This is a genomic window from Mesorhizobium erdmanii USDA 3471, from assembly GCF_000472705.1.
GTDB classification, from domain to species: Bacteria; Pseudomonadota; Alphaproteobacteria; order Rhizobiales; family Rhizobiaceae; genus Mesorhizobium; species Mesorhizobium erdmanii.
Window position 1 is genome coordinate 226,561 of the sequence record NZ_AXAE01000013.1, and the last position, 89,859, is coordinate 316,419.

Here is an 89,859-nt window from a genome sequence, read left to right on the forward strand (position 1 = left end):
CGGTGCTCGATCAGCAGAAGACCGATCCGACGCTGATCCCTGTAGGCAATTATGCGCCCTTTGCTGAATTCGAACGGGTGCTGGAGGAGCAGGAAGGGACCTTCCTGGCGCCGGGACTGACGCTGACCCGCGGCATCTACCGGACGGCCGGCGCCAAGGGCATCAAGGTGCTGCTCGACGGCCATGGCGGCGACGAGGTCGTTTCACAGGGACATGGCCATTTGCACGAGCTTGCCAATGGCGGCAGGTGGCTGGAGCTTTGGCGCGAGGTCCGCAGCGCCTCCAACACCTATGGCGACAGCACGCTCGGCCTTTATTTCCAGTTCCTGACCCTTTACGGGCCGGCCTGGCGGATCGCCAGGCTGAGACAGCTGGCGAACCGAGCGCTGAACAAGATACGCAAGCCCACGCAAATGCAGCGCGGGCGCGGCTGGCGCGACCTGATCAATCCGGACCTAGCCAGGCGGACCGAAATCCTCGACCGCTTCCACCGGGCTGGTTACATGCCGCCCGGCATCCAGGCCAGCGACGCGCTCAGCCATCGCTGGATCCTGACCAACGGCTATGTGCCGCACTCTTTCGAGGTGCTCGACAAGGCAGCCGCCAATTTCGGTGTCGAGCCGCGCTATCCCTTCTGGGACAAGCCGCTGGTCGAATTCTGCCTGGCGCTGCCGGGCGAGGAAAAACTCAGCCACGGCTTCGGCCGCTATGTGCTGCGCCGCGCCATGGAGGGCATCCTGCCGGCGGTGGTGCAATGGCGGCGCACCAAGATCGATTTCACCGCCAATCTCGTCAACGGCATGGTGCGCAACCACCGCGACCTCCTGGAGCAATTGCTGGTCTCGGATGCCGGCCGCATCGCGCCATACGTCAACCTGCCGCAAGTGAGTGCCGCCTATGCGCGGCTGCTGCGCCAGCCCGACCAGGCAGCGCCCCTCGATGTCCAGTATGTCTGGCGTTCTGCCTCGCTGTCGCTGTGGCTGCGGCAGGTCCAGCACAGCGGGAGCCACGCATGATCCCTCGCAACCAGCCGCTCGCAATGCACCTTGACGATCCGCATCGCCATGGCGGGATGATGCGCGAACGGCGTTACTACAGGGCTTATGGCCTGATCGTCGCATCCGACGTGGCATTGCCGGAGTTGGAACCGACGGAGCCGGCTTGCCCGGATATCTTGATCGCCATCGGCACGATCGACATGCCGAAGCCTTCGCCCGAGGTCGCGACCGTCTTCCGCTTCGAGCCGGACCGGCAATATCTCGCATGGCATGCCGTCGGCGCCTTCCTGATCAGCGATTTCAGCCGCATCGACATCGAGCCGGCGCCCGGGGTCGACGATGCGCTGCTCGCCTTCCCGCTGCTCGGACCGGTCATGGCGCTGTTGCTGCACCAGCGTGGCCTGCTCGTGCTGCATGCCAGCGCCATCGCGGTGACCGGTAACGGCGCCATCTTCATGGGCGACAAGGGGGCTGGCAAATCGACAACGGCAAGCGCGCTGATCCGGGCCGGTCACGATCTGCTTACCGACGATGTCGTAGCGCTCGATCTGACCAGCCCGGACGCGCCGATGATAGTTCCGGGCTTTCCGCAGATCAAGCTCGCCGCCGATGCCGCGGCGGCGATTTCGCTCGGCCGGGCCGAGGCGCGCCCGCAAGTGCATCCGGCGATCGAGAAGATGCAGCATCGCCTGCACGGCAACTTCTCCGGCAGCATGGTGCCGGCGACCCGGATCTACGTCCTTCAACGTGGTCAAAAGGCAGGGATCACGGCCTTGCCCGGCATCGCCGCCCTGCCGGCGATCATCAAATTCTCCTACGTGAGGCGTTTCGGTCGCGCGGCGCTGTCCGGCGATTTCGCGGCACTGCATTTTCGCCAATGTTCAGCAATCGCTAACCATGTCGGCGTGTTCCGACTGGAAGTTCCAACCGGCCTGGACAGGATTGGCGAGGCCGTGGAGCTGATCGAGACCGATCTGGCGACCGGGAACCTGGCGACCGGGGACCTGGCTACTGGCCGTCGGCAGCGGTGAGCGCAATCATGTCGAAGTCCTCCATCCTTCGCCTGTCGCTGTTTCGCGATGTCGCCGCATTCGGCGCCGTCATCGCCCAGATCGGCGGACGGCGGACCTGGACGGCGCTGCTGTTCCTGATCCTCGGCAGCCTGACGGAGGGCATCTCTATCCTGCTGCTGGTGCCGCTGCTGCATCTGGTCGGGCGCGCCGACCAGGATTTCGCGGTGCGGTTGCCGAACAATGATTTCATACGCTGGCTGGTGCCCGATGGAACGCTGCAACTGACGACGGTGCTGTGCGCGCTGGTCGGGCTGGTTGCCGTGCAGGCCGCGTTCAACCGGTTCAAGTCGGTCTACATGGCCAGGCTTCTCTTCGATTTCATCAACCGCTTGCGCATCAACCTGTTCGAGAGCATCGGCAAGGCGCGCTGGGGCGTGTTCTCGCGCATGCGCAGTTCCGATCTCGACCATGCCCTGACCGGCGACATCGATCGCGTCCAGGGCGCCGCCTTCTCGCTGCTGATGCTGGTGCAGATCGCCGTGCTGTTGGTTGGGTATCTCGTGATTTCGATGTTCATCTCGCCGGTGATGACGGTGTTTGCCATCGTCATCGGCATCGTGATGTTCATAGCGCTGCAGCCGTTTCGGGCGCGCGCCACCGCCTTCGGGCGCGTCCTGACCGGCAACCGGCAAGATCAATACCGCACGGTTTCGGAATTCCTCGGCGGCATCAAGGTGGCCAAGAGCCTGAATGTCGAGGCCAGCTATTTCGCGCAGCTGCAGGCGACGCTGGAAAAGATGAAGGCCGACAACATCGACTATGTGCGCAACAGTTCGATCGGTACCGCGGTATTCCAGGTGGCGAGTGTCGTGGGTCTCAGCCTGTTCATCTACGTGGCGTTGGTCCGCTTCAACCTGTCGCTGGCGGAAATCGTCGTGCTGCTGCTGGTTTTCATGCGCATCGCGCCGCGTTTCATGGACATGCAGACGCAGGCCCAGCAGGTGCTGATCAACCTGCCCGCCTATACGGCCATGCGCAGCCTGCAGGCCCGTTTCGACGCGGAGCGCGAGCCGGGCCATGCCGAAGCCGGGGATGCCGAAGCCGGGGATGCCGGAAAACTGCCGCTCGATACCGGGCTGAACATTCGCGGCGTCTCCTTCGGCTACGAGGACGGCACAGGCAAGGCAGTGGTGAGCGACATCACCTTCGGACTGCCGGCCGGCAAGGTCACTGCCCTGATCGGCCCCTCGGGATCGGGCAAGAGCACGATCGCCGACATGCTGCTCGGCCTGCTCGAGCCGACCGATGGGAAAATCCTCGTCGACGGCGTCGAGATCGACGCCAGCAATCGTCGGCGCTGGCGCGATCAGGTGGCCTATGTGCCGCAGGACGTGTTCCTGTTGCATGACACGATCGCGGCGAATCTGCGTCTGGCCGCGCCGCAGGCCAGCGACGACGCGCTTTGGACCGCGCTGCGCGCCGCGCATGCCGGCGAATTCGTCGAACGGCTCGACCAGCGGCTCGACACGATCGTCGGCGATCGCGGCGTGCGGCTTTCCGGCGGCGAGCGTCAGCGCATCGCACTGGCGCGCGCGCTGCTGCGCAAGCCGTCACTGCTCATCCTCGATGAGGCCACCAGTGCGCTCGACTGGCAGAACCAGTCGCTGATCGCCAGTTCGATCGACGCATTGCGCGGCGCGATGACCATCCTGACCATCGCCCACCGGCCATCTATGATCGCCTTCGCCGACTGGGTGGTGGCGATGGAGGACGGCCGGGTCGTGGAAGTCGGACAATATCAGCGGCTGAAGGCGAAGCCGGCGAGCCGGCTATCCCGGATGCTTTCGGGAGAGCAGTCGGAGACCGAGCCCGCCAATGTGGCTTGAGGCCGATTCCTTCGGACAAGGACCTAATGCAGGCTCCGCCGGGCGTTGCCCAGCTTCTCGCCTTCGGCCACGTCGGTCGAGTTCAGCTTTCTCTCGGCTTCACGCAGCCTGTCGGCCGGAGTAGGCGCGCTCCTGGCGATCATGGCATAGACGAGGATGAAATAGCCGGCCTGGATGACCACGGCACAGATGATGACGCGCAACAGCGTCGTGCCCAGCGAAGCCCCGCCAAGCCAGGACCAGGCGACCACGATCGCCAGTGCGAAAACCATCCCAACGATGAATTTTGGAAGCGACATACCCAACAGCCCATAAACCGGCTCGGGTTATATCCAACGATAGCCCCACCCGAGCGCCGTCCCTTGTGATGCGGGCTTGTTAAACCACCCGCTGTCGACCGGTTGCTTCCGGCCTTTCAACCTGTCGCCACTCTGACAGGTATAATTTGCAATTCTATTAAGGCGAGCAGAAGGCAGCAAGGGCAACCGCACATATTTTTGATTGAGCTAGCACGATCGACTCTGCCATGCTGCAACGCACCTAACCGCATTGGACACAACCCGTGGCTACCAGGTTTCTTCAGTACAATCTACAATATTATGTAGTATTTTATGTTAATAGTTGCGAACACAGCGCCTTCCTAAAGCTCTAATATGCCCCATCACAGGCCTGAGAGAACGCCTTGCCCGGAAAGCGCCCCAAAAAGGCCCCGATTTTTTTCCTCTTGCCCATTTGTTGTCACAAATTTGCTAAGCATCCTGAAAAATGTGCACCACGAGCTTATTATTTAGTCAATTCATGACGTGACTATTTCAAGGGGCTGGGAAATTGTGTGTTGCGCTGCAACATTTTTTTGATATCTTGCGGTAAACCATTCGTTCCACGCATGGAGTTTTCGCATGAGGGATATCGCCAAGTCGGCCACGGCAGGCTTTTCGCAGGCTGACACCGACTTTCCGCCGCCGATCGGCGGCCTCATCAAGCGCAGCTTCGACATTGTCGGTTCACTGGCTGGCCTGATCGCTCTCAGCCCGCTGTTCGTCATGATAGCGCTGCTGGTCAAATTTTCCGATGGTGGATCGATTTTCTACGGTCACCGGCGAATCGGTCGCGGCGGACGGATTTTTCCGTGCCTGAAATTCCGCACCATGGTTCCGGACGGCGACAAGGTGCTGGCCGCCTACCTCGCCACCAATCCGGAAGCCAACGCGGAATGGATCGCGACCCGCAAGCTGAAGAACGATCCGCGCGTCACCCGCGTCGGCGCGGTGTTGCGGAAGCTCAGCCTCGATGAGCTGCCGCAAATCATCAACATCCTGCAGGGCGACATGAGCCTTGTCGGGCCTCGCCCGGTGGTGCGCGACGAGTTGGAAATCTACGGCAGCGCCGCTGTGTATTACCTGAAGTCCCGCCCCGGCCTGACCGGCCTGTGGCAGGTCAGCGGCCGCAACGACGTCTCCTATGACAGCCGTGTCGCTTTCGACCGCCATTATGTCGAGAATTGGTCGTTGTTCGGCGACGTTCGCATCATCATCAAGACCGTGCCGGCCGTGTGGATGTCACGCGGTTCTTACTGACGGGCCGCAGGCTCCAAGTTATCGGGCATCCGGGCGGCAAGCTCATCGGGCGATGGGGCTAAAACGGATCGGAACGTTCAGTTGAAAACAGACATGTTCGAAGCCTTTGGCAGCGGCCGCTTTCCCGGCCGCTCTCGGCTCATGGCGACATGCCTTGCGGCGTCGCTCGCTTTTCTTCCCCAGATCGCCGCGGCCGACGAATACCATCTCGGCTCACAGGACAAGCTTACTATCCGCATTGCCGAATGGCAGACCGTCGAAGGCACGTTCCGCGACTGGTCGGCGGTGAACGGCGAATACACGGTAGGCCCGGGCGGAACGCTGTCGGTGCCTTTCGTCGGCGAGTTGCCGGCCGCCGGCAAGACCACGGCGGAGGTCGCGGCGGCCATTGGCGAGGCGCTGCAGCACAAGCTCGCTCTGTCGGACAAGCCCGAGGCCTCGGTCGAGATGGCGCAATTCCGGCCCTTCTATATTTCGGGCGAAGTGCAGAACCCCGGCCAGTTCCCCTACGTGCCCGATCTGACCGTGCTGAAAGCGATCAGCGTCGCCGGCGGCATCCGGCGCAACTCGGACTACGGGCCGCAGCTCGGTAAGGACCTGGTTACGGCCAAAGGCAATTTCGATATCTCCGACGACCAGCGTGTCCGGCTGCTCGTCAGGCGCGCCCGCATCGACGCCGACCTGGCCGGCAAGGCGACCTTCGAGCCGCCGCAAGAGGTCGAGGGCGACCCAAGGCTGCCGACCATCATCGCCGACGAAATGACGATCCTGACGGCGGACCAGAAGGCGCTGAAGCTGAAGCTCGAGGCGCTCGACGATCTCAAGGGGGTTTTGCAGGCGGAAATCGAATCGCTGCAGAAGAAGATCGTCAATCAGCAGAAGCAGGTCGACCTGGCGCAGCAGCAGCTCGCCAGCATCGGTCCGCTGGCGCAGAAGGGTCTGGTCGCCAATGCGCGGCTCCTGGATTCGCAGCAATCCGTCACCGACCTGCAAGGCAAGATCCTCGATTACGAGACGGCCATCCTCACAGCCAAGCAGGCGATCAGCAAGGCGAAGCAGGACGCCATCGATGCCCAGAACACCTTGAGCTCGAGCCTCGCCGCCGACCGGCAGCAGACCGAAGCCGACCTGAACGAGGCGGCGCTGAAGGTGAATATGCAGAAAGGCCTGATCGCCCAGGCCAGCGATCCCGCGACGACAGCCGCCATCACCAACGGCCAGCAGCCCACCCTGCTCTATTCGCTGGTGCGCAATGTCGATGGCAAGACCAGCGAGATCGCCGCCAAGGAAGACACGCTGGTGCTGCCCGGCGACGTGATCAAGATCAAGCTGGCGCCACTGGCCAGCCAGTAAGTGTCTGGCTTACGGGGCGATCCCGCGCTTTCGATCCATAGCGTAAAAATTCCAACCTCCGTCAGCCCTGCCTGGCGGAGGTTTTTGCAATTTCAGCCGCGAAATTATAGAGCGCACCGCCGTAACCGCCGCGCCGTTCCGGGCGACAGGCGTGGGCTCATGCCTGATCGGCAGCCGCCGGACGACCATGATGCCGGGGCCAGGCCGGCTCACCCCTGGCCGCATCCGCCTGTTCAAACGTCGGCGCCCAGCGCGTACGGGTAACAGGCAGCCGCGCCAGCTTGAAGTAGCTGAAATACATCAGGAAGGAGCCCATGATGTAGGGGTTGAGGATTTCGACCTCGACGAAGGACCGGATGAGCAGCAGCACCATCACACCGAAGAGCACAACCGATTCGGCCTGCCATGCCTTGAAAATCACCGTCGAGACATGGCCGTAGAGCGTGCGCAGCATGATCAGCGCGACCATCACCGCCCCGGTGAAGCCCAGTTCGACCAGCGCCTCGACATAGGTGTTGTGGAAATGGAAGCCGGTGCGGGTGGTGATGTAGAATTCGTTCCACAGCCGCTCGGCCTCGGCGAAACCTTGCACCCAATAGGCGGCATAGCCGACGCCGAGGATCGGCGAGCGCTGCGCGGCGTTCCAGCCCTGCTCCCACAGATAGGTCCGCCCGGTGAGCGTCGAATCCTTGCCGAAGATGCCGAGGACGAAGTCCATCAGCCCGAGATTGAGCGAAACAACGGCCACCACGACGACCAGGCCGGCGCCGACCAGGAAGATTACCCGGCGATAGCGCCGCGATAAAAGCTTGGTCATGGCAAGAAGCGCGATCAGCGCCAGGACCGCCGGTATCGAGGCCATGGAGGTGGCGGAATGCGAGACGATCAATACATAGGCCGACAGCAGCACGACCGGCACCGTCAGGATGAAACTCAGCCGGCCGCGTCGCAGAAAAGCAAGAAACACCACGGAGAAATAGATGCCGAGCGAGCCGATGAAGCCGATCTGGTTCTTGGAGGCAAAGGCGCCAACGAAATTGTAGGTGCCGTCAAGCACGTCCTCGGAATAGGCCCCGACCTTGAGCGAATAGACGAGGACGAAGAATATCCCGACCAAGGCACCGAGCGTCAGGGTCCGCACGCTGACGGTGCGAGCCGCAACATAGGCACAGGCAATGTGGGAAAGGTACTGGATTGCCGTTCTGGCGGTGACGCCGGGCGCCTGCGACCAGAAGATGGAGAAGCAGACATAGGCCGCGAACAAAAGCGGCAGCCAGGCGCTGGACAATTGCCGCAGGAAGCGCCGGTAGTCGACCATGATGAGCGGAAGCCAGACGGCATAATAGGCCAGGATCAGCACTTGGCCGAAAATGACGGAATAGGAGAACGCCCAAATCGAGACGGCCACGGCAAAGGCGCCATAGACAGAATTCTTCTCGGGATCGACCAGCAGGGACTTTGGAATCTTCATCTCAGAGTCCCGTCGATGCGACCCGAGCCGGGCTGACCGCAAGCCGGCCGGCATATGCGCAAACAGGGGCGTGCAATAAACGGCATCTCCATTGTGCAGTGCAATATAACCTATCGCACCGCATGCTCAATGGCAAATCCGGGCAATCCGGTCACCTTGTCTTACACCGGAGCGAACGGGGAGAGATTGGGCGTTAGCCCGCCCGCGGCAACGCTACCACAGCGCTCCGCCGGTGACCTGTATGTTCTCCATGGTGATGCCCTTGGCGAGGTCCGAGCACAGGAAGACGGCTAAGGCCGCGATCTCCGACGGCTGCAGCATGCGCTGCTGCGGATTGCCTTTGGCGATCTCGGCAATCGCTTCCCCCACCGTGCGGCCTTTGCCCTCGCGCTCGACGACCTGCGCCACGTTGCGGCGCATCAGTTCGGTCTCGACCCAGGTCGGACTGATCATGACGCAGGTGACGCCATGCGCTGCACCTTCGAGCGCCACGCAACGGGTCAGCCCGAGCAGCCCCGCCTTGGAGGCGCAGTAGGCCGGATTGTCCTTCCAGCCAACGGACGCGGCGGTCGAGCCGATGTTGACGATGCGGCCCCAGCCGCGCTCGATCATGCCGGGCAGCACGGCGCGGGTGGCGCGGAAGGCGCCGGTGAGATTAGTGTCGACGATCTTGTCCCACAGCGCGTCGGAATGACCAACGACCGGCTGCTCGGCCGTGGTGCCAGCGGCATTGACCAGGATGTCGACGGGACCGATGGCGGCTTGCGCGTCAGCCGCAAACCGGTTGACGATATCGCTGTCGCGGACATCGAGATGCGCGGCATGCACCCTGGTGCCATGGGCCGACAGGGCCGAGCGAACGCGCCCGATCTCTTCGGCGCCGGGATAATAGGCGGCGTCGGATCTGGCGGCGCCGGCGGGCGCGATGTAGGAGCCGACGGCGACATTGGCGCCGGCCTCAGCCAACGCCGTCGCGATGGCAAAGCCCATGCCGGAAAACCCGCCAGTGACGATCGCGCTGCGGCCTGAAAGGTCTGTCATCGCTCGCATTCTCCAATCAATTCGCGACAGACAACCAGCCCAGGCGGCACTTGTCGATCATCCATGGGCGAACCTGACGAACGCCAACTCGCGACGCGTGATCGTCGGAGCCTAAAGCGGTTTGCCCAGCCATTCACGGTAAAAGCCTTCGAGGTCGGGCTGAAAGTCATGCACGATCGGATAGCCGGGGGCCGCGGCCTCGACCTCGTGCATGGTGCCGCATTGCGGGCAGATGAACTCACGGATCTCCATCCATTGCGGATCGGGAATATCGCTGTTGGGATAGATTTCGCGCAGCGATTCCTCGGTGTTGCGTACGATGATCGCGGCCTTCAGCTTCCAGTTCTTGCGATAGTCGCCGAAAGAATGGCCGCACTCGCATTTCGTCACCCGCTCGTCGCCGCTCTGGCAGATGAAGAGATGATCCGAGACCGGCAGCAGGATTGGGTCTTTCCAGCCGACACGGTCCTGCAACACCGCGACATATTTGAAAAAGCGGTCGTCATCCTTGTACGCGCTCATGACGCGGCGCGTCTGCGGCCAGGGCAAAGTGCCCGCGACCAGATCGGCGATGACTTCCTTGCTGTACGAGGTCATGGCTTTGCTCCCGGCATGAAGATCGATTTGGCGTCGACGTTCCAGAAATCGCTGAATTCCCTGGTAAACCGCGACGAAAGCTTGATCGCGCTGGCATACATCTTCTTCACTTCGGGGGCGAAGTCGGCCTTTTCGACACGGCCGCGTTCGGCTGCGATCCACTCCGAAACCGGCCTTGCCTTGGCCAGCCGGGCCGCCCGCATTTCCGAGCGGTGACGCTTGGTGGCATCAAGGTTGGCGACGGGATAACCGTCCTCGTCCTCATCCAGCATGATACCGAAGATGCCCTCTGCTGCTTCCCTGGTGAGGAAGCCGTTCTCGACATCCCACGCCGTCTTGACCGGGTCGCGCTCCAGCACGTCGCCGTAGCCGCCGCCGCCATTGTAGGAATGGGTGAAGACGTCGCCGGTCTTGTGCGGCGCGGTGATGTAGGGACCTTCCATGGTCACGTGCTCGCCCTGCAGGCGGACTTCGAGTTCCGAGCGGTGCGGGTTGGTGCCGGTGTGATGCGCCAGCGGCGCCCGCTTTTCGGCGAGTTCGAAGATGTTTGAATCGCGCACCGCGCGATGCTTCTGGCAGGTCGGCGCCGGATAGCCGCCGCACATGCCGCCATTGTCGAACACGCGGGACGAATGCTCCGAGGTGACCAGCCTCAGGTGATCGGTCTTCGAGACCAGCCAGGTCGACAGGAAGGCGCAGCCGCCGCGGTATTTGCCCGCGCCGCCGGAATTGGGAACGATGGAGCGGCCGATATAGATCATCGGCATGTTCTGTTCCCAGATCTCGATATTGCCCATGTCGGATTCCGGGTTCCAGCCGACATAGGCAGTGTCCAGCCCATCCTTGATCGCCAGCGCACCGGAACCGGCGGCCGCGCATTCGAAATGCGCCATGCCGAACAGCTTGCCGTACTGGCTGGTGCCGCCCATCTCGATCATCGGGCTGTTGACCTGGCCGACAAAGGCCTCCTCGACAAAGCCGCGGCCGATGAAGGAGCGAGATAGCAGGCGCTGGAAGACGCCATAGGCCGGCAGCAGCAGCGCCCATGAGGTAGCGGTCGCCACCATCTCATTGTCGGGATTGGTCCAGGTGCCGTGCGGCAGTTTCAGCTCGGTCGCCATCCAGGCGCCGTCATTGACCAGGCCCTCGAAATTCATGTGCTGGGTCAGCGTCACGAACATGCCGCCATCCATGCCGGCCGGCGTGCAGTTCATCGAATGGTAGCCCCAGGGCTGCGTGCCCTCGAAGTCCATGATGATCTTGCCGTCTGTGGTGATCTCCATTTCGATCGGCATGTTGTAGAGCCAGTCTGGATCGCCGAGCGGCTGGTAGCCAGGCTTGCCCTTGGTGACGTGGCCGTAGAAGGTGTGGCCGCGATAGATGCCAGGCACGGTCAGCTGGCGGGTGCGGGCAAGCTGGGCGCGGCGGCCCTCCTCGATGAACTCCTTCGACACCTGCATCCAGTAGTCGAGGCCGATCTCGTCGATCAGCGCCTTGACGCTTTCGCGCATGTCGATGCACGACGCCACCTTGGCCTTCTCGTCCAGCACCCAGTAGATCGGCATCCTGAGATTGCGCTCGCAGCGGATGACGTAGTCGCGACGCAACTCGTCGTTCTGGCCGACCTTCTCGGCGCAGACGAACAGGCCCTCGGTGAAGCGCTCCTGCGCCAGCGCGACGTCGCCGCCGGGGGTGATGCCGCCAGCCTCGAGTTCGTGACACACCGCGCCCGCCCAACCGACCAGCTTGCCCGAGTGGAAGATCGGCACCACGTCCATCACATCGGGTACCTGCACGGTACCGATGAAGGCGTCGTTGTTCGCGAAGATATCGCCGTCGAGGATTTGCGGGTTCTCCTCGTAGCCGTTGCGGATCATCCATTTGATGAAACGGCTCATCGTGTGCACATGCACCATGATGCCGTTGGAGAGCGCGATCGCGTCGCCCTCCGGCGTGTAGATGGCGACGACCATCTCGCCGACCTCGCGCACGCCGGGCGAGGCGGAGATGCGGCGGGCCATTTCGCGCGCCGAGACGCAATAGGCGCGCAATTTTGTGTGCAGCGTCTCGAATTTCAGCGGATCCTGGTTGCGCAGTTGGAGTTCGGTGATGCCGTCATAGCAGCCGGTCTCTTCCATCAGCCGTTCGGATGCGATCAGCCTTTCACGGATGCGCAGCGCGGAGGCGGGTTTGTCCAGCATGGTAACAGCCCTTCTCAAGCGTGGGTGTAGTGCAGCAACGTCCATTCATCGACATGGACACGGTCCTGCGGATGAACGACGAGCGTGGTGGCGGGATGTTCGATGATGGCCGGGCCGATGACCTCGTGACCGGGCTGAAGAAGGTCCATCTCGTAGAGATTGGCCTTGTGCCAGCGGCCACCGATATAGGCCTCGCGCACGCCCTTGTGGGCGGACGCGGGATCGGATTTGCCGAGCGGGCGCTTGAGCAGCACCGGCTTGACCTTGTCGGCGGTGGCGATCAGGCCAAGCTCGGTGATCGAGAAGCCGGCTTCGCCATAGCGCGAGACGCGGTGGTTGACCTTGGCATAGACCGCCTCGAATTCATCGATAACCCTTCGCATGTCGTCGGCCGAATGGATGGCCGATAGCGGCGCCATCACCTCGACGTCCTCGAGCTGGCCGGTGTAGCGCATCATCAGGAACGGCACGGTCTTGATCTTTTCGCGCGCATGGCCGTCTTCGATCATCTCGTCGACCGCCGCCTTGGTCAGGTCGTCCCAGACATTGGTGACCTTGTTGCCGAAAGCCGCCAGTTCGTCATCGCTGGCGCGAGCGCCGATGTCGTGCTGCGTCGACACCGAATGGCGGCGCATGAAATCGGCGGTGGTGCAGCCGAAGGCCGAGAAAGCAGCCGCGAACTGGAAGGTGATGATATCCTTGAAGCCTATGCCCCGGGAGCAGCCGGCGAGGTGCAGCGGGCCGGAGCCGCCATAGGAGAGCAGCGTGAATTCCGAAGGATGGATGCCCTGGCCGGAAATGACGCGACGCAATGCGTTGTTGGCGTCGGCCTCCAGCATATCGATCATGCCCTCGGCGGCCTCCTCGACACCGACGCCGAGCAGGCGCGAGCACTTCTCCTCGAAAGCCGCCCTGGCCTTCTCGACCTGCAGCACGACCTTGCCGCCGAGGAAATAGTGCGGGTTGAGGCGGCCGAGGATGGCATCGCAATCGGCGATGGTCGGCTCGGTGCCGCCCTTGGCGAAGCAGATCGGTCCGGGATCGGAGCCGGCGCTTTCCGGTCCGAGCGAGACCTTCCTGGTCAGCGGATCGACCTTGAGGATCATGCCGGCGCCAGCGCCGATCGTATCGAGATGCAGCGTCGGCACGTTGAGCTTGAAGCGGTCCATCAGCGGCTCGTTCTCGATCCGTGTCTGGCCGCGCGTGATCACGCCCATGTCGAAGGAGGTGCCGCCCATATCCGAGCAGATCAGCGAGTCGTTGCCGATCAGCTTGCCGACATAGGCCGCGCCGAGGATGCCGCCGATCGGGCCGGAGATCATGGTTTCATGCAGGCGCGGATGGTTGATCGAGGTCAGGCCGCCGAAGGAGAGCAGCGTCTGAACGCCGTATTTGAAGCCGTACTTCTTCGAGACGTCCTCGATGCCTTTGAGCTGCTTGCGGCCACGCGAGGTGGCGTAAGCCTCGATCAGCACCGAGTTCAGGCGCGACTGTTCGCGGATGACCGGGCGGACCTCGTGACTCGTGTAGACGAGGATGTCGACGCCGGCCTTGGCGATCTCGTCGCGGCAGATCTCGGCAATGCGCTTCTCGTGCACGGGGTTGACGTGCGAGAAGATCGTCATGATGCAGATGCCCTCGACCTTGTCGGCGATCAGCTTCCTGGCGGCGGCGGCGACCTCATGCTCGTAGAGCGGCAGGATGATGTCGCCGAACTGGTCGATGCGCTCGGTGACGCCGTGGGTGCGCCTGCGCGGAACGAGGGGCTCCGGGTGGGCATGCGTCACCGCATGCAGGCGATCGGCATAGGAATAGTCGGCCCAGGCCTGCAGGCCACGGCCCATCAGGATCATGTCCTCGAGGCCCTTGGTGGTGATCAGGCCGAGCCGGCGGCCGGTGCGCGACAACAGCGTGTTGAGCATGCCGGTGCCGGAATAGAGCACGACGTTGACGCCCGAAAACAGCGTTTCCAGCGAGATGCCCCAGGCGTCAGCGGCATCCTCCGCCGAAGCGAGGAAGCCCTCGGCCTCGTTCCTGGGAGTCGTCGCCGACTTGCCGATCTTGAAGTGGCCGTCCTGATCGACAAGGATCGTGTCGGTCATGGTGCCGCCGGCGTCGATGCCGATGACGATGGGATTGGTAGTGATCTGGTCCACGGGTCGCCTTCCCTCTTCGAGAATGGTCGCAGGCTAGATTCGTAAGGCCGGATCGCGCCATATGCCTAAAGACACAATGACGGGCAGGCGCGGTTCGCCGAGAAGAGGACATGCGCATGAGCAATATCTGGGCGCCGCTGGCCAAAGCGATCGCGGCCACCGGCACCGACCGGCATGTCGACTGCCTGATCGACCTGATCGGCGCCGACATCGACCACGACCTCGTGACTGTGACGCGTTATTCGACCACGCAGACCCCGGAATTCGTCAAGCACCGGCGCTTCTCCGACGAGATGGTGCAGCGCTATCTCGCCAGCTACTACGTCTTCGACCCGTTCTACGCATCGTGGCGGCGTGAGCGCCGGCTGGGCATCATGCCGCTGAAGCGGCTTGCCGACGAGGAGGCCAAGCGCGGCCAGTACATAGCCGGCTTCCTGGCCCAGTCGGAAATCTGCGACGAGGTCGGCATCATGCTCGCCGATGGCGGCGACTGGTGCCTCGGCATCTTCCTCGATCGCTCGACCAGTTCGTTCAAGGACAGCGAAATCGCCCTTCTCGATGAGCGGTTGCCGGTGTTCGAAGCGCTGCATGCGCTCGACATCAAGGCGCGCGGACGCGAATTCTTCCGCACGTCGGCACCGACCGGACCCGGTGCCTCACCGCGACAGGAGCCGACCATTCCGACGAGCCTATGGCCGGAACTGTCGCTGCGCGAGCGCGAACTGGTGCAGTTGATCCTCGCCGGTCACCCGACGGCCAACATCGCCGAGCGCCTCGGCATCACCGTCGGCACCGTCAAGAACCATCGCCGGCGCATCTACGAAAAGCTCGACATCACCACCGAGCGGGAATTGTTCCTGCAGTTTTTCCAGCATCGGGTGGATCGGTAGCCGGTCTTCAATGCCTGTATCAAGGGGCCTCCCGGGTCACTTCGTTTGGCGCCTGGCACAGCTACGTCCATGTGGTCGGCGTGCCGTTCCGCCCGCGCGACGGCTTGAGGGAATTTCGGTGTAGGCGGCCACGGGCATTGGCCCAGACGATCGGCTCGCATGCCGGCTTGAACTCGGCCGACCGCCACCCCACAGTCTCCGCCAATGGCGCCTTCAGCCATCAAGGGGGAGAATCACATGCCGATGAACTTCGCGGGACGCTTCGCCGGCCGGTCGGCTGTCATCACGGGCGGCGCCTCGGGCATCGGCCTGGCGGTTGCGCAAAGGATCGTCGAGGAAGGCGGGCGTGTCAGCGTCTGGGATCGCGACCCGGGCCAGATCGAACAGGCGAAAGCCGTTGTTCCCGGCCTGCATGGGGTGACGATGGACGTTGCCGACGCAGCAACTGTCGAAAGCGCTGCCCGGTCGACGATCGAGGCACTCGGTGGCGTCGATATCCTGGTCACCAGCGCCGCCATCACCGGGCCGAACATGACGACCTGGGCCTATTCGGTCGAGGATTGGCAGAAGGTCATCGACATCAACATCAACGGCGTCTTCTACTGCAACAGGGCGCTGGTGCCGCACATGCTCGAGCGCGACTATGGCCGCATCGTCAACATCGCCTCGATCGCCGGCAAGGAAGGCAATCCCAACGCTTCCGCCTACAGCACCTCGAAGGCGGCGGTGATCGGCCTGACCAAGTCGCTCGGCAAGGAACTGGCCAAGACCAAGGTGACGGTAAATTGCGTGACGCCGGCCGCTGTGCGCACCGCCATCTTCAAGCAGATGAAGCAGGAGCACATCGACTTCATGCTGTCCAAGATACCGATGGCGCGCTTCGGCGAGGTCGAGGAAGTGGCGGCACTGATCTGCTGGATCGCTTCGGAGGAATGCTCGTTCACGACCGCCGCCGTCTTCGACGTTTCCGGCGGCCGCGCCACCTATTGATGGCAACTACAAATCCGCGTGAGCAGGCAACGAATGCTGCCTGCCTGCGTATAGTCGGCGATGCAGAGCATACGACCGGCGAATATCCCTTCAAACAGTTCCATGGACGTGACCTTTCGCTGCGATCTCGGCGTCCGGGGCGAGGAATTCCCGCACTTTTGGGAGCATACAGTCGGCAGTGGCCACGCAACGCTGGCATTGCGCGCGGACTGGCAGGTGCAGATACGCCGCGCGCATGACGAGCTCGGCTTTCGCCACGTCCGTTTTCATGGGCTGCTCGATGACGACATGGGCACGCTCATCGACCAGGACAACCAGCCGCTCTATTCGTTCTTCAATGCCGACCAGATTTTCGATTTCCTGCTGTCGATAGGCATGCGGCCCTTTGTCGAACTGAGCTTCATGCCGACCATGCTCTCATCCAATGGGCAGATCATTTTCCACTACCGTGCCAATGTCAGCGCGCCGAAGGATTCCGGCCAATGGTCGACCCTGATTTCGAAACTCGTCGGTCATTGGGTCGACCGCTACGGACTGGAGGAGGTGCGTCAATGGTTCTTTGAGGTCTGGAACGAACCCAATCTCGAGGCGTTTGGCAGCGGCAAGCAGGAGGACTATTTCAAACTCTATGCCGCTACGGCAAAGGCGATCAAATCCGTCGACATGCAATTGAAAGTCGGCGGGCCGGCCACCGCCGCCAATGCCTGGATCGAGGAATTCATCGCCTATTGCAGCCGGAACAGCCTTCCAGCGGATTTCATCAGCACGCATCACTATCCAACAGATGCCTTCGGCAAAACTGGCGACGACACCGAAACCCAGCTTTCGGAAAGCACAAGAAGTGTGCTGCGCGAGGAGGCACGCACAGCACGCCAGCAGGCCGGCGACCGCCCCCTCTACTACACCGAATGGTGCACCTCTTCGAACCCGCGTGATCCCTTGCATGACGAGCCGTATGCCGCCGCCTTCATCGTCAAGACGGTTATGGAGGCGAGAGGACTGGTCCAGGGCTACAGCTACTGGACCTTCTCGGATATCTTCGAGGAGAACTATTTTCCTTCCGAACCCTTTCACGGTGGTTTCGGCCTGATGAACCTTCACGGCATTGCCAAACCGGCTTACCGTGCCTTCGAAATGCTGCACCGACTTGGAACCGAAATCCTGTTCATGCAAGGCGACCACCCAACCGTCGATAGCTGGTGCGTCCGCCACGGAAATGTGTTGACTGTGCTGATCTCCAATTTCGCCCTGCCCCGGCATCCGATCACGAGCGAAACGGTCCATATCGAACTCAAGAATGCGCCGCGGCCCGCCACGGCAAGCATCCAGCGAGTCGACACCGAAAATGCCAACGCCAAGGCCCTATGGGTCGGGATGGGTAGCCCCGAGTATCTGAACCCGGCAATGGTCGAGCGATTGCATGCGGCCTCGGCAATGCCGGAGCAGGAACAAACGGTCACCTGGCGCGACCGTACCCTTGGAATCGAGGTGACCATTCCACCGTTGGGAGTCGCTTCCATCAGGCTGGAGTTTGCACCGTTTGCCTAAAACAGAACCTGACGACGCGCTGTCCGACGAGGAGCTTCTGGACCGCTACCAGCGCGCCGCCTTCGGCTACTTCCTGGAGACCGTGAACCCCGACAACGGGCTGGTCGCAGATACGTCACGGCCGAACTCGCCGGCCAGCATCGCCGTCGTCGGCTTTGCCCTGTCGTGCTATCCGATCGGCGTCGAGCGCGGCTGGATGACGCGGGAGGCGGCAGTCGAGCTGACACTCGCCGCGCTGCGTTTCTTCTCGGCCAGCCCGCAAGGCGGTGGCGACGACGTCACCGGCCACAAGGGTTTCTACTACCATTTCCTCGACATGCGGACAGGGCTGCGCGTCTGGCGCTGCGAAGTGTCCATGGTGGACACCGCGTTGCTGATGGCCGGCGTCCTGGTGGCGGGCGCCTATTTCTCCGGCGCGGGCGAGAAGGAGGCCGAAATCCGGGACCTTGCCGAAGCGCTCTACCGGCGCATCGACTGGCGCTGGGCGCAAGGCAGCAGCCCCACCTTGCGGCAAGGCTGGAAACCGAAGAGCGGCTTCCTGCACTATGGCTGGGAAGGCTACAACGAGGCGACCATCCTCTACGTGCTGTCGATGGCCTCGCCCGACAGCCCGACCTCCGACGACAGCTACGAGGCCTGGACGGCGACCTACCAGTGGGAAAACATCTATGGCCATGACGTGCTCTATGGCGGGCCGCTGTTCATGCACCAGTTCTCGCATGCCTGGATCGACTTCGCCGGCATCCGCGACGCCTTCATGCGCGAGAAGAACTCTGACTATTTCGAAAACAGCCGCCGCTCGACCTACCTTCACCGCGATTATGCCCGCCACAATCCGTATGGCTTCGACGGCTATGGCGAGAACCTTTGGGGGCTTTCGGCGGGAGATGGGCCGGGCGGGTTCCGCGCCAGCGTCGAGCGACGGCGGCACCGGTTCTCCGGCTATGCCGCGCGCGGCGCGCCGTTCGGGCCGGATGACGGGACCATCGCGCCATGGTCCTATCCCGCGTCGCTGCCTTTCGCGCCCGACATTTGCCTAGCCGCCTTGCGCCATCTCGGGGATCGATATCCCCAGGTGATCGACAATTACCGGCTGCCGAGCGGCTTCAATCCGACCTTGGCCAACCGGCGAAAATTCGGTCGCGACGGCTGGGTGTCGGAAGGTCAATACGGGCTGGACCAGGGTATCGTGGTGATGATGATCGAGAACCACCGCTCAGGCCTGATCTGGGAGTTGATGCGCTCCAACCAGCATATCCGCCGCGGCCTCGGCAGAGCGGGCTTCACCGGTGGCTGGCTGACGCAGCCGGCAGGGCCTGTGGTATCAGGGGACCGCGATGTCGCGTGAACGGACAAAGGCCGCCGCTTTCCCTGTCGACCGCAACGACGTCGACCTGATGCGGGCCGCGCATCCGCCACACTGGATGAACCCTACCCCCGATGGCCGCTACAATCTCGTCGTCATCGGTGCCGGGCCGGCCGGGTTGACCGCGGCGCGTGACGCCGCAAGCCTTGGCGCCAAGGTGGCTCTGGTGGAGCGCGGACTGATCGGGGGGGCCTGCGTCAATGTCGGCGGCGTCCCGTCGAAGTCGATCATCCGCACGGCGAGGCTCTATGCCGACATGCGCGATGCCGAGAATTTCGGCGGCGACGTGCCCGAGCGTCTTCACGCCGACTTCGAGCGGGCCATGATGCGGATGCGGCAGATCCGGCAGCGGCTCAGCCGCGCCGATTCAGCCGTTGCCATCGCTTCGGAAGGCATCGACCTCTATTTCGGCGAAGCGCGCTTTGGCGGAGCTGACACGGTTGAGGTCGCCGGCAGGACGCTGCACTTCAGGAAGGCACTGGTGGCGACGGGGGCGCATCCAAGCGCGCCGGCAATTCCGGGACTTGCCGAGGCCGGCTATCTCGACAATGAGAGCATGTTCGACCTTACGCAATGCCCTGAACGGCTGCTGGTCATCGGCGGTGGGCCGCTCGGCTGCGAGACGGCGCAGGCCTTCTGCCTGCTCGGCGCGAAGGTCATCCTGGCGCAGAATGAGCCGATGTTCCTGCCCGGCGAGGAACGCGACGCCGCACAGATCCTTTCAGATGCTCTGGCGCGCGAGGGGGTCGAGGTGCGGCTGAATACCGAGGTGGTGGCGGTGCGCAGGGAGGGGGGCAAGAAGCTCGCCGACCTGACGCGGGAGGGCGATACGACGACGATTTCCGTCGACGAGATCATCACCGGCGTCGGTCGTTCGCCCAACGTCGGAGGTCTCGGCCTGGAAGAGGCCGGGGTGGCGTATGACGCCGACGGCATCAAGGTGGACGATCACCTGAGAACCACCAATACGCACATCTACGCGGCGGGCGATGTGTGCCTGGAATACAAGTTTACCCATACCGCCGAGGCGACAGCCCGCATCGTTGTGCGCAATGCTCTGTTTCGCGGCCACGAAAGGCTCAGTGAACTCGTCGTGCCCTGGTGTACCTATACCGATCCGGAGATCGCCCATGTCGGGCTCTATCCGATCGAGGCGCGGCGGGACGGCATTCCGGTCAAGACCTATACGGTACTGATGCACGATGTCGCCCGCGCCGTGATGGACGGCGAGGAGGAAGGGTTCGTCAAGATCCATGTCCGGGAGGGATCCGACCGCATCCTTGGCGCGACGGTCGTCGCCAGCCATGCCGGCGAGATGATCAATGCGGTGACGCTCGCCATCAGGTCGGGCATGGGATTGCATGCGCTCGCCGATGTCATCCATCCGTTCCCGACGCAGGCACAAGGCATCAAGATGGCGGGCGACGCCTACAGACGTACGCGGCTCACCTCCTTGCGCCGGCGCCTGGCGGCGCGCTGGCTGGCTTGGTCCAGGCGGTAAGGCCGCACAAGAACAGCAACATTCGATGAAATTCCTGCAAATAGCCTGCCCAATCTCACAAGCCGAGCTTGACGGAACCCGGTGAGGCTAACGAAGATTGACATCGCGTCTTGCGACCTGCGGAACATTCGGGGATGCAGCCTGTCATTGAAACGGACCATGCGATCCAGCTCCTGGGCAAGGGTTACATCTGCGTGCCGTTGCTGGCCGGGGGCAAGCATCTCGATCTTCAGACGATGGAGTACCATCCCCTGCACCTGCAGAGCCGTCGCAAGGACATGAAGGAACTAGCGTTCCGATCGATCGCCTTTCAATTGGCGCAGAAACCACCGACCGGCGACGACATAGAGCGCTGGTTCTGGCGGTTCGCCGGCAATGTCGGGATCATCGGCGGCTTCGCCAATCTGCTCATCCTGGATTTCGACGACGTTGCCGGCTACCGAGGCTGGGCCGATCTGCACCTGCCCCTCTCGCGCGGCACGCCGGTTGCGAAATCGCCGAGAGGATTTCACGTCTATCTGAGGACGCATGAGCCGGCGGTTTCATCCAGCCTCTATTGCGGCATGCGGCGGGTCGGCCACGTCAAGGCGCTTGGCGGCTATGTCGTCGGCAGCCCGTCGGTGCTAAGCGACGGCAGTTCCTACAACTGGGTTGAGGGCCAGTCGCCATTCGACGTCGATCCGCAGGCGATCGAGAGCCTCGCCAGCCTTTCGCTGCGCGCCGTGTCGCCGTTCAAATTCCACTATGACCGCCTGCTGGGCCGCGGCTTCTTCGCGCCGCGATGAGCATGACCGACACCGACCGGCAGGACATAACCGTCATCATCCCGGCCAGGAACGCGGCCGCGACGGTCGACACGACCTTGCGCAGCCTCGGGTCCGACCGGGATCTAATCGGCGAGATCATTCTGGTCGACGATCGCTCGGATGATCAGACCTCGGCCGTCTCGATCGAAGCCGCCCAACGATACCAGCTGCCGCTCCAGATTGTGGCGGTTGACCTGGGAAGCGCCGGGGCTGCTCGCAACGCCGGAATGGCGCGTGCCAGCGGCAGGTTCCTGTTCTTCCTCGACGCCGACGACGAGGTGGTGGCGGGCGGCCTGCGGCTTTTGCGCGATGCGCTGCTGCGCAATCCAGAGGCCGGCCTTTCGGTCGGGGCCAGCATCCGCCGCACAGAGGGCCGGGAGGACAAGCTCAAGGTTCCGCATGGATACACAAGTGACCGGGCCATGAACGTCCGGCGCTACCTTTTCAACGACTTATGGCCGATCGCGATGGGCAGCGCGCTGGTCGTCGCTTCGGCAACAGCCGCCATCCGCTTCCCTGAAGCCATCGGCTTCGACGAAGACACATGCTACTGGGCCGCACTGCTGACGCGCGCCCGCGTCGCGATGATACCCGCTACGGTGTTTGTCTATCATTACGGCGAGCAGAGGATGGCGCGCCGGTTCGTGCGGAAGCCACGGGCCAGTTTTCTGTCAATCGCACTCGAACTGAACAAGCTCGCCGGTTTTGGGATCCCAAGGGAGCTTCTGCAGTGGCGAAAAGCGTGGATCGCGCAGCGCATCGCAAGGCAGCTCATCAAGCACAAGCGATACAGAGACGCCGGGCGCATGATGCGCGCCGTGAGCGCCCACAAGACGCTCGGCCGAAGCTGGAAAGCCCTACAATATCGCTTCCGCATTCGCGGCGGAGCCATGCTGGAAAAGCCTGACCGTCCGGCGAGCGCCGGCAAGGACCGGCAAAGACGCACGCTGATCGTGTCCTACGATCCGGCCTATCCGCCGGTCTCGGGGGCGGACCTGCGCAATTACAGCAATGCAGACACGGCGGCGGGCTACGGCCCGGTCCGGCTAGCCTCGATCAGGCCGCTCGTCCATGCGTCAAACCAGTCCGGCGATTGCGTGAATGCGGTTGGGCTGACCATCGAAGGGGAACGGCGCACAGCCTCGCTCGGCTGGCGCAGGATAGACGGAGAGATGCGCATTCCGCGATCGGCATTCGTGCGGCTGCGGACCCTGGTGCAAGCCTTCAAGCCGGACACCATCATCGTCGAGGGTATCGGCCTCTTCAAGCTGCTGCGACATTTGCGGCCGATGGCGAACCAGCTCATTCTCGACATGCACAATGTCGAGTCCGCCCTGGCTGCCCAGATCCAGTACGCCGATAGAGTCCGACCGAGTTTAGCCGGAATGCTCGCTGCGTCCGGCCTCGCTCGGCTTGAAAGAAAGGCGTTGGGCATCGTCGACAAGGTCTGGGTTTGCTCGAACCAGGACCGCAACAGGCTGAGCGGCCTTTCCCGCCACAAGGTGCCGATCGACATCGTGCCGAACGGCATTCCGCATGCGGCCGACATCCCCAAGACGCTGCCTGCCGAGGCCCAAACGGATAGCGGCTTTCCAACGATCCTGTTTGTCGGTCATCTCGGCTACCCGCCCAATGTCGACGCAGCCGAACGACTTGCCGCCTCGATATTGCCGCGCATCCGGCAGGCATTGCCTGGCGCCAGGCTTGTTCTGGCCGGGCGCAGCCCAAAACAGCGGGTGCGGGCACTGGCCAGCCTGAGTGGGGTACAGCTGGTCGAAAACCCGCAAAGCCTAGCGCCGCTTCTCTCGGCCGCTCACATTACCATCATTCCACTCAAAACAGGCGGGGGCACGCGCATCAAGATCCTGGAAGCGATGGCCTGGGGCGTGCCGGTGATCGCCACGCCACTGGCGGCCGAGGGGCTCGATCTGGTCGAGAACGACGAGATCTTGCTGTCGGCTTCGGATGAAGGGCTTGCCGACATGGCGATCGCGCTCTGCAGGGATGCCGAGCGCAGGACAAGGCTGCGCATGCGCGCACATGAAACCGTATGGGCGAGGTTTGGCCCGCACGCGATCAGCGCTGCGGTCCGCGCCGGGTTGGGCCTGTCTCATGATGGCGAATGACGGCCAGCCGTCAGGGTTCCGTCCGCGAAGCGGTTAGCCCTTGCGCCAGCGACGCAGCCGTGCGCGCAGGAAAGGCAAGGGGCCGAACGGTAAGGAGGACCGTCGCGACAGCCCTGGCTGCCGTTCTGCCAATCGCCGATGCACCAGCGCCGCCAGGCGACATGTCGGCGCCAGCTCGGACTGAGTGATCCAGTCGGCGAGGCGCTCGGGCAGAGGCCTATCCCGCCAGGCAAAATAGGCCTGATACTCCGCCGGGGTCTCGACCAGATGCCTGAGATAGGCGGCAAGCTGGGCCGGACTGCCGAAGGACGCCGCGTCTATGTAGCTTTTTTCGGGGACGAACCGGGCGGCATTGGGTGCGCCGAGATAGACCGGCACCGTGCCGGCGGCCAGCGGATCGAACATTTTTTCGGTGACGTAGTCCGGCGCGATCGAATTTTCCAAGGCAAGGCAGAAGGGGTATCGGCTGATGATCTCGAGCTTGGTCTGCCGACCAAGGTCGGGACCTTCGACGTGCCGGTTGGGCTGGTGCCGGCCGTAACGATCGACGCCGATATGATGGGAGAGTTCGGCGACCAATGCGCCCCGACGGCTGTCATCGAATTTCGACGACTGGAAATGCACGGCCAAGGCAGTCTCCGTCTTGCGGGCGACCGGATTGGCGCGCGCTTTCTGCCAAAAGGCGTGCGGCGGAAGATAGGGGGCCCAGACATCCGACCCGGTTTCATAGGTCATGGTGATGTCGAAATGCCTCATGAAACGCGGATCGGCCATAAGCGGGTAGTTGCGCCGGCTTTCCATCGACCAGGCGACCCAGTCCTGGCCGCCATATTTGCGGGCGTCTCCGATCTCACGAAAATCAGGAAGGTGGAAAACCACGGCCGTGGCCTCGGAGAGGCGGCGGCGATCGTTGGTCCATTCGACCGGCGAGCCGCATTCCGGGATGGCCGCGATGTCCACCGGCTTGCCAAAGTAGGACGTGTAGAAAAGGATGATGGGACTGGTCGACCGCATGGCGCTCCAGGATTCTGACAACGCAGTTCTACGCCGGTCTTTTCCGCTGCAAAAGTACGGTTGATCTGTGTTCTAACCGTGCAGGTCGCGCGAAATCGGCGGACCAATGGAAAATCCGGAGAACGTGACCTCGAAACCCTCGCGCTGCGGCGAGCAGCACATCATGCCGACATCGACCGTCTTCGAAATCGGGAAATAGGCGAGACGCACCGGCTTCCAGTGCCCGTCCGCAGCATCGAGATACTGGACGCGGATCGCCTCGCCGTGGCGGGTCAGGCGGATGCCGACGCCATTCGGACCGGCATGAATGGCCACCAGCGACCAGTCCGACGTGTCGTTGGTGACGACGACGGAAAAATAGGCAAGGCCATCCGTGTATTCGATACCGGCCTTGATCCAGTGCGTCTCGCTCAGCCGGACCATCAGCCCCGCCTGGTCATAGAGGACCTTGTAGTCGCCCTTGACGGTGACTTCGGCGGTGAAATCGCCCTCGACCGGTCGATGCAGGAAGTGGCCGTTGTCCCGCCAGAAACCATAGAAGGTCTCGCGCCAGAAATCGGTCTCCTTGCCGGTGCGCACACGGACGACATTCCCGTCTGTCGTGTAGTATGGCGGCGGATTGAGCCAGGTCAGATCCTGCGTTGTCATCGCGTTGCGCCGGTCCGGTTGCTCGAGATGCGTGAGGGCTCGCCGGCTCTGTAGCCGGCGGCCGATCAGCCTGCGAACGTGTAGGCGGTCTTCACCGTGGTGTAGAATTCCATCGCATAGCGGCCCTGCTCGCGCGGACCGTAGCTCGAGCCCTTGCGGCCGCCGAAGGGAACATGGAAGTCGACGCCAGCCGTCGGCAGGTTGACCATCACCATGCCGGCCTCCGAATTGCGCTTGAAGTGGGTGGCGTGCTTCAGGCTCGACGTGCAGATGCCCGAGGTCAGCCCGAACGGCGTGTCATTGGCGACGGCAAGCGCCTCGTCGTAATCCTTGACGCGGATGACGCTGGCGACCGGGCCAAATATTTCCTCGCGCGAACTACGCATGGCGTTGGTGGCCCCGGTCAGCAGCGCCGGCTTGAGATAGAAGCCCGGCGTCTTGCGGTCGAGCCGCTCGCCGCCGAAGGCCAGCGTGGCGCCTTCCCTGACGCCGATGGCGATATAATCCTCGTCCTGCTTCAGTTGGGTGGCGTCGACTACCGGCCCGATCTGGGTCTGCGCGTCGAGCGCATCGCCGATCACCAGCTTGTCCATCCGCTCCTTGAGCGCGTCGACGAACCGGTCGTGGATGGCGTCGGTCACGATCAGCCTGGACGAGGCCGTGCAGCGCTGACCGGTCGAGAAGAAGGCGCCGTTGAGCGCGCAATCGACGGCGACGGCGAGATCGGCGTCGTCAAGCACGACCAGCGGGTTCTTGCCACCCATTTCGAGCTGGAACTTGCGCATGTGCTCGACGCTTGCCGCGGCGACGCGTTTTCCCGTGCCGACCGAGCCGGTGAAGGAGATTGCATTGACGTCGGGGCTGTCCAGCATCGCCTGGCCGACCACCGAGCCCTTGCCCATGACGAGGTTGAGCACACCCTTGGGCAGGCCGGCGCGATGCAGGATGTCGACGATCGACCAGGCGCTTTCGGGGACGAGTTCGGCCGGCTTGAAGACGATGGTGTTTCCGTGGGCCAGCGCCGGGGCGATCTTCCAGGCGGGAATGGCGATGGGGAAATTCCACGGCGTGATGATGCCAACCACGCCGACCGCCTCGCGGGTGATCTCGACGCCGACGCCGGGGCGTACGCTCGGCACGACTTCTCCGGACAGGCGCAATGTTTCGCCGGCAAAGAAATCGAATATCTGAGCGGCGCGAATGGTTTCGCCGATGCCTTCGGCCAGCGTCTTGCCCTCCTCGCGCGCCAGATTGCGGCCGATCTCATCCTTGCGCGCCATGATCTCGTCCGACGCCTTTTTCAGCACGGCGTGGCGCGCCAGCGGACCGGAACGCGACCAAGCCGGAAACGCCGCCTTGGCTGCCGCGATGGCCTGCCTGGCCTGGTCGACACCTGCGGAGGCATATTCACCGACGACGTCGCCAGTGTCCGAGGGGTTGATGTTGCGGGAGCCGGCATCACCGACCCATTCGCCATCGATGAGGTTCTTTCGAAACTGCGCCATATCTGGTCTTTCCTGCTGGTTGGCCGCGCGGCGGCATCTGTCTGAACTGGTATTTGCCAGACAAATGCCTTGCGGGAAAGCACGCACTGACCGAACAGCCGCGACAAAAGTCCCCGGGCTTGCCTTTGCGCCGGTCGTTTGGCAGCGCCAGCGCCCGTCGATGACAACCCGGCCAATATCCGCGGGGCGCCCTCCAGGCGAGAGCGAATTGCGCTGTACATATATGTCCATGGCCTTGATTTGCCTGATCCGGCGTGTCATGCGTCGTGCTGATGGCAGCAATCGAAACGACGATCCAGCGCGCCGGCGCCACCGGCAACATCAAGGCCACGCGTGAAGACTGGCTGAAGCTGGCGCTTGAGACACTGATCTCGGATGGCGTCGAACGCGTCCGCGTGCTGACACTCGGACAGCAGCTCGACGTCTCGCGCTCCAGCTTCTACTGGTACTTCAAGAGCCGCCAGGATCTGCTCGACCAGTTGCTGGACTATTGGCGGCAGACCAACACCAGGTTCATCGTCGAGCGCGCCGCACGGCCTTCAGCGACCGTCATCCGCGGAGTGATGAGCATTTTCGAATGCTGGGTGGACGAGAAGCTGTTCGATCCCCGGCTGGATTTCGCGATCAGGGCCTGGGCTCGCCGCTCCCCCGCCACGAGGCGCGCGCTCGACCAGGCCGACGAAGAGCGCGTCAATGCCATACGCGACATGTTCATGCGCCATGGCTATGAGGAAGAAGATGCGTTCGTACGCGCCCGCGTGCTCTATTTCATGCAGATCGGCTATTATTCGCTCGAACTCAACGAACCGATGAGCACCCGCCTCACGCACGTCGCCTCCTATCTGCGCAGCTTCACCGGCCAGGAGCCTCCGGCGCAGGATGTCGAGGAGTTCGCGCGCTATGTCGAGAAGACTCTTTCCGGCAAACGGTAGGCTCAGCCATCCACTGCCTCGACCCTTCCGCTTTTCTTAAACCCGTAGCCAGCCTGCTCCGGGTCGCCTTCGCAACACACTAGACACATGTGTACAATGCCGATAGGGTGCGCAGCCGTGACCGGGCGGAGTGCGACAGGATGAAATCGCAATACAGGGCGATCGTGATTGGCGGCGGTGTGGTCGGGGCCTCGGTGCTCTATCACCTGGCAAAATTCGGCTGGAGCGATGTCGCGCTGATCGAACGCGAGGTGCTGACCGCCGGGTCTAGCTGGCACGCGGCAGGCGGCTTCCATGCGCTCAACGCCGATCCCAACATCGCCGCGCTGCAGGCCTACACGATCGACCTTTTGTCGGAGGTCGAGAAGGAATCCGGCCAGAAGATCGGCATGCACATGACCGGCGGCATCTCGGTTGCGTCGGCGCCCGAGCGCTGGGAATGGCTGAAGGCTTCCTACCGCATCTTCCAGACCATGGGCATCGACGACGTCCATCTGGTCGGCGTCGACGAAATCCGGCAGCGCTGCCCGATCCTCAACACCGACGGCATGCTGGGCGGCCTCTATGCCGCGCGCGAGGGCCATATCGATCCGTCGGGCGTCGTCCACGCCTATGCCAAGGCGGCAAGGAAACGCGGCGCCGAGATCATCGAGCACAACCGCGTGCTGGAACTCAACCGCCGCGTGGACGGCAGCTGGGACGTGGTCACCGAGAAAGGCACTGTTATCGCCGAACATGTCGTCAACGCCGGCGGCCTCTGGGCCAAGCAGGTCGGCCGCATGGCCGGCATCGACCTGCCGCTGTCGCCGATGGAGCATCACTACCTGGTCACCGAGGCGCTGCCGGAGATCCAGGCGCTCGAGAGGGAATTGCCGCTGATCGTCGACCTCGAAGGCTTCACCTACATGCGCCAGGAGCAGAAGGGCCTGCTGCTCGGCATATACGAGATCAACCACAAGCACTGGAACATGGACGGCGCGCCGTGGGACTACGGCATCGAGCTGATCCAGGAAGACACCGACCGCATCGCCAACGAGCTGTCGCTCGGCTTCAGCCGCTATCCCTGCCTGGAGACCGCCGGCATCAAGCGCTGGGTCAACGGCGCCTTCACCTTCTCGCCGGACGGCAATCCGCTGGTCGGCCCGGTGCGCGGCGTTCCCAACTACTGGGTGGCTTGCGGCGTCATGGCCGGCTTCCTGCAGGGCGGCGGCGTCGGCAAGTCGCTCGCCGAATGGATGATCCATGGCGAGCCGGAAGCCGACGTCTTCGGCATGGACATTGCCCGCTACGGCGACTTCGCCTCCAACCGCGAATACATCAAGCAGACGACCGGGCAGTTCTATTCGCGCCGCTTCGTCATGAGCTATCCCAATGAGCAATTGCCGGCGGGACGGCCGTTGAAGACGGCCGGCGCGCATGACGCCATGGATGCGGCCGGCGCGCGCTGGGGCAATTCCTGGGGCATGGAAGTGCCGCTCTATTTCGCCCCGCAAGGCTTCGTCGAGACACCGACGCTGAAGCGCTCCAACGCCTTCGATATCGTCGCCCGGGAATGCCGCAAGGTGCGCGACGGCGTCGGCCTGCTCGATATCTCCGCCTTCTCGCGCTACGAGGTGAGTGGGCCACAGGCCGAGGCATGGCTCGACCGGTTGCTTGCATGCGCGCTGCCGAAGCCCGGCCGTGCGAAGCTGGCGCCGATGCTGGGCGAGAACGGCAAGCTCAAGGGCGACCTCACCGTCTTCAACTGGGGCGATGGGAGCTGGTGGATCATGGGGTCCTATTATCTGCGGCAATGGCATATGCGCTGGTTCGAACAGCATCTCGCCGAGGGCGCCGCCGTGCGCGACATTTCGGACGCGGTGGTCGGCTTCTCGCTCGCCGGCCCAAATGCGCGGCGTCTGCTCGAGCGGCTAACGCACCAGGATGTCTCGCACCAAGCCTTCGGCTTCCTTGCCTGTAAAACGCTGGATGTCGGCCTGGTGCGAGCCAAGGTCGGCCGGCTCTCGGTCATCGGCGAGCTCGGTTACGAAATCCATTGCCAGGCCAATGAGCACGCTGGACTGCGCCGCGCGCTGCTGGCGGCGGGCAGCGATCTCGGCATTGCCGAATATGGCTTCGGCGCGGTCGATTCGCTGCGGCTCGAAAAGAGTTTTGGCATATGGTCGCGCGAGTTCACGCAGGACTATACGCCTGCCGAGACCGGCATGGACCGCTGGACCGCCTTCGAAAAGAGCGACTTCATCGGCCACGAGGCGGCGCTGAAAGAGCAGAAGGCCGGATCGAGGCGCACGCTGGTAACGCTCCAAATCGACGCTGACGACGCCGACGCCAGCGGCTACGAACCGGTCTGGAGCCGAGGAAAACTTGCCGGCTTCGTCACCTCCGGCGGCTATGGCCACACCGTCGGCAAGAGCCTTGCCATGGCGCTCGTCGATCGCGAAGCGGCCGGCGTCGATACCGAGTTGACAACCCATATCGTCGGCGTCGAAAGAGGTGCACGCGTCATCGCATCTTCGCCTTACGATCCGCTGGGCAAGGCGATGCGGGCCTAACCGAACGAGCGATCCGTGCAGAAAACCACGCCATGACCCGTCGCTATTCCGCTCTGTCGCTGTTCAAGGAAGGCCTGGCCGGCCAGACCGGCTGGAAACAGGCGTGGCGCTCGCCCGAGCCGAAGCCATCCTACGACGCTATCGTCATCGGCGGCGGCGGCCACGGGCTGGCGACGGCCTACTACCTGGCCAAGAACCACAACATCTCCAGGGTTGCCGTGCTGGAGAAGGGCTGGATCGGCGGCGGCAACACCGGCCGCAACACGACCGTGGTGCGCTCCAACTATTATTATCCGGAAAGCGTCGAGCTCTATGGGTTGGCGCACCGTCTCTATGAGGGCCTGTCAAAGGATTTGAACTACAATGTCATGCTGTCGCAGCGCGGCATGATCAATCTGTGTCACTCGACCGCCGAGATGGAGATCGGCGCGCGCACCGTCAACGCCATGCAGATCAACTGCATCGATGCGGAGCTGTTTTCACCCGAGGATGTGCGCCGCGTGGCGCCGATCTACAACTTCTCCCCGGATGCGCGCTTCCCGGTGTTCGGCGGCATCTGGCAAGGCCGCGCCGGAACGGCCCGCCACGATGCTGTCGCCTGGGGCTATGCGCGGGCGGCGAGCCGGCTCGGCGTCGACATCATCCAGAATTGCGAGATCACCGATTTCATCATCGAAGGCGGCCGATGCCGCGGCGTGCAGACGACGCGCGGCCCCATCCGCGCCGAGCGCGTCGGCATGGCGGTGGCCGGGCACTCTTCCGTGTTGGCGGCCAAGGCTGGCTTCCGGCTGCCGATCAATTCCTATGCGTTGCAAGCCTGCGTTTCCGAGCCGGTCAAGCCGATCCTCGACACGGTGGTGCTGTCGCCCGGCTGCGGCGTCTATGTCAGCCAGTCGGACAAGGGCGAGATCGTCATCGGCGGCGGGCTCGACCGCATCCCCTCCTATGCGCAGCGCGGCAATCTGCCGACATTGGAGGCGGTGATCGCCGGCGTGTTGGAGATGTTCCCGATTTTCGGCCAGCTCAAGCTGATGCGGCAATGGGCGGGCATCGTCGACGTCGTGCCGGACTCCTCGCCGATCATCGGTCCCTCGCCGCTGCCCAATCTCTTCCTCAATTGCGGCTGGGGCACAGGCGGCTTCAAGGCCATTCCCGCCGGCGGGACGCTGCTGGCGAACCTACTGGCGACCGGCAAGCACAACGACGTCAGCCGTCCCTTCGATCTCGACCGCTTCGCCAGCGGACGGCTTATCGATGAAGCGGCCGGCTCCGGCATCGCGCACTGAGGTTTATTGATGCAGCTCTTCCCATGCCCGTTCTGCGGCCCGCGCGACGAAACCGAATTCCACTATGGTGGCGATGCCGGCAATGTCAGGCCCGACGGTGCCGACGTGCCGATCGACCGCTGGGCCGGATATCTCTACCTGCGCGGCAATCCGAAAGGCACGGCGCGCGAGATCTGGGTGCATATGAACTGCGGCGAGTTCTTTGTCATGGAACGCGACACCGTCACGCACAAGGTGCTGTCCTCGACCGCCCTTGGCGGGGAGCACGCGGCGTGACCGCCTCGCGTCTCGCCACCGGCGGCAGCGCCATCGACCGGTCGCTTGCGATCCGGTTCAGCTTCGATGGCAGAACCGTCAACGGTTTTGTCGGCGACACCATCGCCTCCGCCCTGCTTGCCAACGATGTCGCGATTGTCGGCCGCAGTTTCAAATATCACCGGCCGCGCGGCATCTGGGGTGCCGGCGTTGAGGAGCCGAACGCACTGGTCGATGTCGGCGGCCCCCAATCGACACCGAACACGCGCGCCACGACCGAGCCCGCGCGCGACGGGCTGGTGGCGAAAAGCGTCAACGCGACGCCCAATGCGCTGGCCGACCGCAATGCCTTCCTCGACCGCTTCTCGCGCTTCATCCCGGCGGCATTCTACTACAAGACCTTCATGTGGCCGGACTGGCATATGTTCGAGCCGCGCATCCGCGCCATGGCCGGACTAGGCAAGGTCGACACGGACTGGACGTCGCCGGGCATCGCGGACCAGATCAACCATCACTGCGACGTGTTGGTGGTCGGCGCCGGACCGGCCGGACTGGCGGCGGCCAGGCTAGCGGCCGGTGCGGGTCTCGCCGTCACGTTGGTCGACGAGCAACAGAGATTGGGCGGATCGCTCGGTCATCGCGCATGCGAGATCGACGACAAGCCGGCAGCGACCTGGATCGAAGAAACGGTTGCGGAGCTTGCCTCCGGTGGTCACCTGATCCTGCCTTCGACCACCGCCTTCGGCATTTACGACCACAATCTGGTCGGGCTGAACCAGCGTCATTTCGATGGCCGGCGCGACACGCTGTGGCGGGTTCGGCCGCGCCAGATCGTGCTGGCGACCGGCGCCATCGAGCGGCCGCTGCCCTTCGCCAACAACGACCTGCCGGGCATCCTGTCGGCGGATGCGGCGCTCGCCTATCTCCGGCGCCATGCGGTGCTGGTCGGCCGGCGCGTCGTCGTCGCCACCAACAATGACAGCGCTTACGAGGTTGCGGGCGCGCTTGCGGAGGCCGGGGCCGAAGTGACGCTTGTCGACATCAGGCGCGACGGCATGCCCGCCACACCGGCCAAAGCGCGGCCGATCACCGGGCGGGCGCTTGCCGCCGCCAAGGGCAGTCTTCGCGTCGAAGGCGTGACGCTGGACGACGGGACCAGGCTCGATGCCGACTGCGTGCTGGTCTCGGGCGGCTGGACGCCGACCATTCATCTGTTCGGCCAGGCCAAGGGCAAGCTCGCCTGGAGCGAGGCACGCGCCGCCTTTCTGCCCGGCGATCCGGTCGATGGCATTTCCGTGGCCGGCGCCGCCGCCGGCGCGGTCTCCCTGTCGGAAGTGTTCGAAGGCGCGCAGAAAGCCGTTGCATCGCTCGGCAACACGAAAGCAGCGGTGCCGCGCAGCACCGGTTCGGACGCGACGGCCGGCCTGACAGCGGCCTGGCCGACACCGGGATCGAAGGGCCGCATCTGGATCGACTACCAGAACGACGTGACGGTGAAGGACGTCGAACTGGCGGCGCGCGAGAACTTCGTCTCGGTCGAGCACCTCAAGCGCTACACCACGCTCGGCATGGCGACCGACCAGGGCAAGACCTCCAACCTGCCCGGCCTGGCGCTGATGGCCGGGATTACCGGCCGCACCGTGCCGGAGGTCGGCACCACCACCTACCGTCCGCCCTTTACGCCGGTTCCGCTGGCGAGCTTTGCCGGCGCGCGCCTTGGGGAACTGATGGCGCCGGTGCGTCGGCTGCCGCTTGAAAACGTGCACCGCGCCGGCGGCGCCGTCTTCCAGGAATATGGCGGCTGGCTGCGGCCCGCCCATTACGGCGGTCGCGCCGCCGACGCGGATCGCGCCGTCCAGGATGAGGCGCGGGGTGCCCGCCAGTCGGTCGCGCTGTTCGATGGTTCGACGCTGGGGAAGATCGAGGTGATCGGACCGAAGGCCGCCGAATTCGTCGATTTCCTCTACTACAACACCATGTCGACGCTGAAACCCGGCCGCTGCCGCTACGGCTTCATGCTGTCGGAAAACGGCGTGGTCTTTGACGACGGCGTGCTGGTGCGGCTGGACGAGCATCGTTTCGTCGTGTCGTGCTCGTCCTCGCATGTCGCCTCAGTGCACGCGCGGCTGGAGGAATGGCGCCAGGACCGTTTTGGCCGCGACGCGGTCTATATCCACAACGCCACATCGGACATGGCGACGCTGACTGTCTCCGGACCGAACGCAAGGAAGCTGCTCGAAGCGGTCAATCTGGGCCTCTCGCTCGACGAGGCGGCTCTGCCGCATATGGCAATCGGCAATGGTACCTATGGCGGCGACGAGGTCCGCATCACTCGCGTCAGCTTCACCGGCGACAGGAGCTACGAGGTCTCCATCCGCGCCGATCGCGCCGAGCCTTTGTGGGCACGTCTGCGTGAGGCAGGCCAGTCTCTCGATGCCGTCATCATCGGCCTCGAAGCGCTGCTTCATCGTCATCGGCAAGGACACGGACGGCACCACGCTGCCGCATGATCTCGGCAGCGAAGGCCCTCGCGCCAAACGGCAGACCGACTATGTCGGCCGCCGCTCGCTGTTCACCGAGGAGGCCTCGCGAAACAACCGCCTGCAGCTTGTCGGCCTGAGGGTGCCGCAGGGCGAAATGCCGTTGCCTACTGGGGCACATGGCATCAAGCGAGAGGGCGGCAGGCTGCACAGCCAGGGCTTTGTCACCTCGAGCTACCAGAGCCCGACACTCGGCCGGCCGGTGGCGCTCGGCCTGATCGAGCGAGGTGCTGCCCGTCACGGCGAGACGATCGAAGTCCAGCATCTCGGCAAGGTCCGCACGGCAACGATCGCCCCGCCTTGCGCCTTCGACCCGGCAGGAGACCGGCTCAATGCGTGATCTCGCGGAAAAATGGTCTGTCGCGCCGGACTGGAGGAACGTCACGATCGAGGTGCCGGGGCTCAAGATAGGCGCGGTTGCCGGGCTGCACCAACGCCTGGTCAGCGGCGACCTCGCGGCATGGGCCGAGGCATCCAGTTTCGATGGAATGGCCCTCGGGGCATTCGGCCTGGCGGAAGGCATGCGCTATTCGGTCCGTCTGGCGCGCGACCGTCTGCTTGCCGTGTCCACCACGCCCATCGGCATGGCGACGGGATGGTTCAGCCAGGGTTTTGCGGTGACCGGGATCAGCGCCGGGTTGCAGGTATTCGAAGTCGGAGGCGTGGGGCTCGATGCTTTCATCGCACGCGGGACGACGTTCGACCCCAGGCAGCCAAGCGCCAGCGCGGCACTGTCCTTCGCCGGGATCAGCGCCATCGCCTATCGCCATGAAAGCAGCCTGCGCATCCATGTCGATCGTGGTCTTGCGGCCTATCTCTGGACGTGGATGGAGCAGGCTGCCGGCCACATCGCGGCCGGAAAGTAGCCCGCACGCTCAGAGCGTGAAGGACCAGAACAGGCAGGCGAGCGTTGCGGCGGCAAAAATCACGAAGAACAGGCTGCGCAGGAGCACGTTGCGGCGCAATTCGTTCATGACGAAGTGGCAGCCGACGATGGCCACGGCGAACAGGAAACGCCAGTTGAGCAGCGCCGAAAGCATGCCGCTCTGGCCGAAGGCCCATCTGGCGACAAGGCCTCCGAAAATGGTGGCAAACAGCACGATCACCGCCCAGAAGATCGCATCGGCGGCATGGGTGAGGACGATGCTCGCCACCCTGATCGGCAGGATCATCATCAGCATGGCGCTGAAGAAATAGACTGCCGCCAGCGGGATGAAGGTCGCGGCATCGGCAATGTTGTCGAGGCGCCGCGCACCGATCACGCCATAGGGATAGCCGTGCCGGGCGACGGCAAGGCTCAGCGCCATGAGCAGAGCGGTGAACACCGCGACCAGGGCGAAGGACGAGAGGGCTTTGCTCATGATGTTCCTGTCCAGTGCGAATCAGACAGGAACCGTTTTATCGGGCGGTCGTAAATTGCACGTAAGCACGGCAAGCGCCGTGCGGATCTCGATCGGCGCACTACTCGGCGGCGATCCGGCCGGACGCGCGGTTGGCCAGTACGAAACCGACCTCGTCCACCGCCTGCGCGGCGCGCTTCAGGATCGCCTCGGAGCGAAGCGCGCCGTCGGTGAAATCCTTGTCAGTGGCGTAGACCGCGGTCGGCAAGGCAAAGGCCTCGAAGAAGCCGAACAAAGGCCTGAGCTGATGCTCGACGATCAGGGCATGACGCTCGCCGCCGCCGGTCGCGGTCAGAAGGACCGGCTTGCCGCGCAGCGCGGCCGGATCGATCAGATCGAAGAAGTGCTTGAACAGGCCGGTGTAGCTGCCCTTGTAGGTGGGCGAGCCGACCACCAGGACGTCGGCGGCGAGAACCCGCGACAGGATTTCTTGACCCCGCGCGTCGAGATCGCGGGCCCATCGTGCGGTGCCGAGCGATGGGCCGACATCCTCGATGTCGTAGGTGCTTGCCGACAGGCCGTGCTGGACGGCGATATCCCTGGTGACGAGGTCGACGAAGGCGCGCGTCTTGGACGGCCGTGTGATGTTGCCGGAAAAGCCGACGACTGTTGGGTTTGACATGGCGGTGGCCTCTTGATGGTCGAAAAATTGTTGTGTCGGGCTCGCGCCCGCCATCGGAAAATCAGCTCCAGGCGTGTAGCGGCGGATTCTCGCCGTTGAGGAAATACTTGCCGAGGATCGAGTATTTCCAGCGTACCGGGTCGTGCAGCGTGTGGGTGCGCGCATTGCGCCAGTGGCGGTCGAGATTGTGCTCGGCCAGCGTCGAGCGGGTGCCGGCCAGTTCGAACAGTTTGTTGGTGGCGGCGATGGCAATCTCGGTCGACAATATCTTGGCTTCCGCGGTAACGATCTGCGCATGCGCGACCGTTTCCGCCGTCGGCTCGGCCACAGCCTTGTCGATGGCGTAGCCGGCCCTCTCGAGCAGCGCCTGCGCCGCGTGCAGGCGCAGTGTCAGGTCGCCGATCGCCTGGATGGTGTAGGGGTCGTCCCAGGCATTGTCGACGCCGCTGTCGATCCAGGCGCGGCTCCTGGTCCTGACGAAGTGGACCGTCTCGTCGATCGCCGCCTGGGCGATGCCGGTGTCGACGGCCACCTGGATGATCTGGAAAATGGCGCCGTCGGCGGTCGGCTTGTCGTAGCCCTTGTAGCCCGGCACCAAGTGCGTCTTCGGCACCTTGACGTTGTCGATGATGACCGTGCCCGAGAGCGTCGTGCGCTGGCCGAAGCTCGACCAGTCGTCAATGACGGTCAGGCCCGGCGCGCCGCGATCGGCGATGGCGTACCAGGCGCGGCCCTCGTCATCGAGCGCCACGATCGGTACCAGATGGGCAAGCAGCGCGCCGGAGGAATAGAATTTGCGGCCGTTGACAACGACATGGTCGCTGGCGTCGGTGAAGCGGGTTTCGAAATCGGCGGCGCGCTTGGAGCCGAACTCGGAAAAGGCATTGCCGAACCGCGTGCCCTTCAGCGCTTCGGCAAACAGGAGCTTCTGCTGCTCGATGTCCGACACGGTGCGGATGGCGGCGACGACGCCGAGATGGTTCTGCGCCACCTGCCCGATCGAGGAATCCGCCGCCGAGATGATCTCGACCACCTTGGCCAGCGTCACATAGGACAGTTCGGGGCCGCCGAACGCCTTGGGCACGTTGATCGACCACAGGCCGCTTTGCGAGAACGCGTCGAGCTCGGCGACCGGCCAGATCCTGTCGCGGTCGCGCTTCGACGACTCCTTGACGAATTCGGCGGCCAGCGCATGGGCGACGGCGATCGCCTCGGCGTCGCTCTTGATGATGTGCGCCGGCACTGATGGCCTTGCGACGGGCGGGACTGCGGCGGAAGCCTGGTCGGTCTTGACGGTCGAGACGGTCATTTCACTGCTCCTTCGGATTTGGTTCAGGCAACGGCATGGAGATGGGTCGGTTTGGCGGCGGGCGATGGCTGCTGGCCGAGGTAGAGCGCCCGTATATCCTCGCGCTGGCGAAGGTCGGCGGCGGTGCCGGAAAGCACGGAGACGCCGTTTTCGAGCACCGTGGCATGGTCGGCGTAGCGAAGCGCAACCGCCGAGTTCTGTTCGGCGACCAGGATCGAGAGGCCTGTCTCGCGGTTGAGTTTGCGCAGCGTCTGGAAGATGTCCTGGACGATCAGCGGGGCGAGCCCCATCGACGGCTCGTCCAGCACCAGCAGGCGCGGCCGCGACATCAGCGCCCGGCCGATGGCTGTCATCTGCTGTTCGCCGCCGGAGGTCAGGCCCGACAAGGTCCGGCGCTTTTCCTTCAGGCGCGGAAAAAAGGCATATATTCGTTCGAGGTCGGCGGCGATCTCGGCGCGGCGGCCGCTGCGGCCAATGCCGCCGGCGACCAGATTGTCCTCGACGCTGAGGCTCTTGAAGCAGTGACGGCCTTCCAGCACCTGGACCAGCCCGGCGCGCACCAGGTCGCCCGGGCTGCGGCGCGAGAAATCCGAGCCGTCGAAGCGGATGGTGCCGGCATTGATCTGGCCGCGCTCGGCCGGCAGCAGGTTGGAGACGGCCTTCAGCGTGGTGGTCTTGCCCGCGCCATTGGCGCCGAGCAGCGCCAGGATCTCGCCGCGCCTGATCTCGAAACTGACGCCGTGCAACGCCGTGATGGCGTGGTTGTAGGTGGCGTGCACGGCGTCGACGGCAAGGATGATTTCGGTGTCGGGCATGACTGTTTTCCGTATGTCTCGAAACTGACGGCCGGGCGCTGCGCAGGAATACGCGGCGCCCGGCCTTGCGATCAGTTGGTGGTCACGGCGTTGGCATCATCCGCGGTGCGCAGCTTGATGCCCTTTTCCTTGGCATAGGCTTCGGCCGACTTTTCGATGATCGGCCGCAGCAGCGCCCAGTCCGGCGCGATCCAGTCGGAGACGACGTTCCACTTCTTGCCGTCCCACTGCTGGAAGGTCACGTAGCCTTCGCCCTCGTGATTGTCCCAGCTGACGTTGATGGAGTGGAACAGGTCCTTGGCGCCGAGCGCCTCGACCTTGGCCGGATCGAGCTTGAGGTGTTCGAAGCCCCAGCGGACTTCGTCGCCGGTCAGCGTGCGGTGGCCGAACTTCTCCTGCGCGACACGGATCGCCTCGACATTCAGGATGCCGTTGACGATGCCGAGATTGTGGTAGACCGAGCCGATGCGGGACTTGTCCTCGAGGTTGCCCTTGCCGGCGTCGTAGACGGTCTTCACGATTTCCTTCACCACCGGATAGGAATTGCCGGAGGCCTGGGTGGTGATGGCGGTGTAGCCCTTGGCGGCGTCGCCGGCGGGAATGACATCCTCTTCCGAGTTCGACCAGACATTGCCGACGATGTGGTCGACGGGATAGCCGACCTTGACCGCGGTCTTCAGCGCCACCGGGTTCATCACGCCCCAGCCGCGCAGGACGACGAAATCAGGCTTGGCGCGACGGATGGTCAGCCATTGCGACTGCTGCTCGTTGCCGGGGTGCGGCACCTCGATCTGCTGAACGGTGAAGCCGTATTTCTGCGCCAGCAATTCGTAGATCGGGATGGTCTCCTTGCCGTAGGGCGAGCCGTGATAGAGCACGACGATCTTCTTGCCCTTGAGCTTGTCGATGCCGCCTTCCTTCGAGGCGATGTGGTTCACGATTCCGGAAGTCTCGCTGTAGGGGTTGAGCAGCAGCGGGAAGACGTAGGGGAAAACGCGCCCGTCGGTGGAATCGGTGCGGCCGTGGTTGACCGTGATCAGCGGCACCTTGTCGGCGGTGATGCGGTCGATCATGGCGTAGGCGATACCAACCGAAAGCGGGTTCCAGGCGGCGGCGCCGGCACGGCTCTTCTGCCGCTCGTAGCATTCGACACCGCGCTCGACCTCGTACTGGGTCTCGCACTCGTCCCAGGTCAGCTTGACGCCGTTGACGCCGCCATCGCGGATGTTGATGAGGTTGAGGTAGTCGATGAAGCCGCCGAAGAAGCCGGTGCCGCCGGCCGCATAAGGCCCAACGCGATAGCTCTGTAGCGGGAAATACTGTTCGTCGGCGTGGGCGGCCGGCAAGGCCACCGACACGATCATCGCCGCGGACAGCGCCGCCGCCTTGATTGTGCTGAGGAACGTCATCGTCTGGAAACTCCTGAGATGGGCCGTCTTTGATCCGGCCTCTGGTTGATTTTCGAATGGACTGTTCAGGTCGACTGCCGGGCAAACAGCAGCCGTCTTCGGACCCTGTCCCACAGGGCCACCAGCCCATCCGGTTCGAGGATCAGAAACAGGATGATCAGCGCGCCGAGCACGATGCGCTGGCTCATGTCGAGCACGCCGGAATCGAAGACATCGCCGAGCAGGAAGCCACCGAGGCGCGACAGCGCGAGCGGAAAGACGACGATCAGGGCCGCGCCGAAGAAGGCGCCGCGGATCGACGCCAGGCCGCCGATGATGACGATGAACAGGATCTGGAACGAGCGGTCGAGGTCGAAGCCGTCCGGCTCGACGGTCCTCAGATAAGCGAAGGCCCAGATGACGCCGGCGACCCCGATGATGAAGGACGAGATGGCGAAGGCCAAAAGCTTGGTCTTCAGCACCGGTATGCCGATGATGCGCGCGGCCGTCTCATTGTCGCGGATGGCGATGAAGTTGCGGCCCGTTTGCGAAGAGACCAGCCGGTAGGCGAGGAAGGTGAGGATGCTGACGACGGTCAGCGCGAAGAGATAGCGGCCGACGGCACCGTCGAGAGCAAAGCCTGCAATCGACAGCCTTGGCGCGTCGATGACGCCGGAGGCGGAGTTGTTGGAGAACCAGCTGAACTTGGTCAGCGCCCATTGCACGAAGAACTGGGCGGCGAGCGTCGAGACGGCGAGGTAGAAGCCTCTCAGCCGCAGGCTGGGCAGGCCGAAGACGATGCCGATGGCGGCGGCGACGAAGCCGGCGAGCACGATGGAGCCGACCAGCGGCAGCCCTTCGACGCGCAGGTTGAAATTATAGGCGGCGAAGGCGCCGGCGGCCATGAAGGCGGCACTGCCCAGCGAGACCTGGCCGGCATAGCCGGTCAGGATGTTCAGGCCGACGCCGGCGAGGCCGAGCGCCAGGAAAGGCAAGAGGATGGCCTCGAAGAGATAGCTCGAGCCGATCAGCGGCACGACGCCATAGGCGAAAGCGAGCAACAGAACGGGCGCGATCCATTTCGGCAGCACCAGGGCGGGGGGGACGTCGCTGGTCATCGCGGTCATGGCTCAGACCCTTTCCACGAGCTTCTGGCCGAACAGGCCCGAGGGACGGATCAGGAGGAAAACCAGCGCGACGACATAGGCGAACCAGCTCTCGATGCCGCCGCCGAAATAGTCGCCGATATAGACCTCGGCGAGCTTCTCGCTGGCGCCGATCAACAGCCCGCCGACGATGGCGCCGAGGATGGAATCGAAGCCGCCGAGCACCAGCACAGGCAGCGCCTTGAGCACCACCAGCGAGAGCGAGAACTGGACGCCGAGGCGCGCGCCCCACAGCAGCCCGGCGACCAGCGCGACGAGGCCGGCCGCGGCCCAGACCGTCGACCAGATCAGCGGCAATCGCAGACCGACCGCCAAGGCCGCGAACTGGTCGTCGGCGACGGCGCGGAAGGAGAGGCCGATACGGGTGTAGCGGAAGAACAGCGAGAGCAGCAGAACCATGGCGGCGGCGGCGACGGCGGCGAAGATGTCGAACTGACTGATCAGCACGCCGCCGACTTCCAGCGGCACGTCCTCGATGCCGAGGTCGAGGCCATGGACCTGCGTGCCCCAGATAAGCTGGGCGGCGCCCTCGATGATGTAGGAGAGGCCGAGCGTCGCCATGAACAAAGTGATCGGCGGCTTGTTGGTCAGCGGCCGCAGCACCGTGCGCTCGATGGCGATGCCGATCGCCACCATGATGGCGAAGGTGGCCACCAATGCCAGGGCGAAGGGAACGCCACGCTCGACCAGGCTGACGAAGGTGAGCGCGGCGAACAGCAGCAGCGCGCCTTGCGCGAAATTCAGCACGCCCGAGGTCTTGTAGATCAGCACGAAGCCGATCGCGACCAGCGAATACATGACGCCGGAGAGCAGGCCGCCGACGAGCACTTCGATGAAGAACTGGTAGTCGAAATCGGTGATCATATGCCTGCCCTTCCTTCATTGACGGAGAGGGCCTCATCGTTGGAGGCGACGCCGAGATAGGCGTCGATGACGCGCTGGTCGTTGCGGACTTCGTCGGGCGTGGCGTCGGCGATCTTGCGGCCGTAGTCGAGAACGGCGATGCAGTCGGACAGGCCCATGACGACGCCGACATCGTGCTCGATCAGCACCACGGTGGTGGCAAAGCGGTCGCGCGCGGCGCGCACGAAGGCAGCCATCTCGCTCTTCTCGCCTGCGGTCATGCCGGCCATCGGCTCGTCGAGCAGAAGCAGGCGCGGTTGCGCGACCAAAGCGCGGGCCAGTTCGACCCTCTTCTGGAGCCCGTAGGGCAAGGTGCCTACGAGACGATGGCGGATGGCGGTCAGGTCGAGGAATTCGAGGATCTGGTCGGCGCGGCTGAGAAAATCGCGCTGTTCGCCGCGCGAGCGGCCGATGCCGAGCAGCTGGCCGGCGAAATTGGAGCGGACCTTGTAGGCAAGGCCCGAGGCGACATTATCGAGGACGCTGAGGCCCTTGAACAGCGCAAGGTTCTGGAACGTCCTGGCGACGCCGAGATGCGCCAGGCGCTGTGTCGGCACCTGGGCGTAGCTCGCGCCATCGAGCCTGACATGGCCACGGTCCGCACGGTAGACGCCGCTGATCACATTGATCAGCGAGCTCTTCCCGGCGCCATTCGGCCCGATGATAGCCCTGATCTCGCCGGGACGAACCGAGAGGTCGATCTCAGCCAGCGCCACGACGCCGCCGAAAGACAGGCCGATGCCCTGCAGCGAGAGCAGCGGCGCGGCGGCGTCCGCGGCCGGCACCGCCGTCGTGCGGTCTTCCGGTTGCGCTTCGACCCGCAGGCTTGCAGGCAGACCGCGCGCGAACACCTCCGGCGCATAGACCGAGGCCTCCATCACTCCCAAGGCATAACTGGCCAATGGCATTTCCATCATCCCCGACCGCGCCGGCAGGCGCGCAAAGCCTCATCGCCGCCCGAGGGTTCGAGCGTCGGTCATGCGTTGATGCGCTGGCCGGACTTCTGTCCGGCCAGTTCGTCCGGTTGAGCTATTCCGCAGCCAGTGAAGCCGCCTGCTCGGCGTCCTCCAGCTCGCGAACGAGCGGGATAACGTGCTTGCCGAAATATTCGACCTCTTCCTGGAAGTGCAGGAAGCCGAGCAGGATGAGATCGGCGCCGACGCGCTTCAGATCGACGATGCGCTCGGCGACCTGCCTCGGCGTGCCGATCAGGTTCGAACGGAAGCCATCATTGTACTGGACCAGGTCGTCGAAGGAGGATTTCGCCCAGTTACCCTCGCCTTCCGGCGAGGCCTTGCCGGCATTCTTGACCTCGTGGCCGAAAGCGTTGACGGCTTCGGGATTGGCCTTGGCGATGATTTCGGCAAGCACCGTCTTGGCCTCGTCCTCCGTCTCGCGGACGATGGCGAAGGCATTGACGCCGACCTTGACGGAATGGCCGTTGGCCGTCGCCTTGGCCCTGATGTCGTCGACCTGCTTGGCGATTTCCGCTGGCGTGTTGCCGTTGGTGAAGTACCAGTCCGAGACGCGCGAGGCCATGTCGCGCGCCGCACGCGACGAGCCACCCTGGAAGATTTCCGGCAGCGGCTGTGGCGGCTTCGGCTTCAAGGAGTATTCGTTGAAGCGGTAGAAATCGCCGCGGAAGGTGAAGCTGTCTTCAGTCCAAATTCCACGCAGCGCCTGGATGAATTCCTCCGACCGGCGGTAGCGCTCGTCATGGTCGAGCCAATGCTCGCCGATGGCGTGAAACTCGCCGCGGAACCAGCCGGAGACGAGGTTGATGGCGACGCGGCCATTGGTCAGATAGCTGATGGTGGCAAGCTGCTTGGCCGCCAGCGCCGGATTCCATGGGCCCGGCAGGATCGCAGCGATGACCTTGAGCGTCGTGGTGGCGGCCAGCAGATCATGGCTGAACGCCACGGATTCATGCTGTTCGTCGGCGCCGTAGCCGGCGGTGAAACGGATCTGGCTCAGCGCATAGTCGAAGCCGGCCTTCTCTGCGATCTGCGCCAGCTTGCGGTTGTATTCGGCCGAATGGCTGGTGCGCTGTTCGATGTTGGAAATCACCAGGCCACCCGAAACATTGGGCACCCAGTAGGCGAACTTGACCGCGTCGGTTCCTGCGTGTGCCATGAACTCACTCTCCCATTCAGGCTGTTGGATTGCCCCGGCCGCAGCCGGGTGTCGCCAATATTTATTATGTTTATGGATTTTATATACAAAGGTGGATTTTCCGTTTTTGGCACTCTTTCAGAACGGAAATACCAATTTTGAGCGACCAGACCGGCTCGCGGTTATCAGTGGTGTCCAGCGTCGCCGCCGGCCGCCGGAACCGTTTCGAACATCTTGGCGACCTCGGCCGCGACCGACTGGGCGTGACGGGCGACCTCCGGCAGGCCCATCAGTTCGCCAAAGGTGCCGCGCGCCAACGGGCCGGCGACCAGCAGCGTCGCCACCGGTTTGTCGTCGCGGCCGATAGCGCGGCTGTCGAGGCTGGTTTCGATGCCAAGCCTGTAGGCATCGGCCCTGATCAGGCCGGCCCCGGCCAGGGAGCGCAGCGCCGGGTTGGACTGCAGCGCCTGTCCGTGGGCAGGGCCGGTCGTGTTGAAGACAGCGTCGAAGCGCATCGTCTCGATCGCTGTGCGGCCGCGCCGCTGGAAGCTGACGGCCAGGCCGTCATCCTCATCGTTCGAAGCGACAAGCCTGGCGGCGATGGTGTCGAATGTGCCAGCCGCCTGGCGGCGGTCGAGCACCTCGGCGACCTGCGGCGCGATCCTGAAGCGATGTACATCCCAGAAGACGCGCAGATGGCGGACCAGCCTTGCCCGCTCGCGCGGCGCAAGGGCGGCCCACAGCACCGTCCCCTGCGAGCGAAGCTGGTCGAACACCGACTGCCAGTTGGCACCGGCATCCCGTGCCGCCGCCAGCGTGGCGCGGATGGTCCTCAGCAGTCCAAGCGCCGTCGTGGCAGGCGCCGAGGCAAAGTCGCCGAAAGGCTCGCCCCTCACGTCGGGATGGCCGCGCGAGCGCAAACCGCGCCGCGACAGCGCCAGGATGCGGCCGCGATGGCCACGGCGATCGAGTTCGGCGACCATGTCGGCCGAAGTCAGCCCCGAGCCGACGATCAGCACCGAAGCGTCCGGCCCGATCCCGGCAAGCGCCGATGCGGCGTAGGGGTCGGCGACGAAGCCCGGCGCTTCCGTCAGCGAGGCCAGCGCGTCGGGAATTCCCGGCTGAGGATGCGTCGCCGCCAGCACGACGATGTCGGCACTGACCGGCCCGGCGGACGTATGCACTGTCCAGCCGGCGCCATCGGGATCCCGCAAGATCCGCGTGGCCTGGCCTTTGACGTGACGGACAGCGCCGGAGTTGAGATAGGGCGTGAGTTGCTCGGCTACGTAGCGGCCGAAGACGCGCCGGCGCGGAAACACATCGCCGTTTTTCCACAGCGCATCGGTATCGCGTTCTATTTCGCCGCTGGCGGCCAACCAGCGCGCGAAATGCTGCGCATCGTCAGGCGCCATGCTCATCCTGACTGCCGGGACATTGACCCGGTGCGACGGCTCCTCGCTGGAATAAGCGAGACCACCGCCGATCGCCTGGCGCGGCTCGATCACGCAGATCGACACGCTTTCCGGCCAATGTGCCCGCGCCAGATGCCAGGCCACCGCGGCGCCGGAAAAGCCGCCGCCGATGATGGCGACGCGCGAGCGGCGGGCCGGAGGCAGCGCGTTCACGAGGCGCTGGCGAGCGATTTCGGCCGGTGGTCGCCGGCGATGGTCTCGCCGAACGGCCCGGTATTGACCGACGTGCCGGCGGCCTTGACCGGATGGTCGGTCGGCAGTTTCGGCAGCACCAGTTCGCCGAAACGATAGGCTTCTTCCAGATGCGGGTAGCCGGACAGGATGAAGGTGTCGATGCCGAGACGCCGGTATTCGTCGATGCGTTCGGCAACCGTGTCGGGGTCGCCGACGAGGGCCGTGCCGGCGCCGCCGCGCACCAGGCCGACGCCGGCCCAGAGGTTGGGCGCGATCTCGAGCTTGTCGCGACGGCCGCCATGCAGCGCGCTCATCCGCGCCTGGCCGACCGAATCCATGCGGGCAAACACCTTCTGCGCCGAGGCGATCGTCGCATCGTCCAGCCGGCTGATCAGGCTGTCGGCCGCCGCCCAGGCCTGCTCGGTCGTTTCGCGCGCGATGACATGCAGCCGAATGCCGAAGGAGAGCTTGCGGCCGGCCTTTTCGGCCAGTTCACGCACGGCGTCGAGCTTGCGTTCGACATCGGCTGGAGGCTCGCCCCAGGTCAGGTATTTGTCGATCTCCTGCGCTGCCACCACCGATCCGGCATCCGACGAGCCACCGAAATAGAGCGGCGGATAGGGCGTCTGCACTGGCGGGAACAGCAGCCTGCCGTCCTCGATGCGGAAATGCTTGCCCAGGTGCTCGACCGTCTCGCCGCTCAGCACGCGCTTGTAGATCCGAAGGAATTCCTGAGTCACCTCGTAACGCTCGGCATGCGAGAGGAAGATGCCGTCGCCCTTGTTCTCCAGCGGATCGCCGCCGGTGACGACATTGATCAGCAGTCGGCCATTGGAGATGCGGTCGAGCGTAGCGGTCATGCGCGCGGCGAGCGTCGGCGACTGCAGGCCGGGCCGCACGGCGACGAGGAACCGCAGCCGCTCGGTCAGCGGCGCCAGCGCCGAGGCTATTACCCAGGAATCCTCGCAGGCGCGGCCGGTCGGCAACAGGACGCCGTAATAGCCCAGCGTATCGGCGGCCCTGGCTACCTGTGTCAGATAGGGCAGGTCGACGGCCCGGCCGCCTTCAGTCGTGCCGAGATAACGGCTGTCGCCATGCGTCGGCAGAAACCAGAGAACCTTGATGCGGTCGGGAATGTCTTTTGTCACGGCTGGCCTCCCGCAATTCGGCGGCGGCCTGTGCCTGAGGGAGTTGAAAGCGGGCGCAGAGGGGCGGGCATGGCGGAGTCCTGTCCGGGAAAACCAGATCGCCCGCGCATCTTTGCTTATTCTATAAAATCTGTAGAGTTAGTTTATTCCAAATCCACTGCTGGAATTGGAAATTCTCTGCGACTCGCACGGGCAGCGGCATCGGTCGCTGGTCCTTGGCCGCCTTGCCGAGTTCGTCAGCACCGTTCGCATCGGGTGCATTACAATTACATTCCAATATAATCCGGCTAATTCCGGTGAACGAAGACGTGGGCTTGCCATGGACTTGGATCCTTCGACGCTCAATAGGGCGCTTCCGTTGCGCGATCAGATTTACCACCAGATCCGCAACCTGATCGTCGTCGGGCATATGAAGCCAGGGGAAGTGATCAACGAGGTGGCGATCGCCGAAGCGCTCGGCGTCTCACGCACACCGGTGCGCGAAGCGGTCAAGCGCATCAGCGACGAGGGTCTGGTCGATATCCTGGCGCAGACCGGCACCTATGTCGCCCCGATCAGCCGGGCCGATCTGGAAGAAGCCTATGTCATCCGCCGTGCTCTGGAGATGGAGAGCGCCAGGCGCGCGGCCGTCAAATTCACCCCGTCGGCCGGTGAACTCCTGGAGGACAATATGGCGGCGCACCAGCTCGCCATATCGCGCGGCCGATATGCCACCGCGATCCAGCTCGACGACGTCTTTCACCGCACCATCGCCGAGATCTGCGGCATGCCGATGATCTGGCGGGCCGTCGACATCTCCAAGGCTCAGATGGATCGGGGCCGATACCTCGTGATCCCGAAGCCCGGCTATGGCGAACAAACGATCGAGCAGCATCGGGCCATTCTCGACGCCCTGAAGCGTCACGACGCCGATGGCGCCGCGCAGGCGATGGAAACCCATCTCGAGACATCGTTGCGCAACACGCTCGAAGTCGCCGCCGAGCTTCTCGGCTGAAGCCTTCGGCTCCGCCTACTCCGACCATCATGGCAGCCCCTGGCCAGGGATGTAGCGGTGCTTGGGGCTGCCGCCTAAGCCGCCCGAGACGGCGCGGTGGTAGACCGAGCGACCCATTCACTGCAGTGCATGATGAGAGACTGTTTGGTGGAGCCAATCGGAATCGAACCGACGACCTCTTGAATGCCATTCAAGCGCTCTCCCAACTGAGCTATGGCCCCACTCCCGGCAGTCAGCCGGCGCCGTTTCCGGCGAAGAGATCAGCGCGGGTTGGAACACCGCGCCGTTAGTGCAGGCGGCTTCTAACCCCGCCTTTCCCAGATATCAAGCCTCGATAAAGGCTTTTTCTTCACAGGTCGCGAAAGCCGGCAAAAGCCTGCTCTCGCGAGCCGATCAAACCTCGTCGTCGTCGTCGCCGACGCCGATCATGTCGGAGACGTCGTCATCTTCTTCCTCTTCGTCGGCGAGGAACGTGTCGTCCTCGTCGTCGCCGAGGTCGACGTCATCATCCTCGTCGTCGCCAAGATCGGGAAGGTCGTCGCCGCCCTTGGCCTCGTCATCGGCCTCTTCGAGCGAAACGACCTCGGCGCCTTCTTCGTCCTCTGCGTCCACTTCCTTCTCGGCCACTTCCTCGTCCTCCTCGACGGCGGCAATCTTGCCTTCATCGAAGTAGGAACGCGGATAGCTCTTGCCGGTATAGGGCGAGACGATCGGGTCCTTGTTCAGGTCGTAGAATTTTCGGCCCGTTTCTGGGTCGACACGCTTTGTGCCAAGTTCGGTTTTTGCCACGGCAAGCCTCGTGAATAAAAGAGTGGTCCCCTTAACCACAGTTTGCGGCGCTGTCAAAGCCAAAAGCCGGCGTCACAAAACCAAGTTCTGAAAGGCCTCGCGCCAAGTGACGACCATGGGGATGACCATTTCGCCTCGCCGTGATACGAGACCGCCGCAACAAATGAAAAGCGCCGGCACGCCGGCATTCCGTCCAGGGAAATTCCATGTCTCACGCCGCCGCTGCCAAGCCGGCCACCGCCCGCAAATCCCAAGCCCTTTCCGGCGCCGCGCGCGTGCCGGGCGACAAGTCGATCTCACACCGTTCCTTCATGTTCGGCGGCCTCGCCTCCGGCGAAACCCGTATCACCGGACTGCTCGAGGGCGAGGACGTGATGCGCACGGGCGCCGCGATGAAGGCAATGGGCGCGCACATCGAAAAGCACGGCGCCGAATGGGTGATCCGCGGCACCGGCAACGGCGCGCTGCTGCAGCCCGAGGGTCCGCTCGATTTCGGCAATGCCGGCACCGGCTCTCGCCTCACCATGGGTCTCGTCGGCACCTATGACATGGAAACCACCTTCATCGGCGACGCCTCGCTGTCGGGCCGGCCGATGGGCCGCGTGCTGGAACCCTTGCGCCAGATGGGCGTGCAGGTGCTGAAGGCGACGCCCGGCGACCGCATGCCGATCACGCTGCATGGGCCAAAGCACGCCGCCCCGATCACCTACCGCGTGCCGATGGCCTCGGCGCAGGTGAAGTCGGCCGTGCTGCTCGCCGGCCTCAACACGCCCGGCATCACCACGGTGATCGAACCGGTGATGACGCGCGACCACACTGAAAAGATGCTGAAGGGGTTCGGCGCCAACCTGTCGGTCGAGACCGACGAACGCGGCGTGCGCCACATCTTCATCGAGGGCCAGGGCAAGCTGACCGGCCAGACGATCGCCGTGCCGGGCGACCCCTCCTCGGCCGGCTTTCCCTTGGTCGCCGCACTGATCGTGCCGGGTTCCGACATCACCATCGAAAACGTGCTGATGAACCCGACCCGCACCGGCCTGTTGCTGACGCTGCAGGAAATGGGCGCCCAGATCGACATCTTGAACCCGCGCAATGAAGGCGGAGAGGATGTCGCCGACCTGCGCGTGCGCTATTCCGAATTGAAGGGCGTCACCGTGCCGCCGGAGCGGGCGCCGACGATGATCGACGAGTACCCGGTACTGGCCGTTGCCGCGAGCTTCGCCGAAGGCGAGACGTTGATGCAGGGGCTGGAAGAACTGCGGGTGAAGGAATCCGACCGGCTGTCGGCCGTCGCCAACGGGCTGAAGCTCAACGGCGTCGACTGCACCGAGGGCGAGGCGACGCTTGCCGTGCGCGGCAGGCCAGGCGGCAAGGGCCTGGGCGGCCATCCGAACGGCCTGGATACGACCGTGCAGACGCATCTTGACCACCGCATCGCCATGAGTTTCCTGGTCATGGGGCTGGCGACGGAAAAACCGGTCACCATCGATGACCAGGCGATGATCGCGACGAGTTTCCCGGAGTTCATGGGGCTGATGACGGGGCTGGGCGCGGAGATAGAGTGACGGGGCAATGAGCTTGAGCCGACCTGAGACGCTTGCGGGACAGCGCCCCCCTCTGTCCTGCCGGACATCTCCCCCACTAGGGGGGAGATCAGCCGTCATCGCGGCTTTCGCCAATCATCTACGCTGCAGGATTGAGCGACGCTCCAAAGCTGCCAATCTCCCCCCTCGTGGGGGGGATGTCCGGCACGACAGAGGGGGGCGCCGTAGGGCGCGGCGCTTGTCATTCGCGTCGCGTCTTCCGAGTGCGAAGGGCGGCCAATGACCTCACCCTTCACCATCGCCATCGACGGTCCCGCCGGCGCCGGCAAGGGCACACTGGCCCGGCGGCTCGCCGACCACTATCGGCTGAACCTGCTCGACACCGGCCTCACCTACCGCGCCGTTGCCCATGCACTGCTGCAGGTCGGCCTGCCGCTCGACAATGTCTCGGCGGCGGAGACGGCGGCGCGCCAGGTCGACCTGACCAAGCTCGACCGCGCGGTGCTGTCGGCACATGCCGTCGGCGAGGCGGCCTCCAAGGTCGCGGTTTTCCCGACCGTGCGGCGCATCCTCGTCGAAAAGCAACGCGACTTCGCCAGGACGCCGCCGGGCGCCGTGCTCGACGGCCGCGACATCGGCACGGTCGTGTGTCCTGATGCGGACATCAAACTCTATGTGACGGCCAGCGCCGAGGTGCGGGCGAGACGCCGGCTGGCCGAAATCGAAAGCATCGGCGGCACCGCTGACTTCGCCGAAATCCTCGCCGATATCGTGCGCCGCGACGAGCGCGACATGGGCCGTGCCGACTCGCCCTTGAAACCGGCCGCCGAAGCGCACTTGCTTGATACGAGCGAAATGGCTATAGAAGCCGCGTTTCTCGCGGCCATGGCTGTTGTTGACGACGTGCTGGCCAGGAGAAACAAGGCCTGATCCGGGTTTTGTCCCGTGTTTCCGTTGCTGGAAGCGCAGAAAATACCCATATCGGGCAGGAACCAGCCTGCCAGCATTCTTACAGAGCGCCGGAATTTCCGCTTAAGAAGCGGCCCAGGGCTTTTTAAGCCCGGAACGCCGGCAGGCCAACGCAACGCTAACCCACGGCGCCCGTCCCGCTTCGAGATGCGGGGCACTCCAGGAGAAAATATGTCAGCTGCAAATCCCACTCGCGATGATTTCGCGAGCCTGCTCGAAGAATCATTCACCACCGGCCATTCCGGCGAGGGTCAGGTCGTCAAGGGTACGATCACCGCGATCGAAAAGGACATGGCCATCATCGACGTCGGCCTCAAGGTCGAAGGCCGCGTGCCGCTGAAGGAATTCGGCGTCAAGGGCAAGGACACCACCCTCAAGGTCGGTGACACTGTCGAAGTCTATGTCGAGCGCATCGAGAACGCGCTTGGCGAAGCGATGCTTTCGCGTGAGAAGGCCCGCCGCGAAGAGAGCTGGGTCCGTCTCGAAGAGAAGTTCACCAAGGGTGAGCGCGTCGAAGGCGTGATCTTCAACCAGGTCAAGGGCGGCTTCACCGTCGACCTCGACGGCGCCGTGGCCTTCCTGCCGCGCAGCCAGGTCGATATCCGCCCGATCCGCGACGTCTCCCCGCTGATGCACAACCCGCAGCCCTTCGAGATCCTCAAGATGGATCGCCGCCGCGGCAACATCGTGGTGTCGCGCCGCACCGTACTCGAGGAGAGCCGCGCCGAACAGCGTTCGGAAATCGTGCAGAACCTCGAAGAAGGCCAAGTTGTCGAAGGCGTCGTCAAGAACATCACGGACTACGGTGCGTTCGTCGACCTCGGCGGCATCGACGGTCTGCTGCATGTCACCGACATGGCATGGCGCCGCGTCAACCATCCGACCGAAATCCTCAACATCGGTCAGACGGTCAAGGTGCAGATCATCCGCATCAACCAGGAAACCCACCGCATCTCGCTCGGCATGAAGCAGCTCGAGTCGGATCCGTGGTCGGAGATCGGCACCAAGTTCCCGATCGGCAAGAAGATCAAGGGTACCGTCACCAACATCACCGATTACGGCGCGTTCGTCGAACTGGAGCCGGGCATCGAAGGCCTCATCCACGTTTCGGAAATGTCGTGGACGAAGAAGAACGTGCACCCCGGCAAGATCCTGTCGACGACCCAGGAAGTCGACGTGGTCGTGCTCGAGGTCGATCCGGCCAAGCGCCGCATCTCGCTCGGCCTCAAGCAGACGCTCGAGAACCCGTGGGAAGCCTTCGCGCGCAACCATCCGGTCGGCAGCCAGGTCGAGGGCGAGGTCAAGAACAAGACCGAGTTCGGCCTGTTCATCGGCCTCGAAGGCGACGTGGACGGCATGGTGCACCTTTCCGACCTCGACTGGACCCGTCCGGGCGAGCAGGTCATCGAAGAGTACAATCGCGGCGACATGGTCAAGGCGCAGGTGCTCGACGTCGACATCGAGAAGGAGCGCATCTCGCTCGGCATCAAGCAGCTGGCCCGCGACACGGTCGGCGAAGCAGCGACTTCGGGCGAACTGCGCAAGAACGCCGTCGTCACCTGCGAAGTCATCGGCGTCAAGGATGGCGGTCTGGAAGTGCGGCTGGTCGACAGCGGCATCGAGACCTTCATCAAGCGCTCCGACCTCAGCCGCGACCGCGACGAGCAGCGCCCCGAGCGCTTCACCGTCGGCCAGAAGGTCGATGCCCGCGTCATCGCCTTCGACAAGAAGACCCGCAAGCTGCAGGTCTCGATCAAGGCGCTGGAAATCGCCGAAGAGAAGGAAGCGGTCGCTCAGTACGGCTCGACCGACTCCGGCGCTTCGCTGGGCGATATCCTGGGCGCCGCGCTGAAGAAGCAGGGCAGCTAAGTCCTTCGCAAAGCGAAGTCTTTCGCCTACCCAAAACAAACCCCGCCGGATCGCTCCGGCGGGGTTTTTCTTTGGTGGAAGCCAAGTCGACTTTTGGCGAAAGCCGGCCCGATCGATGGGGAGCTACGCCCGGCCGAAAAGCGGCACCAGCGTTCCACTCATGGCCTGATTGGCGGGCGAGGCGAGATAGGCGATGGCTTCGGCCGCCGCTTCGAGGCTGACCCATTTGGCGAAATCGGCATCCGGCATGTCGGCGCGGTTTGCCGGCGTGTCGAGCGTCGAGGGGGCCACGGCATTGACCAGAATGCCCTTGGCCTTGAGTTCTTCGGCCATCGCCACCGTCATGGCAGCGACCGCCGCCTTGCTTGCCGTGTAGGCGACCATGCCAGCGCCGCGCCTGGGGTCGAGCCCGGCACGCGCCGTGACGTTGACGATGCGGCCCGATGTGCCCGATGCCAGCATCGAGCGGATGGCCGCGCGGCTGCACAGAAAGGTGGTGCGGGCGTTGGTGTCCATCATCTCGGCGAAGGACGCCGATTCGATCTTTTCCACCGGCGCCATGGCGAACCCGCCGGCGAGATGGATCGATCCCCACAAGGCAGGAACCTGGGCATAGAATGCTTCAACCTTGGCGGAGTCCGACAGGTCGACATTGTGCGCCAGCTTGACGTTCTCATGCTCGGCAAAAGGAAAATGCTGTGGTGCCGCGGCGTGCGCATTCGGCACATAGCAGATCGCCCCCTGTTCCAAGAGCCGGCCAACCACCGCTCCGCCGAGCGCGCCGGTTCCACCGGTCACAATGATATGCCTGCCTTGAAGTGTTTCCGTCATCCTGGATCGCTCCTGTCTTTTTTTGTGATTATGTCGCTTGTTCGCCGCGCCGACGCGAAGCGTCGCGCCTTTCAGGCGATCACTCAACTGATATCTCGACATGGCAGCCGTCGCGTCTTTGCATGCGTCGGGAGGCTGCGGGACAGCGGAGCCGCCCGGCGCTGCTCATGCCACGCCAAAACCAAGCCGGCGAACGGTTCGATGCGGGTTGGAAAATCAACGCCGGACTGATGCCTCAAGCGACCGTGATTTCGATCACGCAGGGCAATCCGGTTGCCCGGGCGCGCGTCAGGGCCTGTGGCAAGGCGCCGATCTCGGCCAGCCGTTCGGCTGATATGCCGTAGGCTTCGGCCAGCTTGCAGAAATCCGGCGGCGCCGGCGAGACCCCGACAGGTTCGACGCCGACATCGAGCATCGAGGTTTCGATCTCGCGATAGCCCCTGTTGTTCCAGATCACGAAAATGACCGGCGCATCGGAATCGAGCGCCACACCCAGTTCCGGCAATGTGAACTGGAAACCACCATCTCCGGTCAGGCAGACGACCGGCGCATCGGGTACGGCAAGCGCCGCGCCGATCGCCGCCGGCGGACCGTAGCCAAGTGCGCCGAAGCCGGTTGCGGCGTTGAACCAGCCGGCCGGCCGGTCGTGATCGTAATAGAGGTTGGCCGCGTAGATCGGCTGCGTCGAGTCGCCGACAATGATGGCGCCCGGCAAGGCGTCGCGGATCATTTCCACGGCATGCACCTGCGCCGTATAGGCGGGGCTCAGTTCGGCGAACGCCGCCTTGCGTGCCGCAGCGGCGCGCGCCTCGCCGTCCGGCGCGGCAGCATGAGCGGAGCCTATAGCGGCGAGCAGGGCTTCGATCGCCTCGGCGCAATCGGCCTGGATGCCGACCGTCACCGGGCGGCGCACGATCTGGTCGGCGCCGATGTCGATGCGGATCAGGTTGGATGGGAGCACAAAACCGCCGTCGCCATAGCCGTCATAGTCGGTCGGGCCAAATTCTGTGCCGGCGGCGATCACCAGATCGGCGTCGGCCATCAGCGCACGCACCGCCTTCAGGCTTGGGCTCGCCGGCACGCAGAGCGGGTGGCGATGCAGCAGGCCGCGCGCATTGGTGGTCTCGACGACCGGCGCGCCCAGCTTCTCCGCCAGCCGCTGCAACGGCGCCTCGGCGCGCCTGGCGCCGCCGCCGGCCAGGATCAGCGGACGGCGGGAAGTGGCGATGAGTTTGGCGGCACTTGCAATCGCCGCGCCATCCGGCGCCGGCGGTGCCGCATTGCTCAGCAACGCAACCATATCGTCAGCCGGCTTGACCATGACATCGGTCGGGATCTCGATATGCACCGGACCGGGCCGTGACGAAGAAAACAGCGCGAAGGCCTGCGCCAGCGCGCCGGGCAATTCACTGGCCTCGGTGATCCTCTGCGACAACAGCGCCACCTTCTCCATCATGCCGCGCTGGTCCGGCAGTTCATGCAGGAAGCCCAGCCCCTTGCCCAGCGTCGGCATGGCGTTGACGCCCGATATGACCAGCATCGGCACCGAATCGGCGCGCGCCTGGCCCATGGCGGTGATGGTGTTGGTCAGCCCCGGTCCGGTGATGACGAAGGCGACGCCGGGCCTGCCGCTGGCACGGGCGTAGCCGTCGGCCATGAAGCCGGCGCCCTGTTCATGGCGCGGCGTGACATGGCGGATCTTCGAACGCGCCAGACCGCGATAAAGCTCGACCGTGTGGACGCCTGGGATGCCGAAGACGGTATCGACGCCATGGGCTTCGAGCAGCGTGATGAGGGCTTCGCCGAGCGTTGTCATTGGTTTTCTCCCCTTTGGAGCGGATCACTGTTCAACGGAAACAGGATCCGCCGTATCTTTTTGTTTCTTACGCAATTCCGGACGGAAACCGCTTCTCACTTTTCCTGCAATTGAGCTAGCGGCGCGAGGCCGAGTTCGGCCTCGATAGTCCTGATGCCAATCGTGGCCAATTCGCCAGGCGAGAACATCTCGCCAGCCAGGCAGCCTTCGATCCAGAGTCCGTCGATGATGGCATTGATCGCGATGGCATGGTGGCGCAATTGGCTTGCGTCCGGACTGCGCCGTTCGGCGGCGAGCACCTCGGCCACGACCGCCTCGACCTCATTGCGAAAGCCAAGGTAGCCTTCACGGTGAACATGAGCCAGGGTCGGATCCGCACTGGCGCGGCCGATGAAGGTTGCCCAGAGCGAAAACACCCGCGTGTCGATAATCGGCACGTTGAGGTTGGCGGTGACGAAAGCCGCAAGGCGCTGGCGCGGCGAGGCATCTTCCATGACCAATGCCGCTTTTGCCTGCTCGGTCATGCGACCCATCAGCGCCGCATAGGCTTCCTGCAGCAATTCTTCCTTGCCGGGGAAATAGTGCCGGATGAGCCCGGCGGTGACTCCGGCACGCAGTGCGATGGCGCGCAGGCTGGCGCCCTGCAGGCCATGTTCGGCCACGCTGTCCAGGGTTGCCTCGATCAGATCCTGCCGCCGCCGCTCCTCGCCCTCGCGGCGGAACCTGCGGCGGGATGGCGTATTCATTGGCGCAGGATCGGCCGCGTCAGGCATGTCGGCCCGCCCTCGCAGGCGATGCAGAGCGCATCCGCTTCGAAGATTTCCACCGTGCAGCCGGCGGCTTCCATCGCGGCCTTGGTCTTGGGAAAGCCCGCAACGGCAATGACCTTGAACGGGCTGGTCGGCAGCACGTTCAGGCTGAGGCCGTTGGAAGCCGCGAACTCTTCGGCGTCGCCTTCGACCAGTCGGATGTTGCGCGCCTTCAGCATCTGATAGAACGGCGCCGGCAAAAGCGGTGAATGGACCAGTGCGAGGTCGTCGCCCAGCGGGCTGATCACCGACATCAGATGCAGGCACGCCTCTTCGCCCTGCCACAGCGGCAGGTCGAAGCCATAGACGGAAATGCCCAGCGGCGTCAGCAGGTTGGAAAGCTGCTGGATGCCATCCTGGTTGGAGCGGACACCGCGGCCGATGACCAGCGTGCGGGCATCCAGCCATACACAATCACCGCCTTCGACCTGGCCAGGGGCTTCGACGCGACCAAGGATCGGAATGCCCAGTCTCGTGTAGGTCTCCTCATGCAGCGAAGGCTCCCCGGCGCGCAAGGGCTTGCCCATGGACAGAATCAGCGCGCCGCGGTCCGTCATCAGCGATGGGTCATGCGTGAACACTGAATCCGACAGTCCGTCGGCGTTGTCATCGATCCATTCGATTACGGCGCCGGAAGCCGCCACCAGTTGAGCGAAGGCGGCATGCTGCGAGGCTGCCTTGCCCGGGTCGAACCCTGGGCCATAGTGCCAGGCCGCCCTGTCGGCATCGCGCATGGCATTGGCCGCCGACCGCATCAGCACACGCCGCAACGGCGCCGCCATGGACTGTGATCCGAAAGCGCTCATCAGTGCCCTTTTCAAGGTGAAAAAAATCGAAAAAATTTCATCGAACGCTATTTATACACTTGCACAACAAGCTCGCAAGTGCCGTAATGAGCGGGATTGACGGGCTCGCGCTGTTGGGTCCATGCTGAAGTCTGGAGTGGGCAATACAGCGTATGTTGATTAGCCGGATAGACGTTCGACGATCTGCCGTCGACCCTGTGGTCGGGGTCGCCCGGTGAGCACGGTGGAAGCCGCCGCACTCCCATCTGGCAAGGCGCAGAACAGCGCCGCCGAAGCCATCCATGTCGAAAACCTACACAAGAAATTCGGCCAGTTGCATGTGCTGAAGGGGGTGTCGCTGTCGGCGCGCGACGGCGAGGTCATCGCCATCATCGGCGGCTCGGGCTCGGGCAAATCGACGCTGCTGCGCTGCATCAACTGCCTGGAAAACCCGACCAGCGGCATCATCCGCGTCAATGGCGAGGAGATCAAGCTCAGGGCGGACAGCCACGGCCACACCGTTCCGGCCGACCGCAGGCAAATCGAGCGCATCCGCTCCAAGCTCGGCATGGTGTTCCAGAACTTCAACCTGTGGAGCCATATGACGCTGATCGAGAACGTCATCGAGGTTCCCGTGCATGTGCTCGGCGTCAAGCGCGACGAGGCCATCGCCCAGGCCGAAAAGCTCCTGGCGCGTGTCGGGCTCGCCGAAAAGCGCGACGTCTATCCGGCCTATCTTTCGGGCGGCCAGCAGCAGCGCGCCGCAATCGCCCGCGCGCTCGCGATCAATCCGCGTGTCATGCTGTTCGACGAGCCGACCTCGGCGCTCGACCCCGAACTGGTCGGCGAGGTGCTGAAGGTGATCGGCGACCTCGCGCGCGAAGGCCGCACCATGGTGCTGGTCACCCATGAGATGAAGTTCGCCCGCGAGGTCGCGACCCACGTCGTCTATCTCTACAACGGGCTGGTCGAGGAAGAAGGGCCGCCGGAGCAGATCTTCGGAGCCCCGAAATCCGAGAGGCTCAAGCAGTTCATCCGCAACATCGGCTAGGACAGGCCGGGACGGACGAAAACCGGGAACCAACAACAAACTGGGAGTTTTGAAATGAAAACCGTTCTGAAGACATTCGCCGCAGCGCTGCTGCTCGGTGTCGCCGCCATGGGCGTGGCCAAGGCCGATCCGGTCAAGATCGGCGTGGCCGCCGAGCCCTATCCGCCCTTCACCTCGCCGGATGCTTCCGGCAAATGGGTCGGCTGGGAGATCGAGTTCATCGACGCCGTGTGCGCCGAGGAGAAACTCGACTGCGTCATCACGCCCGTTGCCTGGGACGGCATTATTCCGGCGCTGACCACCAAGAAGATCGACCTCATCGTCTCGTCGATGTCGATCACCGCCGAGCGCGAGAAGACGATCGACTTCTCCGACAAATATTACAACACGCCGACGGCGATCATCGGACCGAAGGACCAGAAGTTCGGCCCCTCGCCTGACGACCTCAAGGGCAAGGTCATCGGCGTCCAGGTGTCGACCGTGCACGCCGTCTACGCCAAGAAGCATTTCGGCGCCACGGCCTCCGAGATCAAGGAATACCAGACCCAGGACGAGGCTAACAACGATCTCGCCGCCGGCCGCCTCGACGCGGTGCAAGCCGATTCCATCGCGCTTGGCGAATTCCTCAAATCCGACCAGGGCAAGGCCTGCTGCGACCTCAAGGGCATGGTGGCTCCGGACGACGAAGTGCTCGGGCCAGGCGTCGGCGCCGGCGTGCGCAAGGAAGACACCGACCTGAAGGGAAAGATCAACGCCGGCATCAAGGCGATCCGCGCCAACGGCAAGTATGACGAGATCTCGAAGAAATATTTCGACTTCGACATTTACGGCGGCGCGACGCAGTCGAACTAACGCCCCTCGCATGAGCCGGGGAGCATGACGCCAAGATCGTGCTCTCCTGCCTATCTTTCCCACGCATGCTTGCCGCCGGCCGATGGCGCCGGCGGAGAGAGCCAGCACTCCGGGGGCAAAACTGATCGACGCGTTTCTTCCGGCCTCGGCGGCCGGCATCATCGAACTTCTCTCGCCCGCGCCGGTTGGCTGGGGCGGAACACTTATGCTCGGGTTGCTGCATTCGCTCGAGATCGCCGTCGGCGCCACCTGCGTCGGGCTTCTGATCGGCATCTGCGGCGCCTATGGCAAGCTCTATGGCGGCCCGGTGGTGCGCGACCTTTTGGCTGTCTACACGACCATCGTGCGCGCCGTGCCCGAACTGGTGCTGATCCTGCTGCTCTACTATGCCGGCACCGACCTGATAAACCAGTTGCTGACCGCAATCGGCTATCAGCGGATAGACATCAGCGGATTGGTGGCCGGCATTGCCGTGCTCGGCTTCGTCCAGGGCGCCTATTCAACCGAGGTGATGCGCGGCGCCATCCTCGCCATACCACAAGGCCAGATCGAGGCAGCCCGCGCGTATGGCATGTCGCCCGGCCTTCTGCTGCGGCGCATCACATTGCCGGCGATGCTGCCCTTTGCCATTCCCGGCCTTGCCAATCTGTGGCTGATCGCGACCAAGGACACCGCGCTGCTGGCCGTCGTCGGCTTCTTCGAGCTGACGCTGGCGACGCGGCAAGCGGCGGGCGTCACCAAGGCCTACCTGATATTTTATCTGGCGGCCGGCGTGCTCTATCTGACGGTGTCGCTGTTCTCGAACCTGATGCTTGGCCGCCTCGAGGCCTGGTCGAGGCGTGGCATGCCTTCGGTCAAGGACGCGCGTTGATGGCCAGCGAAGCGACCGTCATCAACGTCGTGGCGCGCACGTCGCTGTGGCTGCAGCCGCATCGCATCGTGCTGATCCTGATCGCTCTCGGCCTGGTTCTGTCGGCGGTCCTCTTCATGCGCTGGGACTGGCTGCCGCAGTATTGGGAAATGGGCCTGATGGGCATCTGGCGCGCCCTGTGGATCCTGGGTGTCACCTGCGCGCTCGGCTTCATGATCGCCGTTCCGGTCGGGCTGGCGCAGGCCGCCGGTTCAATCTGGGTGGCGGCGCCAGCGAAAGTCTTCTGCACCATCATCCGCGGCACGCCGCTGCTTTTGCAGCTATGGCTGCTCTATTACGGGCTGGGCTCGCTGTTCCCGCAATATCCATGGATTCGCGAATCCTGGATGTGGCCCTATCTCAGGCAAGCCTGGCCGTATGGCGTTCTGGCGCTGACACTGTCCTTCGCCGGCTATGAGGGCGAAGTCATGCGCGGCGCCTTTGCCGGTGTGCCCAAGGGCCAGTTGGAAGCCGCCCGCGCTTTCGGCATGAGCCGCTGGAAGATCTTCCGGCGCATCTGGCTGCCGCAGGCCTTCTACAGGGCGTTGCCGACGCTGACCGGCGAAACCGTGCTGCAGCTGAAGTCGACGCCGCTGGTGGCGACGATCAGCGTCATCGACATCTTCGCCGTCGCGGGCAAGGTGCGGCAGGATACGTACCTCACCTATGAACCCTTGCTGCTGCTGGCGTTGATCTACATGACGATCACCGGCATCCTGGTCTTCACCTTCGGCCGGATCGAGGCACGGATACCCAACAAGATCGGTTAGTGAAGTCGTGAATGGCAAAATAGCGAACGGTGAATGGTCAGCGGAAAAGGGTCGCAATTTTCGCGGCCTCGCTTAAGACGACCATTCACTATTGACCATTCACCATCACCGGGACCTACCATGCAACTCTCTCTCGACCAGGCAAGAGGACTGTGCCGGATGGCGGCACTCGGTGCTGGCGCCAATGAGGAGGCGGCGCAATCGCTCACCGCCTCGATCATCGCCGCGGAGGCGGAAGGACTGTCGACCGTCGGCCTGTCGCATTTCATCGACTATCTCGAGGCGCTGGAAGCCGGACGCATCGACGGCAATGCCGATCCGGTGATCACAAGGCCGGCGCTGGCGGTCTATCTCTCCGATGCACGCGGCGGGCTGGCGCATACCGGCTTCGACCGCACGATCGACGACCTTGCCAAGGCGGCGAAACTGTTCGGCGTCGCCATCTTCTCGCAGAAGAACGCTTATACGTGCGGTGCGCTCGGCTATTTCACCGGCAGGCTGGCGGCGCAGGGGCTGGTGTCCTTCGCCGCCACCAACGGCCCGGCCGTGCTGGCCGGCTCGGGCTCGGTCAAGCCGGTCTATTGCACCAATCCGATGTCGTTTGCCGCGCCCGCCGCCGACGGCGCACCGCTGGTCATCGACCAGTCGTCGAGCGCCACCGCCTTCGTCAACATCCGCAAGGCGGCCGAGGACGGCAAGAAAATCCCCGAAGGCTGGGCGCTGGATGCCAGCGGCAATCCGACCACCGATCCGGCGGCCGCCATGAAGGGCGCCATGCTTGCTTTTGGCGGCCAGCGCGGTGCCAATATCGCGCTCATGGTCGAAGTGCTGGCGGCGGGCATTTCAGGCGCCAACTGGTCGCTCGATGCGCCCTGGTTCGGCGGCGGGCCGGACAGCCCCGGCACCGGCCTGTTCGTGCTGGCCATCGAACCGAAGCTGCTCGATCCGGATTTCGAGCAACGGATGAAGGACCAGCTCGACCGTCTGCGCCGCCGCTATGGCGTGCATGTACCGGGCCGTGCCCGCGCGGAAGCCGCCGAGAAGGCGCAGGCGCGCGGCATCACCGCGCCCAAGGCAGTGGTGCAACGTATCTCCGAGTTCGCCGAGCGCTATTCGGCCTGAAGCAATCGACGGATTTTCCGTGCCTGTGTGAACCTTTCCGTGCGCCGCGACGACCAATGACTGTCCGGGTCGGGTTTGCCCGGTCGGTGTCTTCTGTCGGATGCGTCCAGGGCTGGGGCGGGCGTACTTGCTTCACGCCATGCCGATACCGTCTCAGGTCAGGCTGCCTCGTTGGACCCTGGTTTCGACACGAACTTCACCCGGAAAACCCCGCTTCGGCGGGGTTTTCTGCGTTGCGCCGGCTTGGGATAAACATGACCACAAAAGTTAACTTTTGTTAACTTGACTTGGTGGAAGCCATCGGGCGTTTGCGAGGTGATGTTCACACAGACAGGAGCTACGATGTCCGTAACCACCGACGCTTCCCGCGACAGACTGATCATTCCGGCGCTTGGCCGCCTGTATTCGTCGCTGCATGACGCCGGCGAAACCGTGCTGCGCGTCGTCGCCGGCGCGTTCCTCACCATCCATGGCTCGCAGAAGATCACCAATCCTTTCGGCGCCGCCGAGATGGTCGAAGGCCTCGGCTTCTATCCCGGCGCCTTCTGGTCGCTGCTTTTGGCCTGCACCGAGTTCTTCGGCGGCATCCTGATCGCCATCGGCTTGTTGACGCGCCCGGCCGCCTTTGCCGGCCTGTTCGTGCTGCTGGTGACCGTCTGGTTCCACTGGGTGACCATGGGCCAAGGCTTTTCAGGTGCTGAAAAGTCGCTTCTGTGGGCGGCGATCCTGCTTTTCTTCGTCATTAGCGGCGGCAACCGGCACTCGGTCGATGCCCGCATCGGCAAGGCATTCTGACTGGCAGTGTTTAGACGCAGATCCCAAGCGAAAGCGTTGTGCGCTTCCCGGGAAAATTGCTCCGCGAAGAGGGGTGACGCGACGACGCGTCACCCTTTGCCTTTGGCGCAAAACCGACTATGAAACGGCATCAGCCAAGCCATCTGGAACGTGCGCCGGAGCCAGCCATGACCGAAATCCTGCAGACCCCAAAGCTCGTCGTCGTCTTTGGCGGGTCAGGCTTTGTCGGCCGCCATGTCGTGCGCGCGCTGGCCAAGCGCGGCTATCGCATCCGGGTCGCCTGTCGCCGGCCCGATCTTGCCGGCCATCTTCAGCCGCTTGGCAATGTGGGCCAGATTCAGCCAGTGCAGGCCAATGTGCGCATGCGCTGGTCGGTCGACCGCGCCGTGCAGGGCGCCGACCATGTCGTCAATCTCGTCGCCATCCTGCATGAGACCGGCCGGCAGAAATTTCCCGCCGTGCACGAATTCGGTTCCCGCGCCATCGCCGAAGCGGCGCGCTCCGTTGGCGCCGGGCTCACGCATGTTTCGGCGCTCGGCGCCGATGCGGACTCGCAATCGGATTACGCACGCACCAAGGCGCTTGGCGAGAAGGCCGTTCTGGAGACGATCGCCGACGCCGTTATCCTGCGGCCATCGATCAATTTCGGCCCGGAAGACAGCTTCTTCAACCGCTTCGCCAACATGGCGCGCTATTCGCCGGTGCTGCCGCTGATCGGCGGTGGCCAGACCAAGTTCCAGCCGGTCTATGTCGGCGATGTCGCCGAGGCGGTGGCGCGCTCGGTCGACGGCAAGATCGATAGCGGCCAGATCTACGAACTCGGCGGCCCCAATGTGCTCACCTTCAAGGAGTGCATGGAAGAGCTGCTCACGGTCATCGAGCGCAAGCGCCTGCTGGTTCCGGTGCCGTGGTGGGTCGCCAATATCCAGGCCTCGATCCTCGGCCTGCTGCCCAATCCGTTGCTGACCAAGGACCAGGTGATGCAGTTGCGCGAGCACAACATCGTTTCCGAAGCCGCCGTCAAGGCCAACCGGACCCTCGCCGGGCTCGGCATCCAGCCGCAATCGATCGCGACCATCCTGCCGAGCTATCTCTGGCGCTTCCGCGCCGCTGGCCAGTTCCAGCAGCGCAAACCCGCTGCATAGTTTCCGGAAGAGTTTTTCTGCTTAACGAAGGCGAGGCGTGACCTGCATCGGCAGCCCGCCCTGCGGCTGCGTGGTCAACTTTTGCACCGGCCAAGGCTTGGTGTCGGCCGTCGCGTCGAAGCGGAAACGCGACAGCAGGATGGCAAGCGCGATGATCGCCTCCTGCATGGCGAAGCTGGCGCCGATGCAGACGCGTGGCCCCGCGCCGAACGGCAGGTACTGGAAGCGGTCGATCTTTTCGCGGTTTCCCGGATGGAAGCGCTCGGGCAGGAAGGCATCGGGCCTGTCCCACAGCTTCCTGTGGCGGTGGACGACCCAGGGCATGACCAGCACGGCCGCGTGCTTGGGGATATAAAGATCCTTCCACATCTCCGGCACGATCGGCTCGCGGTTGATGGACGGCGCCGGCGGATAGAGCCGGAGCGCCTCGTCGAAGGCGGCGCGCGTCAACGGCATGGCGTCGAGCCATTTCGTCGGATCAGGCTCGCGCGCCAGCACCTCGTCGATCTCCTGCTCGATCCGGTCGCGCTCCCATGGCGATTCGGCCAGGCAATAGAGCGTCCAGCCCAGCGCCCGCGCCGTCGTCTCATGCCCAGCGCCGATGAAAGTGATGATGTTGTCCTCGACCTCGGCACGCGTCAGGCCGTCGGGGCCTTCGGCCTTGAGCAGCAGCGTCAGGAAATCCTGCGGCACCGCATCGGGATCGCGCCTGAATTTCTCTTCGCGCATCTTGACCGTGTCGGTCACGATCTTGCGGAAATACGCCATTGTCTTGCGGCCGCGGATGCGAGTGAGCCGTGGCAGCCAGTCGGGCGCGCGCAACAGGTCGAGCGGATCGACGCGGCCCATGGTCTCGAACAGGCGGTCGATCTCATTGGCGAAACTGCCCGGCTCACCGGCGATCTCGCCGGAGAACAGCGTCTCGGCCAGAATGTCGTAGGTGAGCAGCGTCATGTCGTGGGCGATGTCCGATACGCCGCCCTCTTCGTAGCGCGCGACGAACTCCCGGGTGCGCTTGAGCATCGGCTGGGCAAAGCCGAAGATATGGCGCGGCGTGAACACCGGCGCCATCGCCTTGCGCGACCGCTTCCAGACTTCGCCCTCGGCCGTCAGCAGGCCGTCGCGCAGGATCGGCCGCAGGATTTTCTGGCGCACCGTCGCCATCTTGTAGTTCTTGGCATTGTCGACCAGCACATGACGGATCAGAGCGGGGTCGTTGGCAATGACCAGTGGTCCGCCGGCGCCCTTTGCCGAAATCCAGGGCTCGTTGTAGGTCGGCTCGCCCCAGAGTTCGAGCGGATTGCGGTAGACGATGCGGATCATCTCCAGCGTCGAAGGCGGCGACGTGCGCGGCTTCGGCGCAGGAGGAACAAAGGGGGCAGGCTGCGTGTCCATGAAGTGCTCCGCTGCTGCAATCTATGTAGTGGCTGTCGATCTGGGCGTCCATGTGACCGAACGGCGGGCCGAACCCGCGGCACGAAGCGGACGATCCGTTCATCCGATCGTGACCGCTCCGCCAGGGCCTCCCGGCTTGTCCGCCGGGACGCTCTGCCGTAGTGACAGTCACCAAATGATACCGGCAAAGGAGCCCGTCTTGAAGCACAGACTGAACATCATCATCGGCAGCACGCGGCCAGGCCGCGCCGGCCCGGTTTTTGCCGAGTGGCTGGAGATTGTCGCGCGCGAGCACGCAAAATTCGAGCCGGTGCTGACCGACATCGCGGCGTTCAAACTCCCGGTGCTGGACGAGCCGCATCATCCAAGGCTCGGCAATTATCAGAACGACCACACCAAGGCCTGGTCGAAGGCGATCGACGCCGCCGATGCCTTTGTCTTCGTGGCGCCGGAATACAATTATTTCGTGGCCCCCGCGATCGTCAACGCGATCGACTATCTCGCCCGGGAATGGAAGTACAAGCCGGCCGCCATTTTCAGCTATGGCGGCGTTTCCGGCGGCCTGCGCGCGGCGCAGGCGCTGAAGCCGCTCTTGACATCGGTGGGCATCATGCCGATCCCGGAAGGCGTGGCGCTGCCGATGTATCAGAAGCTGCTCGACGAGCACGGCGCTTTCAACGCCAGCGAACAGGTGACCGGCGGCGCCAGGACCATGCTGGACGAATTGTTGCGCTGGAGCGAGGCATTGAAACCGCTGCGCACCGTCTGAACAAGCGGGTTGACCACATGCCCGGCTTGCCCGCGCCATAAAGAGGTGGAATGGTCGGCAAGCGACTGAGCCGGGGGCGGTTCCACGTGCGTTTGCTGCTTGCCTTGCTGCTGTTCTTGTCGGCGACCGCCACGGCGGCGGCCGACCGGCGCGTGGCATTGGTGATGGCCGACGACGATTATCGGCTGGTCCGGCCGCTCGCCAATCCCGTCCATGACGGCGAGGCGATGCAGGCGGCGCTGAAGACGCTCGGCTTCGAGGTGGTGCTCGAAACCAACCGTGATCTCAGGCGCATGCGTCGCGCGCTCGACGATTTTCGCGAAGACGCCAAGGGGGCCGACGTCGCCCTGGTCTATTTCTCCGGCCATGGCGTCGAAATATCAGGCGACAACAGGCTGCTGCCGGTCGATGCCGACGCCTCCTCGCTCGATCAGCTGGATAAGACCACCCTGCCGCTGGAAGAGGTGCGTGCCGCGGTCGCCGCCACCGCCAAGGTCGGGCTGATCGTGCTCGACGCCTGCCGCAGCGATCCATTCTCGGGGAGCAACGGCGAAGGGCGTGGCGCGACATCGCTGGCCAAGGACATTGCCGACAAGGTCAAGCCGGGCCTCGGGCGCGTCGGGCGGGCGGAAAACATCCTGTTCGCCTTCTCGGCCGCACCCGGCGAAACGGCGGCCGACGGGACCGGCCAGAACTCGCCCTTCACGACAGCGCTGACCAAATATCTTGGCACGGACGGGCTCGAAATCCGCTCGGTGCTGACCTTGGTGCAGCAGGAGGTCTATGACCTGTCGCGCGGCAAGCAGTTGCCCTATGTCGAAAGCGGCCTGCCGAAACTGTTCTTCGCCACCGCCGCCAAGGAACAACTGCCGGAGCGCGAACGGCTGCTGCTCGCCATGGCCGATGTGACACCGGAAATGCGCGGCGAGGTCGAAAAGATCGCCAGCGACGCCGACATCCCGCTGGCGCCGCTCTATGGCGCGCTGATCGGCACCGACACCAGCCATCTCTCGGCCGACAACCTGAACGCCCGGCTACGCGAGGCTGCCGATGCCTTCGTCAAGGTGCGCAGTGAAATGAAGACGCTCGCCTCCGACGACCCCCAGGTTACGGAGCTGCGCCGGCAGGCCGAAAAACAGCTGTCGCTCGGCGCCTTCAACAGCGCCCGCGCGATCCTTGCCAAGGCTGCCGACATCGACAATGCCTCGCGCCAGGCGCTGAAGGTCAATTTTGTCAGCCGCACACTCTCCGAGGCCGCGACGCGCTTCCTTTCCGGCGGTGCGGCGCGCGCCGACCTCGACTACGCCACGGCCATTGGTGACTATGAATTGGTGCTGGCGCTGTATGGCGAGGCCGGGCAGACCTCGCTCAACCTGGAACAGGCCGACCGCCAGAGCCGCACGCTGGAGGAACTCGGTATTCTCTATACGACGGTGGGCAATGTCGAAGCGGCCGGCCGCGCCTTTTCCACCTTGTTGGCCAACCTCGAGCAACGGTCGCGCCAGGAAACCGACCCCAGCGTCAAGCGCGATCTCGCCATCAGTCATATCAAGCTCGCCAACACTGAGATGGCGCAAGGCGACCTGTCGACCTCCCTGGAAAACTATGAGGCGGCCAGGAGCATGCTGCAGGAGCTGACCGCAAGCGTGCCGGACAAGAAAGACTGGCTCGGTGATCTTGCCATGGCCAATGACAAGATCGGCAACGTGCTGGCGACGCAGGGCGATGTCGGTGCGGCGGCCAAGGCCTATCAGCAAAGCCTGTCGATCAAGCAGCAGTTGGCCGATGCCGAGCCGAACAGCGCCTACCTGCTGCGCGACCTGACCATAACCTACGACGAGATCGGCGACCTCGCCCGGACCGCCGGCCAGTTGGACAGCGCCCAGACAGCCTTTGAAGAAAGCCTGAGAATCCGGCTGGTGCTGGCCGAGAACAAGCCCGACGACCCTGAGCGCCGGCGCGCTGTCGCTGTCAGCCAGGAGAGAATCGGTGACGTCAAGCGCGAGCGCGGCGACGCCGCCGGGGCGCTCGTGGCCTACGCCAAGAGCCAGGCGATCGCCGAGGAGCTGGTGCGCCGTGACCCCAACGATACCGACCTGAAGCGCGACCTGTCGATCAGTTACGCCAAGGCCGGCAACGCGCTCAACGACCAGGAGAACTGGCCGGCCGCACTGGCTTCCTATCGGCAAGCGCTGACTATCGCGCGTGACCTTGCAGCAGGCGACCCTGGCAACACCGAATGGCAGCGTGACCTGTCGGTCTGCCTGGAAAAGGTTGCCGGTGTGCTCGATGCCCAGGGCGATGTCAGCGGCGCACTGCAAAACTATCAGGACAGTCTCGTCATCGCCGACCGGCTGGCCAAGCTTGACCCCGCCAATTCCGACTGGCAACGCGACCTGTCGATCACGCTCTCGGAAATCGGCATGCTGGAGACCAAGCAGCGCAACTTCGACGGTTCCAAGCAAGCCTTCGAAGCCAGCCTCGACATACGCAAGCAGCTGGCCGCGTCCGATCCTGACAATGCGACCTGGCAATTCGATCTGGTACAGGCCTACATCAACTATGCGTATGTGGCCAAGGATCCGAAGGCTGTGCTGACCAAGGCGCTGAACCTGGCACTGGAGCTTGATCGCACGGGCCGGCTGGCGCCTAGGGACAAATCGACGATCCAATATCTGCGCGGCGTTCTAGCCAAATTCGGCGCCCGGAAAAAATAGCCGGCTGCCGGCCTGGGATTCGGCTGGGAAATGGCCGTAAACCTTGGAAAAACCGCCTTTAGCGCCTATATCTAGCCTATATCAGAGGCGCGATTCGGGGCCGATTTTTCGCGCTATACAAGCGGCATCTAGACAACAGGTTTTCATGAGCGACCAGACCGAGAACACCAACGGCGCAGAAGCCGAATACGGCGCTGATTCCATCAAGGTTTTGAAGGGGTTGGATGCTGTTCGTAAACGCCCTGGCATGTATATCGGCGACACCGACGACGGTTCGGGCCTGCATCACATGGTCTATGAGGTGGTCGACAACGCCATCGACGAGGCGCTGGCCGGCCATGCCGACCTGGTTTCGGTGACGCTCAATCCGGACGGATCGGTCACCGTGATTGACAATGGCCGTGGCATTCCGACCGATATTCACCCCAGCGAGGGTATCTCGGCGGCCGAAGTGATCATGACGCAGCTGCATGCCGGCGGCAAATTCGACCAGAACTCCTACAAGGTGTCGGGCGGCCTGCACGGCGTCGGCGTCTCGGTGGTCAACGCCCTGTCGGCTTGGCTGAAGCTCAAGATCCGCCGCAACGGCCAGATCTTCGAGATGAGCTTCACGCATGGCAATGCCGACGCGCCGCTGAAGGCGACAGGCAGCTACGAGCAGAACAAGCAGCCTGGCACCAATGAGGGCCGCAGCGGCAGCGAGATCACCTTCTTTCCGTCGGCCGAGACCTTCACAATGGTCGAGTTCGACTTCGGCACGCTGGAACACCGACTGCGCGAGCTCGCCTTCCTCAATTCCGGCGTGCGCATCGTCCTGACCGATGCCCGCCACGCCGACATCGTGCGCCATGAGCTGCACTATGATGGCGGTCTCGAGGAGTTCGTCAAATATCTCGACCGGGTCAAGAAACCGCTGATCGAGAAGCCGATTGCCATCCGGGCCGAGCGCGACGGTATCACCGTCGAAGTGGCTATGTGGTGGAACGACAGCTACCACGAGAACGTGCTGGCCTTCACCAACAACATCCCGCAGCGCGATGGCGGCACCCATCTGGCCGGCTTCCGTGGCGCGCTGACCCGCCAGATCACCGGCTATGGCGAGTCCTCGGGGCTGACCAAAAAGGAAAAGGTCTCGCTGATCGGCGACGATTGCCGCGAAGGGCTGACAGCCGTGCTTTCGGTCAAGGTCCCCGACCCGAAATTCTCCTCTCAGACCAAGGACAAGCTGGTTTCCTCGGAAGTCCGCCCGGTCGTCGAGGGACTGGTCAACGAGGCGCTCGGCACCTGGCTGGAGGAGCATCCCGCCGAAGGCAAGGTGGTGGTCGACAAGGTGATCCAAGCCGCGGCGGCGCGCGAAGCCGCGCGCAAGGCCCGCGACATCACGCGCAAGACCTCGCTTGGCGTCACGTCGCTGCCCGGCAAGCTGGCCGACTGCCAAGAGCGCGACCCGGCAAAATCGGAAATCTTCATCGTCGAGGGTGACTCGGCCGGCGGCTCGGCCAAGGGCGGCCGCTCGCGCCAGAACCAGGCCATCCTGCCGCTGCGCGGCAAGATCCTCAATGTCGAGCGGGCCCGCTTCGACCGCATGCTCTCTTCCGACATGATCGGCACGCTGATCACCGCGCTCGGCACCTCGATCGGCAAGGACGAGTTCAACGCCGACAAGCTGCGCTACCACAAGATCATCCTGATGACCGACGCCGACGTCGACGGCGCCCATATCAGAACCTTGCTGCTCACCTTCTTCTTCCGGCAGATGCCGGAGCTGATCGAGCGCGGCCATCTCTACATTGCCCAGCCGCCGCTGTACAAAGTGACGCGCGGCAAGAGCTCGCAATACATCAAGAATGAGAGCGCCTTCGAGGAGTTCCTGATCGATTCAGGGCTGGAGGAGGCTTCCCTTACGCTGGGTTCAGGCGAAGTGCGGGTCGGACAGGATCTGCACGGTGCCGTTGCCGATGCGCTGGCCGTTCGCCAGCTCATCAACGGCCTGCACACGCGCTACAACCGCAACGTCGTCGAGCAGGCCGCCATCGCCGGCGGGCTCAATCCGGAAGTCTTCGGTGATCTTGGCCGCGCCAACGCCATGGCGGAACGGATCGCACAGCGCCTCGACATCATCGCCGAGGACACCGAGCGCGGCTGGACCGGCCGCATGTCGACCTCGAACGACGGCAGCGGTGGCTATGTCTTCGAACGCACCGTGCGTAGCGTCAAGGAGTACGCCCATCTCGACATGGGGCTGATCAATTCGGCCGATGCCCGCCAGCTCGACCGCTATTCACAGCGCCTGAGCGAGGTCTACGGCACGCCGCCGGTGCTGCGCCGCAAGGATGTGTCCGAAACCGTCTCGGGGCCGATGGCGCTGCTCAATGCGGTCTTTGCCACCGGCCGCAAGGGCCTGACCATGCAGCGCTACAAGGGTCTCGGCGAGATGAATGCCGAGCAGCTTTGGGAAACCACGCTCGACCCGAACGTGCGGTCGCTGCTGCAGGTCAAGGTCAACGACGCGACCGATGCCGACTCGCTGTTCTCCCGGTTGATGGGCGACGAGGTCGAGCCCCGGCGCGAATTCATCCAGGACAACGCGCTGTCGGTCGCCAATCTGGATATTTGACCTAACGCCAAAATCGGCGCTCCGCGGCGCGCCGATTTGTTCCATCGCCGGCAAACAAAATCATTTTATAGCGCGCCGGAACGGAAGTCCCCGCGGGACATTGTGGCAATATCGATCACAATTTCTCACAAGGAGACATCCATGGGACGCGGCATTTTGCTCTGGTTGCTCGGCATTCCGATTCCGATCATCATTCTGATCATGCTGTTCGTACGATAGGGGGCTTCAAATGCAGTCCACCCTATCGGCTGTCGACGTATCCGCTTCAACGGAATCCTCCGCCACCGCCGTCAGCTGGGGGCCGATTATTGCCGGCGCCTTCGCGGCCTCGACGCTGACGTTCATCCTCATGCTGCTCGGCTCCGGGCTTGGGCTCAGCATGGTATCGCCATGGTCGGGTTCGGGCGCGTCGGTCACCACTTTCGCGGTGTCGACAGCCATCTGGCTGGTCATCGTGCAATGGCTGTCCTCCGGCGTCGGCGGCTACCTTGCCGGACGCCTGCGCACCAAATGGGTCGGCATTCACACCGACGAGGTCTATTTCCGCGACACCGCGCACGGTTTCCTCGCCTGGGCACTGGCAACTTTGCTTGTCGTCGGCGTGCTTGGCTCGGCGTTATCCGCAGCAATCGGTTCAGGCGTGCAGGCGGTTTCCACCGTCGCCTCGGGCGCCGCCATGGGCGCCTCGGCTGGGACCACTGCCAATGCCGGAAACGCACCGGCTGACAATGCGACCTCCTATCTTGTGGATTCGCTGTTCCGTCCGGCCGATCCGGCCAAGCTCGCCGCTGCCAATCCAGACGGCGACGCGGCCGCAGTCGGCCAAGCCTCGCGCATCCTGGTCGCCGGTGCCGCGGCCGGCGAGATTTCGGCTGACGACAAGACCTATCTGTCGCAACTGGTCGCCGCCCGCACCGGTCTGTCCGAGGCCGACGCCAAGGCGCGTGTCGATGCAATGGTCGCCAAGGTCGAGGACGCCAAGGTCAAGGCCAAGCAGGCTGCCGACACCGCCCGGAAAGGCAGCGCGACCTTTGCCTTGCTCGGCGCCTTGTCGCTGGCCATCGGTGCTTTCATCGCCAGTGCGGCGGCTGCCCTCGGCGGCCGGCAGCGCGACGAAGAGGAAGCGGTCTTCCTGACCAGCCGCTGAACACGGCACGCTCGCGAAAATGAAAGAGCCCGGTTTCAAAGCCGGGCTCTTTGCTATTCAGGCCTATCGGCCGGATCAGTGATCCATGGCCTTGACGATTTCCTCGGTCATCTTCTTGGCGTCGCCGAGCAGCATCATGGTACCGTCCTTGTAGAACAGCGTGTTGTCGATGCCCGCATAGCCGGAGCCGAGCGAGCGCTTGACGAACAGGCAGGTGCGGGCCTTGTCGACGTCGAGGATCGGCATGCCGTAGATGGGCGAGGACTTGTCGTCGCGCGCGGACGGGTTGGTGACGTCGTTGGCGCCGATGACATAGGCGACGTCGGCCTGCGCGAATTCGGAGTTGATGTCCTCGAGCTCGAACACTTCGTCATAGGGCACGTTGGCTTCGGCGAGCAGCACGTTCATGTGGCCAGGCATGCGGCCGGCCACCGGATGGATGGCGTATTTGACGTCGACGCCATTGGCCTTGAGCTTGTCGGCCATTTCGCGCAGCGCGTGCTGCGCCTGGGCGACCGCCATGCCGTAGCCAGGCACGATGATGACCTTCTGCGCGTTCATCATCAGATAGGCGGCGTCGTCGGCAGAACCCTGCTTGACCGTGCGCTCGATGCCGTCATCAGCGGCAGTGGCGGTCTCACCGCCGAAGCCGCCGAGGATGACCGAGATGAAGCTTCGGTTCATGCCCTTGCACATGATGTAGGACAGGATCGCGCCGGACGAGCCGACCAGCGCGCCGGTGATGATCAGCGCCAGATTGCCGAGCGTGAAGCCAAGCGCTGCCGCAGCCCAGCCGGAATAGGAATTCAGCATCGAGACGACGACCGGCATGTCGGCGCCGCCGATCGGGATGATCAGAAGGACACCGAGCACCAGCGAGGCGGCGACGATCAGCCAGAAGACGAGCTTGGCTTCGGTGGTGACCAGAAGCACGATCAGCACCACCAGCGCGATGCCGAGGGCGGCGTTGATGAGGTGTCGACCGCCGATCATGATCGGCTTGCCCGACATGCGGCCGTCGAGCTTCAGGAAGGCGATGACCGAACCGGTGAAGGTGATGGCGCCGATGGCGACGCCGAGGCTCATTTCGATCAGAGCTTCGGCGTGAATGTCGCCCGCCGTGCCGATCTTGAAGCTTTCCGGCGCATACATGGCGGCGGCCGCCACCATGACGGCGGCAAAGCCGACGAGCGAGTGAAAGGCGGCGACCAGTTGCGGCATCGAGGTCATGGCGATGCGGCGCGCGGTGACGGCGCCAATACCGCCGCCTATAGCCAACCCCAGCACGATCAGGCCAAAACGGCCGGCCGAGGGAGCCAAGGGCAGAGCCAGTGCCAGCGTCGTGACAATAGCGATCGCCATCCCGACCATGCCGTAGAGATTGCCGCGGCGGCTGGTGGTGGGATGCGAGAGTCCGCGCAGCGCCAAGATGAACAGGATGCCGGAGACCAGATAGAGGAAGGAAGCGAGATTGACGGTCACGTCACTTGTCCTTCTTCTTGTACATGGCCAGCATCCGCTGGGTGACGAGGAAGCCGCCGAAGATGTTGACCGAGACCAACACCAGCGCGATGAAGCCGAAGCCGGCGGCGAGCCCGGAGGCAGCAATGCCGACGGCAAGCAGCGCGCCGACGACGATGACCGAGGAAATGGCATTGGTGACGGCCATCAGCGGCGTGTGCAAAGCGGGGGTCACCGACCAGACGACATAATAGCCGACGAAGATCGCCAGCACGAAGATGGCGAACTGGAAAACGAAGGGGTCGACAGCGCCGCCCGAGAGTGCGTGTGCCGCGTCCGCGCCGCCTGGAGCATTGGCCAGGTTCTGCACTGCCAGCCTGACGGCCGCACTTGCCTGGTCGAGCTGGTCGAGGGCTTTCTGCAGGGTCTGGTCCATCACGCGGTCCCTTTCGGCTTGGACGAGGACGACTTGGATGCGGCAGCTCTCTTGGACGCAGCTTTCTTGGGGGCGACCGAGGCGTCGGCCACCATCGTCGTGGCCGGGATGGCGGCCGGCTCGACATAGGGCTGCTCGGCCGCCTTGGCGAAAGCAGGGTGCACGACCTTGCCAGCGTCGGTCAGCATCGTCGCCTTGACCAGATCGTCATCGCGGTTGATGGCGAGCGTCTTGGTGGTCTTGTCGACCAGCGTCTCGAGGAAAGCGAACAGGTTCTTGGCGTAAAGCAGCGAGGCGGATGCGGCGACGCGGCCCGGTACGTTGAGATGGCCGACGATCTTGACGTTGTTGGCGGTGGTGACGACCTTGCCGGCCTCCGCGCCCTCGACATTACCGCCGCGCTCGACGGCGAGATCGACGAGCACCGAGCCCGGCTTCATCGAGGCGACCATGGCCGCCGACACCAGCTTGGGCGCCGGCCGGCCGGGGATCAGCGCCGTGGTGATGACGATGTCCTGCTTGGCGATGTGCTCGGCGGTAAGCGCTGCCTGCTTGGCCTGATATTCCTTCGACATTTCCTTGGCGTAGCCGCCGGCGGTTTCGGCGGCCTTGAACTCGTCGTCCTCGACGGCCAGGAATTTTGCGCCGAGCGAGGCGACCTGTTCCTTGGCGGCGGGGCGCACGTCGGTGGCGGTGACGACCGCGCCGAGCCGGCGGGCCGTGGCGATCGCCTGCAAGCCGGCGACGCCGACGCCCATGATGAAGACCTTGGCCGCCGGCACCGTGCCAGCCGCCGTCATCATCATCGGCAGCGCGCGGTCATATTCCGAGGCGCCGTCGATCACTGCCTGGTAGCCGGCAAGGTTTGCCTGTGAGGAAAGCACATCCATCGATTGCGCGCGGGTGATGCGCGGCATGAATTCCATGGAAAAGGCGGTGACACCGGCCTTGGCCAAGGCCGCGACCGCCGCATCGTTGCCGTAGGGGTCCATGATGGCGATCACAGCCGCGCCGGATTTGTAGCTCTTCAGCTCGGCATCGCTCGGCCGGCGAACCTTCAGCACGACATCGGCCTTGGCGACATCGCCGGCCTTGCCTATTGCGGCACCCGCCTTGGCGAACTCTTCGTCTGGGATGCGCGACCTTGTGCCGGCGCCGGTTTCGACAACCACGTCGAAGCCCAGCCCCGCCAGCCGCTTGACCGTATCGGGCGAGGCCGCGACACGCGGCTCGTTTGCATCGAGCTCACGAGGAATGAAAACCGTCTGTCCCACCGCATGATCCTTTCGGCTGGAACCTGTCTGCGCAAAGTGTCGGCCGGAAGCTCCGGCGACGTCAATGGCAACGGGGTTTTGGAAGGTCTATCGCAGAATGAAGGCGCCGACGGCCAGAATCAGGACGAACAGGATGGTCGCCGAGAAGAAACCGCCCGCGAAAAAGCCGAATGCCATCGCCAGAAGCAGCGCGCCGCAGAAAAGCGATCCGTACTTGGCCAGCGCGAGAAAGCCCGCATAGGTGCGGTCATGCTCGGCATAGTCCATCTTCGCGCCCAGTTCGACAGGACCGGTCGACGAGTGATCAGCCATAGGAATACCCCTTCGAAGACATCTTTCAGGCACATACCGAAAAGCAGGCCCGAGAGCAATGGCGCTATTGCCGCATCGGGACCGACAACTGCCTCAAGGGAATATTGAAACTGCGGGGGAATAATGAAACTGCGGCCTATCCCGGCGCGGGACAGCCTCTCCGCGCCAGGCTCGCTCGATGGCCTTTAGCCGGCGAGGTGCGGAAAAAGGCCGAGCAGTCCCACGACGATCAGATAGAGCGCGACGATGTAGTTCAGCAGCCGTGGCATGATGAGGATCAGCACGCCGGCGATCAGCGAGATAAGCGGCGTCAGCGCAAGCTGGGAAATATGCATGTCCGGTTCCTTCTGGCAGACTCGCCTGGATGGCAAAGATCGAGCGGCGGCGCGCCGCCGTCATCAGAACGCGTATCTGGCCGGAAGGCTCCAGACGCCTTGCGAAAATCGGGTGCGCCTTGAGCGTTCACTGTTCCATGGAAACGGCGAGCCGCTCTAACCTGTTGTTTCTACGCAATTCCCAGGGGGAAGCACCATGCGCTTTACCCGGGAAAACCGCTCGCACTTTTCCTGGAATTGCTCTAGGCGGCGTCGCGATAATATTTCGCCGTCGGCACGATGGACAAGGGTGTCAATCGGTTGATGGCCGGATTGCCGAACATCAGCCGCTGCTCCGTCGGCGTCGACCTGAAGAAGGGGAACCGCTGGAGCGTCAGGCGCATATTCTCGCCGGCAGGGATTTCGAACAGGGCGATCCGGGTGAGAACGCCGGGGAATTCCTTGGCCTCGGTCCTCTGCACGGCGTTGAAATAACGCGAATAGAAATTGGAGTGCTCGACCTTGACTGGTGTAAGCACCGAGTTCTGGCCAAAATAGAGCGAGGCCACCATGGCAAGCCTGAGCGTCAGGAACGGCAGCACTCCGGGCGCCGGCGCGCCGTCGGGATCGGTCGCAAACCGGGTTCCATCGATAAAGGTTTCTCCGCGGGCAAGTCGCTCGACCAGGATTTCCGGATAGGCATCGACGGAGGGTGAATTCGGGTGCTCCCGAGAAATGTAATGGAAGCGGAGCGTGCTGACCAACTCCCCATAGAAATAGACGCCGAACCGGTAGGAGTTGGGCAGATTGTCCCAACGATCCTCGAACATCCCACTGGCGATTGGGCCGCACATGCCTGAGCGCAGATAGGATTTGTAGCGAAGTCGGTAAATCGCCTCCAGATCCTCGCCTCCGGTGATGAGGCGGTAATCAACATGCTCGAGCAGCTGCATCATCGATCGATTCAGCACCGAATCCCCGGCTGCTCTGGCCGCGCCAGAGGCATTCCTTGCAGCATCCATCGTCAGTCCTCGAAATTCCGCCTATGAATAGGCTATTCGAGCTGAAATGAGACACAAGCTGAAACTTGGATTGTGTTGATTTACCTTCCGTTAACCTTAACAGCCGAGCGCCATTTGAGGCTATGGCGCTTGCATCCGCAAGTTCTCGCACCCCGTCGTAGCCTCTTGTTATGATTGGAAAGCTTGAGCGGGCCGGATGCCGGCGATGCCATCTGTCGGGCTCGGCCTCACGCACAGCCCCTTGCCGGTCACCGACGCAACGTTGCGCTTCGTCCGGAAGATGAAATGCCTCTGGCCGGGCGACGGAACCACCATGAAGCAATTCCGCACGAAACCCGATACAAACTTTCCGGAATTGCTCTAGCCGGCTGTCCGTTTGCCGGAACTGGCCGTGCGTTTGCCGGTGAGACGCAGGTCCGCGGCAAATGGCCAGGTGACATTAGACATCGTCTCGATACCCGACGCGCTGAGCGCGGCACCGAAGAGGAAACCTTGCACGAGATCCGGTTTAACCTGCAAGGCCAGGATCTTGAGCTGTTCGAAGGTCTCGACGCCTTCCACGGTCACCGAAAGCCCAAGCGGCCGCGACAGGCTGACAATGCCCTTGAGCAGTTCCAGGGAACGGCTGTTCTGGGTGACGTCCATCAGGAACGAGCGATCGATCTTGATCTTGTCGAGCGGCAGCTTGTGGAGGTAGCTCAGGCTCGAATAGCCGGTGCCGAAATCGTCGAGCGCGATGCGCACGCCGAGCTGCTTCAGTTCCTCGATATATTGGCGCGTCAGCGATTTGTCGTCGAGCAGCGCCGTTTCGGTGACCTCGATCTCCAGCCGGCCGGCTGCAAGGCCGGAATTCACCAGCGCATCGCGAACCTTCTGGATGACGTCCCGGCTGCGGAAATCCTTGGCCGAGAGGTTGACCGAGACGCTGGTCTGATCCGGCCATTTGGCGCATTCGGTGCAGGCTGCCTGCAGTACGAAGGTGCTGATTTCGGAAATGATGCCCATTTCCTCGGCCAGGGGAATGAAAATGCCCGGCGAAATCGGTCCGAGATCGGGATGGTCCCAGCGGCACAGCGCCTCGCAGCTGGCGATGCGCATCGTGCTCATCGCCACGATCGGCTGATAGACGACCCGCAGGCTCTGGCTTTCCACCGCGCTGCGCAGATCCGCCTTCATCAGCTGACGGTTGCGGAACGCGGCGTCCATTGCCGCCTCGAACAGCCGCCAACCGTTCTTGCCAAGCTCCTTGGCCTTGTAAAGCGCCAGATCAGCCTTGACGATCATGGCGTCGACATCGCTGTCGCCGACCCGTGCCAACACCGCGCCACCACTGGTCTGGATGCGCAGCCCATGGCCGGCGACATCCACCTCGCCCTGCAATGCCGCGAAGATCTCGTCGATCTGCAGCGTGAGGTGGCTCTCATCCTCGATGCGGTCGAAGAAGACCATGAACTCGTCGCCGCCAAAGCGGCTGACGGTGATGCCGTGCCCGGCGACAGCGGCAAGACGCTCGGCGACCGCGTAGATCAACCCGTCGCCAACCGGATGGCCGAGCGTGTCGTTGACGCTCTTGAAATCGTCGAGGTCGAGCACGGCCAGGCCACAGAGACGGTCGCGGTCGCCTGACGCCATCGCCTCGCCGACCAGTTCATGGAAGTAGGCACGGTTGGGCAGGCCGGTGAGATTGTCGTAACGCGCCATGAAGCGGATCTTCTCTTCCGCCTCGACGCGCGCCGTCACGTCCTCGAAGGTGATGACACCGAGTTCCTGGCTGCCTTCGCGGGCCGAGAACTCATAATGCTGGCCGTTGGCCAGCGAGACCAGAACCTTGCGGTCGCGGCCCTCGCGCAAGGCCCGTGTCAGCTGGGCCTCGATGTAGCGGCAGTCCTTCGGCGCCAGCATACCGCCGGCAACGCCGCGCATCAGCAAACCATGGATCGACCGCCCGAGCAGAGCGTTCGCGGATTTGAGCGACATCAGGTGGGCCGCTTCGGCATTGGCCACCGCCACCCGACCGTTGGGGCCAAGCATGACAAGGCCGTGCGACATGGTGTTGAGGGCGCGATCGAACCTGAGCGCGAGCTTCCTCGCTTCCTTGTGGCCGATGACCGCCGAGAACAGCACGTCGCGGACGTGATCGGCGCTGTTGATGGTGACGAACGTAAGCGGGATGATCATCAACCCGAGAATGAGCGAGGGGACATCCATGCGCATAATGAGTGCAAGTGCCGCCGGACCAATGAAGGTCACGGAGAAAATCCGCACCATGAGCGGCGAGCCGTAGTTCCGGCCGACCACCGTGACCAGGGTTGCCAGGGCCAGCGACGTCGCCGCCAGTTCGGCAAACGGGTCGGGATAGACATAGATCGAAATGAAACACAGCGCGCCCAAGCCGAGGCCCTGCAAGCTGCCTTTGAGGATATAGGTGCGCTCCCACCGCCACGCCTCTTCGACATTGGCTATGACGCCGCCCGCCTTGCGGAAACTTCGAATGCCGGAGTAGCGGAAAAGGCTGATGAACAGCAGAACAAAAGAAAAACCCAGGAACAAAGGGTTCTGCGTACGCAACCAGATCATGAATCCGAGGATCCAGTAGCATACACCACCGATCACCAGCATGTGGGCGTTGTCGAACAACGACCGCACAAACTGGATATAAACATCCGCCGGGATGTTTTCGGTCTTTGTTCTGCCCATGTCGTCGGCCCAACGCTAGGCCTTGTCATGGCACACCCGCCTTAAGAAAGGCTTAGAACAGTGGCTCTGGCTCGGTTGCGGGCGCGCGCAAACGCAGGACGGACCGGGAAATCAAGCTTCAGGTAAACAAGGCGTATCCATCATTCGGCGGCCTGAAGTTCTGCCCGCGTCGGCGTGCTTGACAGGCGCGCGAGCAGCCTTTTGCGCTCACCCGCGGCCTTTTGCGCGCTTGCCTGCCGGACATGGCCATAACCACGAATGAGCGCAGGCACCGATACCAGAGCGACGGCCGCCTCGGCCTTATCAGGCGCCAGCGACCTGGCGACGAGCTCGAGATCGGCTTCATACTGGGCCAAAAGCTGCCGTTCCATGCGCCGTTCGGCGGTATAGCCGAACAGGTCGAAAACGGTGCCACGCAGGCCCTTCAGCGCCGCCAGCAGGCGGAAACCCTTCATCATCCACGGGCCGAAGCTCGATTTCCGAGGGCTGCCGTCATTGCCGCGACGTCCCATGATCGGCGGGGCGAGATGGAATTCAAGCTTCTCGTAGCTCTGGAACTGCTTGCCAAGCTCGGCGGCGAAGGAGCCGTCGGTGTAGAGCCGGGCCACCTCATACTCGTCCTTGATCGCCATCAGCTTGAACAGGTTCCGGGCCGCGGCTTCAGTCACGGCGGTCGAGCCGGGCACTGCGTTGGCCTCCGCGGCGCGCAGCAGCGCCAGCCTGTCGGCATAGCGCTTGCCGTAGGCCGCGTTCTGGTAAGCGGTCAGGAAGGCGACACGGCGGGCAATGATCTCGTCCAGCGTCTGCGCGGCCGGGGCGGTTTGTCCCGCCTTGCCCGGCTGGGCGACGAGGCCGCGCACGAAATCCGGCTGGTGCGCCGCGCGGCGGCCCCAGCGGAAGGCGGCGATGTTCATCGCCACCGCTTCGCCGTTGAGCTCGATCGCCCTTTCTACGGCCTCGGCCGACAGCGGCAAGCCGCCATGCTGGAAGGCAAAGCCGAGCATGAACATGTTGGCGCCGAGCGAATTGCCGAAGAGCGCGGTGGCGGTGCGGGTGGCGTCGAAGAAGTGGGCCTTGTCGTCGCCCGCGGCGCTCCGGATTGCCTTCTTCAGTCGTTCGACCGGCAAGGAGAAGTCCGCCGAGCGGGCAAACTCTCCGGGCATGATCTCGGCCGTGTTGGCGAGAAAGATCGTATGGCCCTCGCGTACCGCCGTCAGCACCTTCTTGGCGCCAGACACGACGAGGTCGCAGCCGAGCACGAGATCGGCCTTCCCCGCCGAAACGCGGATGGCATGTATGTCGTCCGGCGTGCGGGCAATGCGAACATGGGTGAACACCGAGCCGCCCTTCTGGGCAAGGCCGGCCATGTCGATCATGCCGCAGCCCTTGTCCTCGAGATGGGCCGCCATGCCGAGCACGGCGCCGACGGTGACGACGCCGGTGCCGCCGACGCCATCGATGATCGCCGCCCAGCCCTCGGCACCCAGCGGGAATTCGGCTGGCGTCGGCACGCCGTCGAGTGGATCGGTCTTGCCGGCAAGGCCTTCGGCCTTGCGGATCTTGGCGCCGTGCACGGTGACGAAGGACGGACAGAAGCCGTTGACGCAGGAGAAATCCTTGTTGCAACTCGATTGGTCGATCTTGCGCTTGCGACCGAATTCGGTCTCGACCGGCTGGATCGAGACGCAGTTCGACTGCACACCACAATCGCCGCAACCTTCGCAGACCAGCTCGTTGATGAAGACGCGCTTGTCGGGATCGGGAAAAGTTCCGCGCTTGCGGCGCCGGCGTTTTTCGGCGGCGCAGGTCTGGTCGTAGAGCAGGATCGAGACGCCCTTGACGTCGCGCAGCTCACGCTGGACGAGATCGAGGTCGTCGCGGTGATGGATGGTCGCGCCGGCCGGGAATTCAGCCTTGCCGGCGTATTTCCCCGGCTCGTCGGTGACGATGGCGATGCGGTCGACGCCCTCGGCCCGCACCTGCCTGGCGATCATGTCCACCGTCAGGCCACCCTCATGCGGCTGGCCGCCGGTCATGGCCACCGCATCGTTGTAGAGGATCTTGTAGGTGATGTTGGCGTCGCTCGACAAAGCGAAGCGGATCGCCAGCGTACCGGAATGGTTGTAGGTGCCGTCGCCGAGATTCTGGAAGATGTGGCCGCGCTTCGAGAACGGCGCCTGGCCGACCCATTGCGCGCCCTCGCCGCCCATCGCCGTGAAGCCGAGCGTGTTGCGGTCCATCCACAGCGCCATGAAATGGCAGCCGATGCCGGCCGCGGCTATCGAACCATCCGGCACCTTGGTCGATGAATTGTGCGGGCAGCCCGAGCAGAAGAACGGTGTGCGCGAACCGATGTCGGTGGCTTCATTGAGCATCGCCTGGAACTGGCGCAGCTTGCCCACCCGCGCAGAGATCTCCTCCGACGGGCCGATGGTCTTGACGATCTTCTCGCCAAGGGCAATGGCGATCTCGTTGGGGTCCAGCGCACCCTTGGCCGGAAACAGCCAGTCGCCGCGCTCGTCCTTCTTGCCGACGATGGCCGGCTGCATGGCAGTGCCGTAGAGGCTCTCTCGCAGTTGCACCTCGATCAGCGACCGCTTTTCCTCGACGACGACGATGGTGTCGAGGCCGCGAGCAAAGTCGGCGATGTGTTGCAGGTCAAGCGGCCAGGGGCAGCCAACCTTGAACAGCCGCACGCCGATACGGTTGGCGGCGGCCTCGTCGATGCCGATATCCTCCAGCGCCTGGCGGACATCGAGATAGCTCTTGCCCAGCGTGATAATGCCGAGCTTCGGGTCGCGGCCGCCCGAATAGACGATATGATTCAACCCGTTGGCATGGATGAAAGCGGACGCTGCGGCACGCTTGTATTCATGCAGCCGCTCCTCCTGGCCCAGCATGTCGATCTCGTGGCGGATGTTGAGGCCGCCCGGCGGCATGTCGAACTCCGGCACGACGATGTTGAGCCGTTCGAGCGCGGCATCGACCGAGGCCGTCGATTCGATGTTGTCCTTGACGCATTTGATCGCCGCCCAGGTGCCGGCGAAACGCGACATGGCAAAGCCATACAGGCCGTAGTCGATGATCTCCTGGACGCCGGCCGGATTGAGAATCGGCACCATGGTGTCGACGAACAAGAATTCGGTGGCGTGCGCATTGGTCGAAGATTCGGCCATATGGTCGTCGCCCATCAGCGCAAGCACGCCGCCGTGCCTGGATGAGCCGGCGAGATTGGCGTGGCGGAAGACGTCGCCGGAACGGTCGACGCCCGGACCCTTGCCGTACCAGACGGAAAAGACGCCATCATGGGTCCCCTCGCCCAACAGTTCCGTCTGCTGCGACCCCCAGGAGGCGGTGGCGGCCAGTTCCTCGTTCAAGCCGGGCTGGAAGACGATATCGGCGCCGGCGAGCTGCTTTTTCGCCTTCCACAGCTGCATGTCGAGGCCGCCGAGCGGCGAGCCCCGATAGCCGGAGACGAAGCCGGCTGTGTTCAAACCAGCGCGCCGGTCGCGCTCGCGCTGCATCAGGAGCATGCGGATGACCGCCTGCGCGCCAGACAGGAAGATGCGCTCCTTTCCAAGGTCGAACTTGTCGTCGAGCGCGACGTCATGCAGCGTCATCAGGCATTTCCTCTGCGAAGGCCGAGTGGGGGGAAGCGGCCAACGTCGGGATCGGATGACGCATCCTTTCTTCCCTTGCAAGGCAGGTCAAACAAAATCGCAGGGGCCAGGCAACGCGCAACAAACAGTCCTGTGGGCGCGGGACGATGCATGAAACCGCGCGGCGACAGGGCGACGGCGCACGAAAATTCCGGCCGGGATCGATGCGGTCGGAAGGTATCAGCCGGCTTTCGAGCAGTCCGGCTTCGGTTCGCCCGGCAGCTTGCCGTCGGGATGGCCGGCGAGGTCGGGATTGGCCGTATAAAGCTGGTCCATGACCAGCGGCCGGTCGGGCAGGATCGACTGGTCTTCCGTCGACATCAACGTGGTGTCGATCTTCTGCAGGATCGTGCCGTCGGCGCCCTTGATGCTGATGGCGATGGCATAGGGCTTGTTCTTGACGATGCAGGTCAGCGCCGGGCTCTCCAGGCTCACCTTGTCGAGCTTCGGCCAGACTTTTTGCTCGACCACCAACGGCGCGCCGCCGGCAGGGTTCTGGAAGCTGGCGACCGCGACCTGGCCCTCGCCCATCGGCTGCAAGGGCCGCAACGTCACGACATAGGTCGCCCGGGCGAGACGGTAGTTGAAGACGAATATCTTGCCGGAAACCTCGAACAGCTTGCCCTCGCCGCCGGTATCGCGGCAGGCGCCAAGGGTCGCCGCGGCAATCAAGATGGCGCTGGCAACGAGAGCGCGTGAAAATCCTTTAGGCATCCTTGACCTCATGGGCCGCCATTTGGCGGCGGCGATAGTGACGGCTGGCCTTCTGCCGGTTGCCGCACACCGCCATGTCGCACCAAAGACGGCAGGAATTGCGGCTTCTGTCGACAAACAGCCAAGTGCAGTTGGGGCAGATCCTGAGCCTTGCGAGGGTGTCTTCGCGCAGCAGCGAAAGGGCTGAGACCGCCAGCGCCGCCTCGAAGGCAATCGGCGTCACCGGATCCCCGAACGGCCTGCCCGGCACGCCGATCTCGGTCCGGCAGCCGGCCAGGCCCTCGGCACAGGCGCGCAGGAAATCGGGCAGGTCGGCGGTGGCGACCGCGCCATTCGACACCGTGCCGCGAAACAGCCGGTCGGTGGTCTCGCGGATCGCCAGCACGATGGGGGCGATTGCCGCCGGCGACGATACGGTCAGCCGCCTGTCGCCAAGCTCGCCGGCGCGAAAGCCGCTCGCCGCATCGGCGAAGCGGGCGATTTCGGCCGGATCGTCGAATCGGTCGAACGTCCTCTCCGGATCACCGCGCAGCACGACGGTGTTCGCCGTGTCGAGCGCGAGCAGGCCACCGGTGAAACGGTGTGGGGTCCAGGCAACTGTCATCGCTGAAATCTAACCGATAAATCGCATTTGACAAGTTAGATTCGACGATGCAAACCTCCGATGGGCAGGGTATCGTCGCCTTTGTCTTGGGCATTCCGCCGCCCCAAATCTCTGCGCGGTTTGGGCGAGATGCTTCTGGTGGTGTCGAGCATGCTCTATTTCTTCCAGCAGGTGCTGAACGGGCTGCATTCGGGCGCGCTCTATGCGCTGCTCGCCTTCGGCTACGTGCTGACCAACGGCATCCTGCATCGCACCAACCTTGCGTATGGCGCGCTGTTTGCCTTTTGCGGCCAGGTCATGATCCTGAGCGTCGCCTTCGGCTATCAGGTGCTGTGGCTGACGCTGTTGGCTTCGGTGCTGTTCGGCGTCGTCGCGGCATTCCTCTATGCCGCCCTGATCAGCCATGTGTTGTCGCGCAGCGTCTTCGAGCCTTTGGCCGACCGTACGCCCAATGCCATCGTGGTGACGACGCTCGGCATTCTCATCGTCTTGTCGGAATCAAGCCGCATTGCCGCCGATACGCATGACCTGTGGCTGCCGCCGATGCTTGCCCAGCCGATCGTCTTCGCCGAAGGAGCCGGCTTCAAGGCGACGCTGACGCTGATCCAGGTGCTCGACTGCGCGGTGGTGCTGGCGGCGGTCGCACTCGCCACATGGGTATTTGCCCTCTCCAACTTCGGACGGTGCTGGCGCGCGGTCTCCGACGACCCACGCGCCGCCGCCCTGTGCGGCGTCGACGTGCGCCGCGTCTTTCGGCATGCCGTGCTGCTCGGCGGTTTGTGCGCCGCGCTGGCTGGCGTCATGGCCAGCCTCTACTATGGCAATGTCAGCTTCGGTTCCGGTCTCGTTTATGGCCTGAAAATCCTGTTCGTGACGTCGGTCGGCGGCTATCTCTCACCGCCACGGGCAGCGCTCGGCGCCGCCGCGTTCGGCATGGCCGAATCACTGTGGGCCGGCTATTTCCCGCTCGAATGGCGCGATGCGTGGATGTATCTATTCCTGGTGGCCATTCTGATCCTGATCGGCGCCGGCCGCGACACCGGCAAGGTCGTCTGACCCATCAGACTTTGGTTGCATGACGTCGGGGCAGACCGCCCTTGTCCGGCCCTCGGTTTCATCTGATGCCGTTTGTCGCTTCCATGCTTGTTGACCCGTCAGTCCACGCGCGGCATACCGTTGGACCAAGCGGCGTGACGGAATGAGGGGGAGCCCGGCACGCCTCCGATACAAGGGAGGACTGCATGGAAGGGCCGCTCGCTCTGTCGCGGGGCATCGACCGCCTCAACGAATTCATCGGCAAATCGGTATCCTGGCTGATCCTGCTGGCGATCCTGGTCAGTGCGGCCAACGCCGTCATCCGCAAGATCTTCGACACCTCGTCCAATGCATGGCTGGAGTTACAGTGGTATCTGTTCGGCGCCGCCTTCATGCTGGCCGCCGCCTATACGCTGAAGCAGAACGAGCATATCCGCATCGACATCGTCTACGGCCTGTTTTCACGGCGCGTTCAGCACTGGATCGACCTCTTCGGCCACGTCTTCTTCCTGATGCCGTTCGTGACGCTGATGGTGATCTATTTCGTCCCCTACGTATCGCTGTCGTTCCACAGCGGCGAGATGTCGACCAATGCCGGCGGCCTCATCGTCTGGCCGGCCAAAGCCATACTGCTGGTCGGCTTTTTCCTGCTGGCGCTGCAGGGCATTTCCGAAATCATCAAGAAGATCGCCATCATGCGCGGCGTCATGGACGATCCCAACCCCTTCATTTCCGTGCACGAACAGGCCGAGCTCGAAGCCAAGGCGCTGGCCGACGAGGTGCGCCCGTGATGGAATTCATCGCCCTGAACATGGCACCGATCATGTTCGCCTCGCTGATCCTGTTCATGCTGATCGGCTATCCCGTGGCGTTTTCGCTCGCCGCCAACGGCCTGCTGTTCTTCTGCATCGGCGTGTTTTTGACACCCTATTCGGGCGGCGCCATCAACCTCGCATGGCCGCTGCTCTATGCGCTGCCGGACAATTTCTATGGCAGCCGGGTGATGTCGAACGACACGCTGCTGGCCATCCCGTTCTTCACCTTCATGGGCATCGTGCTCGAACGATCGGGCATGGCCGAAGACCTGCTCGACACGATCGGCCAGCTATTCGGACCGATCCGCGGCGGCCTCGCCTATGCGGTGATCTTCGTCGGCGCCTTGCTGGCGGCGACCACCGGCGTGGTGGCGGCATCGGTCATCGCCATGGGGCTGATCTCGCTGCCTATCATGCTGCGCTATGGTTATGACCGCCGGCTGGCGTCCGGCGTCATCGCCGCCTCCGGCACGCTTGCCCAGATCATTCCGCCCTCGCTGGTGCTGATCGTGCTGGCAGACCAGCTCGGCCGCTCGGTTGGCGACATGTATGCCGGCGCGCTGGTTCCCGGCCTGGTGCTGACGGGGCTCTACGCGCTTTACATCCTCATCGTTTCTATCTTCCGGCCGAAGATGGTGCCGGCGCTGCCGCTGGAAGCGCGCACGCTCGGCCATGGCGTGATTTCGCTGCTGGTGGCGCTGGCCGTGGCAATCGCCATCTCCTATGCGGCGTACCGCTATCTGGCACCGGCGCATGGCGACAATGCCGACATTCTGGGCGCCTGCGTCGGCGTGATCCTGATCTATGTCGTGGCCATCGCCGACAGGCGTCTGAACATCAACATGATGTCGCGGCTGGCACAGCAGGTGGTCATCGTGCTGATCCCGCCGCTGGCGCTGATCTTCCTGGTGCTCGGCACCATCTTCCTCGGCATCGCCACGCCAACGGAAGGCGGCGCCATGGGCGCAGTCGGCGCGCTGGCCATGGCCGCGGCAAAGGGCCGGCTGTCGCTGGATGTGATCAAGCAGGCACTGGCCTCGACGACGCGGCTGTCGTCCTTCGTGCTGTTCATCCTGATCGGCGCGCGGGTGTTCTCGCTGACCTTCTATGGCGTCAATGGCCAGATCTGGGTCGAACACCTGTTGACCTCGCTGCCGGGCGGCGAAGTCGGCTTCCTGATCGGCGTCAATATGCTGGTGTTCTTCCTGGCCTTCTTCCTCGACTTCTTCGAGTTGGCCTTCATCATCGTGCCGCTGCTGGCGCCGGCGGCCGACAAGCTCGGCATCGACCTGATCTGGTTCGGCGTGCTCCTGGGCGTCAACATGCAGACCAGCTTCATGCATCCGCCTTTCGGTTTCGCGCTGTTCTACCTGCGCTCGGTCGCCGCGCGCGTGCCCTATCTCGACCGCATCACCGGCAAGCAGATCGCACCGGTGACGACCGGTCAGATCTACTGGGGCGCGGTGCCGTTCGTGCTGATCCAGGTGGTGATGATCGGGCTGACCATCACCTTCCCGCAAATGGTGATGCGCTATAAGGGCACGGCGACCGATCCGGGCACGATCGACTACAAGGTGCCGGAAGTGCCAGGCCTGTCGCCGCTTGGCGCGCCATCGGCGAGCGGCACGGGACCGGCCAATGGTGGCACGACACCTGCCCCCGATCTGTCGCAGCCGCCAAGTTTCGGCGACACGCCTCCCGCCAAGCCGGCGGCACCGGCGCCGGACCTGTCGCAGCCGCCGAGCTTCAACTGATAGGAGACAACGCCATGAGAGCGGTGCGGCTGGAGGCGGTGGGCAGCATTAAGCTGCGCGAGGTCGACAAGCCTGTCCCTGGACCGGACGAGCTTCTGGTGCGGATCGAAGCCTGTGGCGTCTGCGGCACCGACCGGCATCTGTTCCATGGCGAATTCCCATGCAGGCCGCCGGTGACGCCGGGACATGAATTCTCGGGCATCATCGAGGCGGTCGGCAATGCCGTGTCCGGCTTTGCCGTCGGCGACCGTGTCACCGGCGATCCCAACATCGCTTGCGGGCGATGCCCGTATTGCCATGCCGGCCGAGTCAATCTGTGCCGCAATCTCAGTGCCATCGGCATCCATCGCGATGGCGGCTTTGCCGACTATGTCGTGCTGCCGCAGAAGCAGGCCTTCGTCCTGCCCGCCGATCTGCCGCCAACGCATGGCGCGTTCTGCGAGCCGCTCGGCTGCTGCCTGCATGGCGTCGACCTTGCCGAGATCAAGCCGGGCAGTTCGGTGATCGTGCTCGGCGGCGGCGTGATAGGCCTGCTCACCGTGCAATTGGCGCGGCTGGCCGGCGCCACGACCATCATCCTGTCGACCAGACAAGCATCGCGGCGCGCGCTTGCCGAGGAGCTCGGCGCCACGGCGACGGTCGATCCCACTGTCGCCGATGTCATCGACGCCATTGCCGGGCCGGCTGGGTTGGCGCCTGGTGGCGCCGACGTGGTATTCGAATGTGCCGGCGTGCGCGAGACCGTCGAGCAGTCGATGCGGCTGGCACGGGCCGGCGGCACAGTCGTCATCGTCGGCGTGACGCCGCAAGGCATGAAGGCGGAATTCGAGCCCTTCGACCTGTTGTTCCGGGAATTGAAGGTGGTCGGCTCGTTCCTCAATCCCTATACGCACCGCCGCGCCGCCGAGTTGATCGCATCGGGCGCGATAGAGATCGAGCGGCTGATCTCCAGGCAGGTTCCGCTAGAAGAGGCGGCTGAGGTGATCGCCAATCCGCCGGCGCCCGGCGAGGTCAAGGTGCTGGTGGTGCCGAGCCGACTCTCAAGTCTCGCAACGTTGGCGACTGGCGAAACCGTCGATGACAACTTGTCCAGCCGATAGATGGGTACCAGTTTGAACCGGATACATGGGTAACAGTTCTCCCCCTTATGATGGGTTCGCCGCCGCGCCAGGCGGTTTGGTTGGTGTGGCGCTTCGGCGAACCAGTTTCATGTGCTTGTGGTCGATGAAGCCGAGCGGATGGGCATAGAAGCGCATCGCCCATTCGCCGTTCTCAGTCTCTTCGATGGCAATCGGCTCGCCTGCC

76 protein-coding genes and 1 tRNA gene (1 of these 77 only partly in view) are annotated in these 89,859 nt (G+C 63.9%); 40 read left to right on the plus strand and 37 right to left on the minus strand.

Annotated features, from left to right (window positions below; genetic code table 11):
- The 3 genes in view from A3AU_RS0110120 to A3AU_RS0110130 are tightly spaced (at most 8 nt apart) and all read left to right on the plus strand, a layout consistent with a single transcriptional unit that may run on beyond the window.
- On the plus strand, positions 1–1,016 hold the 3' portion of the coding sequence (locus tag A3AU_RS0110120) for a lasso peptide isopeptide bond-forming cyclase (RefSeq protein ID WP_027052708.1). 907 nt of this gene lie to the left of the window's left edge; only the last 1,016 of its 1,923 coding nucleotides appear in the window; its start codon lies off the left edge, out of view; its stop codon occupies positions 1,014–1,016.
- The gene (locus A3AU_RS0110125) at positions 1,013–2,029 is read left to right on the plus strand and encodes a phosphoenolpyruvate carboxykinase (ATP) (protein WP_027052709.1); all 1,017 of its coding nucleotides are present in this window, start codon (positions 1,013–1,015) and stop codon (positions 2,027–2,029) included. Before A3AU_RS0110120 ends, A3AU_RS0110125 begins: the two co-directional genes overlap by 4 nt.
- A gap of 8 nt (positions 2,030–2,037) precedes the next feature.
- On the plus strand, positions 2,038–3,897 hold the full coding sequence (locus A3AU_RS0110130; RefSeq protein WP_032917118.1) for an ABC transporter ATP-binding protein: 1,860 nt from the start codon (positions 2,038–2,040) through the stop codon (positions 3,895–3,897).
- Positions 3,898–3,920: 23 nt separating this feature from the next.
- On the opposite strand, the gene A3AU_RS0110135 is transcribed toward A3AU_RS0110130, so the two are convergent.
- Positions 3,921–4,196, minus strand: a complete 276-nt coding sequence (locus A3AU_RS0110135; RefSeq protein ID WP_027052711.1) for a hypothetical protein — start codon at positions 4,194–4,196, stop codon at positions 3,921–3,923.
- 600 nt (positions 4,197–4,796) lie between these two features.
- On the opposite strand from A3AU_RS0110135, the gene A3AU_RS0110140 reads away from it, so the two are divergent.
- Both A3AU_RS0110140 and A3AU_RS0110145 read left to right on the plus strand, forming a co-directional pair.
- A complete protein-coding gene (locus A3AU_RS0110140) occupies positions 4,797–5,474 on the plus strand; it encodes a sugar transferase (RefSeq protein WP_027052712.1) in 678 nt (225 codons plus the stop codon).
- A gap of 93 nt (positions 5,475–5,567) precedes the next feature.
- On the plus strand, positions 5,568–6,827 hold the full coding sequence (locus A3AU_RS0110145; protein ID WP_027052713.1) for a polysaccharide biosynthesis/export family protein: 1,260 nt from the start codon (positions 5,568–5,570) through the stop codon (positions 6,825–6,827).
- Positions 6,828–6,984: 157 nt separating this feature from the next.
- Here the strand turns inward: A3AU_RS0110145 and A3AU_RS0110150 are convergent, their stop codons facing one another.
- The 5 genes from A3AU_RS0110150 to A3AU_RS0110170 form a co-directional block, all read right to left on the minus strand.
- Positions 6,985–8,298 carry an O-antigen ligase family protein gene (locus A3AU_RS0110150; RefSeq protein ID WP_027052714.1) on the minus strand — a complete coding sequence of 438 codons (1,314 nt, stop codon included), beginning with the start codon at positions 8,296–8,298 and terminating at the stop codon, positions 6,985–6,987.
- 213 nt (positions 8,299–8,511) lie between these two features.
- Positions 8,512–9,339 carry an SDR family NAD(P)-dependent oxidoreductase gene (locus A3AU_RS0110155; RefSeq protein ID WP_027052715.1) on the minus strand — a complete coding sequence of 276 codons (828 nt, stop codon included), beginning with the start codon at positions 9,337–9,339 and terminating at the stop codon, positions 8,512–8,514.
- Between the two features lie 111 nt (positions 9,340–9,450).
- Positions 9,451–9,936 (minus strand): acetone carboxylase subunit gamma, encoded by a 486-nt coding sequence (locus tag A3AU_RS0110160; protein WP_027052716.1) that lies wholly within the window; start codon positions 9,934–9,936, stop codon positions 9,451–9,453.
- Complete coding sequence (locus tag A3AU_RS0110165; RefSeq protein WP_027052717.1) at positions 9,933–12,137, minus strand: hydantoinase B/oxoprolinase family protein; 2,205 nt, start codon at positions 12,135–12,137, stop codon at positions 9,933–9,935. The genes A3AU_RS0110160 and A3AU_RS0110165 overlap by 4 nt, the downstream gene beginning before the upstream one ends.
- Positions 12,138–12,151: 14 nt before the next feature.
- Positions 12,152–14,293, minus strand: a complete 2,142-nt coding sequence (locus A3AU_RS0110170; RefSeq protein WP_027052718.1) for a hydantoinase/oxoprolinase family protein — start codon at positions 14,291–14,293, stop codon at positions 12,152–12,154.
- A gap of 110 nt (positions 14,294–14,403) precedes the next feature.
- Between A3AU_RS0110170 and A3AU_RS0110175 the strand changes: the two genes are divergently transcribed.
- The 7 genes from A3AU_RS0110175 (at position 14,404) to A3AU_RS1000000137735 (ending at position 23,520) form a co-directional block, all read left to right on the plus strand.
- A complete protein-coding gene (locus tag A3AU_RS0110175; RefSeq protein ID WP_027052719.1) occupies positions 14,404–15,183 on the plus strand; it encodes a helix-turn-helix transcriptional regulator in 780 nt (259 codons plus the stop codon).
- A gap of 237 nt (positions 15,184–15,420) precedes the next feature.
- The gene (locus A3AU_RS0110180; RefSeq protein ID WP_027052720.1) at positions 15,421–16,173 is read left to right on the plus strand and encodes an SDR family NAD(P)-dependent oxidoreductase; all 753 of its coding nucleotides are present in this window, start codon (positions 15,421–15,423) and stop codon (positions 16,171–16,173) included.
- A gap of 102 nt (positions 16,174–16,275) precedes the next feature.
- On the plus strand, positions 16,276–17,721 hold the full coding sequence (locus A3AU_RS0110185) for a GH39 family glycosyl hydrolase (protein ID WP_032917120.1): 1,446 nt from the start codon (positions 16,276–16,278) through the stop codon (positions 17,719–17,721).
- Positions 17,714–19,069, plus strand: coding sequence for a glucoamylase family protein (locus A3AU_RS01000000135245; RefSeq protein ID WP_032917122.1), 1,356 nt, complete (start codon positions 17,714–17,716; stop codon positions 19,067–19,069). Before A3AU_RS0110185 ends, A3AU_RS01000000135245 begins: the two co-directional genes overlap by 8 nt.
- The gene (locus A3AU_RS0110195) at positions 19,059–20,588 is read left to right on the plus strand and encodes a mercuric reductase (protein WP_027052722.1); all 1,530 of its coding nucleotides are present in this window, start codon (positions 19,059–19,061) and stop codon (positions 20,586–20,588) included. Before A3AU_RS01000000135245 ends, A3AU_RS0110195 begins: the two co-directional genes overlap by 11 nt.
- 134 nt (positions 20,589–20,722) lie before the next feature.
- A complete protein-coding gene (locus A3AU_RS0110200; protein ID WP_032917124.1) occupies positions 20,723–21,373 on the plus strand; it encodes a bifunctional DNA primase/polymerase in 651 nt (216 codons plus the stop codon).
- A 2-nt stretch (positions 21,374–21,375) separates the two neighbouring features.
- Positions 21,376–23,520 carry a glycosyltransferase gene (locus A3AU_RS1000000137735; RefSeq protein WP_245235450.1) on the plus strand — a complete coding sequence of 715 codons (2,145 nt, stop codon included), beginning with the start codon at positions 21,376–21,378 and terminating at the stop codon, positions 23,518–23,520.
- A 33-nt stretch (positions 23,521–23,553) separates the two neighbouring features.
- Here A3AU_RS1000000137735 and A3AU_RS0110210 read toward each other — a convergent pair whose 3' ends face one another.
- From A3AU_RS0110210 to A3AU_RS0110220, 3 genes are all read right to left on the minus strand, one after another.
- Positions 23,554–24,534 carry a glycosyltransferase family 10 fucosyltransferase gene (locus A3AU_RS0110210; protein WP_027052725.1) on the minus strand — a complete coding sequence of 327 codons (981 nt, stop codon included), beginning with the start codon at positions 24,532–24,534 and terminating at the stop codon, positions 23,554–23,556.
- A 72-nt stretch (positions 24,535–24,606) separates the two neighbouring features.
- A complete protein-coding gene (locus tag A3AU_RS0110215) occupies positions 24,607–25,182 on the minus strand; it encodes a DUF1349 domain-containing protein (RefSeq protein WP_027052726.1) in 576 nt (191 codons plus the stop codon).
- 65 nt (positions 25,183–25,247) lie between these two features.
- On the minus strand, positions 25,248–26,687 hold the full coding sequence (locus tag A3AU_RS0110220) for an aldehyde dehydrogenase family protein (protein WP_027052727.1): 1,440 nt from the start codon (positions 26,685–26,687) through the stop codon (positions 25,248–25,250).
- 272 nt (positions 26,688–26,959) lie between these two features.
- Here A3AU_RS0110220 and A3AU_RS0110225 point away from each other — a divergent pair, with 272 nt between their 5' ends.
- From A3AU_RS0110225 to A3AU_RS0110250, 7 genes are all read left to right on the plus strand, one after another.
- On the plus strand, positions 26,960–27,619 hold the full coding sequence (locus tag A3AU_RS0110225; protein ID WP_032917126.1) for a TetR/AcrR family transcriptional regulator: 660 nt from the start codon (positions 26,960–26,962) through the stop codon (positions 27,617–27,619).
- A 140-nt stretch (positions 27,620–27,759) separates the two neighbouring features.
- On the plus strand, positions 27,760–30,171 hold the full coding sequence (locus A3AU_RS0110230; RefSeq protein ID WP_027052729.1) for a GcvT family protein: 2,412 nt from the start codon (positions 27,760–27,762) through the stop codon (positions 30,169–30,171).
- A 32-nt stretch (positions 30,172–30,203) separates the two neighbouring features.
- Entirely contained in the window at positions 30,204–31,457 is a 1,254-nt protein-coding gene (locus tag A3AU_RS0110235; RefSeq protein ID WP_027052730.1) for a sarcosine oxidase subunit beta, read from the plus strand.
- 9 nt (positions 31,458–31,466) lie between these two features.
- Positions 31,467–31,733, plus strand: a complete 267-nt coding sequence (locus A3AU_RS0110240; protein WP_027052731.1) for a sarcosine oxidase subunit delta — start codon at positions 31,467–31,469, stop codon at positions 31,731–31,733.
- Complete coding sequence (locus tag A3AU_RS1000000136820) at positions 31,730–34,222, plus strand: sarcosine oxidase subunit alpha family protein (RefSeq protein ID WP_245235451.1); 2,493 nt, start codon at positions 31,730–31,732, stop codon at positions 34,220–34,222. Before A3AU_RS0110240 ends, A3AU_RS1000000136820 begins: the two co-directional genes overlap by 4 nt.
- The gene (locus A3AU_RS1000000140300; protein ID WP_245235452.1) at positions 34,146–34,592 is read left to right on the plus strand and encodes a glycine cleavage T C-terminal barrel domain-containing protein; all 447 of its coding nucleotides are present in this window, start codon (positions 34,146–34,148) and stop codon (positions 34,590–34,592) included. Before A3AU_RS1000000136820 ends, A3AU_RS1000000140300 begins: the two co-directional genes overlap by 77 nt.
- Positions 34,585–35,118 carry an aminomethyltransferase family protein gene (locus tag A3AU_RS0110250; RefSeq protein ID WP_027052732.1) on the plus strand — a complete coding sequence of 178 codons (534 nt, stop codon included), beginning with the start codon at positions 34,585–34,587 and terminating at the stop codon, positions 35,116–35,118. The genes A3AU_RS1000000140300 and A3AU_RS0110250 overlap by 8 nt, the downstream gene beginning before the upstream one ends.
- A 9-nt stretch (positions 35,119–35,127) precedes the next feature.
- Here A3AU_RS0110250 and A3AU_RS0110255 read toward each other — a convergent pair whose 3' ends face one another.
- The 11 genes from A3AU_RS0110255 to ssuD all read right to left on the minus strand — a co-directional run bounded on the left by A3AU_RS0110255 (position 35,128) and on the right by ssuD (position 46,761).
- On the minus strand, positions 35,128–35,613 hold the full coding sequence (locus tag A3AU_RS0110255) for a hypothetical protein (RefSeq protein WP_027052733.1): 486 nt from the start codon (positions 35,611–35,613) through the stop codon (positions 35,128–35,130).
- A gap of 100 nt (positions 35,614–35,713) precedes the next feature.
- A complete protein-coding gene (msuE, locus tag A3AU_RS0110260; protein ID WP_027052734.1) occupies positions 35,714–36,274 on the minus strand; it encodes an FMN reductase in 561 nt (186 codons plus the stop codon).
- Between the two features lie 61 nt (positions 36,275–36,335).
- Positions 36,336–37,583, minus strand: a complete 1,248-nt coding sequence (locus A3AU_RS0110265; protein ID WP_027052735.1) for an SfnB family sulfur acquisition oxidoreductase — start codon at positions 37,581–37,583, stop codon at positions 36,336–36,338.
- Positions 37,584–37,606: 23 nt separating this feature from the next.
- Positions 37,607–38,398, minus strand: coding sequence for an ABC transporter ATP-binding protein (locus tag A3AU_RS0110270; protein WP_027052736.1), 792 nt, complete (start codon positions 38,396–38,398; stop codon positions 37,607–37,609).
- Positions 38,399–38,469: 71 nt separating this feature from the next.
- Positions 38,470–39,807, minus strand: a complete 1,338-nt coding sequence (locus A3AU_RS0110275; RefSeq protein WP_027052737.1) for an ABC transporter substrate-binding protein — start codon at positions 39,805–39,807, stop codon at positions 38,470–38,472.
- Positions 39,808–39,872: 65 nt separating this feature from the next.
- Positions 39,873–40,913, minus strand: a complete 1,041-nt coding sequence (locus A3AU_RS0110280) for a branched-chain amino acid ABC transporter permease (RefSeq protein WP_027052738.1) — start codon at positions 40,911–40,913, stop codon at positions 39,873–39,875.
- Positions 40,914–40,916: 3 nt separating this feature from the next.
- Positions 40,917–41,813, minus strand: coding sequence for a branched-chain amino acid ABC transporter permease (locus A3AU_RS0110285; protein WP_027052739.1), 897 nt, complete (start codon positions 41,811–41,813; stop codon positions 40,917–40,919).
- Positions 41,813–42,763 (minus strand): ABC transporter ATP-binding protein, encoded by a 951-nt coding sequence (locus tag A3AU_RS01000000135255; protein ID WP_051355332.1) that lies wholly within the window; start codon positions 42,761–42,763, stop codon positions 41,813–41,815. Before A3AU_RS01000000135255 ends, A3AU_RS0110285 begins: the two co-directional genes overlap by 1 nt.
- Before the next feature lie 121 nt (positions 42,764–42,884).
- Positions 42,885–43,988, minus strand: a complete 1,104-nt coding sequence (sfnG, locus tag A3AU_RS0110295) for a dimethylsulfone monooxygenase SfnG (RefSeq protein ID WP_027052740.1) — start codon at positions 43,986–43,988, stop codon at positions 42,885–42,887.
- Positions 43,989–44,152: 164 nt separating this feature from the next.
- Entirely contained in the window at positions 44,153–45,592 is a 1,440-nt protein-coding gene (locus tag A3AU_RS0110300) for an FAD/NAD(P)-binding protein (protein WP_027052741.1), read from the minus strand.
- Positions 45,589–46,761 carry an FMNH2-dependent alkanesulfonate monooxygenase gene (gene ssuD, locus A3AU_RS0110305; protein ID WP_027052742.1) on the minus strand — a complete coding sequence of 391 codons (1,173 nt, stop codon included), beginning with the start codon at positions 46,759–46,761 and terminating at the stop codon, positions 45,589–45,591. Before ssuD ends, A3AU_RS0110300 begins: the two co-directional genes overlap by 4 nt.
- A 319-nt stretch (positions 46,762–47,080) precedes the next feature.
- Here ssuD and A3AU_RS0110310 point away from each other — a divergent pair, with 319 nt between their 5' ends.
- On the plus strand, positions 47,081–47,755 hold the full coding sequence (locus A3AU_RS0110310; protein ID WP_027052743.1) for a GntR family transcriptional regulator: 675 nt from the start codon (positions 47,081–47,083) through the stop codon (positions 47,753–47,755).
- Between the two features lie 145 nt (positions 47,756–47,900).
- Here A3AU_RS0110310 and A3AU_RS0110315 read toward each other — a convergent pair.
- Positions 47,901–47,976, minus strand: a tRNA-Ala gene (locus A3AU_RS0110315).
- 172 nt (positions 47,977–48,148) lie between these two features.
- Complete coding sequence (locus A3AU_RS0110320; protein ID WP_027052744.1) at positions 48,149–48,544, minus strand: TIGR02300 family protein; 396 nt, start codon at positions 48,542–48,544, stop codon at positions 48,149–48,151.
- Between the two features lie 206 nt (positions 48,545–48,750).
- Here A3AU_RS0110320 and aroA point away from each other — a divergent pair, with 206 nt between their 5' ends.
- The 3 genes from aroA (at position 48,751) to rpsA (ending at position 52,926) form a co-directional block, all read left to right on the plus strand.
- On the plus strand, positions 48,751–50,109 hold the full coding sequence (gene aroA / locus A3AU_RS0110325) for a 3-phosphoshikimate 1-carboxyvinyltransferase (protein WP_027052745.1): 1,359 nt from the start codon (positions 48,751–48,753) through the stop codon (positions 50,107–50,109).
- A 258-nt stretch (positions 50,110–50,367) separates the two neighbouring features.
- Positions 50,368–51,018 carry a (d)CMP kinase gene (gene cmk, locus A3AU_RS0110330; protein ID WP_027052746.1) on the plus strand — a complete coding sequence of 217 codons (651 nt, stop codon included), beginning with the start codon at positions 50,368–50,370 and terminating at the stop codon, positions 51,016–51,018.
- A 210-nt stretch (positions 51,019–51,228) separates the two neighbouring features.
- A complete protein-coding gene (gene rpsA / locus A3AU_RS0110335) occupies positions 51,229–52,926 on the plus strand; it encodes a 30S ribosomal protein S1 (RefSeq protein WP_027052747.1) in 1,698 nt (565 codons plus the stop codon).
- 123 nt (positions 52,927–53,049) lie between these two features.
- Here rpsA and A3AU_RS0110340 read toward each other — a convergent pair whose 3' ends face one another.
- The 4 genes from A3AU_RS0110340 to A3AU_RS0110355 form a co-directional block, all read right to left on the minus strand.
- Positions 53,050–53,757: an SDR family NAD(P)-dependent oxidoreductase gene (locus A3AU_RS0110340; RefSeq protein WP_027052748.1), complete on the minus strand. Its 708-nt coding sequence runs from the start codon at positions 53,755–53,757 to the stop codon at positions 53,050–53,052.
- A gap of 235 nt (positions 53,758–53,992) precedes the next feature.
- Positions 53,993–55,573: a 5-guanidino-2-oxopentanoate decarboxylase gene (locus A3AU_RS0110345; RefSeq protein WP_027052749.1), complete on the minus strand. Its 1,581-nt coding sequence runs from the start codon at positions 55,571–55,573 to the stop codon at positions 53,993–53,995.
- 95 nt (positions 55,574–55,668) lie between these two features.
- Positions 55,669–56,319, minus strand: coding sequence for a TetR family transcriptional regulator C-terminal domain-containing protein (locus tag A3AU_RS0110350; protein WP_027052750.1), 651 nt, complete (start codon positions 56,317–56,319; stop codon positions 55,669–55,671).
- Entirely contained in the window at positions 56,316–57,188 is an 873-nt protein-coding gene (locus tag A3AU_RS0110355; RefSeq protein WP_027052751.1) for a dimethylarginine dimethylaminohydrolase family protein, read from the minus strand. Before A3AU_RS0110355 ends, A3AU_RS0110350 begins: the two co-directional genes overlap by 4 nt.
- On the opposite strand from A3AU_RS0110355, the gene A3AU_RS1000000139785 reads away from it, so the two are divergent.
- The 8 genes from A3AU_RS1000000139785 (at position 57,115) to A3AU_RS0110390 (ending at position 63,812) form a co-directional block, all read left to right on the plus strand.
- Entirely contained in the window at positions 57,115–57,288 is a 174-nt protein-coding gene (locus A3AU_RS1000000139785; protein ID WP_167335225.1) for a hypothetical protein, read from the plus strand. The two genes, A3AU_RS0110355 and A3AU_RS1000000139785, sit on opposite strands and share 74 nt — an antisense overlap.
- A 114-nt stretch (positions 57,289–57,402) precedes the next feature.
- Entirely contained in the window at positions 57,403–58,218 is an 816-nt protein-coding gene (locus A3AU_RS0110360) for an ABC transporter ATP-binding protein (protein WP_027052752.1), read from the plus strand.
- Positions 58,219–58,272: 54 nt separating this feature from the next.
- Entirely contained in the window at positions 58,273–59,070 is a 798-nt protein-coding gene (locus A3AU_RS0110365) for a transporter substrate-binding domain-containing protein (RefSeq protein ID WP_027052753.1), read from the plus strand.
- Positions 59,071–59,275: 205 nt separating this feature from the next.
- The gene (locus A3AU_RS0110370; protein WP_027052754.1) at positions 59,276–59,941 is read left to right on the plus strand and encodes an ABC transporter permease; all 666 of its coding nucleotides are present in this window, start codon (positions 59,276–59,278) and stop codon (positions 59,939–59,941) included.
- The gene (locus A3AU_RS0110375) at positions 59,941–60,750 is read left to right on the plus strand and encodes an ABC transporter permease (protein WP_027052755.1); all 810 of its coding nucleotides are present in this window, start codon (positions 59,941–59,943) and stop codon (positions 60,748–60,750) included. Before A3AU_RS0110370 ends, A3AU_RS0110375 begins: the two co-directional genes overlap by 1 nt.
- A gap of 120 nt (positions 60,751–60,870) precedes the next feature.
- Positions 60,871–61,872, plus strand: coding sequence for an Ldh family oxidoreductase (locus A3AU_RS0110380; protein WP_027052756.1), 1,002 nt, complete (start codon positions 60,871–60,873; stop codon positions 61,870–61,872).
- Positions 61,873–62,214: 342 nt separating this feature from the next.
- The gene (locus A3AU_RS0110385; RefSeq protein ID WP_027052757.1) at positions 62,215–62,667 is read left to right on the plus strand and encodes a DoxX family protein; all 453 of its coding nucleotides are present in this window, start codon (positions 62,215–62,217) and stop codon (positions 62,665–62,667) included.
- Positions 62,668–62,834: 167 nt separating this feature from the next.
- On the plus strand, positions 62,835–63,812 hold the full coding sequence (locus A3AU_RS0110390) for a complex I NDUFA9 subunit family protein (protein ID WP_027052758.1): 978 nt from the start codon (positions 62,835–62,837) through the stop codon (positions 63,810–63,812).
- A 21-nt stretch (positions 63,813–63,833) separates the two neighbouring features.
- On the opposite strand, the gene A3AU_RS0110395 is transcribed toward A3AU_RS0110390, so the two are convergent.
- On the minus strand, positions 63,834–65,207 hold the full coding sequence (locus tag A3AU_RS0110395) for a cytochrome P450 (protein WP_027052759.1): 1,374 nt from the start codon (positions 65,205–65,207) through the stop codon (positions 63,834–63,836).
- Between the two features lie 199 nt (positions 65,208–65,406).
- Between A3AU_RS0110395 and A3AU_RS0110400 the strand changes: the two genes are divergently transcribed.
- The 4 genes from A3AU_RS0110400 to A3AU_RS0110420 all read left to right on the plus strand — a co-directional run bounded on the left by A3AU_RS0110400 (position 65,407) and on the right by A3AU_RS0110420 (position 72,457).
- On the plus strand, positions 65,407–65,976 hold the full coding sequence (locus tag A3AU_RS0110400; protein WP_027052760.1) for an NADPH-dependent FMN reductase: 570 nt from the start codon (positions 65,407–65,409) through the stop codon (positions 65,974–65,976).
- Positions 65,977–66,062: 86 nt separating this feature from the next.
- Positions 66,063–68,693 (plus strand): caspase family protein, encoded by a 2,631-nt coding sequence (locus A3AU_RS0110405; protein ID WP_027052761.1) that lies wholly within the window; start codon positions 66,063–66,065, stop codon positions 68,691–68,693.
- A gap of 145 nt (positions 68,694–68,838) precedes the next feature.
- Entirely contained in the window at positions 68,839–71,310 is a 2,472-nt protein-coding gene (gene gyrB, locus A3AU_RS0110410) for a DNA topoisomerase (ATP-hydrolyzing) subunit B (RefSeq protein ID WP_027052762.1), read from the plus strand.
- Positions 71,311–71,539: 229 nt separating this feature from the next.
- The gene (locus A3AU_RS0110420) at positions 71,540–72,457 is read left to right on the plus strand and encodes a membrane protein (RefSeq protein ID WP_027052763.1); all 918 of its coding nucleotides are present in this window, start codon (positions 71,540–71,542) and stop codon (positions 72,455–72,457) included.
- Between the two features lie 75 nt (positions 72,458–72,532).
- Here A3AU_RS0110420 and A3AU_RS0110425 read toward each other — a convergent pair whose 3' ends face one another.
- From A3AU_RS0110425 to A3AU_RS1000000137740, 5 genes are all read right to left on the minus strand, one after another.
- Positions 72,533–73,939: an NAD(P)(+) transhydrogenase (Re/Si-specific) subunit beta gene (locus A3AU_RS0110425; RefSeq protein WP_027052764.1), complete on the minus strand. Its 1,407-nt coding sequence runs from the start codon at positions 73,937–73,939 to the stop codon at positions 72,533–72,535.
- 1 nt (position 73,940) lies between these two features.
- Entirely contained in the window at positions 73,941–74,354 is a 414-nt protein-coding gene (locus A3AU_RS0110430; protein WP_027052765.1) for an NAD(P) transhydrogenase subunit alpha part 2, read from the minus strand.
- Entirely contained in the window at positions 74,354–75,628 is a 1,275-nt protein-coding gene (locus A3AU_RS0110435; protein WP_027052766.1) for a Re/Si-specific NAD(P)(+) transhydrogenase subunit alpha, read from the minus strand. Before A3AU_RS0110435 ends, A3AU_RS0110430 begins: the two co-directional genes overlap by 1 nt.
- A gap of 87 nt (positions 75,629–75,715) precedes the next feature.
- On the minus strand, positions 75,716–75,940 hold the full coding sequence (locus tag A3AU_RS0110440; RefSeq protein WP_027052767.1) for an aa3-type cytochrome c oxidase subunit IV: 225 nt from the start codon (positions 75,938–75,940) through the stop codon (positions 75,716–75,718).
- A 185-nt stretch (positions 75,941–76,125) separates the two neighbouring features.
- Positions 76,126–76,275: a DUF3096 domain-containing protein gene (locus tag A3AU_RS1000000137740; RefSeq protein WP_019862764.1), complete on the minus strand. Its 150-nt coding sequence runs from the start codon at positions 76,273–76,275 to the stop codon at positions 76,126–76,128.
- On the opposite strand from A3AU_RS1000000137740, the gene A3AU_RS1000000138890 reads away from it, so the two are divergent.
- Complete coding sequence (locus A3AU_RS1000000138890) at positions 76,274–76,435, plus strand: hypothetical protein (protein WP_154674562.1); 162 nt, start codon at positions 76,274–76,276, stop codon at positions 76,433–76,435. The genes A3AU_RS1000000137740 and A3AU_RS1000000138890 overlap by 2 nt on opposite strands.
- 82 nt (positions 76,436–76,517) lie before the next feature.
- Here A3AU_RS1000000138890 and A3AU_RS0110455 read toward each other — a convergent pair whose 3' ends face one another.
- From A3AU_RS0110455 to A3AU_RS0110480, 5 genes are all read right to left on the minus strand, one after another.
- Complete coding sequence (locus A3AU_RS0110455) at positions 76,518–77,210, minus strand: N-acyl amino acid synthase FeeM domain-containing protein (protein WP_244277707.1); 693 nt, start codon at positions 77,208–77,210, stop codon at positions 76,518–76,520.
- 426 nt (positions 77,211–77,636) lie between these two features.
- A complete protein-coding gene (locus A3AU_RS0110465; protein WP_027052769.1) occupies positions 77,637–79,973 on the minus strand; it encodes a putative bifunctional diguanylate cyclase/phosphodiesterase in 2,337 nt (778 codons plus the stop codon).
- Between the two features lie 140 nt (positions 79,974–80,113).
- A complete protein-coding gene (locus A3AU_RS0110470) occupies positions 80,114–83,593 on the minus strand; it encodes an indolepyruvate ferredoxin oxidoreductase family protein (protein WP_027052770.1) in 3,480 nt (1,159 codons plus the stop codon).
- A 219-nt stretch (positions 83,594–83,812) separates the two neighbouring features.
- A complete protein-coding gene (locus A3AU_RS0110475) occupies positions 83,813–84,358 on the minus strand; it encodes a hypothetical protein (RefSeq protein WP_027052771.1) in 546 nt (181 codons plus the stop codon).
- Entirely contained in the window at positions 84,339–84,950 is a 612-nt protein-coding gene (locus A3AU_RS0110480) for a CGNR zinc finger domain-containing protein (protein ID WP_027052772.1), read from the minus strand. Before A3AU_RS0110480 ends, A3AU_RS0110475 begins: the two co-directional genes overlap by 20 nt.
- Positions 84,951–85,100: 150 nt before the next feature.
- On the opposite strand from A3AU_RS0110480, the gene A3AU_RS0110485 reads away from it, so the two are divergent.
- The 4 genes from A3AU_RS0110485 (at position 85,101) to A3AU_RS01000000135260 (ending at position 89,654) form a co-directional block, all read left to right on the plus strand.
- The gene (locus A3AU_RS0110485; RefSeq protein ID WP_027052773.1) at positions 85,101–86,006 is read left to right on the plus strand and encodes a branched-chain amino acid ABC transporter permease; all 906 of its coding nucleotides are present in this window, start codon (positions 85,101–85,103) and stop codon (positions 86,004–86,006) included.
- Between the two features lie 185 nt (positions 86,007–86,191).
- Positions 86,192–86,776 (plus strand): TRAP transporter small permease subunit, encoded by a 585-nt coding sequence (locus A3AU_RS0110490; RefSeq protein ID WP_027052774.1) that lies wholly within the window; start codon positions 86,192–86,194, stop codon positions 86,774–86,776.
- Complete coding sequence (locus tag A3AU_RS0110495; RefSeq protein ID WP_027052775.1) at positions 86,776–88,554, plus strand: TRAP transporter large permease; 1,779 nt, start codon at positions 86,776–86,778, stop codon at positions 88,552–88,554. The genes A3AU_RS0110490 and A3AU_RS0110495 overlap by 1 nt, the downstream gene beginning before the upstream one ends.
- 14 nt (positions 88,555–88,568) lie before the next feature.
- Complete coding sequence (locus tag A3AU_RS01000000135260; RefSeq protein WP_245235454.1) at positions 88,569–89,654, plus strand: zinc-dependent alcohol dehydrogenase family protein; 1,086 nt, start codon at positions 88,569–88,571, stop codon at positions 89,652–89,654.
- Positions 89,655–89,859: the final 205 nt, after the last annotated feature.

Excerpts from the sequence above, each read along its gene's own strand:
- A3AU_RS1000000137735 (WP_245235450.1), top strand. The coding sequence starts at position 21,376 with ATGACCGACACCGACCGGCAGGACATAACCGTCATCATCCCGGCCAGG.
- A3AU_RS0110165 (WP_027052717.1), bottom strand. The coding sequence starts at position 12,137 with ATGCTGGACAAACCCGCCTCCGCGCTGCGCATCCGTGAAAGGCTGATC.
- A3AU_RS0110310 (WP_027052743.1), top strand. The coding sequence starts at position 47,081 with ATGGACTTGGATCCTTCGACGCTCAATAGGGCGCTTCCGTTGCGCGAT.
- A3AU_RS01000000135260 (WP_245235454.1), top strand. The coding sequence starts at position 88,569 with ATGAGAGCGGTGCGGCTGGAGGCGGTGGGCAGCATTAAGCTGCGCGAG.
- A3AU_RS0110185 (WP_032917120.1), top strand. The coding sequence starts at position 16,276 with ATGGACGTGACCTTTCGCTGCGATCTCGGCGTCCGGGGCGAGGAATTC.
- A3AU_RS0110235 (WP_027052730.1), top strand. The coding sequence starts at position 30,204 with ATGACCCGTCGCTATTCCGCTCTGTCGCTGTTCAAGGAAGGCCTGGCC.
- A3AU_RS0110375 (WP_027052755.1), top strand. The coding sequence starts at position 59,941 with ATGGCCAGCGAAGCGACCGTCATCAACGTCGTGGCGCGCACGTCGCTG.
- A3AU_RS0110430 (WP_027052765.1), bottom strand. The coding sequence starts at position 74,354 with ATGGACCAGACCCTGCAGAAAGCCCTCGACCAGCTCGACCAGGCAAGT.
- A3AU_RS0110475 (WP_027052771.1), bottom strand. The coding sequence starts at position 84,358 with ATGAGGTCAAGGATGCCTAAAGGATTTTCACGCGCTCTCGTTGCCAGC.
- A3AU_RS0110370 (WP_027052754.1), top strand. The coding sequence starts at position 59,276 with ATGCTCGGGTTGCTGCATTCGCTCGAGATCGCCGTCGGCGCCACCTGC.
- A3AU_RS0110280 (WP_027052738.1), bottom strand. The coding sequence starts at position 40,913 with ATGACCGCGATGACCAGCGACGTCCCCCCCGCCCTGGTGCTGCCGAAA.
- A3AU_RS0110155 (WP_027052715.1), bottom strand. The coding sequence starts at position 9,339 with ATGACAGACCTTTCAGGCCGCAGCGCGATCGTCACTGGCGGGTTTTCC.
- A3AU_RS0110175 (WP_027052719.1), top strand. The coding sequence starts at position 14,404 with ATGCGCATGAGCAATATCTGGGCGCCGCTGGCCAAAGCGATCGCGGCC.
- A3AU_RS0110195 (WP_027052722.1), top strand. The coding sequence starts at position 19,059 with ATGTCGCGTGAACGGACAAAGGCCGCCGCTTTCCCTGTCGACCGCAAC.
- A3AU_RS0110355 (WP_027052751.1), bottom strand. The coding sequence starts at position 57,188 with ATGAGCGCTTTCGGATCACAGTCCATGGCGGCGCCGTTGCGGCGTGTG.
- rpsA (WP_027052747.1), top strand. The coding sequence starts at position 51,229 with ATGTCAGCTGCAAATCCCACTCGCGATGATTTCGCGAGCCTGCTCGAA.
- A3AU_RS0110455 (WP_244277707.1), bottom strand. The coding sequence starts at position 77,210 with ATGATGCAGCTGCTCGAGCATGTTGATTACCGCCTCATCACCGGAGGC.
- A3AU_RS0110225 (WP_032917126.1), top strand. The coding sequence starts at position 26,960 with ATGGCAGCAATCGAAACGACGATCCAGCGCGCCGGCGCCACCGGCAAC.
- A3AU_RS0110385 (WP_027052757.1), top strand. The coding sequence starts at position 62,215 with ATGTCCGTAACCACCGACGCTTCCCGCGACAGACTGATCATTCCGGCG.
- A3AU_RS0110250 (WP_027052732.1), top strand. The coding sequence starts at position 34,585 with ATGCGTGATCTCGCGGAAAAATGGTCTGTCGCGCCGGACTGGAGGAAC.
- A3AU_RS0110380 (WP_027052756.1), top strand. The coding sequence starts at position 60,871 with ATGCAACTCTCTCTCGACCAGGCAAGAGGACTGTGCCGGATGGCGGCA.
- msuE (WP_027052734.1), bottom strand. The coding sequence starts at position 36,274 with ATGTCAAACCCAACAGTCGTCGGCTTTTCCGGCAACATCACACGGCCG.
- A3AU_RS0110465 (WP_027052769.1), bottom strand. The coding sequence starts at position 79,973 with ATGGGCAGAACAAAGACCGAAAACATCCCGGCGGATGTTTATATCCAG.
- A3AU_RS0110230 (WP_027052729.1), top strand. The coding sequence starts at position 27,760 with ATGAAATCGCAATACAGGGCGATCGTGATTGGCGGCGGTGTGGTCGGG.
- A3AU_RS0110265 (WP_027052735.1), bottom strand. The coding sequence starts at position 37,583 with ATGACCGTCTCGACCGTCAAGACCGACCAGGCTTCCGCCGCAGTCCCG.
- A3AU_RS0110135 (WP_027052711.1), bottom strand. The coding sequence starts at position 4,196 with ATGTCGCTTCCAAAATTCATCGTTGGGATGGTTTTCGCACTGGCGATC.
- sfnG (WP_027052740.1), bottom strand. The coding sequence starts at position 43,988 with ATGGCACACGCAGGAACCGACGCGGTCAAGTTCGCCTACTGGGTGCCC.
- A3AU_RS0110390 (WP_027052758.1), top strand. The coding sequence starts at position 62,835 with ATGACCGAAATCCTGCAGACCCCAAAGCTCGTCGTCGTCTTTGGCGGG.
- A3AU_RS0110160 (WP_027052716.1), bottom strand. The coding sequence starts at position 9,936 with ATGACCTCGTACAGCAAGGAAGTCATCGCCGATCTGGTCGCGGGCACT.
- A3AU_RS0110180 (WP_027052720.1), top strand. The coding sequence starts at position 15,421 with ATGCCGATGAACTTCGCGGGACGCTTCGCCGGCCGGTCGGCTGTCATC.
- A3AU_RS1000000137740 (WP_019862764.1), bottom strand. The coding sequence starts at position 76,275 with ATGCATATTTCCCAGCTTGCGCTGACGCCGCTTATCTCGCTGATCGCC.
- A3AU_RS0110480 (WP_027052772.1), bottom strand. The coding sequence starts at position 84,950 with ATGACAGTTGCCTGGACCCCACACCGTTTCACCGGTGGCCTGCTCGCG.
- A3AU_RS0110270 (WP_027052736.1), bottom strand. The coding sequence starts at position 38,398 with ATGCCCGACACCGAAATCATCCTTGCCGTCGACGCCGTGCACGCCACC.
- A3AU_RS0110275 (WP_027052737.1), bottom strand. The coding sequence starts at position 39,807 with ATGACGTTCCTCAGCACAATCAAGGCGGCGGCGCTGTCCGCGGCGATG.
- A3AU_RS0110125 (WP_027052709.1), top strand. The coding sequence starts at position 1,013 with ATGATCCCTCGCAACCAGCCGCTCGCAATGCACCTTGACGATCCGCAT.
- A3AU_RS0110130 (WP_032917118.1), top strand. The coding sequence starts at position 2,038 with ATGTCGAAGTCCTCCATCCTTCGCCTGTCGCTGTTTCGCGATGTCGCC.
- A3AU_RS0110365 (WP_027052753.1), top strand. The coding sequence starts at position 58,273 with ATGAAAACCGTTCTGAAGACATTCGCCGCAGCGCTGCTGCTCGGTGTC.
- A3AU_RS0110440 (WP_027052767.1), bottom strand. The coding sequence starts at position 75,940 with ATGGCTGATCACTCGTCGACCGGTCCTGTCGAACTGGGCGCGAAGATG.
- A3AU_RS0110210 (WP_027052725.1), bottom strand. The coding sequence starts at position 24,534 with ATGCGGTCGACCAGTCCCATCATCCTTTTCTACACGTCCTACTTTGGC.
- A3AU_RS0110395 (WP_027052759.1), bottom strand. The coding sequence starts at position 65,207 with ATGGACACGCAGCCTGCCCCCTTTGTTCCTCCTGCGCCGAAGCCGCGC.
- A3AU_RS01000000135255 (WP_051355332.1), bottom strand. The coding sequence starts at position 42,763 with ATGCCATTGGCCAGTTATGCCTTGGGAGTGATGGAGGCCTCGGTCTAT.
- A3AU_RS0110350 (WP_027052750.1), bottom strand. The coding sequence starts at position 56,319 with ATGAATACGCCATCCCGCCGCAGGTTCCGCCGCGAGGGCGAGGAGCGG.
- A3AU_RS0110220 (WP_027052727.1), bottom strand. The coding sequence starts at position 26,687 with ATGGCGCAGTTTCGAAAGAACCTCATCGATGGCGAATGGGTCGGTGAT.
- A3AU_RS0110140 (WP_027052712.1), top strand. The coding sequence starts at position 4,797 with ATGAGGGATATCGCCAAGTCGGCCACGGCAGGCTTTTCGCAGGCTGAC.
- A3AU_RS0110240 (WP_027052731.1), top strand. The coding sequence starts at position 31,467 with ATGCAGCTCTTCCCATGCCCGTTCTGCGGCCCGCGCGACGAAACCGAA.
- A3AU_RS0110255 (WP_027052733.1), bottom strand. The coding sequence starts at position 35,613 with ATGAGCAAAGCCCTCTCGTCCTTCGCCCTGGTCGCGGTGTTCACCGCT.
- A3AU_RS0110495 (WP_027052775.1), top strand. The coding sequence starts at position 86,776 with ATGGAATTCATCGCCCTGAACATGGCACCGATCATGTTCGCCTCGCTG.
- A3AU_RS0110485 (WP_027052773.1), top strand. The coding sequence starts at position 85,101 with ATGCTCTATTTCTTCCAGCAGGTGCTGAACGGGCTGCATTCGGGCGCG.
- A3AU_RS1000000138890 (WP_154674562.1), top strand. The coding sequence starts at position 76,274 with ATGTCCGGTTCCTTCTGGCAGACTCGCCTGGATGGCAAAGATCGAGCG.
- A3AU_RS0110145 (WP_027052713.1), top strand. The coding sequence starts at position 5,568 with ATGTTCGAAGCCTTTGGCAGCGGCCGCTTTCCCGGCCGCTCTCGGCTC.
- aroA (WP_027052745.1), top strand. The coding sequence starts at position 48,751 with ATGTCTCACGCCGCCGCTGCCAAGCCGGCCACCGCCCGCAAATCCCAA.
- gyrB (WP_027052762.1), top strand. The coding sequence starts at position 68,839 with ATGAGCGACCAGACCGAGAACACCAACGGCGCAGAAGCCGAATACGGC.
- cmk (WP_027052746.1), top strand. The coding sequence starts at position 50,368 with ATGACCTCACCCTTCACCATCGCCATCGACGGTCCCGCCGGCGCCGGC.
- A3AU_RS0110420 (WP_027052763.1), top strand. The coding sequence starts at position 71,540 with ATGCAGTCCACCCTATCGGCTGTCGACGTATCCGCTTCAACGGAATCC.
- A3AU_RS0110150 (WP_027052714.1), bottom strand. The coding sequence starts at position 8,298 with ATGAAGATTCCAAAGTCCCTGCTGGTCGATCCCGAGAAGAATTCTGTC.
- A3AU_RS0110200 (WP_032917124.1), top strand. The coding sequence starts at position 20,723 with ATGCAGCCTGTCATTGAAACGGACCATGCGATCCAGCTCCTGGGCAAG.
- A3AU_RS0110340 (WP_027052748.1), bottom strand. The coding sequence starts at position 53,757 with ATGACGGAAACACTTCAAGGCAGGCATATCATTGTGACCGGTGGAACC.
- A3AU_RS1000000139785 (WP_167335225.1), top strand. The coding sequence starts at position 57,115 with ATGGCATTGGCCGCCGACCGCATCAGCACACGCCGCAACGGCGCCGCC.
- A3AU_RS0110215 (WP_027052726.1), bottom strand. The coding sequence starts at position 25,182 with ATGACAACGCAGGATCTGACCTGGCTCAATCCGCCGCCATACTACACG.
- A3AU_RS0110490 (WP_027052774.1), top strand. The coding sequence starts at position 86,192 with ATGGAAGGGCCGCTCGCTCTGTCGCGGGGCATCGACCGCCTCAACGAA.
- A3AU_RS0110470 (WP_027052770.1), bottom strand. The coding sequence starts at position 83,593 with ATGACGCTGCATGACGTCGCGCTCGACGACAAGTTCGACCTTGGAAAG.
- A3AU_RS1000000140300 (WP_245235452.1), top strand. The coding sequence starts at position 34,146 with ATGCCGTCATCATCGGCCTCGAAGCGCTGCTTCATCGTCATCGGCAAG.
- A3AU_RS0110345 (WP_027052749.1), bottom strand. The coding sequence starts at position 55,573 with ATGACAACGCTCGGCGAAGCCCTCATCACGCTGCTCGAAGCCCATGGC.